This is a genomic window from Acinetobacter sp. Ac_3412, from assembly GCF_013072675.1.
GTDB lineage: Bacteria > Pseudomonadota > Gammaproteobacteria > Pseudomonadales > Moraxellaceae > Acinetobacter > Acinetobacter higginsii.
On the sequence record NZ_LXUJ01000001.1, the window covers coordinates 230,686 to 343,555 of the forward strand.

The 112,870-nt window shown below is 41.3% G+C and carries 95 protein-coding genes, 2 tRNA genes and 1 pseudogene; 34 read left to right on the top strand and 64 right to left on the bottom strand.

From position 1 onward, the window contains the following. Window positions 1-23 precede the first annotated feature (23 nt). From aguA to A7P54_RS01195, 10 genes are all read right to left on the bottom strand, one after another. Window positions 24-1,109 carry an agmatine deiminase gene (gene aguA / locus A7P54_RS01150; RefSeq protein WP_171548393.1) on the bottom strand — a complete coding sequence of 362 codons (1,086 nt, stop codon included), beginning with the start codon at window positions 1,107-1,109 and terminating at the stop codon, window positions 24-26. A gap of 57 nt (window positions 1,110-1,166) precedes the next feature. Then, window positions 1,167-2,495, bottom strand: a complete 1,329-nt coding sequence (locus A7P54_RS01155; RefSeq protein ID WP_005316517.1) for an amino acid permease — start codon at window positions 2,493-2,495, stop codon at window positions 1,167-1,169. A gap of 117 nt (window positions 2,496-2,612) precedes the next feature. Next, a complete protein-coding gene (locus tag A7P54_RS01160) occupies window positions 2,613-4,028 on the bottom strand; it encodes an aldehyde dehydrogenase family protein (protein WP_171548394.1) in 1,416 nt (471 codons plus the stop codon). Between the two features lie 204 nt (window positions 4,029-4,232). Next, window positions 4,233-5,633, bottom strand: a complete 1,401-nt coding sequence (locus tag A7P54_RS01165) for an aminotransferase (RefSeq protein WP_004808078.1) — start codon at window positions 5,631-5,633, stop codon at window positions 4,233-4,235. Between the two features lie 76 nt (window positions 5,634-5,709). After that, window positions 5,710-6,969, bottom strand: a complete 1,260-nt coding sequence (locus A7P54_RS01170; RefSeq protein ID WP_171548395.1) for a Zn-dependent hydrolase — start codon at window positions 6,967-6,969, stop codon at window positions 5,710-5,712. 465 nt (window positions 6,970-7,434) lie between these two features. Then, window positions 7,435-8,190 carry a TorF family putative porin gene (locus A7P54_RS01175; RefSeq protein WP_171548396.1) on the bottom strand — a complete coding sequence of 252 codons (756 nt, stop codon included), beginning with the start codon at window positions 8,188-8,190 and terminating at the stop codon, window positions 7,435-7,437. Window positions 8,191-8,384: 194 nt separating this feature from the next. After that, window positions 8,385-10,100, bottom strand: a complete 1,716-nt coding sequence (locus A7P54_RS01180; protein ID WP_171548397.1) for an amidohydrolase — start codon at window positions 10,098-10,100, stop codon at window positions 8,385-8,387. A 194-nt stretch (window positions 10,101-10,294) separates the two neighbouring features. Beyond that, window positions 10,295-12,010, bottom strand: coding sequence for an amidohydrolase (locus A7P54_RS01185; protein WP_171548398.1), 1,716 nt, complete (start codon window positions 12,008-12,010; stop codon window positions 10,295-10,297). A 249-nt stretch (window positions 12,011-12,259) separates the two neighbouring features. After that, window positions 12,260-13,708, bottom strand: coding sequence for an NAD-dependent succinate-semialdehyde dehydrogenase (locus tag A7P54_RS01190; RefSeq protein WP_171548399.1), 1,449 nt, complete (start codon window positions 13,706-13,708; stop codon window positions 12,260-12,262). Continuing rightward, window positions 13,705-15,015, bottom strand: a complete 1,311-nt coding sequence (locus A7P54_RS01195; RefSeq protein ID WP_171548400.1) for a 4-aminobutyrate--2-oxoglutarate transaminase — start codon at window positions 15,013-15,015, stop codon at window positions 13,705-13,707. Before A7P54_RS01195 ends, A7P54_RS01190 begins: the two co-directional genes overlap by 4 nt. Window positions 15,016-15,176: 161 nt before the next feature. Between A7P54_RS01195 and A7P54_RS01200 the strand changes: the two genes are divergently transcribed. After that, window positions 15,177-16,685, top strand: a complete 1,509-nt coding sequence (locus A7P54_RS01200) for a PLP-dependent aminotransferase family protein (protein WP_171548401.1) — start codon at window positions 15,177-15,179, stop codon at window positions 16,683-16,685. A 98-nt stretch (window positions 16,686-16,783) separates the two neighbouring features. Here the strand turns inward: A7P54_RS01200 and A7P54_RS01205 are convergent, their stop codons facing one another. Then, window positions 16,784-17,251, bottom strand: a complete 468-nt coding sequence (locus A7P54_RS01205; protein ID WP_005202754.1) for an Lrp/AsnC family transcriptional regulator — start codon at window positions 17,249-17,251, stop codon at window positions 16,784-16,786. 120 nt (window positions 17,252-17,371) lie between these two features. On the opposite strand from A7P54_RS01205, the gene A7P54_RS01210 reads away from it, so the two are divergent. After that, entirely contained in the window at window positions 17,372-18,232 is an 861-nt protein-coding gene (locus tag A7P54_RS01210) for an EamA family transporter (protein WP_171548402.1), read from the top strand. Between the two features lie 33 nt (window positions 18,233-18,265). On the opposite strand, the gene A7P54_RS01215 is transcribed toward A7P54_RS01210, so the two are convergent. The 3 genes from A7P54_RS01215 to A7P54_RS01225 all read right to left on the bottom strand — a co-directional run bounded on the left by A7P54_RS01215 (window position 18,266) and on the right by A7P54_RS01225 (window position 22,765). Next, entirely contained in the window at window positions 18,266-19,657 is a 1,392-nt protein-coding gene (locus A7P54_RS01215) for an amino acid permease (protein ID WP_171548403.1), read from the bottom strand. A 101-nt stretch (window positions 19,658-19,758) separates the two neighbouring features. After that, window positions 19,759-21,321, bottom strand: coding sequence for a CoA-acylating methylmalonate-semialdehyde dehydrogenase (locus A7P54_RS01220; RefSeq protein WP_171548404.1), 1,563 nt, complete (start codon window positions 21,319-21,321; stop codon window positions 19,759-19,761). 61 nt (window positions 21,322-21,382) lie between these two features. Then, window positions 21,383-22,765, bottom strand: a complete 1,383-nt coding sequence (locus A7P54_RS01225; RefSeq protein WP_171548405.1) for an aminotransferase class III-fold pyridoxal phosphate-dependent enzyme — start codon at window positions 22,763-22,765, stop codon at window positions 21,383-21,385. 96 nt (window positions 22,766-22,861) lie between these two features. On the opposite strand from A7P54_RS01225, the gene A7P54_RS01230 reads away from it, so the two are divergent. Further along, window positions 22,862-23,782, top strand: coding sequence for a LysR family transcriptional regulator (locus tag A7P54_RS01230; RefSeq protein WP_171548406.1), 921 nt, complete (start codon window positions 22,862-22,864; stop codon window positions 23,780-23,782). Between the two features lie 68 nt (window positions 23,783-23,850). Here A7P54_RS01230 and A7P54_RS01235 read toward each other — a convergent pair whose 3' ends face one another. The 6 genes from A7P54_RS01235 to A7P54_RS01260 all read right to left on the bottom strand — a co-directional run bounded on the left by A7P54_RS01235 (window position 23,851) and on the right by A7P54_RS01260 (window position 31,112). Continuing rightward, window positions 23,851-25,218 (bottom strand): MFS transporter, encoded by a 1,368-nt coding sequence (locus A7P54_RS01235; protein WP_171548407.1) that lies wholly within the window; start codon window positions 25,216-25,218, stop codon window positions 23,851-23,853. An 89-nt stretch (window positions 25,219-25,307) separates the two neighbouring features. Then, a complete protein-coding gene (locus A7P54_RS01240) occupies window positions 25,308-26,594 on the bottom strand; it encodes a DcaP family trimeric outer membrane transporter (RefSeq protein ID WP_171548408.1) in 1,287 nt (428 codons plus the stop codon). A gap of 248 nt (window positions 26,595-26,842) precedes the next feature. Next, entirely contained in the window at window positions 26,843-27,583 is a 741-nt protein-coding gene (locus A7P54_RS01245; RefSeq protein WP_171548409.1) for a class I SAM-dependent methyltransferase, read from the bottom strand. 23 nt (window positions 27,584-27,606) lie between these two features. Continuing rightward, the gene (gene bioB / locus A7P54_RS01250) at window positions 27,607-28,599 is read right to left on the bottom strand and encodes a biotin synthase BioB (protein WP_171548410.1); all 993 of its coding nucleotides are present in this window, start codon (window positions 28,597-28,599) and stop codon (window positions 27,607-27,609) included. A gap of 87 nt (window positions 28,600-28,686) precedes the next feature. Beyond that, the gene (locus A7P54_RS01255; protein ID WP_171548411.1) at window positions 28,687-30,381 is read right to left on the bottom strand and encodes an AMP-binding protein; all 1,695 of its coding nucleotides are present in this window, start codon (window positions 30,379-30,381) and stop codon (window positions 28,687-28,689) included. Window positions 30,382-30,494: 113 nt separating this feature from the next. Next, entirely contained in the window at window positions 30,495-31,112 is a 618-nt protein-coding gene (locus A7P54_RS01260) for a TetR/AcrR family transcriptional regulator (protein ID WP_005187203.1), read from the bottom strand. A 148-nt stretch (window positions 31,113-31,260) separates the two neighbouring features. Between A7P54_RS01260 and A7P54_RS01265 the strand changes: the two genes are divergently transcribed. From A7P54_RS01265 to A7P54_RS01285, 5 genes are read left to right on the top strand one after another with little or no spacing between them, the layout of a single operon-like run. Continuing rightward, the gene (locus A7P54_RS01265) at window positions 31,261-32,433 is read left to right on the top strand and encodes an isovaleryl-CoA dehydrogenase (protein WP_171548412.1); all 1,173 of its coding nucleotides are present in this window, start codon (window positions 31,261-31,263) and stop codon (window positions 32,431-32,433) included. 24 nt (window positions 32,434-32,457) lie between these two features. Beyond that, window positions 32,458-34,059, top strand: a complete 1,602-nt coding sequence (locus tag A7P54_RS01270) for a carboxyl transferase domain-containing protein (protein ID WP_171548413.1) — start codon at window positions 32,458-32,460, stop codon at window positions 34,057-34,059. A gap of 9 nt (window positions 34,060-34,068) precedes the next feature. Next, window positions 34,069-34,863 carry an enoyl-CoA hydratase/isomerase family protein gene (locus tag A7P54_RS01275; RefSeq protein ID WP_171548414.1) on the top strand — a complete coding sequence of 265 codons (795 nt, stop codon included), beginning with the start codon at window positions 34,069-34,071 and terminating at the stop codon, window positions 34,861-34,863. Window positions 34,864-34,884: 21 nt separating this feature from the next. Continuing rightward, entirely contained in the window at window positions 34,885-36,876 is a 1,992-nt protein-coding gene (locus tag A7P54_RS01280) for an acetyl/propionyl/methylcrotonyl-CoA carboxylase subunit alpha (RefSeq protein ID WP_171548415.1), read from the top strand. Then, window positions 36,873-37,775, top strand: coding sequence for a hydroxymethylglutaryl-CoA lyase (locus tag A7P54_RS01285; protein WP_171548416.1), 903 nt, complete (start codon window positions 36,873-36,875; stop codon window positions 37,773-37,775). Before A7P54_RS01280 ends, A7P54_RS01285 begins: the two co-directional genes overlap by 4 nt. A 229-nt stretch (window positions 37,776-38,004) precedes the next feature. Here A7P54_RS01285 and A7P54_RS01290 read toward each other — a convergent pair whose 3' ends face one another. Then, window positions 38,005-38,943: a LysR family transcriptional regulator gene (locus A7P54_RS01290; protein WP_171548462.1), complete on the bottom strand. Its 939-nt coding sequence runs from the start codon at window positions 38,941-38,943 to the stop codon at window positions 38,005-38,007. 201 nt (window positions 38,944-39,144) lie between these two features. Here A7P54_RS01290 and A7P54_RS01295 point away from each other — a divergent pair, with 201 nt between their 5' ends. Both A7P54_RS01295 and A7P54_RS01300 read left to right on the top strand, forming a co-directional pair. Beyond that, window positions 39,145-42,618, top strand: a complete 3,474-nt coding sequence (locus tag A7P54_RS01295) for an indolepyruvate ferredoxin oxidoreductase family protein (RefSeq protein ID WP_171548417.1) — start codon at window positions 39,145-39,147, stop codon at window positions 42,616-42,618. Window positions 42,619-42,799: 181 nt separating this feature from the next. Continuing rightward, window positions 42,800-43,990, top strand: a complete 1,191-nt coding sequence (locus tag A7P54_RS01300; protein WP_171548418.1) for an acyl-CoA dehydrogenase — start codon at window positions 42,800-42,802, stop codon at window positions 43,988-43,990. Between the two features lie 53 nt (window positions 43,991-44,043). Here the strand turns inward: A7P54_RS01300 and A7P54_RS01305 are convergent, their stop codons facing one another. Both A7P54_RS01305 and A7P54_RS01310 read right to left on the bottom strand, forming a co-directional pair. Next, window positions 44,044-45,195 (bottom strand): crosslink repair DNA glycosylase YcaQ family protein, encoded by a 1,152-nt coding sequence (locus tag A7P54_RS01305; RefSeq protein WP_171548419.1) that lies wholly within the window; start codon window positions 45,193-45,195, stop codon window positions 44,044-44,046. A 99-nt stretch (window positions 45,196-45,294) separates the two neighbouring features. Then, window positions 45,295-46,071 carry a helix-turn-helix transcriptional regulator gene (locus A7P54_RS01310; RefSeq protein ID WP_171548420.1) on the bottom strand — a complete coding sequence of 259 codons (777 nt, stop codon included), beginning with the start codon at window positions 46,069-46,071 and terminating at the stop codon, window positions 45,295-45,297. A gap of 150 nt (window positions 46,072-46,221) precedes the next feature. On the opposite strand from A7P54_RS01310, the gene A7P54_RS01315 reads away from it, so the two are divergent. From A7P54_RS01315 to A7P54_RS01330, 4 genes are all read left to right on the top strand, one after another. Next, window positions 46,222-47,445 carry an MFS transporter gene (locus A7P54_RS01315; RefSeq protein ID WP_171548421.1) on the top strand — a complete coding sequence of 408 codons (1,224 nt, stop codon included), beginning with the start codon at window positions 46,222-46,224 and terminating at the stop codon, window positions 47,443-47,445. Window positions 47,446-47,763: 318 nt separating this feature from the next. Further along, window positions 47,764-48,945 (top strand): TCR/Tet family MFS transporter, encoded by a 1,182-nt coding sequence (locus A7P54_RS01320; RefSeq protein WP_171548422.1) that lies wholly within the window; start codon window positions 47,764-47,766, stop codon window positions 48,943-48,945. Window positions 48,946-49,069: 124 nt separating this feature from the next. Next, window positions 49,070-49,441 carry a copper resistance CopC family protein gene (locus A7P54_RS01325; RefSeq protein ID WP_171548423.1) on the top strand — a complete coding sequence of 124 codons (372 nt, stop codon included), beginning with the start codon at window positions 49,070-49,072 and terminating at the stop codon, window positions 49,439-49,441. A 78-nt stretch (window positions 49,442-49,519) separates the two neighbouring features. Then, window positions 49,520-50,398, top strand: coding sequence for a CopD family protein (locus A7P54_RS01330; protein ID WP_171548424.1), 879 nt, complete (start codon window positions 49,520-49,522; stop codon window positions 50,396-50,398). Window positions 50,399-50,468: 70 nt separating this feature from the next. Here the strand turns inward: A7P54_RS01330 and A7P54_RS01335 are convergent, their stop codons facing one another. Next, entirely contained in the window at window positions 50,469-51,692 is a 1,224-nt protein-coding gene (locus A7P54_RS01335) for an MFS transporter (RefSeq protein WP_171548425.1), read from the bottom strand. Window positions 51,693-51,788: 96 nt separating this feature from the next. Between A7P54_RS01335 and A7P54_RS01340 the strand changes: the two genes are divergently transcribed. Both A7P54_RS01340 and A7P54_RS01345 read left to right on the top strand, forming a co-directional pair. Beyond that, entirely contained in the window at window positions 51,789-52,238 is a 450-nt protein-coding gene (locus A7P54_RS01340; RefSeq protein WP_171548426.1) for a helix-turn-helix domain-containing protein, read from the top strand. A 127-nt stretch (window positions 52,239-52,365) separates the two neighbouring features. Then, complete coding sequence (locus A7P54_RS01345; RefSeq protein ID WP_171548427.1) at window positions 52,366-53,145, top strand: TorF family putative porin; 780 nt, start codon at window positions 52,366-52,368, stop codon at window positions 53,143-53,145. Window positions 53,146-53,227: 82 nt separating this feature from the next. Here A7P54_RS01345 and A7P54_RS01350 read toward each other — a convergent pair whose 3' ends face one another. The 8 genes from A7P54_RS01350 to A7P54_RS01385 form a co-directional block, all read right to left on the bottom strand. After that, the gene (locus A7P54_RS01350) at window positions 53,228-53,674 is read right to left on the bottom strand and encodes a VOC family protein (protein ID WP_171548428.1); all 447 of its coding nucleotides are present in this window, start codon (window positions 53,672-53,674) and stop codon (window positions 53,228-53,230) included. Between the two features lie 141 nt (window positions 53,675-53,815). Further along, entirely contained in the window at window positions 53,816-54,682 is an 867-nt protein-coding gene (locus A7P54_RS01355) for a cysteine ABC transporter substrate-binding protein (RefSeq protein ID WP_171548429.1), read from the bottom strand. Window positions 54,683-54,714: 32 nt separating this feature from the next. Further along, entirely contained in the window at window positions 54,715-55,566 is an 852-nt protein-coding gene (locus tag A7P54_RS01360) for a transporter substrate-binding domain-containing protein (protein WP_171548464.1), read from the bottom strand. Between the two features lie 69 nt (window positions 55,567-55,635). Then, a complete protein-coding gene (locus A7P54_RS01365) occupies window positions 55,636-56,367 on the bottom strand; it encodes an amino acid ABC transporter ATP-binding protein (RefSeq protein WP_171548430.1) in 732 nt (243 codons plus the stop codon). Further along, on the bottom strand, window positions 56,364-57,035 hold the full coding sequence (locus A7P54_RS01370) for an amino acid ABC transporter permease (protein ID WP_005202685.1): 672 nt from the start codon (window positions 57,033-57,035) through the stop codon (window positions 56,364-56,366). The genes A7P54_RS01365 and A7P54_RS01370 overlap by 4 nt, the downstream gene beginning before the upstream one ends. After that, on the bottom strand, window positions 57,025-57,684 hold the full coding sequence (locus A7P54_RS01375) for an amino acid ABC transporter permease (RefSeq protein WP_216077008.1): 660 nt from the start codon (window positions 57,682-57,684) through the stop codon (window positions 57,025-57,027). The genes A7P54_RS01370 and A7P54_RS01375 overlap by 11 nt, the downstream gene beginning before the upstream one ends. Before the next feature lie 204 nt (window positions 57,685-57,888). Beyond that, window positions 57,889-58,611: a hypothetical protein gene (locus A7P54_RS01380; RefSeq protein ID WP_252728579.1), complete on the bottom strand. Its 723-nt coding sequence runs from the start codon at window positions 58,609-58,611 to the stop codon at window positions 57,889-57,891. A 226-nt stretch (window positions 58,612-58,837) separates the two neighbouring features. Continuing rightward, entirely contained in the window at window positions 58,838-59,095 is a 258-nt protein-coding gene (locus A7P54_RS01385; RefSeq protein WP_252728580.1) for a hypothetical protein, read from the bottom strand. 110 nt (window positions 59,096-59,205) lie between these two features. Between A7P54_RS01385 and A7P54_RS01390 the strand changes: the two genes are divergently transcribed. From A7P54_RS01390 to xseB, 3 genes are all read left to right on the top strand, one after another. Beyond that, complete coding sequence (locus A7P54_RS01390) at window positions 59,206-60,564, top strand: amino acid permease (protein ID WP_171548432.1); 1,359 nt, start codon at window positions 59,206-59,208, stop codon at window positions 60,562-60,564. Window positions 60,565-60,729: 165 nt separating this feature from the next. Next, window positions 60,730-61,998, top strand: coding sequence for an exodeoxyribonuclease VII large subunit (xseA, locus tag A7P54_RS01395; RefSeq protein WP_171548433.1), 1,269 nt, complete (start codon window positions 60,730-60,732; stop codon window positions 61,996-61,998). Next, on the top strand, window positions 61,991-62,188 hold the full coding sequence (gene xseB / locus A7P54_RS01400) for an exodeoxyribonuclease VII small subunit (RefSeq protein ID WP_004652856.1): 198 nt from the start codon (window positions 61,991-61,993) through the stop codon (window positions 62,186-62,188). The genes xseA and xseB overlap by 8 nt, the downstream gene beginning before the upstream one ends. A gap of 213 nt (window positions 62,189-62,401) precedes the next feature. On the opposite strand, the gene A7P54_RS01405 is transcribed toward xseB, so the two are convergent. The 7 genes from A7P54_RS01405 to A7P54_RS01435 all read right to left on the bottom strand — a co-directional run bounded on the left by A7P54_RS01405 (window position 62,402) and on the right by A7P54_RS01435 (window position 71,355). Then, window positions 62,402-63,022, bottom strand: coding sequence for a thiol:disulfide interchange protein DsbA/DsbL (locus A7P54_RS01405; RefSeq protein WP_171548434.1), 621 nt, complete (start codon window positions 63,020-63,022; stop codon window positions 62,402-62,404). Between the two features lie 245 nt (window positions 63,023-63,267). Beyond that, window positions 63,268-64,929, bottom strand: a complete 1,662-nt coding sequence (locus tag A7P54_RS01410) for a phosphoethanolamine--lipid A transferase (RefSeq protein ID WP_171548465.1) — start codon at window positions 64,927-64,929, stop codon at window positions 63,268-63,270. A 545-nt stretch (window positions 64,930-65,474) separates the two neighbouring features. Then, the gene (locus tag A7P54_RS01415) at window positions 65,475-67,352 is read right to left on the bottom strand and encodes a potassium transporter Kup (RefSeq protein ID WP_171548435.1); all 1,878 of its coding nucleotides are present in this window, start codon (window positions 67,350-67,352) and stop codon (window positions 65,475-65,477) included. 38 nt (window positions 67,353-67,390) lie between these two features. Next, the gene (locus A7P54_RS01420; protein ID WP_004652852.1) at window positions 67,391-67,600 is read right to left on the bottom strand and encodes a hypothetical protein; all 210 of its coding nucleotides are present in this window, start codon (window positions 67,598-67,600) and stop codon (window positions 67,391-67,393) included. Between the two features lie 341 nt (window positions 67,601-67,941). Beyond that, window positions 67,942-68,031, bottom strand: a tRNA-Ser gene (locus A7P54_RS01425). Between the two features lie 85 nt (window positions 68,032-68,116). Beyond that, window positions 68,117-70,147, bottom strand: a complete 2,031-nt coding sequence (locus A7P54_RS01430; protein ID WP_171548436.1) for an NADPH-dependent 2,4-dienoyl-CoA reductase — start codon at window positions 70,145-70,147, stop codon at window positions 68,117-68,119. 290 nt (window positions 70,148-70,437) lie between these two features. After that, a complete protein-coding gene (locus tag A7P54_RS01435; protein ID WP_171548437.1) occupies window positions 70,438-71,355 on the bottom strand; it encodes an EamA family transporter in 918 nt (305 codons plus the stop codon). Between the two features lie 156 nt (window positions 71,356-71,511). On the opposite strand from A7P54_RS01435, the gene A7P54_RS01440 reads away from it, so the two are divergent. The 3 genes from A7P54_RS01440 to A7P54_RS01450 all read left to right on the top strand — a co-directional run bounded on the left by A7P54_RS01440 (window position 71,512) and on the right by A7P54_RS01450 (window position 74,861). After that, complete coding sequence (locus A7P54_RS01440) at window positions 71,512-72,363, top strand: LysR family transcriptional regulator (RefSeq protein WP_171548438.1); 852 nt, start codon at window positions 71,512-71,514, stop codon at window positions 72,361-72,363. A gap of 275 nt (window positions 72,364-72,638) precedes the next feature. Next, window positions 72,639-73,982, top strand: a complete 1,344-nt coding sequence (gene argG / locus A7P54_RS01445) for an argininosuccinate synthase (RefSeq protein WP_004652848.1) — start codon at window positions 72,639-72,641, stop codon at window positions 73,980-73,982. 195 nt (window positions 73,983-74,177) lie between these two features. After that, entirely contained in the window at window positions 74,178-74,861 is a 684-nt protein-coding gene (locus A7P54_RS01450) for a pirin-like bicupin family protein (protein WP_171548439.1), read from the top strand. 45 nt (window positions 74,862-74,906) lie between these two features. Here A7P54_RS01450 and A7P54_RS18875 read toward each other — a convergent pair whose 3' ends face one another. The 8 genes from A7P54_RS18875 to efp form a co-directional block, all read right to left on the bottom strand. Then, window positions 74,907-75,134 carry a hypothetical protein gene (locus tag A7P54_RS18875; protein ID WP_252728581.1) on the bottom strand — a complete coding sequence of 76 codons (228 nt, stop codon included), beginning with the start codon at window positions 75,132-75,134 and terminating at the stop codon, window positions 74,907-74,909. A 378-nt stretch (window positions 75,135-75,512) separates the two neighbouring features. Next, window positions 75,513-75,589, bottom strand: a tRNA-Val gene (locus tag A7P54_RS01455). A gap of 35 nt (window positions 75,590-75,624) precedes the next feature. Further along, window positions 75,625-77,610 (bottom strand): DUF3488 and transglutaminase-like domain-containing protein, encoded by a 1,986-nt coding sequence (locus A7P54_RS01460; protein ID WP_171548466.1) that lies wholly within the window; start codon window positions 77,608-77,610, stop codon window positions 75,625-75,627. A gap of 2 nt (window positions 77,611-77,612) precedes the next feature. Further along, on the bottom strand, window positions 77,613-78,530 hold the full coding sequence (locus A7P54_RS01465; RefSeq protein ID WP_171548440.1) for a DUF58 domain-containing protein: 918 nt from the start codon (window positions 78,528-78,530) through the stop codon (window positions 77,613-77,615). Between the two features lie 13 nt (window positions 78,531-78,543). Beyond that, window positions 78,544-79,503 (bottom strand): AAA family ATPase, encoded by a 960-nt coding sequence (locus tag A7P54_RS01470; RefSeq protein WP_171548441.1) that lies wholly within the window; start codon window positions 79,501-79,503, stop codon window positions 78,544-78,546. Window positions 79,504-79,581: 78 nt separating this feature from the next. Next, window positions 79,582-79,884: a YbdD/YjiX family protein gene (locus tag A7P54_RS01475; RefSeq protein ID WP_004770453.1), complete on the bottom strand. Its 303-nt coding sequence runs from the start codon at window positions 79,882-79,884 to the stop codon at window positions 79,582-79,584. A 2-nt stretch (window positions 79,885-79,886) separates the two neighbouring features. Further along, complete coding sequence (locus A7P54_RS01480; RefSeq protein WP_005183198.1) at window positions 79,887-81,989, bottom strand: carbon starvation CstA family protein; 2,103 nt, start codon at window positions 81,987-81,989, stop codon at window positions 79,887-79,889. 359 nt (window positions 81,990-82,348) lie between these two features. After that, on the bottom strand, window positions 82,349-82,918 hold the full coding sequence (gene efp / locus A7P54_RS01485) for an elongation factor P (RefSeq protein WP_004808248.1): 570 nt from the start codon (window positions 82,916-82,918) through the stop codon (window positions 82,349-82,351). A gap of 354 nt (window positions 82,919-83,272) precedes the next feature. Between efp and epmB the strand changes: the two genes are divergently transcribed. The 3 genes from epmB to A7P54_RS01500 are packed head-to-tail and all read left to right on the top strand — an operon-like array spanning window position 83,273 to window position 88,129. Then, entirely contained in the window at window positions 83,273-84,289 is a 1,017-nt protein-coding gene (epmB, locus tag A7P54_RS01490; RefSeq protein ID WP_171548442.1) for an EF-P beta-lysylation protein EpmB, read from the top strand. Between the two features lie 13 nt (window positions 84,290-84,302). After that, window positions 84,303-86,057 (top strand): hypothetical protein, encoded by a 1,755-nt coding sequence (locus tag A7P54_RS01495; RefSeq protein ID WP_005202631.1) that lies wholly within the window; start codon window positions 84,303-84,305, stop codon window positions 86,055-86,057. Continuing rightward, a complete protein-coding gene (locus A7P54_RS01500; protein WP_171548443.1) occupies window positions 86,039-88,129 on the top strand; it encodes an EAL domain-containing protein in 2,091 nt (696 codons plus the stop codon). Before A7P54_RS01495 ends, A7P54_RS01500 begins: the two co-directional genes overlap by 19 nt. An 87-nt stretch (window positions 88,130-88,216) precedes the next feature. Here A7P54_RS01500 and rpmE read toward each other — a convergent pair whose 3' ends face one another. From rpmE to A7P54_RS01520, 4 genes are all read right to left on the bottom strand, one after another. Next, window positions 88,217-88,441, bottom strand: coding sequence for a 50S ribosomal protein L31 (gene rpmE, locus A7P54_RS01505; protein ID WP_004808257.1), 225 nt, complete (start codon window positions 88,439-88,441; stop codon window positions 88,217-88,219). A 199-nt stretch (window positions 88,442-88,640) separates the two neighbouring features. Beyond that, the gene (locus A7P54_RS01510; protein WP_171548444.1) at window positions 88,641-89,609 is read right to left on the bottom strand and encodes a bile acid:sodium symporter family protein; all 969 of its coding nucleotides are present in this window, start codon (window positions 89,607-89,609) and stop codon (window positions 88,641-88,643) included. A 136-nt stretch (window positions 89,610-89,745) separates the two neighbouring features. After that, window positions 89,746-90,147: a lactoylglutathione lyase gene (gene gloA, locus A7P54_RS01515; protein ID WP_004808260.1), complete on the bottom strand. Its 402-nt coding sequence runs from the start codon at window positions 90,145-90,147 to the stop codon at window positions 89,746-89,748. Window positions 90,148-90,149: 2 nt separating this feature from the next. Beyond that, window positions 90,150-92,324 carry an MFS transporter gene (locus tag A7P54_RS01520; protein ID WP_171548445.1) on the bottom strand — a complete coding sequence of 725 codons (2,175 nt, stop codon included), beginning with the start codon at window positions 92,322-92,324 and terminating at the stop codon, window positions 90,150-90,152. A gap of 186 nt (window positions 92,325-92,510) precedes the next feature. Between A7P54_RS01520 and A7P54_RS01525 the strand changes: the two genes are divergently transcribed. Then, the gene (locus tag A7P54_RS01525; protein WP_171548446.1) at window positions 92,511-95,141 is read left to right on the top strand and encodes an AAA family ATPase; all 2,631 of its coding nucleotides are present in this window, start codon (window positions 92,511-92,513) and stop codon (window positions 95,139-95,141) included. Window positions 95,142-95,186: 45 nt separating this feature from the next. Here A7P54_RS01525 and A7P54_RS01530 read toward each other — a convergent pair whose 3' ends face one another. The 3 genes from A7P54_RS01530 to surE all read right to left on the bottom strand — a co-directional run bounded on the left by A7P54_RS01530 (window position 95,187) and on the right by surE (window position 97,968). Beyond that, window positions 95,187-96,116 carry a LysR family transcriptional regulator gene (locus tag A7P54_RS01530; protein WP_004808267.1) on the bottom strand — a complete coding sequence of 310 codons (930 nt, stop codon included), beginning with the start codon at window positions 96,114-96,116 and terminating at the stop codon, window positions 95,187-95,189. A gap of 137 nt (window positions 96,117-96,253) precedes the next feature. Continuing rightward, entirely contained in the window at window positions 96,254-97,078 is an 825-nt protein-coding gene (locus A7P54_RS01535; protein ID WP_004808269.1) for a peptidoglycan DD-metalloendopeptidase family protein, read from the bottom strand. A gap of 119 nt (window positions 97,079-97,197) precedes the next feature. Further along, window positions 97,198-97,968: a 5'/3'-nucleotidase SurE gene (surE, locus tag A7P54_RS01540; protein ID WP_005202622.1), complete on the bottom strand. Its 771-nt coding sequence runs from the start codon at window positions 97,966-97,968 to the stop codon at window positions 97,198-97,200. A gap of 337 nt (window positions 97,969-98,305) precedes the next feature. Between surE and A7P54_RS01545 the strand changes: the two genes are divergently transcribed. Further along, window positions 98,306-98,680 (top strand): hypothetical protein, encoded by a 375-nt coding sequence (locus A7P54_RS01545; protein WP_004808273.1) that lies wholly within the window; start codon window positions 98,306-98,308, stop codon window positions 98,678-98,680. 98 nt (window positions 98,681-98,778) lie between these two features. Here A7P54_RS01545 and A7P54_RS01550 read toward each other — a convergent pair whose 3' ends face one another. After that, a complete protein-coding gene (locus A7P54_RS01550; RefSeq protein WP_171548447.1) occupies window positions 98,779-99,141 on the bottom strand; it encodes a hypothetical protein in 363 nt (120 codons plus the stop codon). A 329-nt stretch (window positions 99,142-99,470) separates the two neighbouring features. Between A7P54_RS01550 and A7P54_RS01555 the strand changes: the two genes are divergently transcribed. The 3 genes from A7P54_RS01555 (at window position 99,471) to A7P54_RS01565 (ending at window position 101,783) form a co-directional block, all read left to right on the top strand. Then, complete coding sequence (locus A7P54_RS01555; protein WP_004808275.1) at window positions 99,471-99,872, top strand: hypothetical protein; 402 nt, start codon at window positions 99,471-99,473, stop codon at window positions 99,870-99,872. A gap of 127 nt (window positions 99,873-99,999) precedes the next feature. Beyond that, entirely contained in the window at window positions 100,000-101,148 is a 1,149-nt protein-coding gene (gene dacC / locus A7P54_RS01560) for a D-alanyl-D-alanine carboxypeptidase PBP5/6 (RefSeq protein ID WP_004808276.1), read from the top strand. Between the two features lie 92 nt (window positions 101,149-101,240). Then, on the top strand, window positions 101,241-101,783 hold the full coding sequence (locus A7P54_RS01565) for a gamma carbonic anhydrase family protein (protein WP_005202610.1): 543 nt from the start codon (window positions 101,241-101,243) through the stop codon (window positions 101,781-101,783). 73 nt (window positions 101,784-101,856) lie between these two features. On the opposite strand, the gene A7P54_RS01570 is transcribed toward A7P54_RS01565, so the two are convergent. Continuing rightward, on the bottom strand, window positions 101,857-102,153 hold the full coding sequence (locus A7P54_RS01570; RefSeq protein WP_171548448.1) for an FmdB family zinc ribbon protein: 297 nt from the start codon (window positions 102,151-102,153) through the stop codon (window positions 101,857-101,859). Between the two features lie 43 nt (window positions 102,154-102,196). Next, the gene (fmdA, locus tag A7P54_RS01575) at window positions 102,197-103,372 is read right to left on the bottom strand and encodes a formamidase (RefSeq protein ID WP_004652821.1); all 1,176 of its coding nucleotides are present in this window, start codon (window positions 103,370-103,372) and stop codon (window positions 102,197-102,199) included. A 300-nt stretch (window positions 103,373-103,672) separates the two neighbouring features. On the opposite strand from fmdA, the gene A7P54_RS01580 reads away from it, so the two are divergent. The 4 genes from A7P54_RS01580 to purB are packed head-to-tail and all read left to right on the top strand — an operon-like array spanning window position 103,673 to window position 107,492. Beyond that, window positions 103,673-104,161 (top strand): NUDIX hydrolase, encoded by a 489-nt coding sequence (locus A7P54_RS01580; protein WP_032865053.1) that lies wholly within the window; start codon window positions 103,673-103,675, stop codon window positions 104,159-104,161. 4 nt (window positions 104,162-104,165) lie between these two features. Beyond that, window positions 104,166-105,299, top strand: a complete 1,134-nt coding sequence (gene mnmA / locus A7P54_RS01585) for a tRNA 2-thiouridine(34) synthase MnmA (RefSeq protein ID WP_005183263.1) — start codon at window positions 104,166-104,168, stop codon at window positions 105,297-105,299. Between the two features lie 18 nt (window positions 105,300-105,317). Next, window positions 105,318-106,049: a high frequency lysogenization protein HflD gene (gene hflD, locus A7P54_RS01590; protein WP_005183265.1), complete on the top strand. Its 732-nt coding sequence runs from the start codon at window positions 105,318-105,320 to the stop codon at window positions 106,047-106,049. Window positions 106,050-106,103: 54 nt separating this feature from the next. Next, window positions 106,104-107,492: an adenylosuccinate lyase gene (gene purB / locus A7P54_RS01595; protein WP_101237170.1), complete on the top strand. Its 1,389-nt coding sequence runs from the start codon at window positions 106,104-106,106 to the stop codon at window positions 107,490-107,492. Between the two features lie 72 nt (window positions 107,493-107,564). Here purB and A7P54_RS01600 read toward each other — a convergent pair whose 3' ends face one another. The 7 genes and pseudogenes from A7P54_RS01600 to A7P54_RS18880 all read right to left on the bottom strand — a co-directional run. Further along, window positions 107,565-107,918, bottom strand: a complete 354-nt coding sequence (locus tag A7P54_RS01600; protein WP_171548449.1) for a hypothetical protein — start codon at window positions 107,916-107,918, stop codon at window positions 107,565-107,567. Window positions 107,919-108,097: 179 nt separating this feature from the next. After that, window positions 108,098-108,334: pseudogene (locus A7P54_RS01605) on the bottom strand (hypothetical protein); the annotation flags it as partial. Between the two features lie 49 nt (window positions 108,335-108,383). After that, window positions 108,384-109,460 (bottom strand): Imm72 family immunity protein, encoded by a 1,077-nt coding sequence (locus A7P54_RS01610; RefSeq protein ID WP_171548467.1) that lies wholly within the window; start codon window positions 109,458-109,460, stop codon window positions 108,384-108,386. A gap of 78 nt (window positions 109,461-109,538) precedes the next feature. After that, window positions 109,539-110,681: an Imm72 family immunity protein gene (locus tag A7P54_RS01615; protein WP_171548451.1), complete on the bottom strand. Its 1,143-nt coding sequence runs from the start codon at window positions 110,679-110,681 to the stop codon at window positions 109,539-109,541. Window positions 110,682-110,826: 145 nt separating this feature from the next. Further along, window positions 110,827-111,234 carry a hypothetical protein gene (locus tag A7P54_RS01620; RefSeq protein WP_171548452.1) on the bottom strand — a complete coding sequence of 136 codons (408 nt, stop codon included), beginning with the start codon at window positions 111,232-111,234 and terminating at the stop codon, window positions 110,827-110,829. A 13-nt stretch (window positions 111,235-111,247) separates the two neighbouring features. After that, window positions 111,248-112,363 carry a hypothetical protein gene (locus A7P54_RS19050; protein ID WP_338149688.1) on the bottom strand — a complete coding sequence of 372 codons (1,116 nt, stop codon included), beginning with the start codon at window positions 112,361-112,363 and terminating at the stop codon, window positions 111,248-111,250. After that, on the bottom strand, window positions 112,360-112,870 hold a 511-nt coding region (locus A7P54_RS18880; protein ID WP_252728582.1), incomplete at its 5' end, for a DUF2345 domain-containing protein. The genes A7P54_RS19050 and A7P54_RS18880, both read right to left, overlap by 4 nt.

Below are 112,870 nucleotides of genomic sequence, written 5' to 3' on the forward strand. Positions count from 1 at the left end.
TATATCGCTGTCTTTGCTACAATTTATGCTGGAATTTGCTGGGTAATACAGTGAATATTGCCACCGCCTAATAAAATCTCACGTGCAGGAACACCCGTAATTAAATAATCAGGATACATCTGCTGGAACAATGCTTTAGCTTCCTCATCGGTGCGTTCATCCAGTAAAGGGAAAATGATCTGCCGATTACTGATCAGATAATTCACATATGACCCCGCTAAACGATTACCTTCAAAACGTTCAATAGCATTGCCTTTTTCAACATCAATCGTTTCATTTTCACTGGCATATAAAGGTCCTGGTGATGGTAACTTCCAAACTTTTAAACTTCGTCCTTGTGCGTCTTTACTATTTTCCAGCACCGTTAATGCCGCCACAGATCGTGCATATTGTGGGTCTTGAGGATCATCCGTCCAATGTAACGCAACTTCACCAGGGCGCACGAAACAGCACATATTATCGACATGCCCATCAGTTTCATCATTGAATACCCCTTCAGGTAACCAGATAAATTGGCTTACGCCGAGACATTCTTTGAGGGTATTTTCAATTTCAGTCTGCGTCAGATTTGGATTTCGGTTTGGATTAAGCAAGCACTCTGAGGTCGTCAATAATGTCCCTTCACCATCCACATGAATCGCACCACCTTCCAAAATGAGAGAGGTCGAATAGGTTTCAAGATCATGTCGTGCTGAAATCTGCTGAGCAATCAATTGATCTTGGTCCCATGGAAAGTATAAGCCGCCATTTTCGCCGCCCCACGCATTGAACACCCAACTAATCCCTTTTCGTTCTCCCTTAGCATTCTTGACAATACTTGGCCCCGTATCACGCGTCCACGCATCATCACTTTCCATTTCAACCAGTGTCACTTGCGATGACATCGTTTGGCGGGCTTTATCCATTTCAGCAGAGGGTACGGCCATAAACACCGGTGTGGTTTGAGTAATTGCCGCAGCAACTTGAGCGAAAGCCTGCTGAGCGGGTTGTCCATTGGCGCGCCAGTTATCGGTACGATAAGGCCAAATCATCCACACCGCTTCTTGAGGCGACCATTCGCCTGGCATCTGAAAACCATCTTGCTTTGGTGTATTCATTGTTTGTTGCATATCCTGTTTTTCCACAACTTTTAAATCCTTAGAAACATTTTTTAACTGAGTAAACCTTCAGGTGGTTGCGCCAAAGGAAATCGGCTGCTTTCTCAATTTTTTATAAAGCAAAAGCAAAACACCTGTGGCTAGCCATATCCCGCCAAACTCCAAAGCTGATTTTTCGAGATGTAACCACAACCCTAATAAACACAGCACCGAAGCCAATGGCAGCAATAAATTGAAGAAAATATTTTTAAATCCAGCCCGTTCTTTGCGGATCACGAAAAATTTCATGAATACCGAAAAGTTCACCATCGTAAAAGCAATCAAGGCACCAAAACTCACCAGACTGACGACTGTTGCTAAGTCCACGACAATCGCAAGCAACGAAATCAGTCCGACAAAAAAGATCGAATATAAAGGTGTGCCTAATCGAGCATTCACGGAACCAAATACTTTTTGGTTAAATACCCCATCTCGGCCCATGATATACAGCAACCGCGATGCGCTGGCATGCGAGGCCAAACCTGATGCAAAAGCATTCATGATTTGTACAGTTAATAAGGCAGACTGGAAGAATACCCCACCGACATAGAGTGCAATTTCAGGTAAAGCTTCATCTGGATTTTTAAACTGTTCCAGTGAAGGGAAAGACAATTGCACAAACCAAGACACCGTAATAAAGATAATCCCGCCCAATAAGGTGGTGAGTATGATTGCACGCGGAATGGTCTTGGTCGGGTTCTTGCTTTCATGCGCCAAAGTAGAAACAGCATCGAAACCTAAATATGAGAAACAAACCAGTGAGACACCTGTCAGTAAGGTCAGATATTCAGGATTGCCATTCAATAGTGGTGTGAGCGTCATCACACTGCCATAGCCGTGAGAATTACCAATGCCAGTGACCACCAAAAAGATAAACACCAGCATCATGGCAACCGTGGCCAGAATAAAGATGAAACTAAAATTGGCGAGAATATTGATGCGGAAACTATTAATCAAGGTTAACAGCCCCACCATGATGAGCACCCATCCGGTATAGGAGATATCAGGCATCAATGCATTCAGATAGAAAGACGCCAATAGTACATTGACCAGCGGGATCAGCAGATAATCAATCAACGAACACCAGCCCACAAAAAAACCAGCCGTCTTACCACAGGTATCTGTTGTATAGGTATAAGCAGATCCTGACTTGGGTGACAATTTACTGAATCGCGCATAACTAAAAGCGGTTAACAGCATTGCAATCAACGCCAAAACATAGGCCAGTGGGACACGTCCTTCTGTCACTCTGGAAATAATACCAAAGGTATCAAATACCGTTGCGGGCGCCATATAGGCCACACCAATAACAACGACTTGCCAAAGTGAAAGCCCTTTCCGATTATTATCGCTTTCCATGCATATTTCTCCTACATCAATGCAAACTCTTATTTAGTGCATTGTTTTTTTTCACCGAGTCGGCGTTGTATTGAAAAGAGAAGTCCCTTTCTCGATCCAATAACCTGTTTAAAATGGTTAAATCGTAATGACGTTTTCCTCTAAATAACTTTGAATGCCAGACTCACCGAGTTCACGCCCAATACCACTCTTTTTAAAACCACCCCACAATGAGCCAGGCTGAATCATCTGGAATGAATTGATCCAGATGTGGCCTGAACGCAAGCGTTTAGCAATTTTTTTACCGTGCGCCACAGAACCCGTCATGATAGTTGCAGCTAAACCAAACTCAGAATCATTGGCTAAGCGCACAGCCTCATCCTCGGTTGCAAAACTACGGCAACACATCACAGGACCAAAAATTTCTTCTTTCCACAGTCGGCTGTCAGTAGGTACATCAATAAAAACGTGTGGCTGAATAAAGAAACCTTTGCTCGGTAAAGCAATTTGATTCAGATCAACCAATGCCTGAAGTTTTTCTTTCTGCGCAATGTCTAAGTATTCATGCACTTTATTGAATTGCTTTTGCGTGGTCATCGGCCCCATCGCGAAGGGTCCGGTAAGATCCGTGCCAAGCTGCATCGACTCTACGGCGACTTTCAATTTTTGGTAGAAAGGTTTGGCAATGGATTGATGCACCAATAAGCGTGATGTCGCAGAACACATTTGACCGCTGTTATAGAACATGCCACCCAATGCTTTATCGACTGCTTCATCTAAATCAGCATCTTCCAGAATTAAAATCGGTGATTTACCACCGAGTTCCAAAGTCACACGTTTGACAGAGGGTGCCGCAGCCTGCATCACATGAATTCCAACTTCAGTGCTGCCCGTAAATGAGACTTTTTGTACATCCACATGCACCACCAAATGTTGTGCTGCGACAGCATCCCCAAGAATCAGGTTAAACACCCCTTGTGGAAACTGGATTTGATCTAAAATTTCAGTAAAAGCATATTCAGGTAAAGGCACCAGTTCAGAGGGTTTAAAAACAATGCTACAACCTGCGGCTAAAGCAGGTGCAATTTTCCATGCACTGGTGATTAACGGAAAATTCCACGGCGTAATTAATGCAACCACGCCCACAGGGTTCTGTTGATGGGTGAGTTCAGTCCCATCCTCGCATTGTGTAGTTTGACTAAACGCCATGCTCTGCACTAAATCTGCATAATAGCGATAGCACTTGATACTATTTTCAACATCCACCTGCGCTTGCTCAGATGACTTGCCATTATTTCGATGCGAAAGTTCAATCAGGCGAGTTTTCTCAGTTTCAAGCTGGTCAGCGATTTTGTTTAACCATTCTGCTCGTTGTTGAGGTGTGGTCATACTCCAAGCATCGAGCGCCTGATTCGCAGCAGCAACAGCCGCATCAACATCCTGTGTAGAAGCAGCGGTATAATCCAAAATCTGCGCTTCATTATTCGGGTTGATGACTGCAATCTGTGCTGTACCTGTGGTTGCCTGCCACTTTCCATTGATATAATTCTTCATCTGCTTACTCGCCTTCGGGTGATACATCTGCTTTAAGCTTTATGATTGCCATTATTTCAGTGCAACTTAAAACGGTATCGACCTTAATTACTCAGCCATTTCGGTCCATGTCTTTTGTTTCACCTCAGCCTGTTGTGGTTGAGGAGCTCAACTCACCCCTTAAGGCAAGTTGAAATTAGGGGAAATAAATACTGATTTTTCAGCTTATAAATGCCCTTCGGCTTTCAGCTCTTGAATGGTATTTTGAATTGCATGACGTAAAGTCTTCACTGCAAAATCAACTTGCTCACGGGTCAAGATCAGTGGTGGAGACAACACATTCATGTGACCGACTGGACGCACGATCAGCCCTAATTTTTGACAATGATTGGCAATACGTTTTCCAACACCTACCGAACGATCGAAGAGTTCTTTGGTTTGTTTATTACGTAAGTTTTCAATACACATCATGAATTTTTTGCCACGTACTTCACCGACGATTTCAAGATCAGCCAAGGTTTTTAACTGTTCCTCAAAATAAGCGCCCATGTCTTGCACATGCTCACAAATATTTTCTTTTTCAATGATTTCAATATTTTTCAGTGCAGCAACACAACTCACTGGATGACCTGAATAAGTGAAACCATGGGTTAACAGACCGCCTTCATGGTGTGGTTTGCTGATCGCATCATAAATTTCATCAGAGATAATGGTTGCACCTAATGGCAAGTAACCTGAAGACAAGCCTTTGGCACAAGTAATGATGTCTGGAACGATGCCAAATACCGCCTCTGAAGCAAACATATGCCCCAAACGACCAAATGCAGTCACCACTTCATCAGACACATACAACACGTTGTACTTTTTACACACGGCTAAGGTCTTGGCATGATAGCCTTCTGGTGGAACAATCACACCGCCTGCACCCATAATTGGCTCAGCAAAGAATGCTGCAACGTTATCTGGGCCTAACTCCAAAATCGTATCTTCCAGTTCCTGTACTTTTTCATTACAGAAATCTTCCATCGATTGAGATTCAGGCTTACGGTATGGGTTCGGGCATGAAACGTGATGGACTAATTGATTGTGAATCTCAAAGCCAACATGATCGGCTTCAATCCCTGTTAGGGTCATACTGATATAAGTACTGCCGTGATAAGCATCCTTACGTGCAATCAGTTTTTTCTTAGATGGCTTGCCAATTTGATAAAAATAATGATGAATCAAACGCACAGCGGTATCATTGGCAACTGAACCACCACAACCATAGAACACATGGTTTAAGTTACCCGGTGCTAGCTCTGCCAGTTTGGCCGCCAACTTCGCTGCTGGCGCAGTGGTTTGATGTCCAAATGGAGAGTAATAAGGCAATTGCATAATTTGCTCAGCAACCGCATCTGCAATTTCTTTACGTCCATAGCCGACATTGACACACCATAAGCCACCGATACCATCTAGGTATTTATTGCCATGTGCATCATAGACATAGACATTTTCGCCTTTAGACATAATTAAAGAGCCTTCGTCTTTAAATGTCGAAAAATCAGTCCATGGGTGAATTACATGGTCTTTATCTTTTTGCCAGATATCTTGAATATCAATTTCTACTGGTAATTTAGAGTTCATCGTTGTCCGTCCTCAATATTCGCAGTACTTCTTTTAGAAGCCTGCATTTCCTACATTTTGCTCTTGGCTAAAATCGTTAAATAGTTGCTGCATGCGCTGATGAATCTTGCGCAGCATGTTGTTTGTCATAATTTAGAATGGCATTCAGCAAGACATCAGCACCTTGTGCAGCGTCATTCGCATAAATGTCTTCTGCTTCGTTATGGCTGAGTCCATTGATACATGGAATAAAAATCATGGTCGTCGGACAGTGTTTGGCAATGTTGATTGCATCATGGCCTGCGCCGCTGACAATGGTCTGATTGCTATATCCCAAGCTGTCCACAGCATCTTGTACAGTTGCAACACAAACGCGATCAAAATAGGTCGCTGGGCTTAACCAATGTTGTGAAATGCTGATCTCTAAATCTCGTTGTGCTGCGAGTGAATGCAATAGTTGATGCGTTGCTTGTTCCATTGCTTTGAGCTGGGCATCATCTGGATTACGTAAGTCAATGGTCCACTGGATTTGACCAGGAATGGTATTACGTGATGAATTCGCGACCTGCATTTCACCAAATGTCACCAAACCTTCTGGGAATTGTTCCAAAATGCATTGCTCTAAAGCCACAATCATTTCAGCAGTCCCGACCATGGTGTCTTTACGCAGATTCATTGGCGTAGTGCCTGCGTGTGCAGCACGACCTTTGGTTTCAACATCCAGCCAGAGAATCGCTTGTCCACCCGTCACCACACCAATTGAAATCTCGTTTTTTTCCAGTACAGGGCCTTGCTCGATATGCGCTTCGTAATAGGCTTGGAATGGACGAGCCAATGGGTAATTGCCAAGTTGTCCAGTACGCACCAGTTCCGCAAAAACGGAAACACCTTGTTTATCTGTGCTGTCATAAATTTGTTGCTTGGGAATAACACCCGCGAAAGCCGCAGAACCCATCATCGCTGGGGTAAAACGTGCACCCTCTTCATTCATCCAAACCACAAGCTCAAGTGGATGTTCCGTGCTTATTTTTTCTTCAGCTAAACGCTGTAAAACTTCCATACCCGCCAGCACGCCATAAATTCCATCAAAGCGACCGCCTTTAGGTTGTGTATCAAGATGACTCCCCATCACAATCGGTAAAGCACTTTCGTTTCGACCTGCACGGCGTAAAATCAGATTTCCGACTTCATCATAATGAACTGAAAGATTGATTTTTTCTGCCCATTCCAGCAGTAAAGCTCGACCTGCAATATCTTCATCACTGAGTGCTAAACGGGTATTGCCGCCCTGATCAGTCGCACCAATTTTTGCCATTTCCATGAGCATTTGCCATAATCGCTCTGCATTCACTCTCATTGTCTTGCACATCCCTTTTTTAAATATCTTTAGAGTCGCCTTAGTATCCACTTTGATAAATAATTCAAGAAAAGACGAGTACCAATTTCAACACTGCTTTAGGAACCAATTTCACAGCCACTCAGAAAGACTTTAAAAAGCATTATTTTTCAATAAAATAACCAACAGGAAAAAGAATAAAATTATATTTTTTAAAGTGCTCAATTGCCTATTATTAAACCACTGTAAATCAGCTTTAAATTTGAATTGGCTCCTACCCTTATTTTTCTGTTTTATAGGTAAAACATGTTGGTCTTATTCGGCGGAAAAATATGATGATGACGTTATTATTTTCTCTTCTCATCATAATAAAAAAAGCCTCAGGTCTATGCTAAAAATAAGATGAATTCATCTATATTTTCAAAACATTGGACCTAAGGCTGTTTATTTTACAAGAGTAGATTTTATAAATCTTAAAGTGATCAATTAGAATGTTCTAGTCAAACTAAACACCACAGTTGAATCGGCATTTTTCAAGGCCTTATTCACATTGCCATCGGCATAATACAGATCAAAAATAAAATCCTGATAGTTAAAATCGACGCCTACTTTATAATCATAAAAATGTTTCTTTTCATCAGTTGCCCACAGTAATTCATAGGCCTCGTTACTTGAGAACTGGTTATAGGCAGCCTGTGCATAAGCATTCCATTGGTCAGCGACAGGATAGCGATAACCGACCTCATAACGCAGCATCTTCCCTGTTTCGAGGGTGTAGTCTGGTGAATAATAAAATGATAGATTCAATTGATCTTGTTGATTTAACAGCCCTGATGTAAATAGCCCAATTGAATATTCTTCAAAATCGACCTGTGGCAAAGCTTTGTCTGCACCAGGGTAATTGACATCTAAGTACTGTAAATTCAGCCTTAAGTGATCATTGAAGTGGTAATCATAGCCAAGGTAATATGCAAGCTCTATGCTACTACCAATATCTAACTGTACATTTGATGCAGAAAGCTGTGTATACAATCCTGAATCATGATCTACTCTTAAATTACCTTGTAAGGCAGGCTGGCCTTGAGTTAAAGATGCTCCACGCCAATAATAATCTGTTAAAAATGCCAGCGAACCACTGACAGTAAACTGATCCTTTAAAGCCTTCTGTTCTGCGGCTTGCACATCTATTGCCGAGAAAGTTGCTGATGTAAAAATCGCTAACATCACTGTATTTTTTATCATTCACTTATTCCATTAGTACATGATTATTCTTGAATTTTCATTGTCTTTAATTTTGAAATAAAACCGAGAACCAATTTAAATAAAAATATAGGAACCATTTACTTTTTAAGCAAAATACATTTAGCCATGATTTAAAATCAAGTCGCTAAAAATAAAAAAAAGCCCGCAGGCTTTTTTTTATTTCACTCAATTTATTATTTACTATTCAGCTTACCGTCATAAACTTTTTCACCCGCAAACCAAGTCTGAGCCACTTTCCAATCCTTAATGTCTTTGTTTAATGGCGTTTGTAAAGCACCCTGTAAAATCACAAAATCTGCCCATTTCCCTACGCTAATACTACCGATTTCAGTGCCCCAGCCTGCGACATTGGCGGGTGCTTGGGTATAGGCATATAAGGCTTCATCCAGACTCAAGGCATTATCGCTATAACGGGTCTTGCCATTATATTCGCGGAATACTACATCACTTAACTGTAGCATTGGATTTTCAGGGGCAGTTGGCCAATCACTCCCTAAAACCATAGATGCGCCACTACTCAATAACGACTGCCACGCATAGCTATAAGGCATTCGTGCCTCTCCTAAGCGCTCTTCTTGATAGTTTCCAGAAATAGCATGGTCTGGCTGCATTGAAGCAACAACGCCTAATTGAGCAAACCGAGGAATCGCTGCTTTAGATAGCACTTCAATATGCTCAATTCGGTTGATGAACTGACGATGGTTTGGGTTATTTTCAATCGCATTCAACACCATATCTACACTTTTATCACCAATGGCATGAATGGCAACAGGAAAACCCGCATCATTCGCTCTTTTTACTAAATCATTGAGTAAAGGCTGGGACGTAATCGGCTCAACATTAAAATGAAGTCGATCTGCATAAGGTTCATTCAGTGCAGCGGTATAATTCATTAACGTTCCATCAACAACATATTTAATAAAGCCGAAACGAAACTGTGGCCCTTTCTGCCACTGCTGCTCTTTTTGGATGAAATTTTGATTTAATTCATCTCGCTTCATAGTATAAGTTTTAAAATGTGCTAGAGAGGCTTGTTCTTTACCCGTCATTAACCCAAAACGAATACGCATCGGTAATTGCTTTTGTGATTCAAGTAAAGCTGGGTAAACACTGGCTAATTCAGTCGACATATCATGTACAGAAGTAATCCCCAAACTATTAAAGTGGGCAACGATTTGCTCAATGGTTGGAAGTGCCGCTTTACCCGAAAGTAGTGAGTCACTGTATTTAGGATTTCTCAAAATCAATTGTATTCCAGCCGTCGCTTTAAAAATCCCCGTTGGTTCACCTGTTTGCGGGTCTTTGAGAATCTCACCGCCTTCAGGTGTTTTGGTATTTCTATCAATTCCCAGCAACTGCATTGCCTTACTGTTTACCCAAACAGTATTATAATCAATATCTAATAATACGACTGGTCGATCAGGAACAATGGCATCCAACTCCTGACGTGTTGGCATGCGGTTATCCTTCATTGCACTGACATCCCAACGCCCACCGACTAACCAAGCATCCTTCTTGAGTTCTCTATCACGTTTGGCAATCAATTTAAACCATTCTTGCCTATCATTAATACCAAACAGATCAACTCCTTGCCATAATTCAAGGCCACCTAAAAGATGTGTATGAGAGTCAGTCAACCCAGGGAGCACTGTTTTACCTTGAGCATCAATTACTTGAGTTTCTTTATTAGTCATATTCTGAATAAAAGCATTATTGCCAACAGCTAAAAACTTTCCATCTTTAACTGCAAATGCTTGTGCTTTGGGCTTCGCTGGGTTTGAAGTGCGAATATCAGCATTAATCACAATGATATCAGCTTGTGGCATTTGTGCATTCACACTGAAAGCGATCATCGAAGCACCGACACATAACAACAATTTCTTTTTCATAAATCCTTTATTCCATTATCCATGTTTGTTTTTCACTTTTGATTGTCCGTACTTTTGCAATAAAACCGAGGACCAATTTAAATAAAAATATAGGAACCATTTATTTTTTAAACAAAGTTATTTTAGTTTTAGTTAAAAATAAATATGCGAAAAATAAAAAAAGCCCGTAGGCTTTTTTTATTTCACTCAATTTATTATTTACTGTTCAGCTTGCCGTCATAAACTTTTTCACCCGCAAACCAAGTTTGAGCCACTTTCCAGTCTTTAATGTCTTTATTTAATGGCGTTTGCAAAGCCCCTTGTAAAACCACAAAATCCGCCCATTTTCCTACACTAATACTTCCAATTTCATTGCCCCAGCCTGCAACATTGGCTGGTGCTTGGGTATAGGCATACAAGGCTTCATCTAAACTCAAGGCATTATCGCTATAACGCGTCTTGCCGTTATATTCGCGGAACACGACATCACTTAACTGTAGCATTGGATTTTCAGGGGCCGTTGGCCAGTCGCTGCCCAACACCATCGACGCACCACTACTCAATAACGACTGCCACGCATAGCTATACGGCATTCGTGCTTCACCGAGACGCAACTCCTGATAATTACCAGCAATCGCATGGTCTGGCTGCATGGAAGCGACAACGCCTAATTCAGCAAAGCGAGGAATTGCCGTTTTAGTGGTAACTTCAATATGTTCAATCCGATTCAGCAGTTGGCGATGTTTCGGGCTGTTTTCAATCGCATTCAATGCCATATCCACACTTTTATCACCGATGGCATGGATCGCCACAGGAAAGCCCACGTCATTGGCATTTCTCACGATGTCATTCAATTTTGGCTGTGAGGTAATGGGCTCGATGTTGAAATGATGTCGATCTGCATAAGGTTCATTCAATGCTGCGGTATAGCTCATCAGCGTACCATCAACAAAATATTTCATATAACCAAAACGGAACTGCGGCCCTTTCTGCCACTGCTGCTCTTTTTGGATAAAACGTTGATTGAGTTGATCCCGTTGTTTGGCATAGCTTTGCAGTTGTGCCAGCGTTGCCTGATCTTCCCCAGCCATTAATCCAAAACGAATCCGCATCGGTAACTGTTTCTGTGACTCAAGCAAAGCAGGATACACTGTAGCGAGTTCAGCCCACATATCATGTACCGAGGTTATTCCCAAGCTGTTAAAATGAGCAACGATTTTTTCAACCACTGGGATTGCGGCTTTGCCTGAGAGTAATGCTTTTGTATATTGCGAGCTGGCTAAGATCAGTTGATTGGCTGCCGTTTCTTTAAAGATTCCTGTCGGCTCGCCTGTTTGTGGATCTTTAACAATCTCACCACCTTCTGGTGCTTTGGTATTTTTATCTATTCCCAGCAATTGCATCGCCTTGCTGTTTACCCAAACGGTATGATAATCAATATCCTGTAACACCACAGGTCGATCAGGCACAATTGCATCCAGCTCCTGACGTGTTGGCATACGATTGTCCTTCATGGCGCTGACATCCCAACGCCCACCGACCAACCACGCATCTTTCGCAAGTTCTTTATCTCGTTTGGCAATCAATTTAAACCATTCTTGCCGATCGGTGATCCCAAATAGATCCACACCTTCCCAAAGTTCCAGACCACCCAATAAATGAGTATGTGCATCGGTCAAACCAGGTAGGACTGTTTTGCCTTGGGCATCAATCACCTGTGTTTTTGGACTTGCCATATTTTGAATAAAGGTATTATTACCAACAGCCAGAAACTTGCCATCTTTAATTGCAAATGCTTGTGCTTTCGGTTTGGCTGGATTTGAAGTTCGGATATCTGCATTCATCACAATGATATCCGCTTGTGGTGTTTGTGCCTGAGTCCCGAAGGTCATCATACAAACGCTGAGTCCTAAGCATAATTTCTTTTTCATAAGTCCGTTATTCCATTATCCATATTTATTTTTGCACTTTTCATTTTCTGTGATTTTTGAATAAAACCGAGAACCAATTTGGTTGAAAACATAGGTACCATTTAAATAAGTATGAAAATCGAGATGCAATAGATCTCAAAAATTACCCCGCATTTTCAATGCAAAAAGCACCTCATCGCTGAAGTGCTTGAATGAATAAAAAGGTCTGAAGAAAGGAGTACGCTCGTTCAGACCATCAATCATTTTCAATTAAGAAATATCGACACACATATATTTCAGTTCCAGATATTCCTCAATCCCAAATTGTGAACCTTCACGACCTAAACCGGACTGTTTAATTCCACCAAAAGGTGCGACCTCATTGGAAATCAGCCCTGTATTCACACCGACCATACCATATTGCAGTGCTTCGCCTACCCGCCATTGGCGTGCCATGTCTTGGGTAAAAATATAACTCGCCAAGCCAAACTCCGTATCATTGGCCATCGCAACAGCCTCAGCTTCATCATTGAAACGGAACAACGGCGCTAATGGACCAAAGGTTTCTTCTTTGGCAACTTTCATTTGCTGAGTGACATCTCTTAAGATGGTCGGTTCAAAGAAGGTTTTCCCTAAGGCATGCACTTGACCACCGACGACAATTGAAGCGCCGTGACTCACCGCATCGGCAATATGCGATTGCACTTTTTCAACTGCGTCTTGATCAATCAGTGGACCTTGTGTCACTCCTTCTTCACGTCCATCCCCGACACGAAGTTGCTGTTCAACGGCGATTTTTAAGCGCTCACAAATCGCATCATAAATCCCGTCCTGAACATAGATACGGTTGGCACAGACACAGGTTTGTCCGCTGTTACGGAACTTGCTGACCATAATGCCCTGTACGGCGCGCTCAACATCTGCATCATCAAAAATAATCACAGGGGCATTGCCACCCAGCTCTAAAGAAAGCTTTTTGATGGTTGGCGCACATTGTTTCATCAAAATACGACCAACATCGGTTGAGCCTGTAAAGCTGAGTTTACGTACCGTATCACTTGCACATAAAGTTTGCCCGACAGCCACCGCATCACCACTGATCAAAATAAATAGATCAGCAGGTAAGCCTGCCTGCTCTGCCAGTACCGCCAAAGCATAGGCAGTTAACGGAGTCTGTTCCGCAGGTTTGACCAACATCGAACACCCCGCAGCCAAAGCAGGTGCAATTTTGCGAGTGATCATTGCGGCTGGGAAATTCCACGGCGTAATCGCTGCGGTCACTCCAATCGCTTGCTTAAGCACAATCAAACGCTGCTGTGATTGAACAGGTGTTAACACGGAACCATCGACACGACGCGCCTGTTCTGCAAACCAACGGATGAACGAGGCTGCATAACTAATTTCTCCGCGTGCTTCTGCCAGCGATTTTCCTTGCTCTGCGGTTAAGATTTGTGCCAAAGCTTCACGTTGTTGCAAAATCAACTGATACCACGCCAGCAGAATATCGGCACGTACCAAAGCAGTCTGCTGCTGCCATTGAGCTTGAGCTACGGCTGAACGCGCAATCGCGGCTTCAACGTCGGCTTGGTCAGATGCTTTGACCCAAGCCAAAGCTTGTCCTGTCGCCGCATCATCCACTACAAAATAATGTTCAGTTGGCGCCGCATCAAAACGAATATCTGGATGATTTAATAAAGCCTGCAAGTTGAGATCAATCATGCTTCAGCTCCTGCGAGCTTTTGTAATGCAGGTTGTTGCGCTGCAATTGCATCTTGAATAATCACCAGCGCTTGATTGAACTGAACCACAGGAATCGTCAATGGATATAAGAAACGAATCACATTGCCATGCTTGCCACAGGTTAAAAGTAATAAACCCTGCTCCATGGCATATTGCTGAATGGCTTTCGCCACTTCTGGTTTCGGTTGACCCGTGACATGATCACCAAATTCAACTGCCACCATCGAACCCAATGCACGAATATCAATAATATCATTTGAATATTTTTGTGCCGCTTTGAGCATTTCTACTAATTCATCACCGAGTACATTGGCACGTTCACATAACTGTTCATCTTCAATCACCTCAATCACGGCATTGGCTGCGGCAATCGCAAGTGGGTTACCCGCATAAGTACCGCCTAAACCGCCTGGATTCGGTGCATCCATCACTTCAGCACGACCGACCACACCTGACAGAGGAAAACCACCACCCAAGCTTTTTGCCATGGTAATCAAATCTGCTTTGACTGGATAATGCTGCATCGCAAACAGTTGCCCAGTACGCGCAAAACCAGTTTGCACTTCATCAGCAATTAAAAGAATACCGAGTTCATCACAAATCTTGCGCAGTTGCTGCATAAACTCAACTGGTGCAACATTAAATCCGCCTTCACCTTGTACAGGCTCTAGCACAATTGCAGCCACATCATGTGCCGCAATATCTTCACTAAAAATTTCTTCCAGGCTAATCAAGGCATCATTCACAGAGATTCCTTTAGACGCCACTGGATAACGGGCATGGAATACGCCTGCGGTCATGACACCAAAGTCACGTTTATAAGGGGCTGTTTTGCCTGTCATCGCCATAGTCATAAAAGTACGACCGTGGAAACCACCACCAAAGGTGATAATGCCATGACGACCCGTTGCAGCACGCGCAATCTTCACTGCATTCTCAACAGCTTCAGCGCCTGTGGTAAAAAATGCTGTTTTGGCAGGGCCATCAATCGGCGCACGAGCATTAATCCGTTCAGCCAGAGACACATAACTTTCATACGGTACAATTTGATAGGCCGTATGGGTAAATTTATTCAGTTGTTCAGCCACTGCTGCGATGACTTTTGGATGGCGATGCCCCGTATTTAAAACTGCAATTCCACCGGCAAAATCAATATATTCGTTTCCTTCCGTATCCCACAAAGTCGCATTGCTCGCACGTTCAGCATACCATTGGCACATCACGCCAACACCGCGTGGGGTTGCTTGCTGTTTACGAGCATTTATTGCAATATGCTTTGCATCCATTTTGTTACCTCTATACGACAAAACAATAATCTTTTTGGGCATTTAAATTGCTTCATGGCAATGTATTGCTGAAACAAGGCTAAAATGCGCTATGGGTACTTAATGTGTACCTTTTATAAGGAATAGACGAGAGCCACTTTTGGACTAAAGGAGAGAGCCAATTGCGTACCCTGTTAGGAGACTACCTGTTACAGCATTTACAACAGGCCAGTGAAGGGACTTTACCCGCTCGGGTTTTTCATTGTTTAAGAGATGCCATTTTGGAAGGCATTCTTGCACCCAATACTCGTCTTCCAGCATCACGTGATTTGGCCAATGAGCTGCACGTTTCACGTAATACCGTGCTCAATGCCTATGAGCAATTACGTGCTGAAGGTTATATTCAAGCGCATACCGGTCGAGGCACTTGGGTCTCAGAGACACTACCTGAAAGTTATATTCAGGTCAGCACTACACCAAGCTATGCTGCTGCAAGCACAGAAGATACAACACGAACGCTTTCTCAGCGTGGGGCGAGTTTGCTGCAACATGCCGCTGCCTCCCCGTATCAGTGGGGTGCCTTTGTCCCCGGTGCGCCTGATGTCACCGAATTTCCGCATGCCGAATTTAATCGGATCAAATCGCGTCTCAGTCGGCAGCCTGAAATTGCCAATTTGATCTACAGCAATGCTGGAGGATGTATGGAATTACGCCATGCATTGGCGGATTATTTGCGCATTGCCCGTTCAGTCAATTGTGAAACAGACCAGATTATTATTACCGAAGGCATCCATCAGGCGGTTGATCTGGTGTCACGCGCTTTATGTGATTTAAATGATCATGTCTGGATTGAAAATCCGGGCTATTGGGGTGCCAAGAATATTCTGCGTATCAATGGCCTCAATATTGTTCCGATGCCTGTCGATGCCGAAGGCATTATTCCAGAAGAACATCCAGCTACCCCACCACGCCTGATTTTCGTCACCCCGTCTCATCAATATCCTTTGGGTTCGCATCTCAGTTTACCTAGACGTAGAAAATTGCTGGATTTGGCTCAACAGCATGGTAGCTGGATTATTGAAGATGACTACGACAGTGAGTTCCGTTTTTCAGGTCAGCCTTATCCATCATTACAGGGTTTGGAAGACAATCCGCCTGTGATTTATATTGGAACCTTTAGTAAAACCATTTACCCTGCCTTGCGTATTGGCTATATGGTCGTTCCGAAACAACTGGTACAGCCCTTACGCACAATTTCGGCTGAACTGTATCGAGGCGGTCACTTACTCACTCAACGTGCCTTAGCCGAATTTATTCGTGAAGGACATTATGCAGCACATATCCGCCGGATGCGTCTGCTGTATAGTAAAAGACGGAAGTTTCTGATTGAACTGATTCACCGCTATCTGGGCGATGTATTTGTACATGCGTTTAATCATGATGCTGGACTACATCTGGTACTCAAATTACCTGATCACGCCAATGATGTTGAAATATCTGCACTGGCACTGTCGCGCGGCGTCAATGTCCGCCCATTGTCACAATATTATTCAGGTGTCGATACCCCAATTCAATCAGGCCTATTGCTTGGATTTGCCTGTGTGCAGGATCAAGACATGACTTTTGCCTTTAGTATCTTACGTCAATGCTTGATTGAAAATGCTGTTGAGCTTTTTCCACAGAACCGTTGATCACAGTAAAATAGCACTTGGTTTAGAAGGTCAAGGCAACACTCTTGTATGAATTCACACCTCAACCAAGTGAAACTGAATCAGCAGTTCAATCTGAACTAAAAACAAAGATCTAAACTGACTTTGACCCGATCTAAAACGATTAAGGTCCGATAGGTTTTTACATCTTGATTATCGGCAAAATGCTTTCTGACTAAGGCTTCAAAATGAGATAGATTATTGGAGAGCATAATCATAATAAAAGACACCCCGCCATTGACGAAATAACATTGCTGAATCTCGTCTACGCCAGCAAAGTATTGCTTGGCCCGATCCATCACCACGGAACGATCCTCGCTTAAACGGACCTCGATAATGGATGTGACCTTCTCTCCAAATCGCTTTGGATTCAGTACCGCACAATTCTTTTCAATAATCGCTTCCTGTTCCATTCGAACAATACGCCGTTGTACCGATGCCTGAGATAGACCAATCTGTTCCGAAATCTGCCGATGTGAAGTTTTATTATCCTGCTGCAATATTCTTAAAATTGCATAATCAAAATGATCGAGTGAAAGTTCTGCCATGAATTAATTCCTCATCTTTCTTCGATAATAGAGTGAATAACCCACAGACTTCAATCAATAAGCGCAATTTAATCATCCTTCAGGAACTAAAATCTCATGATCAAGCTCTAGGTCATCGACATGCGTGCGTCTGTTCAGAATAAACAAGAATTTGCTTTGGCTGCAGCATGCCTATCACTTGCCTCGGTACAAATTGGGGCTGCAATTGCCAAAACCCTATTTCCGATCTTTGGTGCTGAAGGAGTTGCGCTGATTCGCTTAAGTTTCTCAGCTCTATTACTTTGGATAATTTTCAAACCTTGGCGTAGCTTTCATCCCCAAATGGATTGGAAAAACCTGATCATTTATGGGTTGATTCTGAGTCTCATGAATCTTTTGATCTATAAGGCATTTTCCCATTTGTCGATTGGTATTGCCATTTCAATTGAAGTCTTGGGTCCACTCACCGTTGCCATTGTCATGTCAAAACTGAAACAGGATTTACTCTGGGGTGCTTTGTCGTTTATTGGGCTGATGTTATTACCTTTGGGTAGTACCAATCAGAATTTCAGTTATATCGGCATGTTTTATGCGCTTGCCGCAGCATTCTGTTGGGGCATGTATATCATTTACGGTACTAAAGTCGCCAAAGGCGGCAGCAATACGGTGGCGATAGGCATGTTGGTGGCAACTCTATTTGCGCTACCCTTTGGCATCTCTGATCTGAATCAGCTATTTCATTCTTATTGGATTTTGCTGCTCTGTGTTTTGGTATCGCTACTTTCCAGTACCATTCCGTTCTTACTGGATATCTTTGCGATGAAAAAGCTCGAACCGAAAGTGTTTGGAATTTTACTGAGTGCCTCTCCTGCGGTCAGTGCCCTTGCTGGCTGGCTCATCTTAAAAGAACATCTCAACCCGTATCAAATCTCGGGTATTGCCATCATCATGCTCTCGTGTGCAGGTTGCTCCTATTTCTCCTATAAAAACAATAAGGCCTAAACTTCAACGCATAGGCCTTATCATGCTGTTCAATCAGTCTAGGTGCAACGCTACTGTTCGACTACTTTTCTTCTTTCGGGTCACGATCAGTCCACAGATCACGACAATGAAGGTTACGCTCAAAGATAAAGTGGTTTCATAGCTATATTGAGGTGACAGGAACATATAGCCTAGTACGCTCATAATCACCACAATCACAAACCAAGTCAGCCACGGAAATAACCACATTTTAAAAGGCACAGCAGCCCCAACATTGTCTAATTGGGTGCGCAAACGGAGCTGTGATACGGCAATCACCAAGTAAACTACCAATGCAATCGAACCCGTGGTTGACAGTAGAAATCCAAATACTTGTCCAGGAAATAAATAATTCACTGCACAACAAACCAATCCAATCAATGTCGAAGCAAATACTGCGATGGTCGGGACACCTGCTGCATTAATTTTTGTGACCATTTTGGGTGCTTCTTGACGAGCCCCTAAAGCAAATAGCATACGTGAAGAGGTATAGACAGCCGCATTCATACAGCTTGCCACCGCAATAAATACCACAGTGTCCATAATTAACTTGGTTTGAGGAATATTCAGACTGACCAAAACATACTGAAAAGTACCCAATTTTTGTAAATCAGGTGAACGCCAATCGACCAAGGCAACCGCGAGGAAAATTGAAACCACAAAGAATAAAATAATCCGATACAAGACTAAATTGGTTGCTCGTTTGATTTTTTCTTCAGGATTTTTAGACTCCGCCGCAGCAATCGAAAGAATTTCGATGCCAAAGAAGGAAAATGCTGAGATTAAAATTGCAGATAGCACACCGCCCATACCATGTGGCATAAAGCCGCCATTGGAAAAGAGATTGCCCACACCACTGACATCTTTAGCTAAAGGCCACAGTCCAAACACGGCAGATGCGCCAATCACAATAAATACGAGAATGGCAATCACTTTAATCAGCGCAAACCAAAACTCAAACTCGCCAAAACTTTTGGTGCTAAAGAAGTTTGCCAAACTCAGCAGAATAATAAATGCAAAGGCGTAAATGGCACTGGATACCTGTGGAAACCAAGCATGCAAAATTTCGGCACCTGCAATGGCTTCAATTGGGATCACCAAAACCCAGAACCACCAATACAGCCAGCCCACACTAAAACCCGCCCAAGGGCCAATTGCTTTACGGGCATACGTTGAAAATGAACCTGTGTCAGGCTGTGCAACGGCCATTTCACCGAGCATACGCATGACTAAAAAAACCAGAATACTGGTAATAATATAAGCCAGTACAGCAGCGGGACCTGCTTTGGCAATTGCAGCGGATGAACCGACAAATAAACCTGCACCAATCACACCACCAATACTGATCATAGTGACATGGCGGTTCGAAAGTCCTTCACCTAATTTTGTTGTTTTTGCGCTATTCATATTTTATTCCTTAAAAATACGTCTTAAAAAACCGTTAATTACATGTTTAAATTCCTATAAAAATAAAAAGGGAAAACCAATGGTCTCCCCTTGAGCAAAAATTAATTTAAAGTTGGCATGGCAAATTGTTTCGCCTCACGAATCTGTGCGGATGGCCAACGTTGGGTGATGGTTTTACGGCGGGTATAGAAACGCACGCCATCTGGCCCATAGGCATACAGATCACCAAACAGTGAACGCTTCCAGCCGCCAAAACTGTGATAGGCAACAGGTACAGGTAATGGCACATTGATCCCGACCATGCCCACTTGGATGTTATTGGTAAAATAACGCGCCGCCTCACCATCGCGGGTATAAATACAAGTGCCGTTGCCATATTCATGGTCGTTGATCAACTGCATGGCTTCTTGCATGGTCTCGACACGAATCACTTGTAATACCGGCCCAAAAATTTCTTGTTGATAGCTGGTCATCTCTGCTGAAATTTGATCAATCAAGGTCGGCCCGACAAAGAATCCATGTTCGTAACCGACAGGTTTAGCATCTCGTCCATCCACCACAATTTTAGCACCTTGTTGCTCGGCACTTTGGATATAAGCTTGTACCTTCTGTTTATGTGCTTGCGAAATGAGCGGTCCAAAGTCATTACTGGCATCGGCATAATGACCAAACTTCAATTGCTGCATTTCTTGCTTGAGCTTGGCAATCACCACATCGGCCACTTCATCGCCAATGGCCACCGCAACAGACAAGGCCATACAACGCTCACCCGATGAACCAAAGGCTGCACCTAATAAGGAGGTCACCACATTATCAATATCGGCATCGGGCATAATGATCGCATGGTTTTTTGCACCACCTAAGGCCTGACAGCGTTTTCCTGTCGAGGTGGCAGTCCGATAAATATATTCTGCAATTGGCGTTGACCCCACAAAACTGATGGCTTGGATTTTGGGATGATGCAGTAAAGCATCGACGGCTTCTTTATCACCATTGACCACATTAAATACGCCATCTGGCAAGCCCGCCTGTTTAAGTAACTCAGCCAAATAGAGTGCGGCTGAAGGAGCCTTTTCCGAAGGCTTTAAAATAAAGCAATTGCCACAGACAATCGCCATCGGGAACATCCACAACGGCACCATTGCAGGGAAATTAAAAGGGGTAATCCCTGCAACCACACCTAAAGGTTGAAACTCACTCCAAGAATCAATATCTGGACCAACATTTTTAGAATACTCACCTTTTAAAAACTCAGGTGCACCACAGGCATATTCCACATTTTCAATGCCACGCTGCAATTCACCTTTGGCATCATGGCAAATCTTGCCATGCTCTTGCCCGATCAATTCACACAGGGTTTCAGCATTTTCTTCAAGTAATTGTTTGAACTTAAACATCACCCGCGCACGTTTGATTACTGGCGTATCGCGCCATGCAGGGAAAGCCTGTTCTGCAATCTGCACTACCTGATTCACTAGCGCTGTATCTGCCAATGCCACTTCTTTGCTAATCTCACCGGTTGCCGGATTATAGACCGCTTGTTTTCGACTGGATTTGGTGACCAAACCACCTTGAATAAAATGCCCAATCAATTGAGGGGTTGAGGCTGGAGCTGAATCCGTATTGCTGAACGCATTGGCATTAAAATGTTCTAAATTATTCATCTGTATTCCTTGTCTCTGTATCTTATTTTCCGTTTGCTTTTGGCAGGTACCCACCCAAGCTTTATTTCACTTGGTAAAGGGTTTCACCCACAGCATTGATCAACCGTGATAATTGCGTTTCGGTGCTGTTAAACATTGGACCAAACTGAATGGTGTCTCCGCCAAAACGCACATAGAAACCGGCTTTCCACAACTTCATACCAATTTCAAATCCACGAATGGTGCCATCGCCATCTCGTGGCGCAAGCTGTAATGCCCCAATCAAACCGCAATTGCGAATATCAATCACATTCGGTGCACCTTTTAACTCATGTATCAGCTTTTCAAAACTTGGAGCCAAAGCCGCTGATTGAGTGATCAGGTTTTGATTTTCCAATACATCTAAAGTGGCTAAAGCAGCGGCACAGGCAACGGGGTGCCCTGAATAGGTATAGCCGTGGGTAAATTCAACCGCATGTTCAGGCAAGTCTTGTTGCATAAAGGCATCATAGATTTCGCGACTTGCGACAACGCCGCCTAATGGAATGGCACCATTGGTAATTTGTTTGGCAAACGTCAGCAGATCAGGTGTTACATCGAAATATTCAGCCGCTGTCCATGTGCCCATGCGGCCAAAGCCCGTAATCACCTCATCAAAGATCAGCAGGATATTGTGTTGATCACAGATTTCTCGCAGGCGTTTTAAATAACCTGTTGGCGGCACAATACAACCTGCCGAACCTGAAACAGGTTCAACAATCACTGCGGCGATATTCGATGCATCATGTAGCTCAATCAGCTTGAGCATTTCATCAGCCAGTTCAATTCCACCTGTTTCAGCGCAGCCTTTGCTAAAACTGAGATGCGATTGCAAGGTATGTGGTAAATGGTCCACATCCATCAATTGACCGAACATTTTACGGTTGCCACCAATACCTCCCAGACTGGTACCTGCCACGTTGACCCCATGGTAGCCACGAGCACGTCCAATCAATTTGGTTTTGCTCGGTTGACCTTTAATCCGCCAATAAGCTCTTGCCATTTTGATCGCAGTATCTGCAGACTCAGAACCCGAATCGGTAAAAAATACATGCTGTAGCTTTTCTGGCATGTGCTGCACAATTTTCTCAGCCAATTGAAAAGACAATGGATGTCCAAATTGGAAGGCAGGTGAATAATCCAGTTTTGCCAATTGGCGACTCACCGCTTGCTGGATTTCAGGCAAGCTATGCCCTGCACCGCAAGTCCATAATCCTGACAATGAGTCATAAATCTCACGTCCTGTGCTGTCAATCAAAGACGAACCTTTGGCAGCCACGATAATGCGTGGGTCTTGATGAAAGTTACGATTGGCGGTAAACGGCATCCAATGTGCTTGATAATTTAACTTTATAGCAACGTCTGACGGACTGGCTTCCAATGCATCATCACGGTCATTTGTGGTGTCGATATCAAACATAATCACTCTTCTTGTTTTGGGTTTATGTTTGGAGTGTACAGCGCGTTATAGTTTTGATAAATTCAAATTGTCTTGAGTTTAGATATAAAAAAGCAAAACTAAATGAAGCCTAAAAAATTAAATCAAGTGACTGATTTTGATATAAAACTGCTCAAAATTTTTAAAACGGTGTGTGACTGCCACAGCTTTAGCGCTGCGGAAAGTCTACTTGGCATCAGTCGTTCTGCGATTAGTCTGCATATGAGTGATCTGGAAAATCGGCTCGGAATTCGGCTGTGTCAAAGAGGTCGAGCGGGCTTTGCCCTGACCGATGATGGTCGTGAAATTCTGGAATATATTGAAGTGTTGAATGCTTCGATTGAAGACTTTCGAGCCAAAATCAATCAAATGCATAATCAACTCAAAGGTGAATTTAATATTGGGATTATTAATAATTTAGTCACCATGCCTAGCGCCTATATCACCAATACCCTTGCGCTATTGGCGGATGAAAATCCAGAAGTGGTGATTAACATCAGTATGAGTACCTTGTCCGATATTGAATGTCGTGTCTTGGACAATCGCTTACATGCAGGTGCAATCCCTTTGGTCACGCCATTATCTGGCTTAGATTATTTTGATTTATATAGCGAAAAGTCTTTGCTCTACTGTGGTAAAAATCACCCGCTATTTCAACATTTAGGTGACATACAAACAGCGGACTTAAAACAGTGGCATGCGGTATTGCCCAATTATGCAACGACAGCAGAGGCAACAAAATTACATCAACTTCTGGATTGTTCAGCAACCGCCAGTGACCGTGAAGGGATCGCATTTCTGATCTTAACCGGAAAATTTCTCGGTTTTTTACCTGATCATTATGCAAGGAAATGGGTGCAAGATGGTTTTATGCAGCCTATTTTACAGGACGTGATGCATTACAGTACCCCGATCTGTCTGATCACCCATAAAGGCAAAAACTACAATATGATTTTAAAAACCTTTATGGATATCCTGAAAACCAGAATCATGCCGTTGACTTAAGCAAAGGCAGAATACAAAAGTCGATGCGTTGGGCGCATCGACTTTGTTTTATCAATCAGGATGCATTGCTATGCTTCACCTGTTTCAGCGATGTTTGTCGCTGGATTGACTGTGCTTTTACTTCCACTGTCTGACTCATGCCGTTTCAGCACCAGCACCGCAAAAATTGCAATAATCGCAGGGATGGCAATCATCACAAAGTTCAGCTTATGCGGTAGACCTAAGGTCAGCAACATCCCTGTTAAAATTGGCCCGACAATAGCACCAATTCGCCCAACTGCAGATGCACAGCCAATACCTGTCGAGCGCACACTCAATGGATAAAATTGCGCGACATAACTATATAAAAGGATTGAAGTACCAATAGTTGCAGCACCCGCAATCGTCACCAAACCATATAAAATATAGGCTGGAGAGTTATAACCGAGTCCGACCAAGGCAAATACCCCTGCCACAAACATGGTTAAAATCACAGGCTTTAAGTGGAATTTATCTGACAGTATCCCACCAAAAATTGCCCCAAGCATGGCCCCGACATTCAACGCTAGCAGGAATAGGATACTTTTACCCAATGAATAGCCTGCTGCCAGCATCAATTTTGGCAACCAACTACTCAATGCATAGACCATCAACAAGCACATAAAGAATAACAGCCAGAACATTAAGGTACTTAGAGCACGTCCATGTTGAAATAAAGCTTTGGCAGAACTGCCTGTATCCAGATGATCGTCATTCAAGCATAAGCGTGTCTCAGTGCTTAATGCCTGTTCTGGTGCAATTTTTTGAATGATGGCATGGGCTTGTTCAGTCTTACCGCTTTTCACTAAAAAAGTCAGTGACTCAGGTAAAAACTTCCATAGAATGGGTAACAGCAATAATGGAATACCGGCAATCAAGAACATAATTTGCCAGCCTTGGCTTTCGACTAAATAACTGCCCAACAATGCCGAAATAATTCCACCAATGGCATAGCCACTGAACATACTGCCAACCAAGGTACTGCGTATCCGTTTCGGTGCATATTCAGAGGTTAACGCCACCAAATTCGGCATCACCCCGCCAATGCCTAAACCGGCTAAAAATCTTAAAATACCAAATTCAAAAGGCGTCGATGCAAATGCACCCCAAAAGGTAAAACCACTAAAAAACGTCACACAAATCAAGATCACATTTTTGCGACCGATTTTATCTGCCAAAGCCCCGAATAGCATGGCACCAAACATCATGCCGCATAAGGCAGTACTGGCCAACATACCCGCCTGTACCGCGGTGAGTGACCATTCCTGCATCAATACAGGCAAAACCACACCATAAATAACCAGGTCATAACCGTCAAAAATAATAATCAATAAGCACCAAAGCAAAATGCTCCAGTGAAAAGGGGTAAATTTTGCTTGGTCAATAATTGCATTGACATTCAACGTCGATGTTGCCATTTAATCATCTCCTCTATGAGATAAATTCTTGTTCATTTTTAAAACGACATACTGCACCCTAAAGAAAAACAGATTATTCAAGGCCTTGATTAAAAATCGTAACTCGCCATCATATTGAAGCGGTTATCGATCCCATTACGGCCGTCAAAGGTTTCACGCTCGCCATAGACATATTCCACCCCCAAGGTGATGGGTTTATACGGGTTGTACATGGCATTGATCCAGCCTTGCCAAAGCTGCTTGTTTTGAGTTGCATTATTTTTTTGAATTTCAGCGAAAGTATTGTCATCCTTGGCTTTCATATAGCCGTAGCCCAAAGTTGAGCGAAGCTTCGAATTAAACTGATGGGTTAGACCTGCTGAAATGGTGTCGAATTCATTGCTCTGAATATGATTTTTATCATCAATTATATAGCTGTTATTGGTCCAAAGCAGGAAGCGGCCATCACCTTTAACATGGTAATAATCGGCTTTTAAGAAAGTTTGTGGTGTCAGCTGATATTTACCGCCGAGCCCTACACCCCATGCCCATTCCTCATCATTACTGGTCTTTTTCTCGGCCATAAAAGTACGACCTGACAACAGTGAACCATTGGCAAATTTATGGTTCAACCGCCCAACTAAAGCAGGCAATCGCATTTCATTATCAGGGTCGGAAGTTGCGGTATATTTAGGGTCTTCAATCGCGACAGAAAAACTAGTATTGGCTGATAAGTTATCGCTATAACGTACCAAAGGTGAACGTTGTAATGCCCCACCGACATAGGTTCCCGCATCAATGGTTTCTGGATAATACTCAGGTGCAATAAAGGTTGACCAAGTCTGACCAATCAACCATTTATCAAAAGTTAAATAGGCATGACGAATACGGAATTGATCGCGTGTGCTACCTCCAAAGAAATCCATTTCCAGCTTACCACCAACATCGCCAACGGCTGTCGGTGTTTTAAAGTTTAAGCCCAAACGAGTGACATTGACGGTTGAATGCAAGCGGTCTTTCTGCTGGGCTTCCTCGGCAGTATGTTCCAGTGGTACGCCACTGATATTGTTATACATGGTCGATGCACCTTTGGCCTGATAAGAAGCATCGGCACGGAGATAACCATATAAATTGACTTCAGCCCCGCCTTTGCTGATATTCAGTTTTGGAGCTTGTGCCTCCGTCACCTGTGGCGCAGCAGCTACAGCAACTGGAGCTGTCGATTGTGTCTGAGCAGGTTGTTTTACATACTGTTGCAGCATGGCGCGCAACTCTTGAACTTCTTGTCTGAGTTGTGCAATTTCAGCACTTTCAGTTCCCGAATAAGCAGAGGACATGGCCGTTAAAACTGCCGTTGCCAATATGCTTTTTTGTACCGTTAAAATAAACTTTTTCATTAAAATCAATTTCCTTTTCGGCTGATCTTAAAACCCGTTTTAAGATCATTCTTTGTTTGTGTTTTTCCTTTGTCGCACAGATGTACCACATCACATTTTTTATTCTAAAAATTCAAACCATTGATTTATTTAGTTTTCACCTCCTATTTAAATAAATAGCCACTTTTTTCAAGACAGCAGAACCGAGCAGCGGCTATTGCAGCCACTGTTAAAAACTTCAGTTAAAAGCTAAAAATTAAGTTGCTGTTCTAATGTTGAATTCCTTGTTGAGAGAAAACAGCCTTGCCAGAAAGTTCCGAGGTCAAAATATCCTCCTGTCTTTTCTGGGCAATCAGTCCCTGATAAGTTAAAACTTGGCTAAAGCAATGCACTTGTTGAAAACCAGTACTGCAAAGAAGTTGCTGATAGGCGTCAAAAGTGAGCGTGAAAAAGTCTTGTGCTAAACGCTCCATCATGGCGTGGCTCTGCTCGGCACTCAGACCATTGCTCTGACACAGCAGTGGCAATGCTTTCAATTGTTGAGGTTCTTCACAGGCCATCAGGTCATAAGTCATGAGCAATCCATCCGCTTTTAATCGCTGTGATATTTCAGCAAAGAAACTCGGTTTAAGCGCATGCGGCACAAAATGCGCAACTAAAATTGACAAGGCCACATCAAATTTTGGCTGTGTAGGCAATGCAGCTGTTTCACCATGAACAAATTGCACCCGCTCGGACTGACCCAGTGCCTGAATCAAGGCTTGTGCTTTCTGCAACATACTCAAAGAAGGATCAACAGCCGTAAAAGTCCACGTTGGATGCCGTTTCAATAAATATTCAAGCTCATAGCCTGTGCCGCAACCAACAATTAAAATCTCTGCGTCTGCACTTAAAGCGGATTGTAAAATCGCATCGACTTGTTGATGCATCAGCTCATAACCTGGAATCAGACGACGGATATGATCATCATAGCGTTCCACCACTTTCTGACTGTTAAAATCTTTCGCCATTTGATCCTCTATTTTTAAAAGCCTTAAACGGTCAGCATCGCATCAACAGATAACTGCTTTATAGAAGGTTTGCTCGCTTCGATAATTAAGCCCAATTTTTGAAATAAAGCGTGATCACGATTTTCACCCGCATTGGCAGTGGTTAACAGCTTTTCACCTGAGAAGATCGAATTAGCACCTGCCATAAATGCCAGAGCTTGATCTGAATCGGTTAATGCTTCACGGCCTGCGGAGAGTCGAATGTAACTTTGCGGCATGATTAATCGTGCCACCGCAATGGTCCGAATCCATTCAATCACATCCAGTTTTTCTACTTGAGCCAATGGTGTCCCTTCTATCGGTACCAGCATATTGATCGGTACAGACTCAGGATGTAGCGGCAAAGTTGCAAGTTCATACAATAGACCAATCCGATCCTCTCGGCTTTCACCTAAACCAACAATACCACCGCTACAGACTTTCAACCCTGCCTGACGAACATGGTCTAGGGTATCCAGTCGATCATCAAAAGTTCGGGTGCTGATAATGTGGGAATAATATTCACGCGAGGTATCCAGATTATGGTTGTAATAATCCAGACCAGCATCTTTTAAACGCTCCGCCTGAGAGGCATTCAACATGCCCAAGGTCATACAGGTTTCCAGTCCTAAAGCTTTGACCTCGCGTACCATGTCCAATACATAAGGCATATCACGCTCATGTGGATTGCGCCATGCAGCCCCCATACAAAAACGAGATGCACCTGAGGCTTTGGACTTTTGTGCCTCTTGAATGACTTTCTCGACGGCAATGCGTTTTTCTGCTTCCAGTTTTGAATCATAACGCGCCGATTGCGAACAATACTTACAATCTTCTGGGCATTTACCAGTTTTAATAGACAGCAAAGTACTGACCTGAATCGTATTCGCAGCAAAATGCTGTCGATGTAATTGCTGTGCCTGAAACAGCAAATCTAACAATGGCTGCTCATACACAGCCTGTATTTCCGCACGTGACCAATCATTTCTAATCTTCATTTCTTGATCCTGACATCCTATGTTTAGATAACAACCACGACATCAAAGCTCCTCCTCAGTCGCAATACACAGAGGAGGAATACGGTTTTAATCAAAAATTTCAGCAGTCAAATTCAGCTCTACCCGCATGATTTCCTGCAATTTAAATTTCTGTGCTTTGCCTGAAGCCGTCATTGGGAACTCATCAAAAAATTTAACGTAACGTGGTACTTTATTATGTGAAATATGTTCTTTGCAGAAACTGCGAATACTGTCTTCATTGCTTTGATGATGTTCATGCAAAATAATACAGGCACAAAGTTCTTCGCCATAACGCATGTCGGGTAGACCAATCACTTGCACATCACAGACATCGGGATGGGTATATAAAAAGTCTTCGATTTCTTTAGGAAACAGGTTTTCACCCCCACGAATCACGACATCTTTAATTCGACCTTTGATTTTGACAAAGCCTTCACTGTCCATTTCAGCAATATCACCCGTATGCATCCAGCCTGCTGCGTCGATCACTTCTTTGGTTTTTTCAGGCTCATCCCAATACCCAGCCATGACCGAGTAACCACGGACACAAAGTTCACCTAGTGTTCCTTGCGGCACAATTTCGCCTTCTAAATCGACAATTTTGACTTCCAAATGTGGATGAACATGACCAACCGTACTAACGCGTTTATCAATTGAATCATCGATATAACTCTGCACACTGACTGGAGAGGTTTCGGTCATGCCATAACAGATGGTGATTTCTGACATATGCATACGGTCAATCACACGCTGCATGATTTCTCTCGGACATGGACTGCCTGCCATAATGCCCGTTCTTAAACTGCTCAAATCAAATTCGGCAAATTGCTCATGTTCCAAAATGGCAATAAACATGGTCGGCACACCATAGGCCGCCGTACATTTTTCCTGCTCAATGGTTTTTAAAGTTTCCAACGGATTAAACACTGAAGCAGGATAAACCATGGTTGCGCCATGAGTAATACAGGCCAGATTGCCCATCACCATGCCAAAACAATGGAATAAAGGCACCGAGATACAGACTCGATCTTGAGGGGTTAAACCAATCCCTTCACCAACAAAATAACCATTATTCAGGATGTTATGATGCGTCAACATGGTCCCTTTCGGATTGCCTGTTGTGCCTGAGGTAAATTGGATATTAATGGTTTCATCAAACTGCAACTGCTTGGCTAAGCGTTGTAATTCATCGAGTTGAGATTGATTTGGGGTGTCGAGTAAATCGCTAAAACGATGAATACCGGTATGCTGCTGCCCATCAATTTTAATGACATATTTTAAATGCGGTAACCGAGCTGCATTCAATACCTTATCAGTATTGGATGCCAATTCTGGAGCAATCTTACTCAGCAATTCTTGATAATCCGTGGTCTTGAATTGTGAAGCGATAACCAAGCCTTTGCAGGAGACTTTATTGAGTACATATTCCAGTTCATGACTTTTATAGGCAGTATTTAGATTCACCAAAATAATGCCTGCTTTAAATGCAGCAAATTGGGTCACAGTCCATTCCACACAATTCGGCGACCAGATCGCCAAGCGATCCCCTTTTTTCAAACCCAGCTTGAGCAGACTACAGGCAAATGCATTCACTTCATGCTGTAGTTCTTTGTAGCTTAAGCGTCGGTTCTGATGTGAACTGACAATTGCCTCTTGCTCAGCATATTGCTGGCAGGCTTGATCAAATTTATCTCCAATCGTCATCCCCAACAGGGGCTGCGAGCTGGTTCCAGAGGCATAGCTTAACCGTACATGTTGCATTGAATCATTCTCCTTGATTCTTTTTTAATTCTGTTCTTACCTGATCTAATTGTTGTAACTGCAACTACTCTTCAAACTGTCTGTTGTTGTGATGTTAAACCGTTTTGTCTGCCCTACTTTTTCTGTACTGCATCCACACAAAAGTCAGCAATCTGTTTGGAAAAATAGTCTTTGTGCGCATGATCAAACTTGGTATTTTGTGCTGGATCCAACGGTTCAACCACCACATAGGTCATTGCCCCGACCACACACATGGCTGTTGTGTTTAAGTCATCCAAAACAAATTCACCACTTGCATTTCCATCTGCAAGGATTTTTTTAATACTTTGTTTAATCAACTGCTTTACCCGAAAACGCTCATGTTCAACGCTTGAATCCACGGGTTCAAACATGAGTGAATATGCCAGCTGCGGACTGTTCAAGGCCCGTTTTACAAAGGTCGCGACTGCCTTGTGCAATTTTTGTTGTGCGGTCAGATCACTTTCTGTGATGGCATCAATCACCAACAGTTCGGTATTGATGGCTTCTGACAAGACCTCAATTAACACCTGACTCTTATTGTCAAAGTAGCGATACACCAGACCACTTGAGACCCCTGCTTGCTCAGCAATGGTTTGTATCTGTGCGTCTTTGAACCCTCCTTCTGAAATTAATTTTCTGGCTGAACTCAAAATCGATTTACGATTTTGCTCCATCCGCTCCTGCATTAAAGTTGATCGTTTATAGCTCATAAATTTTATTCTCTAACAAATAAAGTGAATTGTAAATCATTTTATGAATCACTATTCACTTTTTTAAAAATTCATTGTAAGGTAGTTCCTAAGCACACACAACAACGCTTAATGGAACAACAAATATAATCACTGGGATGACAACACAATGAACCTACGTAGCTTGAACTTTGGTCTGGATGAAACGTTAATTGCTCTACAAGATTCGGTTGCTGCATTTTGTGCAAAGGAAATTGCACCCATCGCACAACAAGTCGATCAGGACAATGTCTTCCCTGCTCATCTCTGGAAAAAATTTGGAGACATGGGATTGATGGGCTTAACCGTTTCTGAAGAATATGGCGGCACCAATCTAGGCTATCTGGCACATATTATTGTGTTGCAAGAAATTTCGCGTGCATCCGCCTCTATTGGTCTTTCTTACGGCGCACATTCCAATTTGTGTATTAACCAGATTAACCGTAACGGCAGTGAGCAACAAAAACAGAAATATTTACCGAAACTGATTTCAGGTGACTTTGTCGGTGCTTTGGCGATGTCTGAACCCAATGCAGGTTCGGATGTAGTCAGTATGAAACTGCATGCTGAACAAAAAGGCGATCACTTTGTACTCAATGGTTCAAAAATGTGGATCACCAATGGCGGTGATGCTGATGTACTGGTGGTTTATGCCAAAACGGATCCACATGCCGGTGCCAAAGGCATGACTGCCTTCCTAATTGAAAAAAATATGCCTGGCTTTAGTCATGGTAAGCATTTAGACAAACTCGGGATGCGTGGCTCTAATACCTATCCACTATTTTTTGACAATGTAGAAGTGCCTGCTGAAAACGTACTTGGTGGTGTTGGCAACGGTGCCAAAGTACTAATGAGTGGTCTGGACTATGAACGTGCGGTTCTAAGTGCTGGTCCTTTAGGCATTATGGATGCCTGTCTGGATGTGGTGATTCCCTACCTGCATGAACGTGAACAATTCGGTCAAGCCTTGGGTGAATTTCAATTGATGCAAGGCAAACTGGCGGATATGTATTCCACTTGGCTAGCTTGTAAAGCCTTGGTCTATGCGGTTGGTGCGGCCTGTGACAAAGCCGACCATGACCGTAGCTTACGTAAAGATGCGGCCAGCGCGATTTTATATGCTGCTGAAAAAGCCACATGGATGGCAGGCGAAACCATTCAAACTCTCGGCGGTAATGGTTATATCAATGAATTTTCAGCTGGTCGTTTATGGCGTGATGCCAAACTTTATGAAATTGGTGCAGGAACTTCGGAAATTCGCCGCATGCTGATTGGCCGCGAACTGTTTAATGAAACCAAATAATAACCATAATTCAGGATGCAGCTTATGAACCAATTACACAGCAAAATTAATGTTCGAAGTGAAGACTTCAAAACCAATCAACATGCCATGCAAACATTGGTCAGCGATCTGAAACAAGTGGCTCAAAAAGTCGCACTCGGTGGTGGCGAAAATGCCCGCCAAAAACATTTGGCCAGAGGCAAACTTTTACCACGTGATCGTATTGATCAATTGATTGATGCCGGCACTGCTTTTTTAGAAATTGGTCAATTGGCTGCTTACAAGGTGTATGAAGATGACATTCCTGCTGCGGGTGTGATCGCTGGTATTGGCCAAGTCAATGGTGTGACCTGCATGATTGTCGCCAATGATGCAACCGTCAAAGGTGGTACCTATTATCCATTGACGGTGAAAAAGCATTTACGTGCGCAGGAAATTGCTGAGCAAAATCACTTGCCGTGTATTTATCTGGTGGATTCGGGCGGTGCATTCTTACCGATGCAAGATGAGGTGTTTCCTGACCGAGATCATTTCGGGCGTATTTTCTATAATCAGGCACGTATGTCGAGCCAAGGTATCGCCCAAATTGCGGTAGTGATGGGCAGCTGTACCGCTGGTGGTGCTTATGTCCCTGCCATGTCGGATGAAACGATTATTGTACGTAATCAAGGTACGATTTTCCTTGGTGGCCCGCCATTAGTCAAAGCCGCGACAGGTGAAGTGGTCAGCAGTGAAGATTTAGGTGGTGGAGATGTACATACCCGCCTGTCAGGGGTTGCCGATCATTTGGCGGAAAATGATGAACACGCGCTTGCGATTGCCCGTAACATCGTTGCCAATCTGAATAAAAAGCCCAATGAATTAAACAAGCAAATAGATGAACCACTATTTGATGCCAACGAACTCTATGGCGTTGTGCCCAGTGATGCGCGTAAACCTTTTGATGTCCGTGAAGTCATTGCCCGCATCGTAGATGGCTCGCGCTTTGATGAATTTAAAGCACGTTTTGGCTCAACTCTGATCACAGGTTTTGCCTCTTTGTATGGGATGCCTGTTGGCATCATTGCCAATAACGGGATTCTATTTTCTGAATCTGCACAGAAAGGCTCACACTTTATCGAGCTATGTACTCAACGTAATATCCCATTGCTATTTATCCAAAACATCACTGGCTTTATGGTCGGTCGCCAATATGAAAATGAAGGCATTGCCAAAAATGGTGCCAAGTTGGTGATGGCGGTAGCGACAGCCAATGTACCAAAACTCACCCTGATTATTGGGGGGTCTTTTGGTGCAGGTAACTATGGCATGTGTGGACGTGCTTATTCACCACGCTTTTTATGGACATGGCCGAATTCACGTATTTCGGTGATGGGGGGTGAACAGGCTGCCAGCGTACTCTCAACCTTGAAACGTGATCAGATTGAACAAAAAGGCGCGCAATGGTCAGCACAGGAAGAAGATCAATTTAAACAACCGATTCGTGAACAATATGAGCACCAAGGGCATCCATATTATGCCTCTGCCCGCCTTTGGGATGACGGCGTAATTGACCCTGCTCAAACCCGTCATGTGCTGGGGCTGAGCCTTGCTGCTGCGCTGAATGCACCAATTCAGCCGACCAAGTTCGGCGTGTTCCGCATGTAAGAGGTGTCTATGAACTATCAATTTTTACAACTGGAACAACACGGTCAAGTGGCCTATGTTTGGCTAAACCGACCAGAACTGCACAATGCCTTTAATACGACGCTGATTGAAGAATTACATACCTGCTTTAGCAGCTTAAATCAGCGTGATGATGTACGTGTGGTGGTCTTGGCTGGACGTGGCAAAAGCTTTTCAGCAGGTGCCGATCTGAACTGGATGAAACAGGCGGGTCAAGCCTCTTCCGCAGAAAACGAAGCCGATGCTTTAAAACTTGCACAGATGCTCAATGCACTCGCAACCTTAAAGCAACCGACACTTGCTCGTGTGCATGGTATTGCCTTTGGTGGTGGTATGGGCTTGGCATCGGCCTGTGATATTTGTATCGCCAGTACAGATGCCAAATTTGCCACCTCAGAAGTTCGACTTGGTCTTGCGCCATCTACCATCAGTCCTTATGTAATTCGTGCCATTGGTGCTCGGCAGGCTTCTCGTTACTTCTTAACAGCTGAACGTATTTCGGCACGCGAGGCCAAGCAGATTGGCTTGGCCCATGAAGTCGCCGATGCAGAAGACTTGGACCAAAAAGTTCAAGAAATTATTAATGCATTGCTGCTCGGTGGACCTCAAGCACAGGCTGCATCGAAACAGTTAATTCAGCTAGTCAGTCACCAAAGCCTGAGTGATGATTTGCTCAAGCAAACAGCACAGCATATTGCTCAAGTTCGTCAAGGCAGTGAAGCCAAAGAAGGTTTGAATGCCTTTTTAAATAAACAACAACCTGCGTGGACTTCCACTCCCCAATAACAACAATTCAGGACGATCACAATGTTTGAAAAGATTTTAATTGCGAACCGTGGCGAGATTGCCTGCCGTGTGATTCGTACTGCAAAAAAACTCGGTATTGCAACGGTTGCAGTGTATTCAGATGCAGATGCCAATGCACAGCATGTTAAATTGGCGGATGAAGCGATTTATATTGGGCAATCCCCTGCCACACAAAGTTATTTACAAGTAGATCGTATTATTCAGGCGGCGATTGATACGGGCAGCCAAGCAATTCACCCGGGTTACGGCTTCTTGTCCGAAAATGATCAATTTGCCCTCGCTTGTCAGCAACACAATATTTGCTTTATTGGCCCACCCGTGGATGCGATTTTAGCCATGGGTCTTAAAGCGACCTCTAAAGCCTTGATGGAAAAAGCAGGTGTGCCATTAACACCGGGTTATCACGGAACCAATCAAGAGGCTGAGTTTTTAAAACAGCAAGCTGATGCAATTGGCTATCCAGTACTGATCAAAGCCAGTGCTGGCGGCGGCGGTAAAGGCATGAGCTTGGTCGAACGCAGTGAAGATTTCTTGCAATCCTTAGCCTCATGTAAACGTGAAGCTAAATCAAGCTTTGGTAATGATGATGTCCTAATTGAACGCTATGTGATTCAACCGCGTCATATTGAAGTACAAGTCTTTGGCGATACGCATGGCAATTATGTACATCTATTTGAACGTGATTGTTCGGTACAACGTCGTCATCAAAAAGTACTTGAAGAAGCCCCTGCACCACAAATGCCTACTGAAAAATTGGATGCCATGCGTCAAGCTGCGATTGATGCTGCCCGTGCAGTGGATTACGTCGGTGCGGGTACAGTTGAGTTTATTGTGGAACAGGACGGCACCGCCTATTTCATGGAAATGAACACCCGTCTACAAGTTGAACATCCTGTCACCGAAATGATTACTGGTGAAGATCTGGTCGAATGGCAATTGCGTGTCGCCGATGGTGAACCACTACCAAAACTGCAACATCAATTACAGATTCATGGCCATGCCCTTGAAGCCCGTATCTATGCAGAAGAACCCGAAAAAGGCTTCTTACCTGCCATCGGCAAAATTGACTATCTACACTACCCAACGCAAAACCAATCTGTTCGTGTTGACAGCGGCATTGTTGAAGGTGATGAAATCACCACCTATTACGACCCAATGATTGCCAAATTGATTGTATGGGGCAAAAACCGTGAAGCGGCTTTGATCCAAATGCAACATGCGCTCGGTCAATTCCACGTCGATGGTTTAGGGAATAATATTGCCTTTCTGGAAAAAATTGTACGCTGTGATTCATTTAAACAGGCCAAACTGGATACCAACCTGATTCAACGTGAACATGATTTCTTGTTCCAGCCTGAACAGATTAAACCTGAATTGGTGGTCGCCACCGCCTTTATCGAATTTTTAAGCAAACTTAATAGCAATCGCTCTAGCCAAAAACAGTTATGGCAAGCACAACCGCTATGGCGTTTAAATATTGCCTTTAAGCAAACCATCAAACTGAACTATCTAGATCAGAATATTCACGTCAAGCTGAGTTCGGCTGAACACGGTTTTAATGCAGAATATAACGGCGAGATTTACCAGCTTTCTGGACAATTACTGGATGCACACACAGCTGTGATTCATCTCAATGGCACCCAACAAAAACTGTCTTTTAACCAGAGTCAGCATGGCATTACCCTGTTCCATACTGGACAAAGCCATAAATTTGGATATATTCGCCAAGATTATCATCAAGACGATAGTCAAGCAGATCAAGGCCATCTCAAAGCACCCATGCCGGGTGTGGTGACTCAGGTTCTGGTCGGTGCTAATCATAGCGTCAAAAAAGACGATATCCTGATGACGCTTGAAGCCATGAAAATGGAATACACCATCCGCGCACCACAAGATGGCGTGATTGTTGATGCCTATTTTCAGGTGGGTGATCAGGTGAAAGTTGGCGATGAACTGGTGGAATTTCAGCCTTTACAGGAGGAAGTTGCATGAGTGAGTTTGTCAAAATCGTGGAAGTTGGACCCCGAGATGGTCTGCAAAATGAAAAACAGGCGTTGACCGTCGAACAACGTCTAAACTTCATTCATGATCTGATAAATGCTGGACTAAAATCGATTGAAGTGGGTTCCTGTGTATCTGCTAAATGGGTGCCGCAAATGGCACAAAGCGATGAACTGTTTAAGCAGCTCCCACAAGGTACTGATCTGAATTTAAGCCTGCTCACCCCCAATATCAAAGGCTTTGAGGCTGCTCAGGCGGTGGAATGCAAGGAGGTTGCGGTATTTACCGCAGCCTCTGAAAGCTTTACCCGTAAAAATATTAACTGTTCAATTGATGAAAGTTTTGAAAAATTCGCTGATGTGCTACGTGCAGCCAAAGCGCAGCATATCCGTGTCCGTGGTTATGTCTCTTGTATCGTCGATTGTCCTTATGAAGGTGCAATTGCACCAGAGCAAGTGGTCAACGTGGTTAAACGACTGTATGACATGGGTTGCTATGAAGTCTCTTTGGGTGAAACCATTGGGACTGCCACACCAGATCGGGTAAAGCAAGTTTGGGAAGCCTGTCTGGCTGAACTTGATAGCACCGTTTTAGCAGGTCATTTTCACAATACCTATGGCATGGCGATTGCCAATATTTACCAGTCCTTACAACAAGGCATTCGTGTGTTTGATTCATCCCTTGCAGGACTGGGCGGCTGCCCTTATGCCAAAGGCGCTTCTGGCAATGTTGCAACCGAAGATCTGTTTTACTTACTCTCCCATATGGGTTTTGAAACGGGCATTAATTTAGAAAAACTGATGCAAGCCAGCCAAAATATTAGCCATGTCTTAAACCGAAAAAGCTTATCCAATTACAGCAATGCCTACTGGCAAACAAAGTGTGCTTAGTGATATCTAGATTCGGATTCACCCATCGTTTGGCAGCAAGCTTAATCAATTAAGCTTGCTCTATTCATTAGGTCTCACTTTTTTCTCGTTCCATGCCGATCGTGGGATGAGACTCGTCTATGCAATTTATTGAAATATAGTGTTTATCTCTGTACGAAATGCCTCCTTTTAAAGAAGCATTTTTTATTTTAATCCTTGTTATTCTTTTTCTAACGCTCTCTCAGATTAGTTATAAAAAATAATCCGTATCTTGCTGTATTTTTGGCGAAATATGCTGCTCGACCCACTCCAGCCATGCCCGTGTTTTTGCATCCACAAAATGACGCGATGGCAATAAGGTATACACTCCAATATCAGGTGAGCGCCAAACAGGTAAAATACGACGCAGTCGCCCTGCCCGAATCGCATCAATCGATGAGAAGGTCGGCAATAATGCAATGCCCATATCCTGTTGTACCACATCCAGCAACAACTCAGGCGTATCGGCAATCAAGGGACCATTGATATCAATCTGATAAGAACAGCTGTTTTCACTGACCAAATGCCATTGCGGAGTAATCGAAGGGTTAACCAAGCGCAAGCAGGCATGCTTTTGCAAATCATCCAAGGATTGAGGTTCGCCATATTTTTCTAAATATGCAGGTGATGCACATAACACCGAAAAAATCGTACCAATTCGACGTGCCACAAACCGTGAATCTGCCAATGACTCAGTGAGATATAGGCTAACATCAATGCCCTTACCTAATAAATCAGGCACATTTTGTGAAGTCCGATATTCAACCGTCAGGTCGGGATAGGTTTGACAGAAATCCGCCATCATCGGCGCTAGATAATGATGACCAAAACTGGCCATACTCAACACGCGCAATCGCCCTTGTGGTCTGGCTGCCATGCCCATGGCTTGTGCTTCGGACTCCTCCACCATCGCCAGTACTTGGCGACACTGCTCGGCATAGTTTGCACCAATTTCGGTCAAGGCATGCTGGCGGGTTGATCGTTGTAGTAGTTTTGTACCTAAACGCCCTTCTAACTCGCTAATTAATCGCGAAACTTGCGCAGTTGTCAGTTCCATCTGTTCAGCGGCAGCCGTGAAACTCCCGCTATCAATCACTTTCAGGAAGGCATGCATTGCATGTAGCAATCCACCATCAAGATTTTTGCGCATAACGTAAATATCTTTTTCTAAATTACGCATTGTTGCACCAGTCTGGATCAACCACAATGACAAATATGTACATTGATTGAGCAGTTTTTTTAGCAAACGCCGCTGATCAGTCTTTTTCAAACATGTACTTACTCCAAATATTCAACTGGATGTTGAAAAAAGAAAGTAGCCAAAACTACACACAATTCTAAGGAGACATAAATGAATATAGCGACAAAAGTTACTCCAAAAATGATCGCTACTAAAGATGTATCACTGGACGATAAATATATCAGTGATCACGGTTCGGCCTATATGACAGGCATTCAGGCACTGGTTCGGTTACCTCTAGCACAGACTCGCCGTGATGAATTGAACGGGTTGCATACTGCCGGCTTCATTTCAGGTTATCGCGGTTCCCCTGTCGGGAATTATGATAATTTCCTTCGGCAAATTGGAGGCATACTTAAAGATCACCATGTCGTCTTTCAACCTGGTATCAATGAAGACCTTGCAGCGACTGCCATTTGGGGCACGCAACAAGCCAATCTCGCAGGTCAAGGCAAATATGATGGTGTGAGTGCATGGTGGTATGGTAAAGGCCCAGGTGTAGACCGCTCAGGTGATGTACTCCGCCATGCCAACCTTGCAGGAACAGCAGAACATGGTGGCGTGGTCGCCCTGTTTGGTGATGACCATTCTTGTAAATCGTCTACCGTACCACACCAATCCGAGCATGTGATGATGGGTTGTGGTATTCCAATTTTCTATCCGACTTCGGTGCAACATATTCTCGATTTAGGCGTCCATGCGATTGCCATGTCACGTTTTGCTGGGGTTTGGACTTCAATGAAACTGGTCAGTGAGATTGTGGAAACCTCGGCTTCAGTCATTGTCGATCTGGATCGTGTCACACCTGTTTTACCTGAAATCGAGCTGCCTGCCGACGGCATCCATATTCGCTGGCCAGATCATGGCATCCAACAAGAACAACGACTCTATCAATATCGCTTACCTGCTGTACTGGCCTATGCGCGTGCCAATCAACTGAATCAGATCACATGGCCGTGTGAGCATGCTCGTATTGGTATTGCAGCCAGTGGTAAAGGTTATCTCGATACCATCGAAGCCTTGCGCATTCTCGGCATTGAAAATGAAACAGCGCAACAACTTGGTCTGCGGGTCTATCAAGTCGGTTTAATCTGGCCTTTGGAACCACAAGGTCTACGTGAATTTGCTGAGGGTTTACAAGAACTGATTGTGGTCGAAGAAAAACGTCCAATTCTGGAAGCACAAATTAAAGATGAATTGTATTCCTTACCTGATGAGCAACGCCCACATGTGATCGGCAAAGCGATCCATGGTAAAGGCGAATGGAGTACCTCATTTGAGGAGGCACCACTGATTGGTCATTACGAGTTTCAACCTGAACCGATTGCCAAAATGTTGGCAGCACGTTTTTTACAATTAGATTTACCTGAAAGTTTAAGACAGCAAATCCAAAGTCGTGTCGATTTGCTACATAAAGCTGAGCAAGAATCACGCCGCGTACTGGATTTGGCCGAGCGTAACCCGTATTTCTGTAGTGGTTGTCCACATAACACCTCAACCGTCGTGCCAGAAGGGAGTCGTGCACTTGGCGGCATCGGTTGCCACTATATTGCAGTGTCACTGGATCGCGGCACCGAAACCTTCTCGCAAATGGGCGGTGAAGGTGTCAGTTGGGCTGGTGCCTCGCACTTTACCAATGAAAAGCATATTTTTGCCAATCTCGGTGATGGCACCTACTTCCATTCAGGCTATCTGGCGATTCGACAAGCTATTGCAGCCAATATCAATATCACCTATAAAATCCTCTATAACGATGCGGTTGCCATGACCGGTGGTCAGCATGTTGATGGACATTTGAGTGTCGCACAACTGACCCGCCAGCTTGATGCAGAAGGCATTCAAAAACAGGTCATCGTAACGGATGAGCCAGAGTTGATTCATGCAGAAGAGCATCTTGCGCCACATGTCGAAATCCGCCATCGCAATGATCTTGATGCAGTACAACGTGAGTTACGTGATATTTCGGGTGTCACCGCTTTAATCTATGTGCAAACCTGTGCCAGTGAAAAACGCCGTCGCCGTAAACGTGATGCTTACCCTGACCCTGCTGAACGTCTTTATATCAATAGCGATATTTGTGAAGGTTGTGGCGATTGTTCTAAAAAATCAAATTGTCTTTCAATTGAACCCGTAGAAACCGCTTTGGGCACCAAACGTCAAATTAACCAAAGCAGCTGTAATAAAGACTTCACCTGTGTGGAAGGCTTCTGCCCAAGCTTTGTCACCGTGCATACCCGTGATATGAAACGCCCTGCCAAGTTTGAAGGTTTTGCGACAGGTTGGCCTGAACGTCCCTTAATTCCTCAACTGGCTGATACACCAAATCGTATTATGGTCGGTGGTGTTGGCGGTACAGGTGTAGTTACTGTTGGGGCTTTACTGGGTATGGCCGCACATTTGGAAGGCAAAGCCACCCGTGTCATGGACATGGCGGGGCTGGCGCAAAAAGGCGGTACGGTGTATTCCTATATTCAAATTGCCGCAGATGATGCGCAAATTTCCTCAACTAAAATTCCAGAACATCAATGTGATCTATTGATTGGTGCCGATGCCATTGTGGCGGGCAGTAATGCCGCGCTATCACGTTTAAAACAAGATGCGATGGTGATCGTCAATGAAGATGGTTCACCCACCTCTGACTTTATTAACAAACGTGACTGGTATGCACCGATTCATGATTTGATTGATCGTCTGCGTGGTCGTGTCCACAAAGAAAATCTGCTCTCCTTACCTGCTGCACGAATCACAACACAGGTTCTAGGTGATGCGATCTATGCCAATCAACTGCTCTTGGGGATGGCATGGCAATCAGGGCAAATTCCACTGTTACGTGAAAGTCTTGAAAAAGCGATTCAACTGAATGGCACGGCGATTGATAAAAACCTTGAAGCTTTCCGCATAGGATGCCACCTTGCCAGTGACCCAAGCCTAATCACCCGTTTACTCGACAGCTTACCAAAAAGCAATGCGCCACAAACACTGGCTGAACTGATCCATGATCGCACGATACGTTTGCAAGACTATTGGAATGAAGCCTATGCGGATCGCTACAGAATGCTGTTAGAACAAGTGGCTAAATTGCTACCTGAAGCATTGGCAAAAACCATTGCAACCCAACTGTATCGTGTCATGGCCTATAAAGATGAATATGAGGTTGCCCGCTTATTAACAGGTACAAACTTTAAAAAATCCATTGAGTCGCAATTCGGAAGTGGTGTACGTCTCTCTTATCATCTTGCACCACCGACCTTGGGCGCTGATCAGCATATTCGTAAACGAATCTTTGGCTACTGGATGCGCTTTCCAATGATGTTACTGGCACGGTTACAATGGTTAAGAGAAAGCTTCTTCGATCCATTTACTCGTCAGCAAGAGCGTCAGCATGAACAGGCATGGCGAGACCGTTATATTGCCTTTGTTGAAACCCTGATCTCATCACCAAATAGCTATAATCTGGCTGTTGCAGAACAGATTGCCGAACTGCCTGCTGAAGTCCGTGGTTTTGGACATATCAAAATGCAGGCGATGCAAAGCGCAAATCAACGCTGGGATGAGTTATCAGCCGATCTCACCAACAAAGTCTAAGCCCTATAAGTCACTGACTAAGCAGATCCAATTTCTGAGGAGATGCTTGGTCAGTTGATTAAAATTTAATTGCAGCACATCCCAAATACGTTAAAGTATTTCGACTTAAGCTGAGTTCACCAAACAGCTCAGCTGAGAAAAATGATAAGAACTTGCTAGAACAATGATGAAGGAATAAAGAATGAGCCGTGTTGAATTTCGCTGGGATGATCCATTTTTAATTGAACAACAACTAAGCGAAGAAGAACGCATGATCCGTGATACAGCCCATGCCTTCTGCCAAGACCAGTTAATGCCACGGGTACTTGATCAATTCCGCCATGAAACAACCGATCCGCATATCTTTAGAGAAATGGGTGAATTAGGGCTGCTCGGACCCACCATCCCAGAACAATATGGTGGTGCAGGATTAAATTATGTGAGTTATGGACTGATAGCCCGTGAAATTGAACGCGTGGACTCTGGCTATCGCTCAATGGCCAGTGTGCAAAGTTCTTTGGTGATGGTTCCCATTCATGAATTCGGGACTGAACAGCAAAAGCAAAAATATTTACCCAAACTTGCGTCAGGTGAATGGATTGGCTGTTTTGGTCTAACCGAACCCGATCACGGTTCAGATCCAGGCAGTATGGCCTGTCGCGCCAAAAAAGTAGCAGGTGGCTACCGTTTAACAGGCGCCAAGATGTGGATTACCAACAGCCCAATTGCAGATGTTTTTGTGGTGTGGGCCAAAGAGCTTTCACCTGAAGGAAATGTCGGCCCGATTCGCGGCTTTATTTTAGAAAAAGGTTGGCAAGGGCTTTCTGCGCCTGCAATTCACGGTAAAGTCGGCTTAAGAGCATCTATTACAGGTGAAATTGTCATGGATCAAGTCTTTGTGCCTGAAGAAAATGCGTTCCCAGAGGTTCGTGGCTTAAAAGGTCCTTTCACCTGCTTGAACAGTGCCCGCTATGGTATTGCTTGGGGCACCATGGGTGCAGCCGAGTTTTGTTGGCACACCGCCCGTCAATACACACTGGATCGAAAGCAGTTTGGCAAGCCACTGGCTGCCAACCAACTGATTCAAAAAAAGTTGGCAGACATGCAAACCGAAATTGCGCTCGGTTTACAGCTCGCGCTTCGTTTTGGTCGAATGAAAGATGACGGTATTGCCTCAGTGGAAGCGACCTCTCTGATTAAACGCAATAACTGTGGCAAGGCATTGGAGATTGCCCGTTTGGCGCGAGATATGTTGGGTGGAAATGGAATCAGTGATGAGTTTGGTGTCGCCCGCCATCTGGTTAATCTTGAAGTTGTGAATACTTATGAAGGCACCCATGATGTGCATGCTTTGATCTTAGGTCGTGCCCAAACAGGACTTGCAGCGTTCTAAAGCGAAGTGACTACTAAGACAAAACGGCGGGCATCAAAGATTGATGACTCGCCCTATCTCACCTTGATCTTATCTAGGTCAATACTCGTACATTGATTAAACTGGGCGAAACGCTGTAATTCTCGTTCTAGTGCAAGCAAAAATGAATCTCGATCCTGCAGTTTAGCCTCTTGCACATGCAAACTAATTACTTCTAATCGCTTTTCACGACGATGCACTTTGCAATCAATTTGCCCCACAAAATCATCCGCATAAAGCAGCGGTAAGCAGAAATAACCATATTGTCTTTTGGCTGCAGGCACATAACATTCAATGCGATAATCAAATCCAAACAAGCTGCTTAAACGTTCACGATGAATCACCAGATTATCGAAAGGAGACAATATTTTGACCTCCGCTTGGAGGTTCGGTTCATGCGCTAACACGGCGCTGGCCACATAAATCGTTTGTCCATTTTCAAGCTTAATCAGCTTGATCACGCCTGCATCAATCTGTTCATCAAGTAATTTACGCATAATTTCACGTAAATCCTTATTGGTTTTCAAATGCAGTAATTGCTTCCATGTAAATACGCCATGAGCGCGTATGGCTGTATCCAATAAATACTGTGCATATTCCTGTAAAGTCGGTGTGCTTAGATCAATGCCCTGTGGTATGCAACGTTCAGTCAGATCATAGACTTTTTCCATGCCATTGCGTTCGCAGATCATTAAATCGCCTTGCATGAATAACTGCTCAATCGCCTTGCGGCTCGGCCCTGCATTCCACCAACCTGCAGCACCTTCCCGTTTGCCTTTTTCCATATTTCTAAGTCGGATTCTGCCTTCAGCTTTCACTTGCACCAGAATCTCCTGCATCAGTTGCTGATCGCCTCTTGAGAAGTAACGACTTTCCCCATTACGCACCGCATTCATCAACGGCATGGCATAGCGATAATCTCGCATCGGTAAATAAGATGCTGCATGCGCCCAATGCTCAAAAACAAGCTGATCTTGTACCAGTTGATTTAAATGACCCAATTGATAATTCGGCACCCGACTCCACAGCACATGATGATGGGCACGTTCCACCACAGAAATGGTATCTATTTGCACATAACCCAGATGTTCAATCGCCTGTTGTGTTCCAGATAAGCCCTCACCAAATTTATTGTTTTGTTCTAAACCCTGATGGGATAAAGCTAAGCGTTTTAATAATGAAATCATAATATTATCGTATAAATAGTGTTCACCACCCACGATGGACGAAAGCGAAATAATGGCCGTTATTCAAACTAAATTAACACAATCCTGCCAATTCCTTGCTTATTTTCCTTGTAAATAAAAACGTGGCGCCGCGCCTAAAGAACGTTTAAAGGCTGCGGTAAAAGCACTGCTGCTGCTATAACCCAGTTCCATCGCTACACTGGTAATGGACTGGCCCAATTCCATTCGGGTCAACGCATTGAGTAAGCAAGCTTGCTGTCGCCAATTGCTAAAACTCATCCCGGTTTGCTGCCGAAAAATTCGGGTGAAATTACGGCGACTCATCCCCACCTGCGCTGCAATTTGATCAAGATCATCTTCCAGACTCGGTGTCTTCAACAATTGCAGACACAAGGCAGCTAAACGCGGCTCTTGTGGTAAGGGCGCATTTAAAGGCAGTTCAGGCATCAGCGCAATTTCTTCAATAATCAAACGCATCAAATAATCATCTCGCCCACCCAATTGATATTCCGCAGGGAGATCAACTGCGGTAGACAGTAGCTCATGCAATAACGGCGATACGTTGATCACTGCACAATGGCTGGGTAAATCTGCCTGCATTGCAGCTTGTGGAAGAATATAGGCACTGCGGGTTTTGGTAATCCCGCCCATGTGCACTTCATGATCAATCCCTGCAGGAATCCAGAGGGCACGCTTCGGGGGAACCACCCAACTTCCCCTATGGGTGATCACCGTAAGTACTCCAGTAATGGCATATAGACATTGGCCTCTGCGATGTCGATGGCTCGGCAGAAGATGACCATCTGGATAGTCATTGCCCGTTGCCATCACATTCCGCGGCACATCCTGAAAATCATTGACCTGAATATTGCGCATTGCCCTCATTCCTGAAAATGGCCTGAACTCGATACTATCTGTCCCAAATATGATTGTGGGCCGATTTCTGTTCAGTTTAGGATAAATGCACTGAAAAACAAACCTCTTTCAGCATCACCATTTAAGCTGATACAACGTGTTGGAACAATCATGGCAAGCAATACAGGCACTCTTGAGAATGCATATCCACAAGCGCAATTTCCACCCAATGATCAACCCCAGAAGTTCGTAATACGCGTTGTCGGCGCAGTGGCGTTTGCCCATCTGCTAAATGATTCGATTCAAGCCGTGGTGACTGCAAGTTATCCGATGTTAAAAGCCGAATTTTCTTTAAGTTTTGCTGAAATTGGCTGGATTGCCTTGGTTTATCAAATCACCGCCTCTTTATTACAACCCTGGATTGGTCTGTATACCGATAAGCATCCAAAACCCTATTTATTACCTTTAGGCATGGCAGCCACACTGCTTGGTATTGGTTTGATGGCAATTGCAGCAAGCTTTCAAGGCTTATTGTTTGCTGCTGCACTCATTGGGGTGGGCTCATCGACCTTCCACCCAGAAGCCTCTCGCATCGCCCGTACCGCATCGGGTGGGCGTTTTGGTACCGCCCAATCCATGTTTCAGGTTGGCGGCAATACTGGTTCTGCGATTGGGCCATTAATGGCTGCGGCTGTGATTATCCCGAATGGACAAGGGGCGATTGGTTTATTTGTTTTGGTTGCTGCCTTAGCGATATTTGTTTTATTACGCGTCACCAAATGGGTCATCAAGCAGGCACCTGTACAGCGTGCTGCCAGTCAACCTGCCATTTCGACCTTGACCCGTAAACAGGTGATTCAGGCCATGGCCGTGATTTGTGTGTTGATGTTTGCCAAGTTTATCTATATCGCAGCCATTACCAATTATTTCACTTTCTACCTGATTGAACGCTTTAATGTTTCGATTCAGACCTCTCAGCTGTATCTATTTATATTTTTAGGTGCAGTAGCACTCGGTACTTTTGCGGGCGGTCCTGTGGGCGATCGGATTGGCCGTAAAGCTGTGATTTGGGTGTCATTCTTAGGCATTGCTCCATTTGCGCTGATGTTGCCTTATGTCGGCTTAACTGGCACAGCGATACTGGTCATTATTATTGGTTTAGTCATGTCCTCGGCTTTCTCTGCCTTAGTGGTCTATGCACAAGAAGCGGTACCTGGTCGTGTCGGTATGGTTGCTGGTTTGATGTTTGGTCTTATGTTCGGTATTGGTGGAATTGGCGCAGCAGGTCTTGGTCATTTAGCCGATACCCATAGCATTGTATGGGTGTATAAGCTCTGCTCGTTCCTACCACTGTTAGGTTTTATCACAGCGTTATTGCCGAATACCAAAAAATAATTATTTCCTCAGCAAATGCAGCATGCCAACAAGCCTGCTGCATTTGCCCCCATAAATAAGCATGATCTTGTTTCTCTTCACCGTTAGGTGCTAAAATTTTCAACAGATGTGTGGATCGTTATATTCATTCATCTTCATTGTTACGATAAAAAAACCGCGAAAAATTGATACAGATAGTTTTTCATTAAAAAATATCTTATCAACAGATATCCCAATCTTTAAGATTCGGTCAGCGTTCATCAGGGCTTGAGTTGTTATCAGGCATCGTTAACAGGTTTTCGCAGCATTGCTGTACCTGCTTTTTCGATAGGACGCTTTATGAATCGCTCTCTATTTATTATTTTTTCGACCATTGCTTTAGATGCTGTTGGTATCGGGCTTATTTTTCCAATTTTACCCGCCTTAGTTCAAGATATTAGCCATACTCACCAAACTGCGCTGTACATCGGTCTGCTCGGTAGTCTCTATGCTGCCATGCAATTTATCTTTTCGCCCATGCTCGGTACATTAAGTGACAAGCTTGGACGGCGTCCGATTTTGCTGCTGTCACTGGCAGGCTCGGCCATCAACTATGTATTGCTCACCTTTTCACATAGCCTCGTACTGTTATTCATGGGGCGAATCATTGCAGGCATGAGCAGTGCCAATATGTCTGTTGCGTCTGCTTATCTGGTGGATATCTCAAAACCAGAACAGCGTGCAAAACATTTTGGCTTAATGAGTGCGATGTTTGGCGCAGGTTTTATTATTGGGCCAATCCTGGGTGGTTTGCTTAGCGCATACTGGCTCAGACTTCCCTTTTTGATTGCAGCCATACTGACAGGTCTCAACTTTTTATTGGCCTATTGGGTACTGCCTGAATCGAAAACTGCAAATCTCGAAAAAGATCGAGCCGCTTCCCTTAATCCATTTAAAGCTTTTGCATCACTTCGGTCGATCCCAAATGTAGTTCCCTTGATTGCCACCTTTTTTATCTTTAGCGCCACAGGTGAAGCCTATGCGGTTTGCTGGGCTTTATGGGGGCATGCCGCCTTTCAATGGAATGGTTTTGGGGTCGGTCTTTCTTTAGGCATGTTTGGTTTATGCCAAATGTTGGTTCAGGCTTTTGTTCCTCAGCAAGCCTCAAGATACTTCGGTAATCGAAATACTGTCTTAATCGGCATGAGCTGTAGCAGTATTGCCTTAGTGGTAATGGCCTTTGCGCAGCAAGGCTGGATGATTTTTGCCATCATGCCAATTTTCGCCCTAGGTAGTATTGGTACGCCTTCTTTACAAGCCCTAGCTTCACAAAAAGTCTCACTTGAACAACAAGGACAGTTTCAAGGCATTATTGCATCGACAATCAGTTTGGCCTCAATGTTTGCCCCCCTATTGTTCTCTACACTGTACTTTCAATTGCAAGCTAAATGGCCAGGTGCAATCTGGTTAAGCGTGGCCATGATTTACCTACTCGCGCTTCCGCTTGTCCTTCGGACTCTAAAACCAAACGTACAGCCATAAGAATGACAAAAAAGTAATTTTGGTGTCGCGTAGAAGTACTGATGCTACTTGGATAATCAAACATAAAACCAGATGGCGCGGATTGTGCCATTTCCCATACATCATGCTTCAAAGAGGATAAGAAATGAGTTTTGTGCAAAACAGTAAAACCATGTTACGCAACCTGATCGTCGGTACAACTCTAACCATCGCTACATCAACTGCCTTTGCTCATGTCAGCTTAATTAGTTCCACCCCAGCTGCAAATACCACAGTTTCAACCCAACCTAAAAATCTAAGCCTTAATTTTGCTGATGAGGTGATGTTAATGAAAATTCAAGTGTTAGATGAACAACGTCGAGAATTGCCGCTGAATTATAAAGTCAGCCATGACCTGAAAAAAACCTTTGATATTGCCATCCCTACACTGAAAAAAGGCAAATATACCGTGCTTTGGAGCACCATGGGAAAAGATGGCCATAACATGAATGGTGAATATAGCTTCAGCTTTAAATAAGACATCGCTAATAACGATATATGAACAATTTACCAACTCGATCAATGAGTAAGTTGTTCATCCCAAGGAATAAAAATAATGTCTGAATATTGGATATTTGCCGCTTGGTTTAACAAAATAAGCCTTTATCTCGGCATGATTATGGTCATTGGTGGTTCATTCTGTTATTTCCTACTAGGCCGTTATACTGCAATAAAAAGTACCATTGTCCAATATATGACATTGGGTGCAGTGTTAGGATTGATCTCTAGCGCGTTAGCTTTCTTGCTTTTGATTGGTAGCTTTGCAAACAGCGGCCTCTTCGGCATGTTTGATTTGACCTATATCAATATTATACTGAATACCTCAACGGGGCATATTCATCTGATTCGTATTATCAGCTTTGCGCTAATTCTTGCACTGCTTTTAGTGAAACTCCATCAAAAAAATACCCGTATCAGAAGCTTTGAGAAAATCATCTTCGCTATACTCTTAGTGCTTATTGTATATAGTTTTTCTCAACTGGGTCATGTCACCAATTTATCCATTTTTGCTCAGTTTTTATTGACCATCCATGTACTGGTCATGTCTGTATGGATGGGGTCTTTGTACCCACTTTGGAAAACCAGCCACAGCATCAATGGACTGCCATTAAAGCAGGCGATGCATTTATTTGGGCGGATTGCAGCCTTTATTGTGGCGATATTAATTGCATGTGGCGCCAGCATTGCCCTGCTCTTGTTTAAGGATTTTGATACCCTCCTCACAACGCCTTATGGACAAGGGTTTATCATTAAACTGTTATTTGTTTTTAGCATCTTATTATTAGCTGCTTTTAATAAATGGTATTTCACTCCACGTTTGCAACAGCCCCAATTTGCAAAACAGTTGGGTTATGCAATCCTATTTGAAATGTTATTGGGTTTAATGATTTTAATAACAACTGCATATATCACGACTGTGGTCGGGATTGAGTGATTTACTATAATGTTGATGCTGATTTTAATATCTCTCAATTCACCTTATGTTTCTACACAGTGCCTAATGACTATTTAGCATGCCGCGTTAAGTACCAAAATGATAATGCCATTAGACTTCCGCAGGCACCCAGTAGACAAACGCCATACCATCCCGCTTTTGCATAGGTGATGGTTGTAGTGATTGCTCCTAATCCACTGCCTGCGGCATAGAACAACATATACAGTCCAATTAAGCGGCTTTGATTGTCCTGTCCAGTTTGTAAGATCATGCTTTGATTGGTGACATGTAAAGCTTGCCCGCCCAGATCCAGTAATAAAATACCGATGATTAATGCCACAATTGAGTATTCCATTTGAGCGAATGCCAACCAAGACAATAAGATGACGAGCAAGGCAAAAGCACTGGTTCTTTGTGCAAAGCCTTGATCTGCCCATTGTCCAGCTTTTGTGGCCATTAATGCCCCCAGTGCCCCAACCAAACCAAATGCACCAATAGCGGTATGTGAATACTGATAAGGAGGAGAACTCAACAATAAAGCCAATGCACTCCAAAAAATATTAAACACTGCAAACATCAGCAATGCCAATATGCCTCGTATTTGTAAGAGTTTATTTTGATAAAGCAAACTTAACATCGACAAAATCAAGCGAGAATATGCCAGCGTATTTAGTGTGTTGGATTGTACTGGCAGGGATTTCCATAGGGGTACTGCAATCATCAACATCAGTGTTGCCGCACAAAAATATACGCTCCTCCATCCAGCTAAATCGCTCACACCTCCAGCAAAAACACGTGCTAATAACAATCCGATAAACACGCCACTTTGTGCTGTACCTACGACATATCCACGCTCATGGGATTCGGCAACACTTGCAGCATAGGCAATCAGTCCCTGCGTCATGGCAGTCCCTAACATGCCAACAGCAAACATACTTGCAAATATGCCTACAGCCGTTTTAGTGATACTTACAGCAGTCAATGCAAGCACCAATCCGAATAGCTGTAATAGCATTAATCGCCTGCGATCGACTCGATCCCCCAATGGAACTAACAACAATAAAGCGATCGCACAACCCATTTGCGTCACGAGAATGACACTACCAACAGCGGCATAACTGATTGCCAAATCCGTTGCAATTGCATCAAGCAATGGTTGTGCATAATAAACATTGGCAACACTCAGACCACTTGCTATGGCAAATAGCCACACCAAACTGGTCGGCAATTTTTTGGGTTGGATTAAACAATGCTTTTCATTTTTTGTTAAAGCCGATGTATAGGGACTAGTCATCGCAGCACCAAACTAGTTTCAAATTAAAACTAGTTGAACAATAAGTCATCTAGTTTTAAAATGCAACTAGTCTGATCTAACTGTTCCGAGAATGCGATGTCACTCGATAAAATTTCCGTAGATGAACCTTGTCCTGTTGCACGTTGTGTTGATGTGATTGGAGATCGTTGGTCATTGCTGATTATTCGAGATGTGATGGATGGGATACATCGCTTTGGTGATCTACAACGTAGTCTGAGTGTTGCACGTAATATTTTGTCCCACAGACTACATAAATTAATTGATGCTGAAATTCTGGAACTGCGAGCTGCGTCTGATGGCACAGCCTATCAAGAATATATTTTGACGGATAAAGGAAAACAGCTGTTCCCGATTGTGGTTGCATTACGCCAATGGGGTGAACAATATTTATTTGGGGAAAATGAAGCGCATTCTGTCCTGATTGAAAAATCAACAGGAAAACCTGTTCCATTGATGATACCCACCTCAAATGAGGGAAATCTTTTAAGCACCAGTACCACAGAAGTATTAAAAGTGAATCTATAGCATCTATAAAATATGCGTTAAAAATTTATGCTTTCTTTACGCAGAATTTACGATCATTTTATTATTTATCAATCAATTAAAACCTAATATACATCACATCAAATTTAACTCATATGCTGAGGATGTTATGAAAGGTTTTCATTGTGTGCTGGTTTTTACAACTGTTTTAGCCTCAAACGATGCGTTAGCATCAGATCAGCCCGCAACATCGAATTTAGTGCTGAGTGGCAATGTCGCTTTGGCCAGTGAATATCGCTGGCGTGGTCAAACTCAAACCAAAAGTGATGCAGCGTTGCAAGGCAACTTTCTTTTAAGTCATTCCTCAGGATTCTATGCCTCGGCTTTTGCATCAAATGTCGATTTTGGTGATGAAGCACACTTAGAACTCGATCCTTTTATTGGCTATACGACTCCAATCAACTTAGGGAAATTCCAACCCACTCTTGATCTCGGTATGCTGCGTTATCATTATGTCGGTAAAAGCGACTTAAATTATAATGAGTATTATCTCAAACTAATCATCAATAATGCTTTGAACGATAATGATAGCTTTACACCGAGTGTGAGCTATACCCCGCAATATGGAGGCAAAGCCACTCGCCAAAGCATAGGTGAAAATGTCAAAAATTGGTATTTTAACCTTTTATATAGCACTCCCATTGCCGAAACCAACTTTGGTGTCGTTGCCAGCTTAGGCTATTCCAAAGCAAGCCAAGAAATTTATGGTGGAGATCCTAAAGATCATTTCTTCGATTGGAAAATTGGCACAAATTATAGCTATAAACCGATGAACTTAAGTGCGGAACTGGCTGCAATTGGAACCAACCTTGATAGCTCTGGTTATTCAGATAGCAATAAAAAAGGCGTTAAAACTGCCGCCGTGTTTAGCCTGACCAAGTCCTTTTAGAATAAAGATAAGCGAAGTACAGCAAGCATCAACCAATATGCAGGCTTGCTGTATGACATCGCATTGATTTGACTGATTCGTTCTAACTGGATTTACGCTGAAAACCTTGTTGCTCCAATAATTGAGCCCGAGTTTCATAATCTACGACTTCAAGTATCTGATGTAATAACCACATATAGCCAAAAGGATCTTTAAACATCGCGTTTTTGATGCCCATTTTAGGCATATCCTGCACTGCTTGAATCACCGCGGCACCCGCATCAACTGCTTGCTGTAAGGTTTGCTCGATATCAGTGACCGTAATATTAAACCAAATCGGGATATAGCTTTCTTGGGTAGGTGCAAGCAATTGGAAATCTGGGTTTTCATCTAGCATATGAAAATGAACGCCATGAATACTCATAATCACACTATTTTGTCCAAGCACAAAATCACCGACTTCAATTCTTACGACCTCAAAAACCCGCTCATAAAACGCCAATGCAGTCATGGTGTCTTTCACAATAAAATCTATTTCTGTACTTTGCATCTGCTTTTTCTCTGTGTTTTTTTCATTCTAATCGGCAGTTTTTTTGACCACTGTCTATACTTTGTAATACACATCGGTTTACAGCTATAAAAAAGCCAAGCAAGATTCAACCTCGCTTGGCTCTTAGATCATAGAAAATGATTATTCAATAATTAAATCTTTAGCAGGAATACCATCACCATAAACAGGTTTTAAAGTCTTTTCATAAGCCTGATGGATCACACCTTGTTTGGCTAATTTCTCTAGATCTTGATTTAACCAATCCAATAATTCTTTATTGCCCTTCTGTACCGCTGGTGCAATCAAATCCTGCTCGCCAAGATTAGTAATGCCAACCGTATAGTTTGGATTCTCTTTTGCCCAAGCTAAAACTAGAAGATTGTCATGTGCTAACGCTACACCACGACTATCTTTTAAGGCATCAAACGTTTCAGTATTTTGCTCATACTTTTGCAACTTAATTTCTGGATGTTGCTTACTAAAGAATGAGTCGGCTGTCGTACCCTTATTCACCAATAGAATTTGATCCTTTAATTGGGCAATATCAGTAATCGGCTTGTCTTTAGGAGACACCACACCCAACGCTACTTTTAAATAAGGTTTAGCAAAATCAACCACCTGTTCACGTTCAGGTGTCACGGTGAAATTAGCAAAAATAATATCGACCTTATTGGCTTTTAGATATTCAACTCGATTGGCAGCTTCTGTCAGTACGAACTGAACTTTATTTTCATCACCCAATAAATCTTTAGCCACATGTTTGGCAATTTCCACATCAAAGCCCTGATTTTTACCTTGTGCATCCAGATAACCAAACGGTGGCTTGTCACTAAACACACCAATACGCACCACCCCATTTTTCTTGATCTGCTCAATGCTGGAGACTTGCGTTGAGGCCTCAGCCGATTTCTCTGCTGACTGTGGATTTTTATTACACGCCGTCAATCCTAAACTGAATATAGAAGCCAGCAGTAATTTTTGAATATTTGACAATGTTATTGTTTGCATACGTTCACCTTTTTTAGTGTTCTAAAAATCTGTTATTGCTTAGTGCTATCAACATCTAAAAAGATATTGGGGTTCACTTTTTCGCCATAAATTGGCTTCAAAGTTTGGTCATAAATCTTTTGAACTTCACCTGTCGCCCTGAGCTGTTTGATTTCATTATTGAGCCAGTGCAGTAATTGGGTATTGCCCTTCTTCACACCTGCTGCAATAAAATCTTCGTTACCAATCTGTGGAATACCCGCTACATAATTCGGATTCTTGGCTGCCCATGCCAGTGCGTAGGTACTGTCTTGTGAAATGGCATCGCCCCGACCATCGATCAGTGCATTAAACGCATCGGTATTTTGTCCAAATTTCAATAAATGAATTTTGGGATAGTTTTTACTGAAATAGATCTCTGAGCTTGAGCCCTTATTCACAATTAAAGTTTTGCCTTCGAGACTTTTAACATCGGTAATGGCTTTGGCTTTGGGTGAGACAATCCCTAAGGAGGCTTTCAAATAAGGCTCGGAAAAATCAACCACCTGTTGCCGCTCTGGCGTCACCGAAAAGCTGGCAAAAACCACATCAACTTTTCCTGACTTTAAAAACTCAACCCGATTGGCAGCTTCTGCCACCACAAACTGAATTTTATTTTCATCACCCAGTAAACCTTGAGTGACACGCTTTGCTAAGGCCACATCAAAGCCCTGATTTTTGCCCGCACTATCGACATAACCAAAAGGTGGATTGTCGGCAAATACGCCAACTCGCAAGACACCATTTTTCCGAATCTGTTCCAGTGAAGTATCTTGTGCCGTAGCTTTGGGCTCTGAGGAAGCGGGTTGATTACAGCCCGTCAACACAGCTGTCATCAATACGCAAGTGATGCCCAGACCAAACATTTTTGTTTTTGAAAAAGAGTGCTGTTGCCCAATTGCTAAATTCAATTTCATAAAGTCCTCTTATTGCTTTTAATAATTCAAAATATTTAAAAAGGTTCTCGCGCGTTCCGTCTGCGGATGCTGAAAAAATGCTTCTGGCGAGCTTTGTTCAATGATCTTGCCCTTATCCATGAAAATAATGCGATCCGCCACTTTGCGGGCAAAACCCATTTCATGGGTCACAATCAACATGGTCATGCCTTCCTGCGCCAGTTTCAGCACCACATCTAGGACTTCCCGCACCATTTCAGGATCTAAGGCTGCAGTAATTTCATCCAGTAAGATCACTTTCGGTTGCATCACCAAAGCACGGACGATGGCAATCCGCTGTTTCTGACCACCCGATAAATTGGAGGGATAATCATATTTACGATCGATTAACCCCACGCGCTGCAACAATTGATCTGCCAGTTGTTCTACTTCTGCTCGTTGGCGTTTTTGCGCTTTTAGCGGACCCAGCAGAATGTTATCAATCACATTCATATGCTTGAATAATTCATAGTTCTGGAACACCATTCCGACCTGTTGGCGTACGTTATCCCACGGCAAGTCCTGCCCTAATACACCCACATCTTTAAGGTGAATTTCACCTTCTTGAATGGGTTCCAATCCATTGATGCAGCGTAGCAAGGTACTTTTTCCACAACCTGATGGTCCCAAAATCACCACCACTTCGCCTTGTTGTACGTCTAAATCAATGCCATGCAAAATATGACTTTGTTTATAAAACTTGTGTAAATGCTGTATCGATAACAAAGTCATGCGTTCTCCCACACTTTTTCTAAATGCGCTGCTAAAAGCGATAATGGATAACAAATCAGGAAATAAAGAATAAAGATGAAACCGTAAATCCACAGTGATGCACTGGGTACCGTCAATAATGAGTTCTCAATAATCTGCTGCCCCACTTTCAGAACTTCCACCATCCCGATCAGTACAGCTAATGAACTGGTTTTAATCATGCGGGTAAACAGATTTAATGCACCAGGTGTTACCCGTTTTAAACTTTGTGGGAAAATCACATAAGTTAAAGCTTGGATATGATTCAAGCCCATGGCATAGGCAGAATCCCGTTGATGCTGATCAATCGAGGTGATCGAGGCGCGAACCAGATCACCCATTTCCGCAGTTCCCCATAAGGTAAATACAAAAATACAAACCCAAAACGATGACAACTGCCAGTTAAACCATGTCGCAAAACCAAAATAGAAAACAAACAATAAGACGAGGATTGGCACAATTCGTATAGTCTCGAGATAGAAACGGCACAGGATTTTGACCAACACATTTTTTGAGGTCATGATCACCCCAAAAATTGTCCCGAAAATGGCAGATAAAAATACGGACAGAAATGCAATTTCGATGGTTTGCAACAAGCCATACAGTAAACGTTCGATATGGCTCGGTTGAAATAAATACTCAAGTCCCATGGCTCACCTTCCGACTGCGGTATTCCAAATAACTTGTTAAAGCTGATACAGGTAACAAGATGATCAGATAGGCCATGATTAATAGGAATAGCGCTTCTGTGGTTTTGTAATCCATGCCAATCAGGTCTTTGGTCACAAACAGGAGTTCAACCACAGCAATGGCACTCAAGATGGAGCTTTCTTTAATCAGAAATAAGCAGTTCGCACCAATGGCTGGAATAGACAGCGACAATGCCTGTGGAAACACCACATATTGAAAGACTTGCACGGCGTTTAAACCCACACTTCGAGCAGAATCAATTTGTCCTTGTGCAACTGACTGCAGACCAGCACGAAAGGCTTCCGCCATATAGCTACCACCTAGAAAAGTCAGACCAATCACACCGCAGGTAAATCCATCGAGTTTGATGCCAATCTTGGGCAAACCGTAGTAGAGGAAAAAGAGCTGAATGAGCAAGGGTGTATTGCGGGAAACCTCGATATAGATTTTGACAATTTTATTCAGTACTCGAACCTGATAGGTACTGATTACGCTACAGATCAACCCAAATAAAATGGATAACACGATACCAATAGAGGAGATTTTTAAGGTCATGAGGGTGGCCGCATAGAACTGCGGCAGCACGCTCTGTATATACTGCCAATCCAAAGAAAACATCCGAATGTAAAATTGATTCTTTTGATAAATACGTTGTTGTTATTTATCTTTGGATGAGTCTATGCTGATTGAAATTTCACATGAAATATTATTATTTGCTAAGCTTTGCTGAAATTTGGATGATGAGCTATATCTCAATTCAGTTTATAAAAAATTCTGGGAATTTTCCCAGAATTTACAGATTTAACCATTAAATTAAAAGCACAAATAGAACATAAACATAAATAGACCACCTAATACCATTGCTATCCAAGATAAAATCTTAGAGATAATTCTCTCTTGTTTTAAAAAAAATGGAGCGCCCCATTTATCAACATCTATTTTTTGTAACCATGATAGATACCAAGGGAAAGTTAGAGTAAATATAAGTGAGCTAATCATCACACTAACAAAAGTTGATCTTTTATAGAAATCAGAAAAATTTACCTTAAAAAATAAAATCCAAAATATAATTTCCGCTATGCAAAGTACAATACATAAATATACATTGAATTTAACTCTTGAATCATAAAAAAATAATGGTGTTAGTATCCAAAAAGGATATATAAAACCCAGCATAAGCCTAAAACCATATAATTCGTGCGTACCATCCAAAAAATAATATCGAGGAAATATTAAAAAATAATAAGAAGCTAATAAAAAGTAAATTAAAATTCGAACTTTATCAAAACAAATATTATCTTTATTACGTATATACACTTGCTTCAATATACAAAAACCAAATAAGTATGCGACATAAAAATATGTTATATACCAGACAGCTAGAGCAATATTATCTATATTAAGCCCAGTATAGCTATATAATTCAACAGAAAGTCCTAAATAAAAACCAGAAAAAACAAATATTAGCCCAAAAGTTGAAAAACCTTTTAAAATAATAGCGAAAGGAGAATCTTTTTCATTTAAATCTGAATTCATAATCGTTTTCATTCTCCTCTTATTTTAGCCCATCTAAATAACTTTATTCTCTAAACTCAGTACAGGCTTGGCACAACCATTTCTATTTTCAATTTTTAGAATCAAAACCAAAGCTGTGTATAAGAGTCTATTTTATCTTAAAATAAAGATGATATCTTTCATCCAGCATAACAAGCGGTTCAATTGCCGTATCCCAAATTTTTGCGCCTTGCCTTTGCGTTTCTGATTATTCATTTGAGCTTATTGCTGTTCTAATAGCAAATACAATATCAATAAATTGCTGTGAAGATAGCCCATCAAATCTGATTTGCTCAACAAATAGCTCTTCTGTAATTTTTTCATAAATCTTTGGATGGCTATCCTGAATTGATCTTTTGATTAAACTACGAAGATAGAAATCAGTAGTAGAATTACAATCAAATTCTGTCCATTGATAGCCATAAGGTTGTTTCTCATTAAACCCGACTATATAAAGCGTCCCCATATCAGCATCTCATGATTATATTTTGCCTATTGATCAGAATCTAATCTTCAAACTAGTCGATCCGCTCTCTATCCATTACAATCACTTCTTTTTATTCAGCGCAGCGTATTTTGAGTAATTCCTCTCCCCAATTAAAACGTGGACTAAAAAACCGCCACATCCAATTGATTGCGATGGGTGGTGCGGTGGGTACAGGTCTGTTTTTAGGCTCAGCTCAGGCAATCCAGTCCGCAGGCCCTTCGATTATTTTAGGCTATGCCATTGTCGGTTTGATCGCATTTCTAATCATGCGACAAATGGGTGAAATGATTGTAGAAGAACCTGTTGCTGGTTCGTTCAGCTATTTCTCACAAAAATATTGGGGAAACTTTGCTGGCTTCTTGTCGGGTTGGAATTACTGGGTGGTTTATATTTTAGTGGCAATGACTGAGCTGACAGCGATTGCCAAATATATCCACTATTGGTGGCCACATATTCCTGCGTGGATCTCGACTTTTTTCTTCTTCATTGTCGTCACCTGCTTAAATATGGGCAATGTGAAATTTTATGGCGAATCCGAATTCTGGTTGGCCATTATCAAGGTTGTTGCCGTCATTTCAATGATCCTGTTTGGTTTGTACCTATTACTGACCGCTGGAGCTGATTCAACCGCAAGTTTCACCAATTTATGGCAACACGGCGGATTTTTTCCGCATGGCTTCTCAGGCTTGTTTTACATGTTGGCCTTTTTAATGTTTGCCTTTGGCGGCATTGAATTGATCGGTATGACTGCAGCTGAAGCTGAAAATCCAGAAAAAAGTATTCCTCAAGCCATTAATCAGGTAATTTTCCGAATCTTGATTTTTTATGTAGCGTCGCTGGCCATCATCATGTCTTTGATTCCTTGGAATCAACTTGATCTGGGTGGTTTGGACAAAAGCCCTTTCGTGATGATTTTCAGTCAATTGGGCATTGATTGGGCGGCGCATTTACTCAATTTTATTATTTTGACCGCAGCACTCTCGGTTTATAACAGCGGCATGTATGCCAATAGTCGTATGCTGTTCGGGCTTGCAGTACAAGGTAATGCCCCTAAGATTTTTGCCAAAGTCAGCAAGCAAGGCGTACCAATACCAGCGGTAATCTTTTCTTCTATCTTGATTTTTGGTTGTGTCTTACTAAACTATTTTGTGCCAGAACAAGCGCTAAGCCACTTGATGTATATGGCTGTCGCTGCCTTAGTTCTAAACTGGGCGATTATTAGTTTTACTCATTTGAAATTTAAACAGGCTATTCGATTAGAAGGCAAAACTGTAAAATTTCCAGCCTTGTTCTCGCCACTTAGCAACTATCTGGTTCTCACCTTTATTGTCATGATTCTGTACATCATGTGGACCCAAGGCTTTAAAGAGTCTGTGATTCTAATTCCGGTCTGGATCATATTTATGTTCGGATTATTTAAAGTCTTGAAATGGAATAAATCGCTTTAAAGCATGACCACTTATTCGCATCTACAGTACTTAACAGGAATAAGCTGTAGATGCATTTTCTCTCTACTTTCTATCTGAAGCATAAGTTTCGACATCTTAGGCCTGATTTGTTATCAGCTGACTCAATTTGCTACTATAGAGCTGTCCCCTTTATCACTCAATCCAATGTCCGAACCTCAATTCTCTCTTAGCGATTATCTCTCAGCAGTACAGGAAGTCATTCGCCTGTCTTTTGATGAGCCTGTCTGGGTCAAAGCGGAGATTCGGAATTTAAATATTAAAGGTGGGCATTACTATCTTGAGCTGGCTGAAAAGGAACAAGATACCGATAAAGTCATCGCAAGCTGTAAAGCCACGATTTGGAAATTCACTGCGGCTAAAATGGTGCTTAAATTTGAGCGTGAAAGTGGGATTGAACTATCAAAAGATTTAAATGTCCTGATTAAAATCAAGGCTCGTTTTGATCCTCAATATGGCTTTTCAGTCAATATTGAAGATATCGACTCAAGCTTTACCTTGGGCGATATTGCGAAACGCTATCAACAGATTCTAGCGCGATTAAGCAATGAAGGTCTGGTACATTTGAATAAAGAACTGCCTGCACCTTTTGATATTGAAAATGTACTGGTGATTGCTCCGGAAAATGCAGCAGGTTTAGGTGACTTCAAGAAAGATGCCGATGCATTATATCAAGCCGGTGTCTGTCAATTTGTTTATCACACCGCGACTTTTCAAGGTAATACCGCCGCACACAGTATTATGGAGTCTTTAGGCTCAGGGCTACGCCAGTGGGCAAAAGATTATACCCTACCGCCAGATCTGATCGTGATCATTCGTGGTGGTGGTGCAGTCAACGATTTAGCTTATTTAAATGACTATGATCTGGCTGCCTTGCTGTGTAAACGCAAAGTCCCGATCTGGGTCGGTATTGGACATGAAAAAGACCGAACCATTTTAGATGAGATTGCACATCGTTCCTTTGATACACCCAGTAAAGTCATTGCAGGAATTCGGAATCTGATTGCAGAACGCTCACAAGATGTCGTCAATCATCTCCAAACCATCAAACTACTGTCTCAACATCAGATTACCGCCTATCAAAATCAAAATGATCGATTGATGAGTGTTATCAAATCACAGGCTGAGAATCAAATCAGCGCCAGTAATTTACACCTTCAAGTTGCTAAATCAACCCTGCAATATTTTGCGAAACAGCAAATTAAAACAGCCTCGACTCAAATCGAAGCCTTGATGCGGGAAACATTACTGCAAAATCCCAAGCATGTTTTAGCTAAAGGCTATGCCATTGTGCGTAGTGAAAACAAAGCGATTCGCTCTGTGCAACAAGTCGGCTCAAGCATTGCGGTTGAAATGCATGATGGTTATATCCATGCCAATGTAAGTCATATCAAAGAGGTCATTGATCATGAGTAAAAAAGAATTAAGCTTTAAAGACGGTTATAGCCTACTCAAAAAAAATGCGGCGCTGCTCGAAGCTCAGGAAGAACCTGATATTGATAACTTAATGAAGATTGTTGAGGAGTCAATGAATGCATATAAAGCCTGTAAATCACGTGTAGATGCAGTGCAACAAGCATTGAATGAAACCTTTAAAGAGAGCTAATTTTTAGTATAAAGAAGTCTGTTTGATCATGAGTCGTATAAAACCATGACAAGGCCGCAAAACGATGTGGCGCTGGCTCGCTCTCTTTATTTTAAATCGTGAACAATTTTATAAACGAAGAAGTGTTGTAGCAATCGTACTGACAACACCTTCATACGTGCTTGATTTACGACACAGCCTTTAAAGGTCTGCTATAGAGTTTAAACACCAAAATTACTGAGCCTTACGCTCTTTATTCACCAGATATTCAACAACTTGAACAACTTTATTATCCCCGCCTTGGACGATATATTTACCATTGACTACAACAGCTGGAACGCCCGTAAGTTGATATTTTTGCGCCAATTGGTTTGATTCTGCAATTTTTGCTGTAATCGGGAAAGAATCATAGCTGCTATTAAATTTAGCCTCAGGAATGCCATATTGTGTAAAAAACTTAGCAAAAGCCTCTTTTTGTAAAACCTTTTCCTTACCTGAAAAATTGATATGGAATAAAGGTAGATGGGTACGTTTACGTACACCTAAAGCCTCACTCACATAATATGCACGCGCACCCTGCTCCCACATCGGGTTCATTGCCGCTGGCGTACGCAGAAAGTAAACATCTTTAGGAATGGTCTTTAACCAAGACTGCATATGTGGTTCTAATTTAAAGCAATAAGAGCATCCATACCAGAAAAACTCTCTCACTTCGATTGTATTGGCTGGCGCTGATGTTTTTACTGGATTTTGAACCACGGTATAATCTTTACCGGCAATAAAATCCGCGGCCATACTCTGTGTTGAACATACTGCAACAATTGCAGCCGCGCTGGTTAAAATAAAATGTTTCATTAAATTTATAGCTCTTACAGTCACTTCTAAACGAGGTAATATCTGCATTAAAATAAATATTTTAATCAGACATCAACCTCGATTTAATGATTACTCATTTAAAAAATCCCAAACATTTCGAAAAATGAATGGGATAACGATATAAATATTTCACTGGAGGAATGTATATCGTGAAGCTGTCATTTTTACCATACACTTAGGATTAAAATAAATATTACATCACAAAAATAAACAAATTCGTCTACTTAATTAACTTTACGCGCTATGGATGAACAAGTCGCTAGCATATCTGTTTCAGCATCAATAACTTTCGTTTTTATATCCAATAAACTTAACATGGTTGGAAATAAATTATCCTGACTCAATACTTCATTTTTTTGATTCAACAAACATTTTATCTGCTCAGGATTAGACTGTTTCCAAAGTGCTGAAAACCACATGATCATCGGAATATGTGTTTGCTGTTGAGGTGCAATCATATAGGGGGCTCCGTGTAAATACATCCCACTTTCACCTGTGGATTCCCCATGATCAGACAAATACCATAAGCCTGTTTCATATTGTGTATTCTGTTTTAAAGTTTCAACCAGTTGGCTCAAGATATAATCGGTATATAACAAAGTATTGTCATAGGTATTTTGCAAAGCTTCACGACTACAGCCTTGAATAGCATTGGTATCACATGTGGGCCTAAAAACTTTAAATTGGGGTGGGACGCGCTTGTAATAAGCTGGACCATGACTGCCTAATTGATGTAGTACAAGCAAACGAGGTTGTGTATCCCCTTGAGGAATCGATTTTAGATAGGATTGCAAACTATCAATTAAAATCTCATCAAAACATTCTCCGCCCTTGCACCATTTTTTCTGAATCGGTTCTGCAATCTTATACATTTCAACCCGGTCACAAACACCCTTGCAACCAGAATTATTTTCAATCCAAGTGACCTGATAACCAGCACGTTGCGCAATATCGAGTAAGCCCTCTCTGCGAATGGCTAAGCGCTCATCATAGGATTTACGTGGCATCCCTGAAAACATACAGGGAACAGAAACAGCCGTTGCCGTGCCACACGAACTCACTTTAGAAAAATTCAAGATGTCTTGTTGAGCCATTTCAGGATTGGTGAGTTTGCTGTACCCATTTAAAGAGAAATTTTCAGCTCTGGCTGTTTCACCCACCACAAGCACCATCAGTTTGGGTAATGCATTTTCACGTTGTAAAAGCTTGGCATCTTCACCATAACTGATGAAGGGTTGATTCTTTTTTGGTGCCTTCTTTTTGTAATATGAAACAAAAGAGCTAATCATATTTTGTGGCGAAATCATTCCTTTTAAACTGCGATTTTCACGGAAAATAGCTGCAAAATCGACATAGAAAATAAACAGCATAACGATGACAATAGATAAAGAAACAACAGCAGTTATAATTTTTTGAGTAAATTGAAACATAAAGGGTTTAGCTTCATGTCTAATTTTAACCCTAGCAACAACAAAAATAGGCAGAATGATCAGTCCCAAGACCCAAGCCAAAAGATACCAAGACCAAAGATCTCGTGCTTCTGTAAAGTTGGTTTGCATCATATTCTGGATTTGATCAGAAGTAATCCATACACCAAGTGAAGTTACGGTATAGGATGCAAATCCGCCAATTAAGATCAGAAAAATCGCAATGGGTTTTGCAGTCCAACGCCAGTTAAAAATCTGAAATATAAAATTATATGTAAAGATCACGACCAATATAGAAGCAATCAAAAATAAAAAACATTCAAGACCTGAATAAGGGGTTAGGTCTTGAATTTTCATAAAGAATGAAAAATTTAAAAACAGACCTAACCAAATTGCCAATATAAAATTAAATGTTAATAATGAAACATCTCTTCCAAGTGTTTTTTTAAGCCAAAGCATTTTAAAATCCCGAAAAAAGCCACCCCAGCCTTTTAAAAATAAATAAAAACTAGAAAATCTAGAAAAATAAAAAATCACTCTATTTAAAATAGTATATCTCAGATCCAATCTGTTTTTAGAATATGACAAAAATGTAATTTACCCGTCATATTTTAAAAAATTAAGCCTTAAATTAAATATAAGAGTGAATCTTTATATCTCTATTAAATTCATAATGATTACTTAATGTATGGAAAGCTGTATAAAAAAGTCAAAACAGCAAAAACTGGCATAAAAAAACCACATCTGAGGATGTGGCAAAAGGTGTAGCGATGTTTGTACGGCTTTACGATGCTTTTAGAATAGAACGGTTTGCTTAAATGAAACTGAAATGAAAGCATCATGCTTGGACATTCTCATATTGAATATCATGCTCTTCCCTCAGGCCTGTGTTAGCATTCATGATGATTGAAAAGCACAAGCAACAAAAAGCCCTTGTTATCACAAGGGCTTTTTGAGTTTGGCTCATATAATCACAATCAGATTATAAGAATTGAGATATATTTTTAAATTTCAATCTGGCTACCCAGTTCCACTACGCGGTTGGTCGGGATTTGATAAAAATCACTGACTGGACTGGTATTACGTTGCATTGAAATAAATAAATGCTCCCGCCAAGGTGCCATGCCATCCCCGACACTATGCATGATACGTTCACGTGAGATAAAGAAGCTAATCTGCATCAAATCGTATTCAAACTCTAGCTGTTCATAGGCTTGAGCCAATGCACGAGGCACATTCGGTTCATCTTTAAAGCCATAGAAAATTTTAATCCGATAGAATTGCTGATCTAAAGTTTCAACATGAATACGCTCTTCTTGCGGGACAAAAGGAACATCTTCAATCACCACAGTCGCCAGAATATTGCGTTCATGTAACACTTTATTATGTTTAATATTATGCAACATAGCATGTGGAACCACATTCGGCGTACCTGTCAGGAATACGGCATCTCCAGGTACACGATATACACTATCACCAATACTTCTTATGAATAAGTCGAGTGACAATGTGTCATGTTCAAGCTTGGCAAAAGTGAGCTCTCGACCTCGCTTCCAAGTCATTAGAATGATCATTGCTACGGCGCCAATTAATAATGGCACCCAACCGCCTGAGAATATTTTTAAAGATGCAGCGGCAACCAAAACTGACTCTAGAATGAAAAATGGAATAATAAGTAGAAATACCTTCGGTAAGCTCCATTTCCATGCATAGTAAATAAAGACTGCAACCAAAATCGTATCGCACAGCATAGTTAATGTGACCGCTAAACCATAAGCACTGGCAAGGTTTGAACTGGTCTGGAAGATTAAAATTAGAATTAAAATTGCAATCAGCAATAGCCAGTTTAGGAAAGGCACATAAATCTGCCCTTCTTCTGAATCAGAGGTATGTTTAATCCCTAATCTTGGTAAATAACCCAATTGAATTGCTTGGCGTGCCAAGGAAAACACTCCAGAAATAACCGCTTGTGAAGCAATCACTGCCGCCATAGTCGCCAAGATAATCATCGGGTATAACGCCCAACTTGGCACTAATAAATAGAATGGGTTTTCAATCGCTGCTGGATTTCGCAGTAATAGTGCACCTTGGCCTGCATAGTTTAAAACCAAGCAAGGTAACACGACACTGAACCATCCAAAACGGATCGGACGTGGGCCAAAGTGCCCCATGTCTGCATATAGTGCTTCTCCTCCAGTGACCGTTAACACTACAGCACCCATAATAAAGAAAGACTGAACTGGATGAGTAAAGATAAACTGTATCGCCCAATGTGGACTCACCATTCCCAGTACAACTGGTGTCTGTATCACACTGGCAATACCTAAAATGCCAAGTGACAAAAACCAGACTAAAGTGATTGGCCCAAAAAACTTACCGACAAAGGCCGTGCCATGTTTCTGCATCAAAAACAGCGTGGTCACAATCACGATCGCAATGGGCACAATGAAGGGATCAAGCACATTGGTGGCAATGGATAAGCCTTCAACTGCAGAAAGAACGGATATGGCTGGGGTGATAATCCCATCTCCAAAGAATAAAGATGCCCCGATAAAACCAATCGCAATCAGATAGATTTTTTTTGTTTCTGATAATTTCGCTTTACGCAGGTTCAAGGCCAATAAAGCCATGATCCCACCTTCACCATTATTGTCTGCACGCATGACAATCGCGATGTATTTAATACTGATGATCAGCATTAAGCACCAGAAGATAATCGACAAAATACCTAATACATTTTCAGGCTGAATCCCTAAACCATGAGCCGCATGGAAGGATTCTTTTAATGCATAGAGAGGACTTGTTCCGATATCTCCAAAGACCACCCCGAGCGCTGCCAACGCTGTGGCAGGCAATGCTGCTTTTTTTGTAGTATTTTGCATAATGAGCTTTCTTTAACTGTTATAGGGCAAAACTTTGATCATTTATTTTCTTTAAGCATATGCTCTATTTCTCGCGAAGAATACCCTCTCTCTTTAAGAATCTGAACAATAATCTGCTGTATTTCTTCCGATGCACCGGCATATTTTTCGACCAGCACGTCTACGGGATAACCCATGAGTACCTCTTTTTTATTAAGAAGCAGGTTATGAAAATGATTGTTTTGATCAGATGTATTAAAGAAACTCATTAACCTATCCATAAGAACGATTGCAAAGTGTATTTTAATAAACTTAAAAAAATGGCCGCGTAAAATTTGCGTAAATTTTTAGGTGACGTCATCTAAGCACAACATGTCCAAGCTCTCCTAAAACCACATTCGAAGATCTAACTTTAAGAAATAAATTTAAGTTTGGGTTACTTTGGCCAGATAGTAGTGAAGCCAGCATTCTAGGTGCTTGCTTTTTAATATTTGAACTTGTTCGATATCACACAGAGTAAGGGGGGATGGCCTTGGTTCATATTCCCAATTTAAATGGGATTAACACAGATAAGAAAAAAGCCCTTGCAATAACAAGGGCTTTTTGAATTTGGCGGAAGCGGTGAGATTCGAACTCACGGAGGACTCACACCCTCGTCGGTTTTCAAGACCGGTGCATTAAACCGCTCTGCCACGCTTCCATGTGCGTAAGAATACAAAGCTTACCCTGTTTATACAAGAGAAATTTAATTGCAATGTATTCAAATGCATAATGTTTCATCAATTTTAGAGTTTTGCGGCTAATTCAGCACCATCTCGGATCGCGCGCTTGGCATCTAACTCTGCTGCAAGCTTTGCCCCGCCAATAATATGATAGTTCGCCGAAGTGTTTTCACCATCTTTAGGCATTAAATCTTTAACAGATTCCTGCCCCGCGCATACGACAATGGTATCTACACGCAATAATTGATCATGGCCATTATGCTCTACCCATAACCCTTCATCGGTCACCGCTTTATACTGCACACCACGCAACATACGTACAGCATGTTTTTTCAGTTGCGCACGATGTACCCAACCAGAGGTTTTCCCTAAACCAATTCCAAGCGGTGTAGTTTTACGCTGCAATAAATAAATCTGACGCACTGGAATTTCAACTTCTGGACGTTGCATTCCACCTTCAGAAATATAGTTAGGATCTGGATCTACACCCCACTCACGTTGCCATTCTGCTAAGGGTTGTGGCTGAGGTTGATGTGGTGGTTTTAACAGAAATTCTGATACATCAAAGCCAATCCCGCCTGCACCAATCACAGCAACCTTATGACCCACTTCTGCGCCGCGTAATACTTCTGCATATGACAACACTTGAGGTGCTGTACTGCCCTGAATCTTCAATGCACGTGGTACAACACCTGTAGCCACAACCACTTCATCAAAACCTTCACGTTCTAACTGTTCACGATTTACACGTGTATTTAAACGAACATCTACACCCGTTTGTTTCAGCTGCACTTTAAAGTAACGGATGGTCTCATGGAATTCTTCTTTTCCAGGTACCACTTTGGCTAAATTAAACTGACCACCAACATCATGATTTGCTTCAAATAAAGTTACGGCGTGACCTCGACTGGCAGCAACCGTGGCAGCAGACATACCCGCGACACCACCACCAACAACAGCAATACGCTTTGGTTTTTTGGTTTTGATATAAACCAGTTCTGTTTCATGGCACGCTTGCGGATTAACTAAACAGCTGACACGTTCATTTTTAAATGCGTGATCTAAACACGCTTGGTTACACGCGATACAGGTATTAATTTCATCCACACGATTGGTTGCAGTCTTATTCACCCAATAAGCATCTGCCAAGAATGGACGTGCCATTTGCACCATATCCGCCTTGCCAGAAGCAATAATCTCTTCAGCAACATCAGGCATATTAATACGATTCGATGCAATCACTGGAACAGAAACATGCTGTTTTACCGCAGCGGTATAATCCACAAAAGCGGCACGCGGCACAGAGGTTACAATCGTTGGAACACGGGCTTCATGCCAGCCAATCCCTGTATTTAACAGCGTAATCCCTGCTTTTTCTAATGCCTTGGCAACCACAATCACTTCTTGCATGGTATTGCCATCATGTACTAAATCAAGCAAAGACAAACGGAATGCAATAATGAATTTTTCACCGACTTTAGCGCGAATCGCTTTGACGATCTCCACTGGGAAGCGCATACGATTGTCGATATCACCACCCCAACGGTCAGTACGCTTATTCACATGGCTGCTGAGAAACTGGTTAATTAGATAACCTTCCGACCCCATGATTTCGACGCCATCATAGCCTGCTTTTTTCGCCAAGCTCGCGCAACGTGCATAATCTTCAATCGTTGCCAATATCTGAGAGTCAGACATTTGGCGTGGTTTAAATGGGTTGATCGGTGCTTGAATCGGAGAGGAAGATACCGAAAATGGATGATAACCATAACGACCAGAATGCAGGATTTGCATCAAAATCTTCGCGCCATGCTTATGTACTGCATGGGTAACTAAACGATGATGAGGAATATCCGCCAAGCTATTCATGGTTCCGCCCGCTGGCAACAACCAGCCTTGACGGTTTGGAGAAATACCACCTGTGATAATGAGGCCTACACCGCCCTTTGCCCGCTCGCCAAAATAAGCAGCGAGTTTTGGATAGTTAAAGAAACGATCTTCTAAACCTGAGTGCATCGAACCCATTACCACACGGTTTTTAATGGTGGTAAAACCCAAATGTAATGGCTTTAAGATATTTGCATAGCTAGTCATGGTATTCCTTCTATAATTTTGGCTTTGCAACTTGTTGCATAGTACTTTAATACTTTTTTATTGATTTGGGATGACTCTATCTAAAAATTTAGCTGTTGAAAGTGTCAATTTGGCTTAAACCTACTTAAGATTCTGCTACATCCTCTATAAAGATTGCTTAATTACCGAAGCAGGTCGACATAAAAAAGCAGCCACAATAATAGTGACTGCCTTTATTTAATCTAAAAAACTAACTCTAGCTGATTGATCGATGCTTCGGTTTATTCTCATGCTGACTAATGTTTCTCAATTTAATGTTGTTGATGACTTGAATAGGCCAGACGACTTTTCTGTGCTTTTATTTTGAGTGAACTCATCACAATGCCCATACAGATAAAAGCAGCACCAATTAGGATATTGAGTGTCAAAGCTTCATGCCAGATCAACGAACCAAAAAACAGACTCAGAATCGGGATACACATAATCGAAATCGAAGCGACAAAAGTATCCACCTGACTGACAATCCAGTTCCAAAGCACAAAGGCAAAACCCGTTCCTACCACCGCAATATAGAATAAAGCAGATTCATTCAGCGGATTGAGCCAAACCTGAGCATCTACAGGCTCGAACAATAAGGCCATAACAAACATTAGGCTTCCACCTAGCAGAAGCTGCCAAATGGTCAGTTTGATTTTGTCATAAGCCGCAAAATTCTTTTTGATGTAAACCGTCGATAATGCCCAGAAAAAGCCTGAACCGATGAGTAACACCTGCCCCAGCAATGACATATTCATATGCACATGATGTAATTGCGGCCATAAAATTGCGATGAGTCCCAAGGTTCCTAAAACGAGCCCCAAGATTTTCTGGGTATTCAACCTTTCATTTAAAAAATAATGCGCTAATACCGCAATAAAAATCGGCATGGTAAATACCAATACAGCTGATAAACCTGAACCCACAAATTGCATGGCAAAGGTCTGCGTGGCATAAAAACCAAAACAGATCAATACACTTAAAATGATTAAGGGCTTCCACTCAGCTTGCTCAGGCAAAATAGATTTTTTTAAAATCCGTTGTATCAGCATTAATGTCAATGCAGCTAGAATCAACCGTGTAGAGATAAATAAAAATGGTGGAAACACTTGTAGGCTATGTTTGACCAAGCCCCATAACGAACCCCATACCAAACATAGCAACGCAATGGCACTCACGACTCGAATATTCACGTGTTGTACTCAACCGATAAAAAGTAAGCTTAGTGTATAAAATAAATGACATCATGAATAATGCTATGTTTTAATAGATACATCATTTTTTTTGATGCCTAATTCAATTCATCCTTTTTGATAGCACCTTTCGAATTGAAATATTGAGGACTTGCCGTGAATATTGATATTAGCGATATCCGATCATTTGTGACTGTAGCAGAGCTGAAAAGTATTACTGCCGCGGCAAATAAGCTCAATTATTTACAGTCCAATATGACTGCGAAAATTAAAAAGATTGAAAATCACTATAAGCGCCAACTGTTTATTCGTAAGCCCAAAGGTGTTGAACTGACTGAATCTGGCATGAATTTATATGCCCAATATAAAAAGATGATTTTCACTTGGGAAGAAACTGAAAATAAAATTTATCAACAAGAAAGCGTTTTGCGCTTTGGCACCAATACCAGTCTAGGCGGGATGCGTTTCTACCCTTCCTTTAGTCAGCTATATGAAGCCTACCCTGATCTTTCCATCACTATGAAAACAGGTCCAACAGGTTACATCGAGGATGAGATTTTAGCGGGCAATTTGGATATCGCTTATGCCCTAGGACATCCTAAACATAAAAATCTGCAATATATTCAAAAAGCGGATGATCAATTGGTGATTATTGGTAAAAACATGATCAACCATGACAGTCTGGAAGAATGTCTGAATCATCAAAATATCCTGCTGGCTTCTGAACAATGCTGCTACGCCACCACCTTAGACAGCATCTACACAGACTATAACCTTAAAAAGGGTGAACTCACCCATATTTACGATCATGAAGCTCTAATTCACTTTACCCAATTAGGTATGGGCATCTCGATGATTGCCAAATCTTTGATTGAAAAATATAACATCCAATACTATCGAGAAACGCCTGAACAGTATCGGGATATCGGTCTTTATCTAATTGCACGACACGATCATGTATTTACCCCAATTGAGAAGCAATTTATTGGTTTAAATGATTCACTTTAACTAAGACACTTTTTTATAAAGAGTGCTTGCAACCTCTTGATGTACTTATCATGTGAGATTTTTTAAAGTTCAGAGTCTGTTAACGCCTTATTGTGAATGCTTATCGTAAAACTTTATATTTTTCTGATGTTAATCTATTTTTCAAATGAAAAAAAAAGAATTCCTTTCCTAACAGAAAAAAAATCGATTTGAAAAGTGATATAGTACGGGACGTATAAATTCTCTTTGGTCACCGAAATATTAGGGTGCCTATTTCGAAATAGTTAGGACTAGCAATGACTGATAATGCAACGATCTTGCAGCATGTACCAGTAGGTAAAAAAGTTGGGATTGCCTTCTCTGGTGGTTTAGACACTTCAGCAGCTTTATTATGGATGAAACAGAAAGGCGCAGAGCCTTATGCATATACTGCAAATCTGGGTCAACCTGATGAAGATGACTATGATGCTATTCCAAAGAAAGCTGAACAGTACGGCGCAGTCAAAGCTCGATTAATCGATTGTCGTTTACAACTTGCACTTGAAGGTATTGCTGCAATTCAATGTGGCGCGTTCCACATCAGCACTGGTGGTGTACCTTACTTCAATACCACACCTTTAGGTCGTGCAGTGACAGGTACGATGCTTGTTACCGCGATGAAAGAAGATGACGTCAATATTTGGGGTGACGGTTCGACTTATAAAGGTAACGATATTGAGCGTTTCTATCGTTATGGTTTATTGACCAACCCTGCGCTTAAAATCTATAAGCCTTGGTTAGACCAAACCTTTATTGATGAGTTAGGCGGCCGTGCCGAAATGTCGCAATTCTTAATCGACAACGGTTTTGACTATAAAATGTCAAAAGAAAAGGCATATTCAACTGACTCAAATATGTTGGGCGCGACGCACGAAGCCAAAGATTTAGAATACCTCAATGCTGGTATTAAAATCGTAGATCCGATCATGGGCGTTGCATTCTGGAAAGATGACGTTGAAATCCAACCAGAAGAAGTGAGCATTACTTTTGAACAAGGTATGCCAGTTGCATTGAATGGTCAACGTATCGAAGATCCAGTTGAATTCATTCTTGAAGCGAACCGTATTGGTGGTCGTCATGGTCTAGGCATGTCTGACCAAATTGAAAACCGTATCATCGAAGCGAAATCTCGTGGTATCTATGAAGCACCAGGTATGGCTTTATTACATATCGCTTATGAGCGTTTGGTGACTGGTATTCATAACGAAGACACGATTGAACAATACCGCATTAACGGTTTGCGTTTAGGTCGCCTACTCTACCAAGGTCGTTGGTTCGATTCACAAGCGCTTATGCTTCGTGAAACTTCACAACGTTGGGTTGCGAAAGCCATTACTGGTACAGTAACTTTAGAATTACGTCGTGGTAATGATTACACCATCATGAACACTGAATCTCCAAACCTCACTTATGAAGCTGAGCGTTTAACCATGGAGAAAGGTGATTCAATGTTTACGCCAATGGATCGTATCGGTCAGTTAACTATGCGTAACCTCGACATTACCGATACACGCGCAAAATTGGGTATCTATACTGAAACAGGTTTGCTTGCAGTTGGCCAAGGCTCTGCGATTCCTCAATTGGAAAACAAATCTAAATAACAGATGGGTAAATTAATTTACCTACTTGAAAAGGCTGAATATTTTTATTCAGCCTTTTTTATTCTATTCAAGAAAATACGCATTATCGAATCATTGCATTTATAGAACAATATGTCGCAATTAAAGACTATTTATCGTCATAATGAATCGATAATATAAGCATTAAGCAAAACACAATAATTTGGGAGATGAAAGATGAATGCTTATCTACATCGTAGTGAAAACCGTGGTCATGTCAAAGCAGGCTGGTTAGACACCTATCATAGCTTTTCATTTGGTAGCTGGTATAACCCTAAATATATGGGCGTCAGTGCGCTTCGCGTGATTAACGATGATACGGTTGCTGCGCATAATGGTTTCGGTACTCATCCCCATGACAACATGGAAATTCTAACCTGTGTACTTGATGGCACCATTTCTCATAAAGATAGCATGGGTAATGAAGGCCAGATCAATGCCGGTGAATGGCAGTTGATGAGCGCTGGAACTGGGGTCACCCACAGTGAAATGAACAAGCATGATAAAGCGGTGCATCTGTTACAGATTTGGATTCAACCGAATGTACAAGATGCTGATCCAACTTATCAGCAAATTCAGCTGAATCCGAAAGAGCATCCAAACCAATGGCACCTGATTGCTGGTGATAAGTCTGCGCCGATGTCGATTCGTCAAAATGCTGAAGTAAAAACTGCAGTGATTGAGAAAGATCAACATTTAGAAATTACAGCACGGAAAAAAGTCAACTACGTGCATGTGATTTCAGGTGAAGTGATGATTGCCGATCATTTGGTTAAAGCGGGCGATGCTTTACTTTTTGATGAGACTGCAACCATTACTGCATTACAAGACAGTCAAATGATCTGGTTTGACTTACCTTAACTCGGTTTAACTTGTACCTCTTACCCTCAAGGGGTACAAGCTTTTTTAGTCAGTATTGCTATTACTATCACAATTACTTGAATCAGAGTTTGACTCTGTATTAGAACTACAATTATCGATACCTTTATCATCGTTATCTTGAAAAGAATCACAACTTGATGTCGTTGAAGAATATGGATGACTATAGTCTGAAGTATCCTGTGTAGAATCTGTTTTCTTTGCAAAGAAGGCTAATAAGACTAAGCCAATCACGATGACCAAAATAATAAACATCAGCCTCACAATCCCCTATTGTGACCCAATCTTTATTTCACACTATAGCTTAATTCTTTTCAAAAATAATCAGCATTAAAAAAGCCCGATTAACGGGCTTTTCTACAACCTTGAACATTTTTAAAAACGATCTGAACCGTTTCGTTCGTTGTTAGCTGTGTGTTCAGGTTGTCATATCTTTGTTCATTTAGGCAAGATTTCTCTTAACTCCCAAATAGTATATGACTTCCTTATTGATTAAATTAGCACCAATAGTGAGTTAGGTCAAGTCGCTTAATTTTCTAAAAATAAGCTGGAATAAAAAAAGCCCTGAATCTATATAATTCAGGGCTTTGGAGTTCATGTAACTTCATAAAAAGTTATATGACTTTAATATCTTGGTAGGTATATCCAGACTCGAACTGGAGACCTCTACGATGTCAACGTAGCGCTCTAACCAACTGAGCTATACACCTAGAATGAGAAGCATCATATTCATTTTTTATCAGCTTCACAAGTTTTTTTGTGACTGTTTCAGTGCAATCGCACAGTCTTTAAGCAAGCGCTTAAATTCTTCAATATTTGCACCATCTTGCTGCTCTAAAAAAACAATTTGTTGATATAACACAATCGCTTGTTCAAACACCTGTTTGTCTTCAACTTGACTCGCTAAACGCTGCATCCACACCTGAAAAGTTTCTGCTGGTTGCTTTTGCAGATTTTTGGGCAGTCTCTTTTGAAATCTGAATACAGCTTTTTGATAACGCTGTTTCTGCCTTGTCTGCTTCAACCAATAGATACCCACATAAACCATCAAAATAGCGAATACGCCAACAATCAACACAATTGCATATGCATAACTTGAATCCAGACCTAATCGAGATAACCAGTTCTTCTGTTTGTCTGCATCATAACCAACGACTTTACTTTGCCATTGATAACTTAAATAATCACTCCAAATCCGCATATTTTTTAGAAACTTAAATTGTTGCAAACGCCAAGCTTTACTTTCATCCCCCCATACAGTTTGATCTTGTGCCAAATAATCCTGCATGCCCGTATCAATTCGTTGCGGTGCAATCATGGCTGTTGGGTCAATTCTTTTCCATTTTCCATCTAGATAGACCTCACTCCAAGCATGTGCATCCAGTTGTCGAACCTCCCAACTTTGCCCATCAGGCGCCAGTTGACCACCTTGATAACCCGTCACTACCCGTGCGGGAATACCCGCATAACGCATTAGCATGACAAAACTAGACGCATAATGCTCACAAAATCCTTTCCGACTGGAAAACAAGAATTGATCTATACGATCCCCACCTAAAGTCCCAGGCGTCAAAGTGTATACAAAACCATTTTTTCGGTACCATGACAGCACTGATTGTAGATATTGTTCAGGTTGCTTTTGACTTTTTTCAAACAGCTCATGCGCCAATTGCTGCGCTTTAAGATCCCGCCCCTCATCAAAATTAAGATTTAACTCAAGTTGACGTGCTGACAACAAAACAGGCTCTGCCGACATGCGCCCCAACCACAACATCTGTATGGGTACATTGCGTTTAACTAATTTAGTAGGACGAATACTGTTGTCTTGATACAACTGCAAATAGCGTTCTTGTGGAATTGAATATTCCAAACCCATGATCCAATTGGCTTGCTCATCTGCTGCTAAATATTGATAAGGCACGCTCCTTGGAGTTGCCCGTACACTTTTAATTTGCTGATTGAAAAAACTGCTGGTCCATGTCGTTCCATCATATTGATCTAAAACCAAAGCTCTCCAATACAATTCTGGTCTGCTTGGAAACTGCGACATATCCGCCACCACCCGAAAAGCCAATGCTGAAGATTGCGATAATTGCGCAATATCTCCAGGCGACATCCGGTCACTGATTCCTGTCGTAGCTTGATCCTTCTGAATTGGAACTGCCCAAAGCGGTGGCAATCGAGGGAAGAAAATAAATAAGATCAGAAAGAAAGGAACTGCGATTCCTACAAATTTAAAAATTTGCTTCACATCTTGTTTAAGTTTGTTTGATGAAAGTTTCGTTTGATTAAACAATCCCGTCTGTATCCGATACAAACCCAATAAACACATCACAAAGACTGTAAATACAATTAGTGCCATCCAAAAAGCTTGACTATGTAACAATAGGCTGGCACTGACAAATAGAGCAAAATTAAAGACAATCAATAAATCCCGAGTGTTTTTAGCTTCTAAACATTTGGCAAATAAACAGGTACTTAAAAAGGCGACGCCCGCTTCCACCCCAAAGATCGTTTGATAATTGATATAAACGATACCCAAGGACAATAAAATAAAGATCACCAAAAACCATTTAGGAAAAGGCACCCAGCTCTGTTTGCGATATCTCCGAACCAATAACAGCCAAACCACCGCCCATAATCCCGTTAAAGCAGCAGGTGCAAAAGCGGTTTGCCCTAGTAATACGAAAGCCAAGACAGCTAAAACACAGAAATAGATTTGCTTAGTCATCATTATGCCTGCGCCAATAAAAGTTTGGCCTGAATTAACTGAGATTGTCCTTGCCCGCTTTCTAAGCGAGCATGCGGCAAAATAAGTGCATAATCATCACCTAACTGTTCACATTGCTCGACCAAACCCATCATAAAGCTTAATTTATCTTCATGGCTTTGAGCTGGAATCTGCTGATAGTCAATTTCCAGATGCTGGTGATTAGCCTGAGCTTCAAACATTTTGATCAAAAATCCCTGCCCCCGTGCGACCTGTTTCCATGCCACATTTTGATAAGAATCACCGTGTTGAAAGCCACGTAACTCTTTAAATTCATCTAAGCTATCTTGGGCAGAAGTCGGCTTATTTTTATGCTCTTTCTGCCAATCATAGCCCTTCGGGGCAACCCAGACTTTATGTTTTGGATATAAATAAGTCCATGCGCGGACTAATCCTAATGGATAAGTAGAATAAATTTTAATGGTCTCAAATTCATAGAGTCCACGTTTGTCAGGCATAACTGCAAGCTCAACACTATGTTGTGTCTGATCTATAAAAACCAATTGCTCTTGAGCTTGCCACTGGATCCTTAGATAACGTGCAGAACGAACAGGTTGTTTAAATAGCAGCTTTAAAATGATTGCTTGATCGACTTGTCCGACTTCAGGCAGCACAATATCAATTTGTAAATCATGTAATTGCTTAAAGGTCAGATAAAAACTAATACAAAGAATGGCACTGATTAAAAAGCAAAATCCTAAAATCAGATTGTTTGCATAGTTAATTCCAGCAATAAAGGTAATTAGAATCAGGACCAGATATAGAAATCCTTGTTTATAGATAAAAACCAAAACGTCCTTTTGTCGCAGAGTTTTACTGCGATCCACTTGGAAACGTTTTGCAATCCATTGATTGACCTGTTGTTTAAGTCCAGTTTGCATAGTCTGCACTCACCTACATTGCATCAACTGACTGCAACAGTTGTTTTACCTCCATCTCACCCAAACTTAAACGATGCGCAACTACAGCCACAAATACCGTCTGTACATCATCCGTGGTCACGAAGCTACGCCCTTCAACCAACGCATAGGCTTGTGCTGCAGCTTTCAGTGCCAATACTCCACGTGTAGACAGGCCATGGCGTTGCTTACGTGTTTCAGCAGCTAAATCTAAAATATAATTAAGTACGGCGTCACTGAGGAAGATCTGTTTGGCCAATTCACGTAAATGCAAAATATCGGCTTGGTTAAACACAGCATCTAATTGATGAATCAGGACTTGGCGTGAGCTTTGTTGTAACAGTAATTTTTCTGCTTGACGAGATGGATAACCCAATGACAATCGCATCAAAAAGCGGTCTAATTGAGACTCTGGCAATGCATAAGTTCCACTTTGAAAGAGTGGGTTTTGCGTAGCCAGCACCCAAAAAGGTTGTGGCAATTCATAATGCACACCATCTACTGTAACAGCCCCTTCTTCCATCGCTTCCAACAAAGCACTTTGAGTTTTGGGACTACAGCGGTTAATTTCATCTGCAAGGAGGATTTGGGTAAAAACAGGACCTTGCTTAAATTCAAATACATGTTCTTTCTGATTAAAAATATTGATGCCAATCACATCACTGGCCAACATATCATTGGTGAATTGAATTCGCTGAAAATGTAATCCAGCCAAACGAGCCAAAGCACTGGCTAAGGTTGTTTTACCGAGTCCAGGTAAGTCTTCAAACAATACATGACCACCTGCCAGCAAACAGGTCAGTGCCAGTTTGGTTTGTTGCGGCTTATCTAAAATGAGCTGATTGACTTCAATTAAAAATTGCTCAATCTTTTGACCAAAGCTTTTAATATCTTGTTCTAATGCTTGGTTTTGTCGTTTTTTGTCTTGAATTGAAGCCTGTTCCGTGCCCCACATAATTTTATCCCCAAAATAAAACAGTGCATGTTTCAACATACACTGTTTTGGTTTTTTTTCAACGAAATCAATTGATTTCTAGCAAGGGCATTTTTTCATATTACCGCCCGCAGAAGGATAACGTGCATCGATACAATGACGATAAAATGTCTTTGCATCCATCGGGGTTAAATCAGGATGATGTGCTTTCATATGCTGCACATAAGTTTCATAATCTGGCACACCAACCATCAACCGAAAACTCTGCTGCAAACGCTGCCATAACACAGCAATACGCGACCAATTCTTGGGTGATAAAAGCAAATGTTTTTGCGACATGATGGTGAATTTAATAATCTTCACAATCACTGCGCTGCCTTGTCGAGCAATTTTAAAATCCATCGCTACTCTCCTTTGATGCTATTCGCCGTCATCGGGGTTTCTGAATAAACTGCTGGTGCCTCGTTCACTGTTGGTGTCGGGCTCGCCAATGCTCTGCGTACAATACCAATCGAAGCAATGATCATCACAATCGCAACAATCATAAAGAAGCCACACAGTGCAGCATTGATCTGATTTGACATCACAATCGTTTGCATTTCAGCAACGGTTTTGGCTGGTGCAAGCACCTCACCACGCGCAATTGCATCCGAGAAACGATTCGCTTGTGCAAGGAAGCCAATTTTTGGATTTTCATGGAAAATCTTTTGCCAGCCCGCAGTCATTGAAGTAATGAATAAGAAAATCGTCGGGACAATGGTGACCCAAACATACTTCTCTTTCTTCATCTTGAATAAAATGACGGTTCCTAAAATTAAAGCCATCGAGGCAAGAATCTGGTTACCAATACCAAATAACGGCCACAATGAGTTAATCCCACCAAGTGGATCAACTACACCTTGATACACGAAGAAGCCCCAACCTGCCACTGCGACAAAAGTCCCGACCAAGTTCCCAAAGAATGAACTCGATTGTTTAATCGCTGGAACCACGATACCGACTGTATCCTGCACCATGAAACGACAAGCACGTGTACCCGCATCTACCGCAGTTAGAATAAATAATGCTTCAAACAAAATTGCAAAGTGATACCAAAACGCCATCATTGAGCGGTTGTTGAAAATCTCTGAAATGATATGTGCCATACCAATTGCAAATGTAGGCGCACCACCTGTACGAGATAAGATTGAACTCTCACCGACTTCCTGAGCCAATAAGGTCAACATTTCTGGACTCACCACGAAACCAAGATTACGCACAGCTTCCGCAGCGGTCTCTACCGAGGTCCCTAAAACTGCTGCTGGTGCATTAATCGCAAAGTAAATGCCCGGATCGAGTACTGTCGCACAGATCATTGCCATGATGCCGACGAAAGATTCCATCAACATACCACCATAACCGATCATACGAATATTGACTTCGTTATCGACCAATTTAGGTGTTGTACCTGATGCAACCAAGGCATGGAAACCTGAAATCGCACCACAGGCAATGGTAATAAACAGGAATGGAAATAAACTACCCGCAAATACTGGGCCTGTACCATCAACAAAGTGGGTCACTGCTGGCATTTTCAGATCAGGCATCGCGAAGATAATCCCGATCGCCAAGCCTGCAATCACACCAATTTTAAGGAAGGTTGATAAGTAGTCACGTGGTGCCAATAACAACCAAACCGGTAAAACAGAGGCGATAAAACCGTAAATAATTAAGGCCCAAGTCAATTGAGTCCCGCTGAGGGTAAATAGCTGCCCCCAATAGGGATCTTTTGCAACATCCCCACCATACACAATTGCCGCCATCATCAATACAAAACCAATGATAGAAACTTCTGCAATTTTCCCTGGACGTAAATAGCGCATATACACGCCCATGAATAAGGCGATTGGAATGGTTGCAGCAATACTGAACACACCCCATGGGCTATGTGCTAATGCTTTCACGACGACCAATGCGAGTACTGCAAGGATGATGATCATGACCCCCAGCGTACCCAGCATCACAATCACACCCGCAAAGGTACCCAATTCCTGTTTGGCCATTTCTCCCAAAGAACGACCATCACGTCGTGTTGAAATAAATAGAACAAGGAAATCCTGTACCGCGCCTGCAATCACCACACCGACTAAAAGCCAGATCGTCCCAGGTAAGTAACCCATTTGCGCTGCGAGAATTGGACCGACTAACGGCCCTGCACCTGCAATCGCGGCAAAGTGATGACCGAATAAAACGAACTTATTGGTCGGAACATAATCCAGACCATCGGCAAGGCGATGAGCTGGGGTTAACCGTTTAGGATTTAATTCAAAAACTTTGTTTGCAATGAATAAACTATAGAACCGATATGCAATGCTATATACACAGACTGCGGCAAGAACTAACCAGACCGCATTAACATGCTCACCACGACTAACCGCCAAGATCCCAAATGAAATTGCCCCAACGATGGCAACCAAACTCCAAAGGAGTTTCGAGGGAAGTGTTGACTTTGCTTGTGTTGTCTCCATTCAAAACCTCTCAAATACATAATGCGTGGTTAGGGTCTGTTGACATTTCACTTTACGAGCTATAGCTATCATTGCGACAGAGAACATTTTTAGAAGACATAAAGCATGTCTTATGCAATTTAGCTATTCTAAATAATGAGTAGCGATTACAGCTACGCAAGATAATGTAGTGGCAACAAAAAATGTCAGCAAGCCCTATTAGATTTCCCTTTCCATATTTTCTGTAGAAGAAATATCTTTGTAAGTTTACCTTCTAGCTTCAATTATTTATCTAATACTTTGGCATAAAAAAAGGGATGATTGTTTAATCATCCCTTCGATAATTGTATATCTTGAGTAGCTTGGCTACTCATTCACAATTATGCACGTTCTAGGTAGTCACCAGTACGTGTGTCTACACGAACGCTTTCTTCTTGCTGTACGAATAATGGAACACGTACAACTGCACCTGTTTCAAGCTTCGCTGGCTTACCGCCACCGCCAGAAGTATCACCACGTACACCTGGATCAGTTTCAATAATTTTCAACACAACAAAGTTTGGTGGATTTACGTTCAAAGGTACGCCATTGAATAACATGATCGTACATTTTTCATTTGAATCATCTTTTAACCATTTCGCAGCATCGCCCATTGCTGTTTTATCAGCAGCGATTTGCTCGAAAGATACAGGATCCATGAAGTTCCACATTTCGCCATCGTTGTAGAGGTAATCCATTTCTACTTCTACAATATCAGCTGCTTCTAAAGAATCACCTGATTTGAATGTTTTTTCTAATACTTTACCAGAGCGAAGGTTACGTAATTTCACACGGTTAAACGCTTGACCTTTACCTGGTTTTACATATTCATTTTCCATGATTGAACATGGGTTGCCATCAAGCATAACCTTAAGGCCTGCTTTAAAATCATTTGTAGAATAATAGGCCATGAAAGGCGCACTCCAAACTTAAAAATCAAATCTTATGGGCTTGTTTAACATTCATATTTGGTTGCGACAGAGGAGATTTTTTCGACGATACAAGGCATGGATGGTGAAATTTAGTTATTCTAAATGAACCATACATAACGCAGTAGCTACAAAAAATCTCCCTGTCCCGTAGGGTTATGGCTAAAATTTCCTCATACTTCGTTATGAAACTTGGCAAGGGAATAGCCATTCCCTGCGTTTCACGCCTCGCATGATTAAATTTTAACCGATAATGCAATTCATATATGAACGTTAAACAAGCCCCAATGCTAGACTAAGCACACAGCTGCGGCTAACACTATTTTTACGTATGGCATGATAAACTATTTACATCAAGAGCAAAACTGGCAATCACAACTCAGTGACCTAATTACTGATCCTTTAGAGCTGTTAAATCTGCTTGAGTTATCTACCGATCAACTATTATCAGGGGCAATCCTCGCCTCTGAACAGTTTAAATTGCGCGTGCCACGTGCATTCGTCGGAAAAATGACCGTTGGCGATCCGCTTGACCCTCTGCTACTGCAAGTCTTACCCCATCATCTCGAACTGGAAGAACATCCTGAGTTTGTGACGGATCCTTTAGGCGAAGAAGCCGCAAATCAAATGGCGGGGGTTTTACATAAATATCAATCACGTTTTTTGCTGACCTTAACAGGTGCATGTGCGATTCACTGTCGCTACTGTTTCCGTCGTCATTTTCCGTATCAAGAAAATCTGCCTAAAAATGACGATTGGTTGAATATCAAACAGTATATTGAGCAAAACCCACAAATCAATGAAGTGATCTTGAGTGGTGGTGACCCCCTTACGCTAAACAATCGAAAAATTTCGTTGTGGCTAGAACGAGTCGCATCTCTCCCTCAGATTAAGATATTGAGAATTCATTCACGGGTTCCGATTGTGATCCCGAATCGTATTGATGAAGAGCTGATTTCTATATTAAAAAACAGTAGGCTACGTATTGTAGTAGTGGTACACTCAAATCACGCAGCTGAACTCGATGATTTCACTTGCTCGAAGTTGCTACAGTTGTCATTCCAGCATATAACCGTCCTAAATCAGGCAGTTTTGCTCAAAGGTGTGAATGATTCTGCAGAAACTTTAAATGCATTGAGTAACCGTTTATTTGAAGCACGAGTAATGCCCTATTACCTTCATGTTTTGGATAAAGTTAAAGGTGCTCAGCATTTTGATTTAAGATCTTCAGAGATAGATCAGATATACAGTGATGTATTAGCGAGTTTACCCGGATATCTCGTCCCGAAACTCGTCAGGGAAATTGCGGGCGAAAAAAATAAAACACCGCTTTTTGGGGTTCAAACATTCTGAGATTGATAACACAATGATGAATAATGCTTTTTCGGATATTTTTCAAATTCCAACAGTCTTAAGACGGGACAAACTGAGCTTTTGTGATACCAATTCTAAAAGTCTCAATGAATGGATTTCAAATCTATCTATTATGCAGTTGGGTGATACCTCCAAAGCACTGTTTGCAGCTCTGTTAGAGCTGAGTGAATTAGAATGTTCTGAAACTTTACGTTTTGACTTAGTTCAGGTTTTGCACCCAACCATTGAAAATGTTTTGGGAAGTCTGGAAAAGAACTTTTTCAATCAGGGCGTGATTAGCTCAGATCGTAATGAACATATCATTGAACTGGCAATGTTATTGCGTTGCTACTTTGCTGCAATCTATATCAATATTGTGCGTCGCAGTAATGATCAGCTTGATCAGCAAAAGTTTTCAATTTTCGCGCTGAATCAAAAGAAAAATCTGCAAACAGCAAGAACCTTAGCCACCTTTCAATCGCTACAGCAATTAACCCAACTTCTCTATCAGCAACATATGTTGTATAGCGAACCAGTTGCTGGACAATGGTTAATTGCACATCAGCTCTATGATGCAGCAGTGACACATAAGTATCAGCATACCAACTTAGATCAGTCTCAGGGTAAGCCAAGTTCAATTACCAATATTACTCAGGCCTATGCTCAGCTGATCTTGATGGATATTTTTAATACCAATCAAATTCGTCAATCTGAAATACAAGCTCTGTTTCAGTGTAGCTTTGACTGGGCAAAAATGGTTCAAATCTTGGCTAAAGAAACTGATTTAACCAAGTATGTCGTAGATACCAGCAAAGACCATCCACCTATTTATAATAAAAAACAAAGTTCTGGTTTCAACCCAAACATCTTTATCAGCACACATAGTTTATTGGATCATGTCACAGCAACGCTGCATAAAAATGCAGAATATATTTCTAAAAATGAAAAAATCTATTTAACCCCAGCACTGAAATTTCATGTGCAAACTATTTTAGGTACAACAGCAGAACGCCGTCATGAGCGTTATGAATACTCAGCGCAACTACATATTTGTTTTGGTTTACTGACTGCGCACTTCTATCTCTCCAAAGCCAAGAATTTCGCAGAGACCTTATTGCTAGACCACAGTTATGGTCTACAAAATGAATCGAAGTTTATGTCTGCTTGGGATAAAAAAAGTGCTTCTGACAACCAAGAGTCTGCGATTCAACGTTTAAGTCGTGAAAGTAAAGCCGTTTATCAAGCCGATATTCTAGATATCAGTGTCAATGGTTATCGTATTAAGTGGTCTGGAGAAGCACCAAAGAATCTAAGAACTGGCGAATATATTTTAGTCAAAGAAACATCACATGGGCATTGGCGTGGAGGCGTAATTCGTTGGCTCAAACAATCAAGCGAGAAAAGTCTAGAACTCGGTTTAGAAGTATTAGCACAAGAAATCTTCCCTTGTGCTGTTCGCATACAGGCTGATCGACATATCAGTAATTATCATCCAACACTTTTATTAAAAAACCAAAATCTGGATGAAACAAAAACAACTTTAATTTTACCAGGTTCACAAATTTTTAGAGAACATCAAGCTGTTCATTTAAGATTGGGGAAAGAGGAAGTCAAGGTGTATTTATTAAACGCACAATTAATTACCCAGAGTTTTGTTCAATTTGAATTTGAACTGCTAAATGATGAGGAACTTCCGGTTCTTCAAAAATATATGGCACAAAAAAATATGGACACAATTGATCAAGATTTATGGGAAGCATTAAAGTGAGAAATTCTTTACTGTCTAAGAAACTCAAACGGACAGAAACCCGTTTACTAATTATTGACGACAATCAACTTCGTTATAATCAAATTGCTGCGATCTTTAAGGCGCAAGATCATCAAATTCATGCCACCTTATTAGATGATCTTAAAACATTTGAAAAACAGTTAAATTTACCCTGGGATATTGTGATTTTTGGTCGTGCTTATGACTTAAAAATCGAACAAACTCTATCCTTGATTCAAGCTTCATCGCAGCCAAGCTTGCCTGTGTTGTTACTGGAACCTGATGACTATAACCATGATCAATATCAGACCTATATTCACAAAGGCATCTATGATGTTTTGAATCTTAAAATACCTGAAACGTTCTATATTAGCATGATCCGTGCATTGTCTTATAGTCGTCTGGTTCAAGCTGAACACCGCTTGCTCAATGAGCTTGAAGCAGCACAAACGCAAGCTCAATCCTTAGTGGCCGAGACGCATAAAGCTGTTGCGATTTTACAAGAAGGGATTCATATCAGTGCCAATACTGAATATGCCAACCTATTTGGATTTGCGAGTGAAGATGAACTGATTGGCTTACCGATCCTCGATGTATTACAACCTGAAGATTTAGCACAATTTAAACTGCGCTTTAAAAAGATTTCTCAAGGTCAGTTCGAGCAAGGACGTTTTGAGCTGCGTACTCAAAATGCAACTGTGAAGAACAACCCATTACATCTTGAGTTTTTACCTTCAGGCAATGAAGAGGAAATTCAACTCAATATTGAATGTGGAACATCATCTCAGGCCGTAACAGCACCGGCAGCCGTCATTCCATCTGAAAAAGTATCAAGTTTAAATAGTGCATTACAACAGATTAATCGACAGCTGACCAATCATCCGGCCAATGCCAATGCAGTTGTGCTGTTTAGCTTGAGCAGTTGTCCAAATGAGGTTTTCCAAAGTGATTGGCGAAGCACTAAAGCTTATTTTGCCAACATCCAAAACTTTATCAAAGAACAAGTCAGTGTTCCTGTTTATCAAGTTGATAACACACTCTACGTTGCATTGTTTCAAGCTGAATCCAAAAATGTTTTGAATTCACTGCTGATCGGTTTAAATAGCTTGCAGAAACCACAACTTTTAGCGACTACTCAACATACCTTCCCTTTGCATCTTAAATTAGGTTATTGCGAACTTGCACAAGCCATTCCAGATGAAGCGGTTTTTGAGCAAGTCCTAAGTAAAGCATTCACTGCGGCTTTACCAGTATTCAATAGTCCAAAAATTGATACTGATATTGGTATAACAACCGAGCACATTCCAACAAAAGTCCAGTTAAGCTTGTTACAAGAACTAAAACAGAAACTGGATATCGGTGATATTCATCTTAAATATCAACAGCTTTATGATAAACAAGATCAGCATACACATACTTATGAGGTTTCTGGCGGCTTTATCTATAACAATCAATGGCAAGACTTAAGTGATCTAGCCGATCTTAAAGATGATGTTGAATTATCAGTTCAACTAGACCGCTGGATTCTTGTTGAGGCCTGTAAGCAATTACATAACTTCATCACTCAATATCCAAAAGCCAAGCTGATTGTAAACCTCAATCATCATGTGTTATTGAATGATCAAAAACTCCCAGAGTTAGTTGCAAAATTACTCACTATTATTGGCAGTAAACAAGCACACCCATTAATTCTGCAATTTTCTGAACAAGCACTGCAACAGAACCTGTCGCAAGCACAGCCACAAATTGCCTTGTTGCGTCAACATGGTGCTGAAGTTTCGATCCGAGGTTTCGGTGATTCACTTTATAGTGACTCGATGCTGCAACAGATTGATGCTCAATATTTGAGTCTACATGGCAAATTGACCAAAATGCTTGCCTCTGAAAAAGACATGGCAAACTTACAAGAAAAAATCCTGCATTTTATTGGCCAAAAACCTGTGGAAATTTTCTTGATGGAACTTAATGACATGAACCTGTTTGCCAATGCGTGGAATGTTGAAGCACGCTTCTTACAAGGGAACTACTTTCAGAAAAAGCTTGATCGCTTAACCGATGTACAAGACCAATAAGGTCTTGTACATCACTGTCTATATACATTATCGATAAAATATAGGCACAAAAAAACGGGCATATCGCCCGTTTTTTCATTCTTGATATTAACGTTTGACAGAACGTGACATACCAGAGAAACGTTGTTTGAATTTGTCGATACGACCGCCAGTGTCCACATTCTTTTGTTTACCAGTATAGAATGGGTGGCAAGCTGAACATACGTCAAGGTAAATTGTTTCTTTACCAAGAGCAGAACGAGTTTCGATTACGTTACCACATGAACAAGTAGCAACTAAGTTTTCATATTTAGGGTGAATATCGGCGCGCATGGTCGATGCTCCTATTTAGTAAGAAAGGCTTAAGCTGTTATCGCAATTGATCACTCTCAATTTGAGGAAAGCAAAGTGTTTTCACACTTGCAGATCAACACCACAACAGACCATTTCTTTTGACTCACCGAGACTCTAAAGGTCAGAGCAAAGCCAACAAGTGCCGAAGATTATACGCCAAAAAATTAAATTTTGCGAACTATTCCTGATTTGATTTTGACCAACGATTCGCAATCATCCCACAAACCATCAACTGAATTTGATGGAAAATCATAATTGGCAGTACGATCATACCTAAAGGCTGCCCGATGAACAGGATTTGAGCCATGGGTACACCGCTCGCTAAGGTTTTCTTCGAGCTACAAAAGAAGATCGTCACTTGATCAGCATGATTAAAACCCAACCACTTGGGTACATACAACGCAAGCAACATCACGAGAGTCAATAATACCGAACATGCAAGTACCAGATACAACAAGGTTAAACCACTGACCTGATGCCATAAACCTGCCACTACAGCACTACTGAATGCCCCATAAACCACCATTAAGATCGATCCCTGATCAAACGCTTTGACGATACTAGGGACTTTGACCATATATGGAAAAACATAAGGACGTAATAATTGCCCTAAAATAAAAGGTACCAGTAGCAACAAGGTGATTTGAATAATTGATGTGGTCGGATCAAAACCATGTTGGCTTTGTCCCAAAATAAAATAGCTCACCAAAATCGGGGTAATAAACATCCCGATAATATTGGAGAAGGATGCGCTACATACAGCGGCTGCCACATTACCCTTAGCCATCGAAGTAAATGCAATAGAGGATTGTACTGTTGATGGCAAAAAGCACATAAATAAGAAACCCCAATACAACTGCTGCCCCAGTAGAGGTTCCAACACAGGTTTAGCCAGCAATCCAATCGCAGGAAAAATCACAAACGTAAAAGCAAACACCAAAGCATGCATTTTCCAATGCAGCATCCCTTCAACCACAGCTTCACGTGATAACTTAGCACCATGTAAAAAGAACAGCACTGCAATTGCGACCGTGGTTAAAATATTAAAATAATGTGCAATCTGACCTGAGACTGGTAAAAAAGTCGCTAGTACTACCATTGTGATTAATAATATTGTAAAGCGGTCCACTGCCAGTTGCTTCAACATAACTTATCCCTATCTACTCACTAAAACTAAAAAGCCCAATATGATGTTGTTGATCATTTGATCGCATCATCATACTGGGCTATATAAATAAAGCTAGGGCTTTAGATTAGAAATCTTGGACTCAATAGACCAAAGATTAATTATTACGTGCGTTTTGATCCTGTTGAATCAATTCAACTTTATAACCATCTGGATCTTCAACAAAGGCAATCACCGTAACACCACCTTTCATTGGACCCGCTTCACGCACAACTTTACCACCACGCGCTTTGATTTCTTCACATGCTTTATAAGCATCATCTACACCAATGGCGATATGACCATAAGCATTACCTAAATCATAGCTGGCTGTGTCCCAGTTATGCGTGAGCTCAAGCACGGTGTTGTTTTCTTCATCACCGTAGCCAACAAAAGCCAAGGTAAAACGCCCTTCTTCATAATCACGTTGGCGTAGCAATTTCATACCAAGTACCTCAGTGTAGAACTTCAAAGATTGTTCTAAATTACCTACTCGTAGCATCGTATGTAACATACGCATAGTTATTCACCTGTCTGTTGAGTTGTTTGGTTTTCATGATCGCGTAACAGTTTCGCAACCCATACCACTAAAACTAAAATTGGAATACCAATTAAAGTCGTCATTAAAAAGAAATTCGGATAACCAATATTGCTGACAATCGTTCCTGAATAACCACCCAATAATTTTGGTGTTAAAGTCATTAATGAACTGAAAATCGCATATTGAACTGCGGTAAATGATACGCTGGTTAAACTCGATAAAAAGGCAATAAATGCCGCACCAGCTAAACCTGAGGCTAAATTATCGACAATAATGGCAAAATATAACCATAACGAGCTATAACTTTTAATCACCTTACCAGACAATTCAACCATACCTGATTGAGCTGGATCAACCACAGTAATCGGTTGAATATCCACATTTAAATCCGTCTCTGCATGAGATGCCGTATCGACGCGATATTGTCTGGTTGCCAACAATTCACTGCCCGTATTGTTGGTTAAATTAGCCAAAGCCGTAATGGTCTTGGTCGGTGATGCTTGCAAAATTTTGCCATCAATCACACCTGTGAATAAGCCATTTTGATCAACTTTCGCTACAAATTCCTGCCCATCTAATGTTAAAACGACAGGACGTTCTGCATTGAGTTGCTCAGCTTTTACACCGGCTAACTGACCTTTGATTACCAGACTTTGTTTTAACTCTTTCGGCGTGAGTTGATCATCACCACTCATCGGTAGCAATTGAATCTGGGCGTGTTGGGCATTCACCAAATAAGGAACTTCAAACTGGGTCTTAGAGTCTGCTTGGTTTTGATATTGAGTACTGACCTGAACCGTATTTGCTTTAGCTAAGACTTCATTTGGGACTTGTAACTTCCAATATCCCACCTCGTCAGTTTGAACTTGATAATGCTGAGTGCCCACTTGGACTTCAACCTGATCCAATGGCTTGCCAGATTTAACTAAACCGATAAAGATCAAATTGGTTGAGCTTGCCAATACCGCACCAACGAACATGAGTTTCATAATGTTCATACGTTGCGCCAACAGGCCACCTAAGAAGCCACCGACCAAACTAAATATTACACCATAAATTTTGACTGCTTCAGCAATCTGCTCTTTACTAAAGTTTAGATCTTGATAGAACACATTTGAAATCACCCCTGCAATAATGTCAGAGATACGAAAGAAACCAATTAACAGTAATAAAACCAATGCCAGTTTAACGCCATAGCGCTTAAAGAAATCCAGAATCGGGGCAACCCATGTTTCTTTCGCCATTTGCTGATTGACCACACCCATTTTAACCAGCCCAAAACCGATCAATAAGGCAGTTGCGGTTGCAGTTAAAAAGCGCAGCGCTTCTAAACCAAATAATGCAGCGGTGTCTTTAATTGCTGCTACCTTGGCAATGGCTTCAGTAACGTTACCTGAATAAATATAGCTCACCACAAAAGTTGCAACCGCGATAAAAAACACAAACACCAAACGGTAATAATCCGTGGTTTTATAATGCTTATAAACGCGATTCACTTGCGGTTCACGAACACATAAGGTGGTGATAATACCCACCACCATCACTGCGGCCATGGTTAAATAGGTATATTTCCAAGCTTCGTAGATATAATTACCTTTGGCCGTTCCCAAATAGGCTGCTAGGAATAACGCTCCTGCACCAGCAACAATCATCCCAATACGATAGCCCGCATTGTATGTTGAAGCCAACACAGTTTGCATTTCAGTTTCAGCTAACTCAATACGGTAAGCGTCAATCACAATATCTTGTGTTGCAGCTGAGAAGCCCAGTAATACTGCACCAAATGCCATTTGGATTAAATAGCTTTGACCAAGCGCAGGATCTGAAAAAGCCATAATACAAATTGCACAGATAATTAAACATTGTGCAATAAGCAACCAAGCACGGCGACGTCCTAAACTCTTGGTTAAAAATGGGACGGGTAATTCATCAATTAACGGTGCCCAAACAAATTTAAAGGAATAACCCAAGGCGGCCCAACTAAAAAAAGTGACCGCACTTTTATCAATACCAGCCTCACCTAGCCATAACGACAAGCTAGAAAAAATCAATAAAATTGGAATCCCTGCGGAGAAACCAAGAAATAACATAATCAGAGCACGGCGATCTAAAAATGCTTTAAATGCCGATGCCCAACCAGAGGCTTGAGTTGTCATTGGTTATTATTTTCCATGAACATGCGTGAATGTGCTTATTCAATCGTTTCTTGCCCTTGCTTGCAAGTTGCTTTATGCAATCATTCTTTTGTTTTGTCGATAAAAAACACAAGTTCGCTTGATCTTTAGGGCTAAAACTGTATACCTTTAATTACTCAACTTTAGTTTATTTGTTGGATAGCAACAGTGACCCAAAAACTCGATCAAATGACTGCAACAACTTTATCATTAACACCAACAAACACTATCACCGCAAATATAAACTCTTTACCAAGCGCATTTGAGCAGACGGACATACAAGCAACACTGATTAAAACCGCACTACGTGCAGACCAACTCACTCATATTCCAGACCTAGCTGAAATACCAAGTTCGACCAAACGCATCAAGCCGCTCAATAATTTTTTAGGGCAAGATCGCGCACGTGCCTCTGTTGAAGCAGGTATTTCATTACCCTACTCAGGCTATAATATTTTTGCTGTTGGCACGGCCGGATTGGGTAAACGTACCATGATTAAGCGTTTGCTGCAGCAACACGCCAAAACCATGCCGACACCAAATGATTGGGTCTATGTAAACAATTTCAAAAATCCAAGACAACCAATCGCGCTGCACTTTCCTGCAGGACAAGGCACCAAATTTCAAAATACATTGCAACAAGCATGGCAGATCATTTTGAAACAATTGGAACGCCGTTTTAGTGCAGAAAGCTATCACAACCGTATTGAGCGTATTCGTCAAGATACTGGAGATGTACAACAACAAGCTTTGGTTGAACTCACTAAAGAAGGCGAAGAACTCGATTTAAAATTAGTTTCTCGCAATGACAAACATGTCTTTATAGCAATGCAGTTACGAAATGATGAATATCATGAATTAACGCAGAATGAGCTCAATGCGCTCCCAACCAAAGAACGCACAGAAATTAATTCGAATATTCGTTATATGGAGAAAAAGCTAGAGCGCTTAGGTTTACATCTAGGTGATTTAGAAGATGATGCACGCGATCAAGTTTCGAGCCTCAATCGAGATATTGCGACGCAAGTGGTCATGCCACGCATTGAGTCCATCTTAAATAAAAATAAAGAGGTGAAAGGCTTAGATTCGTTTCTAAAACACTATGCTGAAGACATTATTGATAATGTTGAGCTGATTTTAGAGCAAGAAGAAGATGACTTTACCCCTGCCTTATTTAATCGTGTCCCATCACGTTATCAAGCCAATGTGATTGTTGCCAATAAACCGAATAGCGGTGCACCCGTTATTTTTGAAGACTTTCCAACCCATTACAACTTATTGGGTCACGTTGAGCAGCTCACACATAATGGTACGATCACGACTGACTTCACTTTGATTCGTCCTGGCTCGTTGCATCAAGCCAATGGCGGCTTTCTCATGCTTGAAGCTGAACAATTGCTTGAGCAGCCATATGCATGGCAAGGTTTAAAGCGCGCCTTAAAATCAGGCCAACTTAAGCTCTCATCACTCGAACACATGCTGACCTTAACGGGCAGTATTTCAATTGAGCCAGCTTCAGTTCCGCTTGATATTAAAGTCATTTTATTGGCTGAACCTGAAATTTATTATGAAATTCTGGAAGTTGAGCCAGAGCTAGGCAGTGTCTTTAAAATCCGTGCTGACTTTACCGATACATTACAACGTAATGACAGTAATGAGCAGGCCTATATGCAGTTGATTGCCGACTATGTGCAAGCTGACAAGCTGCTTCCATTTGATCGCTCTGCGCTCGCAGCTTTACTGACCGATTCAAGTCGGCAAGCCGAAGATCAAAGTTCACTATCACTCCATGCCTCAACGCTGGGTGATTTAATTCGTGAAGCGCATCATCATGCTTTTAAAGCGGATGACAAGATCGTCACTGATCAGCACGTTAATCAGGCCTTACATCATCGTCAATACCGCTTAGGCTATTTACGTGAATTGTATTGGCAAGACCTGTCTCGTGGAACACAGCTGATTGAGACTTCAGGACATCGTCTTGGTCAGATCAATGCCCTCTCTGTGATTCACTATGCTGATGTTGAGTTTGGTCTACCTTCTCGTCTGACCGCATCTGTGTATCAAGGTGGCGGTGATATCCTCGATATTGAGCGTAGTGTAGAACTCGGTGGTTCACTGCATGCCAAAGGCGTCTTACTGATGTCGAGCTTCTTAAAAGCTCATTTTGGTCGTGAGCAAATTTTACACTTCTCTGCTGCATTAGCGTTTGAACAGAGCTATGGGCAAGTCGATGGTGATAGTGCTACGGTTGCAGAACTTTCAGCGCTTATCTCTGCGATCTGCCAAATTCCAATTGATCAGTCTTGGGCAATCACAGGCTCGATGAACCAGTTGGGTCAAGTACAGCCAATTGGTGGTGTCAATGCCAAAATTGAAGGCTTCTATGACGCTTGTAAATTGCAAGGCTTAACTGGTAAACAAGGTGTCATCATCCCACGTCAAAATATGCAGCACTTGATGTTACGTCAGGATGTAAGCGATGCTGTCCAAGCAGGACAATTCCATGTTCATGCGATTGATACCATTGACCAAGCTTTAGAAATCTTAATGGCACGTCCAGTCGGAACCCTTGATAAAAAGGGTCGCTATAGCAAAAACTCGATCTATGCTGCAGTGATGGAGCAACTTGAATATTGGCAAGCGATTGAGGATGGCGAAGCCGTTGAAGACGAGGAGCCAAAGAAAAAGAAGAAGCGAAAAAAAACCAAGAAGGATGAAGTTACGGCGAAAACTTCTGAAGAAACGGCGGTTGAAGCAAAGAGCTTAAAACCACTCAGCAAAAAGAAACGAAAATAGAGCTAAAGAAAAAGCCACGTTCCTGACGGAACATGGCTTTTTTTATTAGGCTACGCCCTGTAAGGAACGCCCACCAGGAAGTTGAGCAAAATATTGCTTCAGCGCATCGATACAACGATGTACTTTCATTGGGTATTGTTCACGCTTAGAGGTTAAAGCATGCAAGGTATACGCTGGCAATTGCCAATCTGGTAATACCTCAACTAAAGAACCATTAATCAATTCTTTTTGAATATCCATATACAAAATACGTGCGACGCCATGCCCTTGTTGGCATAGTGATTTTGCGACAAAGACATTATTAGTCCCTAAACGTGATTTCATATCCACATTGACGACTTCACCACTGGTGCCATGACGGAATGCAAAATGTTGATAGCCTTGCATTAACGTGATTGGAAGTAATTCATGGTGACGTAAATCTTCTGGACGTGTAATCGGCTGAGCTTGATTGAGATAACTTGGTGAAGCAACCAGTACCTGATCTACACGAGCCAAAGGTACAGCTGCTAATTGATGATCATCAACTTTCAGACTCATACGAATCGCAATATCAATACGTTCTTCGATTAAATCTATATAGCGGTGATCCGCTTCAAAATGGATGGCCAAACCTTTATGCGCTGACATCCAATGCGAAAGTGCAGGAATAACATGTAGTGCCCCCAACTCTGGTGTAGTTGCAATACGTAAATCTCCGACCAGATCATCCCGTAATTCATTGATTCTGATTTTGCCACGTTCAGCCGCAGCTAACATTTCTTGGCAACTTAAAAAGAATGCTTGTCCTGCTTCAGTGAGACTGAGTTTTCGAGTTGAGCGATGGAGTAACGTAACATCCATTTCTTGTTCTAAAGAACGGATTTGTTGACTGACTGCGCTGGTTGTAATTCCTAAGTCTCTTGCTGCACCACTAAAAGAGCTTTTTTCCACAACACAGGCGAACACCCCCATTGCACGCAATTGATCTAGCATAGACTTCCCTCTTACCTTAATTTATTAATATGCTTATTGTTCTAATGAAAGCAATCTCATTTCAGTATACAAGGAAGTCTATTTACGCACTAGAGGATTATTAATAAATAATTGAAATATTGTTAATAATCTTAAGGTTAATTTGGTAAAACTGTGACTGGATTCACAGGTTTTCCGTCTAAGCGGACTTGGAACTCCATCATGACACGTGAAGCGCCCGATGAACCCATTTCTGCAATTTTTTGCCCCGCAGTCACGGTATCGCCACTCTTGACTAACATTTTGCTGTTATGCGCATAAGCCGTGATATAACCATCGATATGTTTGACTAAAACAAGATTACCGTACTCTTTTAAACCATCTGCGGCATAGACAACTTGCCCATTTGCTGCTGCGAAGATTGGATCCCCTTCATTACCACCGTAACGCGTTCCTTTTACATTACTCGCCATATTATAGCTTTGAATAATTGGTCCATTCGATGGCTTCACCCAACGTAGACTTGATGCTAAGGTCGTAGATGGATTAACAGGCACTGCTGGAACCACTGGTCTTGGGATCACAGGCTGTGTTTTTGGAGCCACAGGTTGCTGAGTCGGTAAATTAATGCTTTGACGTTGAATTGGTGCGGTCTGTGTCATTGCTTGCGTAGAGGTTGTACGTTGTGCGACAGAACCTTTTAAACGTAGAGATTGATTGACATAAATACGGTACGGCGGCGCAATACCATTCAAAGCTGCAACATCTAAGTAGTTCAAGCCATAACGATTTGAAATCGCGCTTAAGGTATCGCCAGAGCGAACCGTATAATAATTTGGTGCTTGCACATAACGCGCGCCACCATTTACTTGCGGTTTAGATGCACAACCCGTCATAACTGCCACTGTTGCAACCGCCATAGACAAAACGATTGTTTTAATCGTTTTCTGTGATAGAAAAACCGAGACATGGTTTAAGTGCATCTTCGCCCTCATCGAAAAAAACCTTAATTCATTATTACATTTGCGCCTAAGAGTACCAAAAAAGTGAGAAAAAACGAGTTCTCACTTTCTATATTCACAAAGTTATAACATTCATACGGCTAACCATTTACATGAGCATGCAAATTTTCAAGCACAGCATAGTTGGTTGCATCCATCTGGATTGGAGTAATGCTGACATAACCGTTCGAAACCGCAAAGAAATCGGACTGAATATCACTGGATACCGCTTGTGGATCGGTAATCGCCTCTCCTGCCAACCCAATCCAATACACCTGACGACCACGCGGATCAACATGACTACTAATCGGCTTGGATTGAGCACGTCGCCCCTGATAGGTTACCTGTGCGCCCTTAAGCTGTTCAATATCTGGAATGTTAATATTAAAGATATGACGTGGTGGCAAAACAGGGAGCCCTTTCGCAATAAAATCATGAACCCACTGCGCTGCCACTGCATAATGTTGTGGGTGTTCATAAGAACGTACATTTGATCCAGCTAAAGAAACGGCAATCGCAGGATGTTTCATCAAGCGCCCTTCAAAAGCTGCACCCACCGTACCTGAATATAAAACATCATCGCCAAGATTTGCACCACTATTGATGCCACTCACGACAAGATCAAATTCAAAATCGAACAGCCCATTCATGGATAAATAAACACAGTCCGCAGGTGTTCCATTGACTGCCCACACATCTTCAGAAATTTGTATTGGTCGTAAAGGGCGATCAAGTGTTAAAGCACTAGAATAACCGCTGCGCTCACTTTCTGGCGCAACCACCACAACGCGGCCCAAAGGTTTTAATGCTTGCGCTAAAGCTTGTAGCCCAGGTGCAAACACACCATCATCATTTGCTATTAAGATATTCACTGGAATCTATTCTCTATTTGGGGATAACTGGTATTTCAGCCACTCCCTGTGTTTAGGCCAACATAATTTAAATCAGGCATGAAACCTAGGCAATGACACTGCCCTTGTCAAGTTTCATCCTCAAATTAGAGACAATTCTAATAAACTGTGCGCGAAGAACCTGACACAAATTGATTTGAACGTTCAACAAAGTTGAGAAGATAAACTGAATACGCCCCATGCCATCAACATCGTTGAACTGTCAACTGACCTCAGCTTACTCAACAGTTTTTCCAATTGAATTATTCCTTGAATTATATATATTTAGGTCTTCATAGTATTAGAAATTTATACAGCCATGAGACATTTATCTAATTTTATCCGAATTTTTGGGGTGAGTTTCACACTTTTAGCAGCACCTACTGTTTTTGCTGATGAAGCGGTTTCTGTAAAAGAAGCAGATGCATTAATTAAAGATGATATCGCCAATGCACAAGTGCTGGTTGAAATGTGCCCGAACTTGATTGGTAAAAATGCTAAATTTGACCAAAATATCAAAAAAATGATGGGTTCATATTTAAGTAATTATTCTGATAAATCTGCTTCTTTGGATAGCTTACAGAAAGATGCTGAATTTAAAACTTTGCTAAAAGATGCTCGTGAAGCAGCATCAGAAGTGGATAAAGCTGAACAAAAATCAGTATGTGATGAAGTAATTAATTTTGAAGGTTAATCACTTCTAGAAATCTGATGTGGTTTTAACGATTGAATGAGTTAAAACCACTTCGCTGTATCTAATTGATAAAAGTTCTGATATTGCTCGAATAATACTTACCAAGCATCCGATTCACGAACCATATGAATAATATTGGCTGGACTAGTAATCCACCCTCCTCGAAAGCCCTCTGCTAAGGGTTCAATTGCATCACAACGAATTACACCCGCCGCTTCCAAATATTCAGCAGCTTCTGAGAAATTATCGGTAAACAATTCAAGCCAAAGCTCAGCTTGACTCATCTCAGGTGCCGCAGCGATCCATAATTTAACGGGTCCAAGTTCAAAGCCTATATCAGGCAACTTATCTGTAATTTGTTTAAGGCCAATCACATCACGATAAAACTCAACGGTAGCTTCGAATTGATGCGGTGGAAGTTTAAGTGCAATATCAACACCGCCTGTGAATTTTGCTTTCATCTTATTACTCCTGTTATCTACAGACTTCTTATTTTCTCTCGCATTTTTTTATTTACTTTGCGTGCCTATCATCCTGTGGCGTAACAGCTTCTTCCATGCTCATCGCAATCCTATTAAGATAAACTCATCTTAAATCGCCTACTTTTAAAGCAAACCATGTACAAGCAAGCATGTCAAAACATGGCTCATCAAACCTCAAAAAGATTACTACATTATATCTATACCCACATTTTCTCCATGCTTCCTACAGCAAACATACATTTTTTAACATGCTTTTGTGCTATAAGTTGTTCAAATTCTTTAAGTCTTGTTTTTGAGTTTGATTTGTTATGAAGAAAAATGTTTTTAAAACACTAGGTTTATCATTCCTCATCGCCTCAAGTGCGCTTGCGCCAACAGCATTTGCAGCTGAAAAAAAGTCAGAACCTGAAAAGATTGAAGTCACGCCTATGTCTGATAGTGTGACTAAGCAAGAACTTGCTGCAATCTATGTTCTTTCTGAAATTTGTCCAAGTTTAATTGGCAAAGATTTAAAATTTAATAAAGCCTACGACAACCTCGTTAAAGCTTATTTAAACAATGAAGCGAATGCCGTTGAAACCCTCAATAAACGCGTCAAAGGCAAAGACTACCAAGAGGCATTAAAAGAAGCACGTGCTGATGCAAAAGCAGCTTCTGATGATGATAATCGCCAGATATGCGATGATGTTCGTAATTATTACTCGAAATAATCCGACCAATTAAGCTTCAGGTTACAATACTGTATGAAAAAGCCGACTTCCCCCGTAGAAGTCGGCTTTGCTTTGTCCTAAAATGCTAAGCTCGTCTGCTTCATACAAGATATTGGAACCACCTAGAATGACTCAAAAAAGCGCTCTTGCTGCATTACTCCTTTTGCCAAGCTTTTCATATGCAGCAACTGTCCTATCTGCTCCACCAGAATTAAATAATAAATCTTATGTATTGATGGATTACGAGACTGGACAGATTCTCGCTGCTAAAAACGAAGATGAAAAACTTGCACCTGCTTCAATGACAAAAATGATGACAAGCTACATCATTGAGCAGAAACTTTTAAAGGGTGAATTGACTGAAAACGAACAAGTACGCATGAATGAATCTGCGTGGTGTCGTGGTAGCAGTTCTGAATCATGTATGTACGTTCCTTTAAATGGCACGGCAACAGTTTTAGAAATGCTACGTGGTATTATTATCCAGTCAGGTAATGATGCATCTAAAGCAATGGCCGAACACATTGCGGGCAATGAAGGTACTTTTGCCCACATGATGAACCAAGAAGCAAAACGTGTGGGTATGGTGAATACGCATTTCATCAACTCAACAGGTATGCCAGCTGATGGTCATTACTCAACTGCAAAAGATATGGCGATTCTTGCTCAGCACATTATCAAAGATAGCTCTAAATACTACCCAATTTATTCTGAAAAAGAATTTACTTTCAACGGGATTAAGCAAGGCAATCGTAATGCCCTTCTTTATACAGATCCAAGTGTTGATGGTTTAAAAACAGGTCATACCAATGAAGCAGGTTTCTGCTTAACCACGTCAAGTAAACGCGGTCCAATGCGTTTGATCTCGGTGATCTTTGGTACACCAAGCATGAATGAACGTGCCAGCCAAACACGTACATTATTGGCTTGGGGCTTTGCAAACTTTGAAACTGCAAACGTTCAACCTGCTAACCAAGTTCTTGCAAAAGCAAAAGTATGGTTTGGTAAACAAGACGAAGTTCAAATTGGCTTAGCTGAAAACTTCAATGTGACCATGCCTAAAGGCCAAGCAGACAAGATTAAAACTCAGCTTGTGGTTCAACCAAAACTGAATGCACCTTTAGCCAAAGGTCAAGTAGTTGGTAAATTAGTCGCGAGTCTTGATGGCAAAGTGATTGCTGAAAAACCACTGGTTGCATTAAAACCTGTTGAAGAAGCTAGCTTCTTTGCACGTATGATTGACCATATCAAAATGTTCTTCAGTAACTTATTCTAAATTTTAGAAGAGTACGATTAAGCATTCATGCTCTTGGGCATGGATGCTTTTTTATTTTATAATTCCTTTAAATTTTCCGATCGAAAGCCATTATGCCAAAGAACATCCGTCCTTATTTAGACCAAAAACCTGACGTTGATTCAAGCTGCTATGTAGATGAGATGTCAGTTGTAGTTGGTGATGTCAAATTAGCAGAGAATGTTTCCGTCTGGCCTTTTGCTGTGATTCGTGGTGATGTAAATTCGATTCAAATCGGCAAAAACAGCAATGTGCAAGATCACTGTATGTTGCATGTCAGCCACAAAAATCAATCTAAACCGAATGGTTCTCCGCTGGTCATTGGAGAAGATGTAACTGTTGGGCATCATGTGACTTTACATGGATGCACCATTGGTAATCGTGTCTTGATCGGGATTAATACCGTGGTGTTAGATGATGTTGTTATTGAAGATGATGTGATGATTGGTGCAAGTAGTCTGGTGCCGCCACGCAAAGTCTTAAAAAGTGGCTATCTTTATGTCGGGAGCCCAGTACAGCAAGTTCGTGCGTTGACCGAAAAAGAAATGGAATTCCTTCCTTATTCAGCACGTCATTATGTGAAAGTGAAGAATAATTATTTAGATCAAGAGAAGTAATTTTAAAATCAGCATATAACAGGTGTTAAATGCTGATTAAATATGTGTCTTAAACACTAAGAGTAGTGAGATATTAAAGCTCACATAAAGAACAATTCACACCTCGGCAGTTATGCAACACCGATGTCCGAGCACTTTTTTTGCTGGTCCCAGGCCCTCCAACCAAGGGCCCTGCCAGTTGCTCGGCACTCGATGAGGGTCGCCATTTATTTTTGACTGAGATCTTTTGATGCCCTGTTATCATCGGTTTTAATAACATAGATTGCTGGCAATACGGGCAAGATGTGTTATCCCTTGCAATACTGACCATTGGGACACTCTGCTCAAAAATCCCTTCACAATGTTCACATCTAAAATCATACAGTGGCATCTTAAAATCCTTCTTTAACGATCAATCTTGCACTCATCCAAGACTAACGATGTCCCCAAAACTTATTCTCATTTAAGGCACCTTGCGGCAAAATATTCTTCTCAAAGATCGAGGTTGGTAAAGAAATTGTGCAAGCACAGTTTGGAATATCCACAATGCCACCGATACGCCCTTCAACAGGTGCAGCGGTCAGCAACATATAGGCCTGAGATCCCGTAAATCCAAAATTCTCAAGATATTTAATCGCCTTTAAACAGGCCTGACGATAGGCAACCGTAGCATCCAGATAATGATTAACCCCATTTTCTACGCTGATGCCTTCAAAGGTTAGCCACTGATCGTAATTAGGTCTGACATTGCTTGGAACAAAGATCGGTGAATCAATATTATATTTTTCCATACCACCTTTAATCAGGTCAAAACCAACACGCGTTACCCCATCCATTTCAATCGCACCACAGAATCCGATTTCGCCATCACCTTGTGAGAAGTGTAGATCACCCATCGAGAAGCCAGCACCTTTCTGATACACAGGAAAATAGATACGACTACCTGCCGCTAGATCTTTAATGTCGGTATTACCACCATGTTCACGCGGCGGCACTGTACGAGCCGCTTCAACTGCCATCCGATCAAACTCTGCCCCAGTCACACCTCGTAACACCGCAGTTCTTGGATCAGGTGGATTTGCCTGCCCCTTAGGTACCAATAAGGCCTCTCTACGATTCCACTCTTTTAAAAGCTCATGTGAAGGAAGCGTCCCCATTAATCCTGGATGTTTTAAGCCAGCAATACGAACACCAGGGATATGACGTGACGTTGCAAATAATCCTTTTAAATCCCAAATTGCCTTATCCGCTTCTGGGAAATAATCCGCTAAAAAGCCACCGCCATTTTCTTTCGCAAATACACCTGAAAAACCAACTGCTGAGATCGGTTGAATATCTAAAAGATCAATCACCAATAAATCCCCCGGCTCAGCACCCTCAACATAAAAAGGGCCTGTCAGTGGATGCGCTCGAGTGAGATCTACATGTTTTACATCAGACACATCATCGGTATCTTTAATTTGTGCATCTAAGAAATCTAGGCTTTCAATGAGAATTTCTTCCCCTGGTTTCACCGATGTTAAAAATGGAATATCTGGATGCCAGCGATTATGACCAATCTCTGCTTGTTCTGCTAAAGCGACACCAGGTTTAATTTTAATATGTTGCATAATACTTTGACTCCGTGTGCTGTATATGAGCCTAATTCTTCATCTGTTCTACTTCTAAATTATTGAAAGGCCTAAGCAAATAATACATCGCTTAGACGGAATTATTATTTTTACCTTGCGGTCAAAAAACACACTAGCACATTCTGTTTTTTTGAAGCAATTTCTTTTCGATTCTCAACACATCAAATACACACGGATCACAACAAATATTTTTCTTCCGCTTTAGCCAATTAACCTTCCTATGTAGCCAAAAACAGTCAAATTTTGTAGAATACGTTTTTTAAAATCATGGTGCTTTCTATGACCGCTTGGACACCTCATGTCACAGTCGCCACTGTTGTCGAAAAAGACGGACGTTTTCTGTTTGTTGAAGAACACAGCGAGGGCTTTGTACATACCGTGTTTAATCAACCGGCAGGTCATGTCGAATGTGACGAAACCATTATTCAAGCAGCGATCCGTGAGACCTTAGAAGAAACAGGTCATCATGTTGAAATTGATCATCTGCTTGGAATCTATACCTATACCCCACCAATGTTTCCTGATCGTACCTACTACCGTTTTTGCTTCTTGGCCCATGTCACGGCAGTTGAAGAAAATGCGCAACTGGATACAGGTATTGTTGGTGCTGTATGGATGAACTTGGATGAGTTACAAGAAACAGCACGTGCACGTAGCCCATTGGTTTTAAAAGCCGTTGAAGATGCCCTAGCTGGCAAAAAATATCCTTTATCGCTTATTTATGAGCACCCTTTTTCTCCCTCATTAACTTCTCATTTGGATGCTTAATTAGATGCAACAACGTGTCATCGTCGGTATGTCTGGTGGTGTAGACTCCTCCGTTTCTGCCGCATTATTACTTCAACAAGGATATCAAGTTGAAGGCCTTTTCATGAAAAACTGGGAAGAAGATGATGGTACGGATTACTGCACAGCACTGGAAGACTTGGCAGATGCTCAAGCCGTTGCAGATAAAATTGGCATCAAACTGCATACTGCCAACTTTGCAATGGAATATTGGGATCGTGTCTTTGAGCACTTCTTGGCTGAATATGCTGCAGGTCGCACACCAAACCCTGATATCTTATGTAATAAAGAAATTAAATTCCGTGCCTTCCTCGATCATGCCATGACTTTGGGTGCAGACTTTATTGCAACAGGTCACTATGCACGTCGTGGTGCAAGCACACAAAATTCACGCGGCGAAACTTACGCCCCATTGCTCCGCGGTGTTGATAATAACAAAGACCAAACCTATTTCCTACATGCAGTTCATGGCCGTGAAATTAACAAAACCCTGTTCCCTGTGGGTGAAATTGAAAAGCCAGAAGTTCGTCGCATCGCAGAACAACTTGATTTAGCAACAGCCAAGAAAAAAGACTCAACGGGTATTTGTTTTATTGGTGAGCGTCGCTTTACTGACTTCCTTAAACAATACCTACCTGCACAAGCCGGAAAAATTGTTTTGGAATCAGGTAAAGAAGTTGGTGAACATCATGGCTTGATGTACTATACGCTGGGTCAACGCGGTGGTATTGGTATCGGTGGTATGAAAGGTGTACAAGAGGGTGCATGGTTCGTATTACATAAAGATATTGCCAATAATCGCTTGGTGATTGGTCAAGGACATGAACACCCACTGATGCAAAGTACGCAGCTTTGGAGTGAGTCAATTGATTGGGTTGCAGGTGAACAGGACATTCCATCGGCTGGATTCCGCTGCACAGCGAAAACCCGTTATCGTCAACCTGATCAAGCGTGTACCATCTATCGCGATGAACAGACTGAAAATGGCATCCGTGTTGAGTTTGATGAGCCGCAAAGAGCTGTGACTCCAGGACAAAGCGTGGTGTTCTATTCTGGAGAGGTTTGCTTAGGTGGTGGTGTGATTCACCATACCAATGCACCTGAACCAGATTTTATTTAAGGAAATTGGAAGCGAAGCATGGTCGAGTTACCCTTTCAGCACACTCAAGCGTTGAATGTTAGACAGAACCGTGCTCTAGCATTGGCCGCAGTCTTTCAGGCAACTCAGTTAACACATATGACTGCAATGGCCGGCCAGCAAAGCATTGGTGATAGTGGTAATTTCTATTTTGAGCTGTTGATCAAAGCCAGCCTGAATATACGTCCTACCGCTAACAACGCCACTCAGACCTTAGATTTTTTTAATCAACTTGCAGATATTTCACTCGGATTAAAAACATTAGAAGGCTGTATTACCCAGCCTTTTAATACCGCCCCTAAATCCCGTGTTCCCAAAATGTCGACAGCTAAATTGCCAATGTCCTATGCAATGGCCCTGTTGCAGTTGGAAAAGAAAGTTTATAGCAATCCTGAATATGTCAAAATTATAGAAACTGCCCAACAAAAAATCTTAAAGCAACTCTCTTTTTTCGATAATAACTATTTACACCCAAGCATCATCGCCAATTTAGCCCAAACCTATGTCGAAACTGCAGGACAAATCAATCCTCGTATTTTAGTCCGTGGCAATGCCGAAGCATTTAAAGACATCAATCATACCAACCGTATTCGTGCAAGCTTATTTACAGGCCTACAGCTGGCACATTTATGGAAGCAGTCAGGTGGCAGCTCATGGAGTATGATCTTTAGTAAACGCAAGTTATTGCAAGATATTCAAGCTCTCGCTCGTTTGCAGTATCAGGTGGTATAGACCGATGCTACAACGAATTTATTTTTATGTTTATTCCAAAATTAAGGAATCTGTATGAATGCTTTAACCGCACTCTCGCCACTTGATGGACGTTACGCTAGCAAATGCGATGCCCTACGCCCTTTTTTGTCTGAGTTTGGTTTAATCCACGCTCGTGTCACGGTTGAAGTGCGTTGGTTACAAGCACTTGCAAATCGTGCAGAAATCATCGAAGTTGCACCTTTTTCAAATGAAACCAATGCAGCTTTAGATGCAATCGTTTCAAATTTCTCTGAAGAAGATGCAAACCGCATTAAAGAAATTGAACGCACCACTAACCATGATGTAAAAGCGGTTGAATATTTCCTTAAAGAAAAAATTGCCAACATTGATGAATTACAAAATGCAGGCGAATTTATTCACTTTGCTTGTACTTCTGAAGACATCAATAACTTGTCTCATGCACTTATGCTAAAAAATGGTCGTGAAGTTTTAGTTGCAAGTATGAAGCAACTTCTCAATGCGATTTCAGCTTTGGCAACGACTCACGCTGAACAACCGATGTTGTCTCGTACACACGGTCAAACTGCAAGCCCTACTACCTTGGGTAAAGAGATGGCAAACGTTGCATATCGTTTAGCACGTCAAATCAAGCAATTTGAAAATGTAGAATTACTCGGCAAAATCAATGGTGCTGTAGGTAACTACAATGCGCACCTTTCTGCATACCCAGAAATTGATTGGGCTGCACATGCACAAGCATTTGTTGAATCTTTAGGCCTAAGCTTCAACCCATACACCACACAAATCGAGCCACATGACTATATGGCTGAGTTGTTTGATGCTTTACGCCGTTACAACACCATCTTGATCGACTTTAACCGTGACGTTTGGGGTTATATCTCGCTTGGTTACTTCAAACAAAAGTTAAAAGATGGTGAAGTTGGTTCTTCAACTATGCCGCACAAAGTAAACCCAATTGACTTCGAAAACTCAGAAGGTAACTTAGGTATTGCAAATGCTGTTTTAGGTCACTTAGGTGAAAAGCTTCCTGTTTCTCGCTGGCAGCGCGACTTAACTGACTCAACTGTATTACGTAATATGGGTGTTGGTTTTGCGCAAAGTTTAATTGCTTTTGATGCCTGCTTAAAAGGTGTTGGTAAACTTGAATTAAATGCTGCTCGTTTAAATGAAGATTTAAACCAAGCACAAGAAGTTCTTGCAGAACCGATTCAAACTGTTATGCGTCGTTATAACGTTGAAAAGCCATACGAGAAATTAAAAGCACTTACTCGTGGTCAAGCAATGACACGTGAGATGATGGTGAACTTCGTCAATGGCGATGAACTTGCTCAAGTTCCAGCTGATGAACGTGCTCGTCTAGCTGAGTTAACACCTGCAACTTATACTGGTAATGCAGCTGAACAAGCAAAACAAATCAATGATTTGATCAGCAAGATCTAAAACTGATTGACTCAAAAAAGCAGAGCTTCGGCTCTGCTTTTTTTATAATTGAGAAAGTTATTTTCTAAAATCTTAATCTACAACGAATTTGTAGCTTTTACTAAACTCATCATCGCCAGCCCCATAAAAACCCATAGAAATACTAATATCGTAGGCTCCCTTATATTTTGGGGTTCCTTCTATTCTTAATTTATTATACGCACTTATATCATTTATATTAATAGGCTTTATTTCAACCCCCATATCACTTGGAAAGTTTGTTTTTACCTCAAAACTTCTTTCCACAACTCTTCCACCTGTAACCGCAATATCCTGACTATAATTTTCATTAATATGAGCGATAGGTAATTCACTAGGTTGTGCTTGATAACTTTGGCTACAACCAATTAAAGCCAAACATAAACTAAAGATAAGTGTAAAATTCATACCAAAACCATAAAGTACTATTATTCAATTACTCTTGAACTATAAAAGTGTATTTTTCTATTTCAGCATCTCCTCCACCATAAAAACCAGCTAAAATATGAACTGTAAATATACCTTTATACTTTGGAGTTCCCTTAATTTCTATCATGCTATATCCATCTAAATCATTAATAGGTTGCGACTCCTTTAAAATTTGGTAATACGATTGTTCCCCAGACATAATCGGCTTGATGAGATGGAAGTTGAGCACGGTGAGCTGGTGCTAAGTTGGCACTATATTTATCTAACAGTTCTTCAGCATATTTGATTTGTTCCTCCCATAACTTTACCGTTTCATAGTAATATTCATAAGAAAGTAATTGCTCTAATAAATAGATTTCTCTTGGGAATAGCTCTTGTTTCTTTAAATCAATCATTTAAATTATATAAATCTCAAAATTTTAAATGCCCCGAAGGGCACTTTAGTTATTCTTCACCATCAAACTGCCAATATACTTCACCCCAGTCAGATTTTATCTCAGGTAAAATTTCACCTTCCTTAAAGTATTGACGAGAATTCTCTTGTGCAACTGTAAACCAATAGCCTGTTTTAGGGCAAATCTGACCTGAACGTATACTCAGTTTCTCTGTAAAGTTTACATCTGCATGAGCATTTACGTTACCAAAATTTTCAATATCAAAGATATAAAATTTTTCTTCTTCCGGAATTATTCCATCTAGATAACGCTTATCTTCCCAAATTAAATACCATTCGGTAAATTTGGATTGATGTATATCCCCTTTACTATATTTAGGTGCAAGCGTTCCTTGATAAAAGTAATTAGGACAGCCTCTCTCCTCATTATCTAATTTTGCTTCATAAATACCAGTTATCGTTATTTCCTGTTCTGTCTCTATCACAATTGAATCAAAATTCTCATCTACTAGTGATTCACTCACTTGATTTATAATATTTTTCTTATATAAAGGCCAATAAGTTAACTCAAACATCGAATCAAAATTCCATTTTTGAAATAACTTATCCAATCTTTTAGGTAAAAAATATTGTGCATACTTATAATCTGCTGAAACTGTAATCTTAGCTATATCCAACATTTCAGATGCTATAAGAAGTTTTTTAATAGCACCAATATGATAGGGTTCTTCAAAAAGACTACCGTCTCTTCCTCGCATACCCAATTCAATATAAAGTGGATCATTAGCTAAATCTTTTTCATCTCCGTAACGACCAAATATTACACTTTTTATTCCATCTTCAAAAAATAAAGGATATATTTCATTTTTATAGGGTGTTTTAAAAAAAAGCTCTAATCCTTTTTCTTGATCATTCAATACATTTAAATACATGATGTATTGTTTTTCATAGTTTTCACTATACTTTGCTTTAATCTCATCTGTAGGATTTTTTAAAAATTTCTCAAAATTACTAACAAAATCAGCATGCATTTCATATATTTTTTTAAAAAAATAATAGCTTGAATACATTTTATTTAACTTCACAGCTTGACTTCTATTAATATTACTTCCTCTATTTATCTGCATAATTTCATTATTACTTAACAAAATGATACGTTATCAGCTTTTGCCTTCTGCTGGTAACGTAACTTGGGCATTTAACACCTACTTACCATCAAACTGCCAATATACTTCACCCCAGTCAGATTTTATCTCAGGTAAAATTTCACCTTCCTTAAAATATTGACGAGAATTCTCTTGTGCAACTGTAAACCAATAGCCAGTTTTAGGGCAAATCTGACCTGCCCGTACACTCAGTTTCTCATGAGAACTCACATAGGTATAAGTATCCTTAATGCCAATATTTTCAATATCAAATATATAAGTTTTCTCTTCTTCTGGAATTGTTCCATCTAAATAACGTTTATCTTCCCAGATTAAATGCCATTTGACATCAACCCACTCATCAGTGCCTTCTAGTTGATAATCTGTTGCTCTCGAGCCATCTAAGAAATAGTTAGGACAACCCACTTTTCCATTAATTGGCAACCATGGCTCATAAATACCCGTAACCTTTACTTCTTCACCTGTAGCGATTTGCCCAATTGGATTTAGGTTAAAAGGAGGACACATTGGAATCGGTTCAGGATAAATTCTTAATGGTGGCCATTCTTTAGAGAAAAAAATAGTCTCATAAGACCATTTTTGAGATTTTCGTATTGTATTTTTATCAATATATGAAAATGGCTCACTTACCTTACCAGCTAAATAACTCTGCATACAAATATTACGATAGGTTAATGCAATTAATAGTAAGCGTATAGAACCTGTATGTTCTACTTTTCGCCCAAGTGGATCAGTCTTATAATTTACTGGTTCAAAAATATCAGTTGATCTGGAAATACCTAGACCCAATAAGATATAGAATGGATCTTCATATATTATATTTTCATCAGCATATCGATCAAATAACCAATCTGTAAAATCGACATTACAAAAACTATTATATGCTTCTCTTTTATGTTTAGTCGTTCTAAGTAGTGTCAAACCATTCTCTAACTCAACTATTTTATTTAGATAATGAACATATTCACCCTCATGCCTTTTTTGTAAATGCTCTGCATATTGGTGTTTCAACACTTCTTTCGGTGGATTTCGTAACTGCCTTTCAAAAGCATCTAAAAATTGCTGATATAAGTTACGTGCTTGATCTAAAAAAGTATAACTAGTGTACTTCTTAATTAAATAAAATGCTCTATTTCGTGCTTTTTTTTCTTGCATTAGTGACATCGTTTTAGGATTTAACATAGATTAACGTTTCTCAGTTTGTGATGATTTTTGTTTTTGATACTCCACACCTAAACGTGCCATTGACGATTGTTAATTGTAAAACTTGCCCTAGTTTTCGCCTTAACAAGGCTTAATTAAAATATTAGTTAATTAATAAAAAACTCTAAATTATTTTTTTCTTAGAAAAAATTTCGTCTGAATCTTTTCTGTTCCACACATGAAAAATACCACTAACGGATCCCATTGCCTTAATAATCTCCATTCTTGAATCTTCATTAAAATTTTCAAGGTTATTAGAAAACATATTAATTAGTAATTTAAAATTAATACTTTCAGTATTATCTATTTGAATAAAATTATCTTCAGCAACAATATTCCAAACAGGTATAGGGTAAGAGGTATCATGAAAAATTATATAAATTGTTAAAATATCTCTGTAATAAATTTCTACTGGGTTTATTGTGTCATAATATGCGGTTATTTTCCGATCATTAAAACTAAAACTGAGTAATTTAGGCTTTTGATCTAGCACCTTACTTCTGAATAGTTTGTTTAAAAAATTTAACAACATAATTTAACCTTAGTTAGAATAGAGTCCATTGGGTAAATGCTTCTAACTCCTCATCAAAAGCATCAACTAATAAATACGCACCAAATCCACCAATTGCCCCACCAATGATAACACCAACAGTAGAACATATCGGTGAACCAGGCCCACATATCGCCCCCGCTGCTGCACCACCACCAGCGCCTCCTGCAATTCCACCTACAATCGTAGTTCCTTGTCTATATATTTCTTTTTCTCTATTTTCAGCATTGTAAATTTCGTAGCCTGCGTACGCTACAGAGAAAACTATCAAGACTCTTCCACCTATTTTCATCCATTTAATTTTAGCATTAAACGATTTTTTTGATTTTCCAGAACCTTTCAAAACGCTGTAGTAAACTCTATTTTTTTCATCTGCTGTTAAGGCATTAAAATAACTTTGTTTCGCATTAATTTTAGACTTTATATGTTGATCCATAGCTACACGATTTGACCTCAGGGCTTTAAATTTTTCGGGATCTTTTATTTCCATTGCGTAATATTCAAGAATTTGCTCTAGGGTTTTACCCGCTGCTTTTTCTTTTTGAGAAATAGCTAACCCTATTGCTGAATTTTTTTTTCGCGTAGCATCTAAAATTTGATTTCTTAAGTCTGTTGCTTCTAATGCTGCATCTTTGACAGAAATTTTGCCTTGCTTAACAGCCTCAAGATAACCATCACTCATTTTTTTTATTTCACGCATATATACAGCGCGTAAATTTGCATCATGAATTAAAAAATTGTTTCCAAAATAAATAGCTGTTCCATTTAAGCTATCTAGAGCAATTTCTAATTCATTTTTGACTTTAACTGGAACTTTATTTGATTCAACTTGCTTAGTTGTTCCTGTTGTTGTTCTCAATTTAAAAGTAGACTGATTGAATTCTCCATTTTCTAAAGCAGGCACCCTAATTCTAGCCAGTTTAGCGTTATCAAGTAGGAGTTCTACAAAAATCAAATCTAATTTATTACAGTTATAAACTTTAGTGCATCCATTTGAGTCAAGCTTTCCACCATAACTTTGTTTAGCTGTGGTATTAGATAAGCTATATCTTAAAGATGATAAAATTTCTTTATTTTCACAAAAAACTTTTAATCTAGCAGTATATGTCATTCTTCTTGTTCCGATACTTCTGCGTCATATTGATGAACTAAAATATTATAAGTTTCCTCTTTGTTATTCGTAGTAATCCTCACAATACCATCCTTAGGAACCTCACCCTTGCGTACATTACCTTTTGAATCAATTAACGTAAAAGTTGGTAAACTTTCTAATAGTTCATTACTAAGCTTATGTCTAACATCAAACTCTAACAAATAATTACCATCAGATCCCGCTGATAGAAAAGGTATATTATTAGTAACTTTCGCCCCACCCATAAACAAATGCTGCCCAGCCTTTACCTCAAACTTTCCACCTGTGGTTGGGAAAATACCAGCACCATTCAACTTAATCTGAGAACCACCCGCAGTAATCACAATCTCTTTCGGACTGGTAATTTCTATACGATCTTCGGTCGAGATAATCTGGATGCCTTGCTTGGCAAGCAAATCCATACCATCCGATTGTGCCTGAACTTCAAACTTACCTTTTGCAGCCACTTGTTTAATGCCATTCTGC

Coding starts and splice junctions, on each gene's coding strand:
- aguA (WP_171548393.1), bottom strand. CDS start 1,109: ATGCAACAAACAATGAATACACCAAAGCAAGATGGTTTTCAGATGCCA.
- A7P54_RS01155 (WP_005316517.1), bottom strand. CDS start 2,495: ATGGAAAGCGATAATAATCGGAAAGGGCTTTCACTTTGGCAAGTCGTT.
- A7P54_RS01160 (WP_171548394.1), bottom strand. CDS start 4,028: ATGAAGAATTATATCAATGGAAAGTGGCAGGCAACCACAGGTACAGCA.
- A7P54_RS01165 (WP_004808078.1), bottom strand. CDS start 5,633: ATGAACTCTAAATTACCAGTAGAAATTGATATTCAAGATATCTGGCAA.
- A7P54_RS01170 (WP_171548395.1), bottom strand. CDS start 6,969: ATGAGAGTGAATGCAGAGCGATTATGGCAAATGCTCATGGAAATGGCA.
- A7P54_RS01175 (WP_171548396.1), bottom strand. CDS start 8,190: ATGATAAAAAATACAGTGATGTTAGCGATTTTTACATCAGCAACTTTC.
- A7P54_RS01180 (WP_171548397.1), bottom strand. CDS start 10,100: ATGAAAAAGAAATTGTTGTTATGTGTCGGTGCTTCGATGATCGCTTTC.
- A7P54_RS01185 (WP_171548398.1), bottom strand. CDS start 12,010: ATGAAAAAGAAATTATGCTTAGGACTCAGCGTTTGTATGATGACCTTC.
- A7P54_RS01190 (WP_171548399.1), bottom strand. CDS start 13,708: ATGATTGATCTCAACTTGCAGGCTTTATTAAATCATCCAGATATTCGT.
- A7P54_RS01195 (WP_171548400.1), bottom strand. CDS start 15,015: ATGGATGCAAAGCATATTGCAATAAATGCTCGTAAACAGCAAGCAACC.
- A7P54_RS01205 (WP_005202754.1), bottom strand. CDS start 17,251: ATGGCAGAACTTTCACTCGATCATTTTGATTATGCAATTTTAAGAATA.
- A7P54_RS01210 (WP_171548402.1), top strand. CDS start 17,372: ATGCGTGCGTCTGTTCAGAATAAACAAGAATTTGCTTTGGCTGCAGCA.
- A7P54_RS01215 (WP_171548403.1), bottom strand. CDS start 19,657: ATGAATAGCGCAAAAACAACAAAATTAGGTGAAGGACTTTCGAACCGC.
- A7P54_RS01220 (WP_171548404.1), bottom strand. CDS start 21,321: ATGAATAATTTAGAACATTTTAATGCCAATGCGTTCAGCAATACGGAT.
- A7P54_RS01230 (WP_171548406.1), top strand. CDS start 22,862: ATGAAGCCTAAAAAATTAAATCAAGTGACTGATTTTGATATAAAACTG.
- A7P54_RS01235 (WP_171548407.1), bottom strand. CDS start 25,218: ATGGCAACATCGACGTTGAATGTCAATGCAATTATTGACCAAGCAAAA.
- A7P54_RS01240 (WP_171548408.1), bottom strand. CDS start 26,594: ATGAAAAAGTTTATTTTAACGGTACAAAAAAGCATATTGGCAACGGCA.
- A7P54_RS01245 (WP_171548409.1), bottom strand. CDS start 27,583: ATGGCGAAAGATTTTAACAGTCAGAAAGTGGTGGAACGCTATGATGAT.
- bioB (WP_171548410.1), bottom strand. CDS start 28,599: ATGAAGATTAGAAATGATTGGTCACGTGCGGAAATACAGGCTGTGTAT.
- A7P54_RS01255 (WP_171548411.1), bottom strand. CDS start 30,381: ATGCAACATGTACGGTTAAGCTATGCCTCTGGAACCAGCTCGCAGCCC.
- A7P54_RS01260 (WP_005187203.1), bottom strand. CDS start 31,112: ATGAGCTATAAACGATCAACTTTAATGCAGGAGCGGATGGAGCAAAAT.
- A7P54_RS01265 (WP_171548412.1), top strand. CDS start 31,261: ATGAACCTACGTAGCTTGAACTTTGGTCTGGATGAAACGTTAATTGCT.
- A7P54_RS01270 (WP_171548413.1), top strand. CDS start 32,458: ATGAACCAATTACACAGCAAAATTAATGTTCGAAGTGAAGACTTCAAA.
- A7P54_RS01275 (WP_171548414.1), top strand. CDS start 34,069: ATGAACTATCAATTTTTACAACTGGAACAACACGGTCAAGTGGCCTAT.
- A7P54_RS01280 (WP_171548415.1), top strand. CDS start 34,885: ATGTTTGAAAAGATTTTAATTGCGAACCGTGGCGAGATTGCCTGCCGT.
- A7P54_RS01285 (WP_171548416.1), top strand. CDS start 36,873: ATGAGTGAGTTTGTCAAAATCGTGGAAGTTGGACCCCGAGATGGTCTG.
- A7P54_RS01290 (WP_171548462.1), bottom strand. CDS start 38,943: ATGCGCAAAAATCTTGATGGTGGATTGCTACATGCAATGCATGCCTTC.
- A7P54_RS01295 (WP_171548417.1), top strand. CDS start 39,145: ATGAATATAGCGACAAAAGTTACTCCAAAAATGATCGCTACTAAAGAT.
- A7P54_RS01300 (WP_171548418.1), top strand. CDS start 42,800: ATGAGCCGTGTTGAATTTCGCTGGGATGATCCATTTTTAATTGAACAA.
- A7P54_RS01305 (WP_171548419.1), bottom strand. CDS start 45,195: ATGATTTCATTATTAAAACGCTTAGCTTTATCCCATCAGGGTTTAGAA.
- A7P54_RS01310 (WP_171548420.1), bottom strand. CDS start 46,071: ATGCGCAATATTCAGGTCAATGATTTTCAGGATGTGCCGCGGAATGTG.
- A7P54_RS01315 (WP_171548421.1), top strand. CDS start 46,222: ATGGCAAGCAATACAGGCACTCTTGAGAATGCATATCCACAAGCGCAA.
- A7P54_RS01320 (WP_171548422.1), top strand. CDS start 47,764: ATGAATCGCTCTCTATTTATTATTTTTTCGACCATTGCTTTAGATGCT.
- A7P54_RS01325 (WP_171548423.1), top strand. CDS start 49,070: ATGAGTTTTGTGCAAAACAGTAAAACCATGTTACGCAACCTGATCGTC.
- A7P54_RS01330 (WP_171548424.1), top strand. CDS start 49,520: ATGTCTGAATATTGGATATTTGCCGCTTGGTTTAACAAAATAAGCCTT.
- A7P54_RS01335 (WP_171548425.1), bottom strand. CDS start 51,692: ATGACTAGTCCCTATACATCGGCTTTAACAAAAAATGAAAAGCATTGT.
- A7P54_RS01340 (WP_171548426.1), top strand. CDS start 51,789: ATGTCACTCGATAAAATTTCCGTAGATGAACCTTGTCCTGTTGCACGT.
- A7P54_RS01345 (WP_171548427.1), top strand. CDS start 52,366: ATGAAAGGTTTTCATTGTGTGCTGGTTTTTACAACTGTTTTAGCCTCA.
- A7P54_RS01350 (WP_171548428.1), bottom strand. CDS start 53,674: ATGCAAAGTACAGAAATAGATTTTATTGTGAAAGACACCATGACTGCA.
- A7P54_RS01355 (WP_171548429.1), bottom strand. CDS start 54,682: ATGCAAACAATAACATTGTCAAATATTCAAAAATTACTGCTGGCTTCT.
- A7P54_RS01360 (WP_171548464.1), bottom strand. CDS start 55,566: ATGTTTGGTCTGGGCATCACTTGCGTATTGATGACAGCTGTGTTGACG.
- A7P54_RS01365 (WP_171548430.1), bottom strand. CDS start 56,367: ATGACTTTGTTATCGATACAGCATTTACACAAGTTTTATAAACAAAGT.
- A7P54_RS01370 (WP_005202685.1), bottom strand. CDS start 57,035: ATGGGACTTGAGTATTTATTTCAACCGAGCCATATCGAACGTTTACTG.
- A7P54_RS01380 (WP_252728579.1), bottom strand. CDS start 58,611: ATGAATTCAGATTTAAATGAAAAAGATTCTCCTTTCGCTATTATTTTA.
- A7P54_RS01385 (WP_252728580.1), bottom strand. CDS start 59,095: ATGGGGACGCTTTATATAGTCGGGTTTAATGAGAAACAACCTTATGGC.
- xseA (WP_171548433.1), top strand. CDS start 60,730: ATGTCCGAACCTCAATTCTCTCTTAGCGATTATCTCTCAGCAGTACAG.
- xseB (WP_004652856.1), top strand. CDS start 61,991: ATGAGTAAAAAAGAATTAAGCTTTAAAGACGGTTATAGCCTACTCAAA.
- A7P54_RS01405 (WP_171548434.1), bottom strand. CDS start 63,022: ATGAAACATTTTATTTTAACCAGCGCGGCTGCAATTGTTGCAGTATGT.
- A7P54_RS01410 (WP_171548465.1), bottom strand. CDS start 64,929: ATGCTTTGGCTTAAAAAAACACTTGGAAGAGATGTTTCATTATTAACA.
- A7P54_RS01415 (WP_171548435.1), bottom strand. CDS start 67,352: ATGCAAAATACTACAAAAAAAGCAGCATTGCCTGCCACAGCGTTGGCA.
- A7P54_RS01420 (WP_004652852.1), bottom strand. CDS start 67,600: ATGAGTTTCTTTAATACATCTGATCAAAACAATCATTTTCATAACCTG.
- A7P54_RS01430 (WP_171548436.1), bottom strand. CDS start 70,147: ATGACTAGCTATGCAAATATCTTAAAGCCATTACATTTGGGTTTTACC.
- argG (WP_004652848.1), top strand. CDS start 72,639: ATGACTGATAATGCAACGATCTTGCAGCATGTACCAGTAGGTAAAAAA.
- A7P54_RS01450 (WP_171548439.1), top strand. CDS start 74,178: ATGAATGCTTATCTACATCGTAGTGAAAACCGTGGTCATGTCAAAGCA.
- A7P54_RS18875 (WP_252728581.1), bottom strand. CDS start 75,134: ATGTTTATTATTTTGGTCATCGTGATTGGCTTAGTCTTATTAGCCTTC.
- A7P54_RS01460 (WP_171548466.1), bottom strand. CDS start 77,610: ATGACTAAGCAAATCTATTTCTGTGTTTTAGCTGTCTTGGCTTTCGTA.
- A7P54_RS01465 (WP_171548440.1), bottom strand. CDS start 78,530: ATGCAAACTGGACTTAAACAACAGGTCAATCAATGGATTGCAAAACGT.
- A7P54_RS01470 (WP_171548441.1), bottom strand. CDS start 79,503: ATGTGGGGCACGGAACAGGCTTCAATTCAAGACAAAAAACGACAAAAC.
- A7P54_RS01475 (WP_004770453.1), bottom strand. CDS start 79,884: ATGGATTTTAAAATTGCTCGACAAGGCAGCGCAGTGATTGTGAAGATT.
- A7P54_RS01480 (WP_005183198.1), bottom strand. CDS start 81,989: ATGGAGACAACACAAGCAAAGTCAACACTTCCCTCGAAACTCCTTTGG.
- efp (WP_004808248.1), bottom strand. CDS start 82,918: ATGGCCTATTATTCTACAAATGATTTTAAAGCAGGCCTTAAGGTTATG.
- epmB (WP_171548442.1), top strand. CDS start 83,273: ATGATAAACTATTTACATCAAGAGCAAAACTGGCAATCACAACTCAGT.
- A7P54_RS01495 (WP_005202631.1), top strand. CDS start 84,303: ATGATGAATAATGCTTTTTCGGATATTTTTCAAATTCCAACAGTCTTA.
- A7P54_RS01500 (WP_171548443.1), top strand. CDS start 86,039: ATGGGAAGCATTAAAGTGAGAAATTCTTTACTGTCTAAGAAACTCAAA.
- rpmE (WP_004808257.1), bottom strand. CDS start 88,441: ATGCGCGCCGATATTCACCCTAAATATGAAAACTTAGTTGCTACTTGT.
- A7P54_RS01510 (WP_171548444.1), bottom strand. CDS start 89,609: ATGTTGAAGCAACTGGCAGTGGACCGCTTTACAATATTATTAATCACA.
- gloA (WP_004808260.1), bottom strand. CDS start 90,147: ATGCGTATGTTACATACGATGCTACGAGTAGGTAATTTAGAACAATCT.
- A7P54_RS01520 (WP_171548445.1), bottom strand. CDS start 92,324: ATGACAACTCAAGCCTCTGGTTGGGCATCGGCATTTAAAGCATTTTTA.
- A7P54_RS01530 (WP_004808267.1), bottom strand. CDS start 96,116: ATGCTAGATCAATTGCGTGCAATGGGGGTGTTCGCCTGTGTTGTGGAA.
- A7P54_RS01535 (WP_004808269.1), bottom strand. CDS start 97,078: ATGCACTTAAACCATGTCTCGGTTTTTCTATCACAGAAAACGATTAAA.
- A7P54_RS01545 (WP_004808273.1), top strand. CDS start 98,306: ATGAGACATTTATCTAATTTTATCCGAATTTTTGGGGTGAGTTTCACA.
- A7P54_RS01550 (WP_171548447.1), bottom strand. CDS start 99,141: ATGAAAGCAAAATTCACAGGCGGTGTTGATATTGCACTTAAACTTCCA.
- A7P54_RS01555 (WP_004808275.1), top strand. CDS start 99,471: ATGAAGAAAAATGTTTTTAAAACACTAGGTTTATCATTCCTCATCGCC.
- dacC (WP_004808276.1), top strand. CDS start 100,000: ATGACTCAAAAAAGCGCTCTTGCTGCATTACTCCTTTTGCCAAGCTTT.
- A7P54_RS01565 (WP_005202610.1), top strand. CDS start 101,241: ATGCCAAAGAACATCCGTCCTTATTTAGACCAAAAACCTGACGTTGAT.
- A7P54_RS01570 (WP_171548448.1), bottom strand. CDS start 102,153: ATGCCACTGTATGATTTTAGATGTGAACATTGTGAAGGGATTTTTGAG.
- fmdA (WP_004652821.1), bottom strand. CDS start 103,372: ATGCAACATATTAAAATTAAACCTGGTGTCGCTTTAGCAGAACAAGCA.
- A7P54_RS01580 (WP_032865053.1), top strand. CDS start 103,673: ATGACCGCTTGGACACCTCATGTCACAGTCGCCACTGTTGTCGAAAAA.
- mnmA (WP_005183263.1), top strand. CDS start 104,166: ATGCAACAACGTGTCATCGTCGGTATGTCTGGTGGTGTAGACTCCTCC.
- hflD (WP_005183265.1), top strand. CDS start 105,318: ATGGTCGAGTTACCCTTTCAGCACACTCAAGCGTTGAATGTTAGACAG.
- purB (WP_101237170.1), top strand. CDS start 106,104: ATGAATGCTTTAACCGCACTCTCGCCACTTGATGGACGTTACGCTAGC.
- A7P54_RS01600 (WP_171548449.1), bottom strand. CDS start 107,918: ATGAATTTTACACTTATCTTTAGTTTATGTTTGGCTTTAATTGGTTGT.
- A7P54_RS01610 (WP_171548467.1), bottom strand. CDS start 109,460: ATGCAGATAAATAGAGGAAGTAATATTAATAGAAGTCAAGCTGTGAAG.
- A7P54_RS01615 (WP_171548451.1), bottom strand. CDS start 110,681: ATGTTAAATCCTAAAACGATGTCACTAATGCAAGAAAAAAAAGCACGA.
- A7P54_RS01620 (WP_171548452.1), bottom strand. CDS start 111,234: ATGTTGTTAAATTTTTTAAACAAACTATTCAGAAGTAAGGTGCTAGAT.
- A7P54_RS19050 (WP_338149688.1), bottom strand. CDS start 112,363: ATGACATATACTGCTAGATTAAAAGTTTTTTGTGAAAATAAAGAAATT.